The organism is Nitrosophilus labii, assembly GCF_014466985.1.
Lineage (GTDB): Bacteria > Campylobacterota > Campylobacteria > Campylobacterales > Nitratiruptoraceae > Nitrosophilus_A > Nitrosophilus_A labii.
In genome coordinates, this window is record NZ_AP022826.1 from 403,700 (window position 1) to 519,042 (window position 115,343).

At 33.7% G+C, this 115,343-nt stretch carries 107 protein-coding genes, 3 tRNA genes and 5 pseudogenes (2 of these 115 running past the window's edge); 61 read left to right on the plus strand and 54 right to left on the minus strand.

Annotation, left to right across the window (positions count from 1 at the left end; genetic code table 11):
- From NIL_RS02105 to NIL_RS02135, 7 genes are all read left to right on the plus strand, one after another.
- A protein-coding gene (locus NIL_RS02105) for an LPS-assembly protein LptD (RefSeq protein ID WP_187647994.1) crosses the window boundary here: on the plus strand, nucleotides 1-1,887 show its 3' portion. It extends 174 nt beyond the left edge of the window; 1,887 of the gene's 2,061 nt are visible here — the last part of the coding sequence; the start codon falls outside the window, past its left edge; the stop codon is at nucleotides 1,885-1,887.
- 9 nt (nucleotides 1,888-1,896) lie between these two features.
- A complete protein-coding gene (locus NIL_RS02110) occupies nucleotides 1,897-3,363 on the plus strand; it encodes an MlaD family protein (RefSeq protein WP_187647995.1) in 1,467 nt (488 codons plus the stop codon).
- A 6-nt stretch (nucleotides 3,364-3,369) separates the two neighbouring features.
- Nucleotides 3,370-3,645 carry a J domain-containing protein gene (locus tag NIL_RS02115; RefSeq protein ID WP_246434453.1) on the plus strand — a complete coding sequence of 92 codons (276 nt, stop codon included), beginning with the start codon at nucleotides 3,370-3,372 and terminating at the stop codon, nucleotides 3,643-3,645.
- 16 nt (nucleotides 3,646-3,661) lie between these two features.
- Entirely contained in the window at nucleotides 3,662-5,857 is a 2,196-nt protein-coding gene (locus NIL_RS02120; RefSeq protein WP_187647996.1) for a polyribonucleotide nucleotidyltransferase, read from the plus strand.
- Nucleotides 5,858-6,163: 306 nt separating this feature from the next.
- The gene (locus NIL_RS02125; RefSeq protein ID WP_187647997.1) at nucleotides 6,164-6,469 is read left to right on the plus strand and encodes a F0F1 ATP synthase subunit C; all 306 of its coding nucleotides are present in this window, start codon (nucleotides 6,164-6,166) and stop codon (nucleotides 6,467-6,469) included.
- Between the two features lie 73 nt (nucleotides 6,470-6,542).
- Nucleotides 6,543-6,629 (plus strand) — tRNA-Leu (locus tag NIL_RS02130).
- An 86-nt stretch (nucleotides 6,630-6,715) separates the two neighbouring features.
- On the plus strand, nucleotides 6,716-8,698 hold the full coding sequence (locus tag NIL_RS02135; RefSeq protein ID WP_187647998.1) for an LTA synthase family protein: 1,983 nt from the start codon (nucleotides 6,716-6,718) through the stop codon (nucleotides 8,696-8,698).
- Nucleotides 8,699-8,722: 24 nt separating this feature from the next.
- Here NIL_RS02135 and NIL_RS02140 read toward each other — a convergent pair whose 3' ends face one another.
- The 15 genes from NIL_RS02140 to NIL_RS02210 form a co-directional block, all read right to left on the minus strand.
- The gene (locus NIL_RS02140; RefSeq protein WP_197972112.1) at nucleotides 8,723-11,932 is read right to left on the minus strand and encodes a cytochrome c biogenesis protein CcsA; all 3,210 of its coding nucleotides are present in this window, start codon (nucleotides 11,930-11,932) and stop codon (nucleotides 8,723-8,725) included.
- A 110-nt stretch (nucleotides 11,933-12,042) separates the two neighbouring features.
- Entirely contained in the window at nucleotides 12,043-12,558 is a 516-nt protein-coding gene (locus NIL_RS02145) for a hypothetical protein (RefSeq protein WP_187647999.1), read from the minus strand.
- Nucleotides 12,533-14,659 (minus strand): cytochrome c3 family protein, encoded by a 2,127-nt coding sequence (locus NIL_RS02150; protein ID WP_187648000.1) that lies wholly within the window; start codon nucleotides 14,657-14,659, stop codon nucleotides 12,533-12,535. The genes NIL_RS02145 and NIL_RS02150 overlap by 26 nt, the downstream gene beginning before the upstream one ends.
- A gap of 10 nt (nucleotides 14,660-14,669) precedes the next feature.
- Nucleotides 14,670-15,662 carry a 6-bladed beta-propeller gene (locus NIL_RS02155; protein ID WP_187648001.1) on the minus strand — a complete coding sequence of 331 codons (993 nt, stop codon included), beginning with the start codon at nucleotides 15,660-15,662 and terminating at the stop codon, nucleotides 14,670-14,672.
- 9 nt (nucleotides 15,663-15,671) lie between these two features.
- Nucleotides 15,672-17,381, minus strand: a complete 1,710-nt coding sequence (locus tag NIL_RS02160; protein WP_187648002.1) for a hypothetical protein — start codon at nucleotides 17,379-17,381, stop codon at nucleotides 15,672-15,674.
- Nucleotides 17,382-17,386: 5 nt separating this feature from the next.
- Nucleotides 17,387-18,343 (minus strand): peptidylprolyl isomerase, encoded by a 957-nt coding sequence (locus NIL_RS02165; protein ID WP_187648003.1) that lies wholly within the window; start codon nucleotides 18,341-18,343, stop codon nucleotides 17,387-17,389.
- A 2-nt stretch (nucleotides 18,344-18,345) separates the two neighbouring features.
- Complete coding sequence (locus NIL_RS02170; RefSeq protein ID WP_187648004.1) at nucleotides 18,346-19,449, minus strand: 6-bladed beta-propeller; 1,104 nt, start codon at nucleotides 19,447-19,449, stop codon at nucleotides 18,346-18,348.
- Between the two features lie 193 nt (nucleotides 19,450-19,642).
- Nucleotides 19,643-20,365 carry a cytochrome c3 family protein gene (locus NIL_RS02175; RefSeq protein WP_187648005.1) on the minus strand — a complete coding sequence of 241 codons (723 nt, stop codon included), beginning with the start codon at nucleotides 20,363-20,365 and terminating at the stop codon, nucleotides 19,643-19,645.
- 275 nt (nucleotides 20,366-20,640) lie between these two features.
- Complete coding sequence (locus NIL_RS02180; RefSeq protein ID WP_187648006.1) at nucleotides 20,641-21,330, minus strand: cytochrome c3 family protein; 690 nt, start codon at nucleotides 21,328-21,330, stop codon at nucleotides 20,641-20,643.
- Between the two features lie 74 nt (nucleotides 21,331-21,404).
- Nucleotides 21,405-22,592, minus strand: a complete 1,188-nt coding sequence (locus tag NIL_RS02185; protein ID WP_187648007.1) for a sensor histidine kinase — start codon at nucleotides 22,590-22,592, stop codon at nucleotides 21,405-21,407.
- Nucleotides 22,582-23,238, minus strand: a complete 657-nt coding sequence (locus NIL_RS02190) for a response regulator transcription factor (protein ID WP_187648008.1) — start codon at nucleotides 23,236-23,238, stop codon at nucleotides 22,582-22,584. Before NIL_RS02190 ends, NIL_RS02185 begins: the two co-directional genes overlap by 11 nt.
- Nucleotides 23,235-24,359, minus strand: coding sequence for a cache domain-containing protein (locus NIL_RS02195; RefSeq protein ID WP_187648009.1), 1,125 nt, complete (start codon nucleotides 24,357-24,359; stop codon nucleotides 23,235-23,237). The genes NIL_RS02190 and NIL_RS02195 overlap by 4 nt, the downstream gene beginning before the upstream one ends.
- 365 nt (nucleotides 24,360-24,724) lie before the next feature.
- Complete coding sequence (locus NIL_RS02200) at nucleotides 24,725-25,834, minus strand: cytochrome c3 family protein (protein WP_187648010.1); 1,110 nt, start codon at nucleotides 25,832-25,834, stop codon at nucleotides 24,725-24,727.
- Nucleotides 25,800-27,149, minus strand: coding sequence for a cytochrome c3 family protein (locus tag NIL_RS02205; RefSeq protein ID WP_187648011.1), 1,350 nt, complete (start codon nucleotides 27,147-27,149; stop codon nucleotides 25,800-25,802). Before NIL_RS02205 ends, NIL_RS02200 begins: the two co-directional genes overlap by 35 nt.
- A gap of 176 nt (nucleotides 27,150-27,325) precedes the next feature.
- Nucleotides 27,326-27,667: a c-type cytochrome gene (locus tag NIL_RS02210; protein ID WP_187648012.1), complete on the minus strand. Its 342-nt coding sequence runs from the start codon at nucleotides 27,665-27,667 to the stop codon at nucleotides 27,326-27,328.
- 245 nt (nucleotides 27,668-27,912) lie between these two features.
- Here NIL_RS02210 and xseA point away from each other — a divergent pair, with 245 nt between their 5' ends.
- Nucleotides 27,913-29,199, plus strand: a complete 1,287-nt coding sequence (gene xseA, locus NIL_RS02215) for an exodeoxyribonuclease VII large subunit (protein ID WP_246434455.1) — start codon at nucleotides 27,913-27,915, stop codon at nucleotides 29,197-29,199.
- A 54-nt stretch (nucleotides 29,200-29,253) separates the two neighbouring features.
- Entirely contained in the window at nucleotides 29,254-32,433 is a 3,180-nt protein-coding gene (locus NIL_RS02220; protein WP_187648013.1) for an EAL domain-containing protein, read from the plus strand.
- An 11-nt stretch (nucleotides 32,434-32,444) separates the two neighbouring features.
- Here NIL_RS02220 and sppA read toward each other — a convergent pair whose 3' ends face one another.
- Together sppA and mqnF are read right to left on the minus strand one after the other, a co-directional pair.
- On the minus strand, nucleotides 32,445-33,314 hold the full coding sequence (gene sppA, locus NIL_RS02225; protein ID WP_187648014.1) for a signal peptide peptidase SppA: 870 nt from the start codon (nucleotides 33,312-33,314) through the stop codon (nucleotides 32,445-32,447).
- Nucleotides 33,307-34,527: an aminofutalosine deaminase family hydrolase gene (mqnF, locus tag NIL_RS02230; RefSeq protein ID WP_187648015.1), complete on the minus strand. Its 1,221-nt coding sequence runs from the start codon at nucleotides 34,525-34,527 to the stop codon at nucleotides 33,307-33,309. Before mqnF ends, sppA begins: the two co-directional genes overlap by 8 nt.
- A gap of 150 nt (nucleotides 34,528-34,677) precedes the next feature.
- On the opposite strand from mqnF, the gene aroQ reads away from it, so the two are divergent.
- The 9 genes from aroQ to NIL_RS02275 all read left to right on the plus strand — a co-directional run bounded on the left by aroQ (nucleotide 34,678) and on the right by NIL_RS02275 (nucleotide 42,595).
- Nucleotides 34,678-35,151, plus strand: a complete 474-nt coding sequence (aroQ, locus tag NIL_RS02235; RefSeq protein WP_187648016.1) for a type II 3-dehydroquinate dehydratase — start codon at nucleotides 34,678-34,680, stop codon at nucleotides 35,149-35,151.
- Nucleotides 35,152-35,173: 22 nt separating this feature from the next.
- A complete protein-coding gene (locus NIL_RS02240; protein ID WP_187648017.1) occupies nucleotides 35,174-36,193 on the plus strand; it encodes an aminopeptidase P family protein in 1,020 nt (339 codons plus the stop codon).
- A gap of 62 nt (nucleotides 36,194-36,255) precedes the next feature.
- A complete protein-coding gene (gene folK, locus NIL_RS02245) occupies nucleotides 36,256-36,744 on the plus strand; it encodes a 2-amino-4-hydroxy-6-hydroxymethyldihydropteridine diphosphokinase (RefSeq protein WP_187648018.1) in 489 nt (162 codons plus the stop codon).
- Complete coding sequence (locus tag NIL_RS02250) at nucleotides 36,741-37,547, plus strand: MinD/ParA family protein (RefSeq protein WP_187648019.1); 807 nt, start codon at nucleotides 36,741-36,743, stop codon at nucleotides 37,545-37,547. The genes folK and NIL_RS02250 overlap by 4 nt, the downstream gene beginning before the upstream one ends.
- Before the next feature lie 50 nt (nucleotides 37,548-37,597).
- Nucleotides 37,598-38,614 (plus strand): tRNA 2-thiouridine(34) synthase MnmA, encoded by a 1,017-nt coding sequence (mnmA, locus tag NIL_RS02255; protein WP_246434456.1) that lies wholly within the window; start codon nucleotides 37,598-37,600, stop codon nucleotides 38,612-38,614.
- Nucleotides 38,615-38,723: 109 nt separating this feature from the next.
- Nucleotides 38,724-39,653, plus strand: a complete 930-nt coding sequence (locus tag NIL_RS02260) for a ribose-phosphate pyrophosphokinase (RefSeq protein WP_187648556.1) — start codon at nucleotides 38,724-38,726, stop codon at nucleotides 39,651-39,653.
- Nucleotides 39,654-39,728: 75 nt separating this feature from the next.
- Nucleotides 39,729-41,519 (plus strand): translation elongation factor 4, encoded by a 1,791-nt coding sequence (lepA, locus tag NIL_RS02265; protein WP_187648020.1) that lies wholly within the window; start codon nucleotides 39,729-39,731, stop codon nucleotides 41,517-41,519.
- 9 nt (nucleotides 41,520-41,528) lie between these two features.
- Nucleotides 41,529-42,026, plus strand: coding sequence for a putative periplasmic lipoprotein (locus tag NIL_RS02270; RefSeq protein ID WP_187648021.1), 498 nt, complete (start codon nucleotides 41,529-41,531; stop codon nucleotides 42,024-42,026).
- Between the two features lie 35 nt (nucleotides 42,027-42,061).
- Entirely contained in the window at nucleotides 42,062-42,595 is a 534-nt protein-coding gene (locus NIL_RS02275) for a ComF family protein (protein ID WP_187648022.1), read from the plus strand.
- A gap of 72 nt (nucleotides 42,596-42,667) precedes the next feature.
- Here NIL_RS02275 and NIL_RS02280 read toward each other — a convergent pair whose 3' ends face one another.
- The gene (locus tag NIL_RS02280; protein ID WP_187648023.1) at nucleotides 42,668-43,831 is read right to left on the minus strand and encodes an IS256 family transposase; all 1,164 of its coding nucleotides are present in this window, start codon (nucleotides 43,829-43,831) and stop codon (nucleotides 42,668-42,670) included.
- Nucleotides 43,832-43,936: 105 nt separating this feature from the next.
- Between NIL_RS02280 and NIL_RS02285 the strand changes: the two genes are divergently transcribed.
- Complete coding sequence (locus tag NIL_RS02285; RefSeq protein WP_246434457.1) at nucleotides 43,937-44,281, plus strand: methylenetetrahydrofolate reductase; 345 nt, start codon at nucleotides 43,937-43,939, stop codon at nucleotides 44,279-44,281.
- On the opposite strand, the gene NIL_RS02290 is transcribed toward NIL_RS02285, so the two are convergent.
- Genes NIL_RS02290 through greA form a run of 3 tightly spaced genes read right to left on the minus strand, consistent with a single transcriptional unit; the run spans nucleotide 44,273 to nucleotide 46,484 of the window.
- Nucleotides 44,273-44,989 carry a UDP-2,3-diacylglucosamine diphosphatase gene (locus tag NIL_RS02290; protein ID WP_187648024.1) on the minus strand — a complete coding sequence of 239 codons (717 nt, stop codon included), beginning with the start codon at nucleotides 44,987-44,989 and terminating at the stop codon, nucleotides 44,273-44,275. The two genes, NIL_RS02285 and NIL_RS02290, sit on opposite strands and share 9 nt — an antisense overlap.
- Nucleotides 44,979-45,980, minus strand: coding sequence for an N-acetyl-gamma-glutamyl-phosphate reductase (gene argC, locus NIL_RS02295; protein WP_187648558.1), 1,002 nt, complete (start codon nucleotides 45,978-45,980; stop codon nucleotides 44,979-44,981). Before argC ends, NIL_RS02290 begins: the two co-directional genes overlap by 11 nt.
- 15 nt (nucleotides 45,981-45,995) lie before the next feature.
- Nucleotides 45,996-46,484 carry a transcription elongation factor GreA gene (gene greA, locus NIL_RS02300; RefSeq protein ID WP_187648025.1) on the minus strand — a complete coding sequence of 163 codons (489 nt, stop codon included), beginning with the start codon at nucleotides 46,482-46,484 and terminating at the stop codon, nucleotides 45,996-45,998.
- An 83-nt stretch (nucleotides 46,485-46,567) separates the two neighbouring features.
- Here greA and lpxB point away from each other — a divergent pair, with 83 nt between their 5' ends.
- The 6 genes from lpxB to NIL_RS02330 all read left to right on the plus strand — a co-directional run bounded on the left by lpxB (nucleotide 46,568) and on the right by NIL_RS02330 (nucleotide 52,144).
- Nucleotides 46,568-47,608, plus strand: a complete 1,041-nt coding sequence (lpxB, locus tag NIL_RS02305) for a lipid-A-disaccharide synthase (protein WP_187648026.1) — start codon at nucleotides 46,568-46,570, stop codon at nucleotides 47,606-47,608.
- Nucleotides 47,605-48,708: a DegT/DnrJ/EryC1/StrS family aminotransferase gene (locus NIL_RS02310; RefSeq protein ID WP_187648027.1), complete on the plus strand. Its 1,104-nt coding sequence runs from the start codon at nucleotides 47,605-47,607 to the stop codon at nucleotides 48,706-48,708. Before lpxB ends, NIL_RS02310 begins: the two co-directional genes overlap by 4 nt.
- An 8-nt stretch (nucleotides 48,709-48,716) precedes the next feature.
- The gene (locus NIL_RS02315) at nucleotides 48,717-49,613 is read left to right on the plus strand and encodes a Gfo/Idh/MocA family protein (RefSeq protein WP_187648028.1); all 897 of its coding nucleotides are present in this window, start codon (nucleotides 48,717-48,719) and stop codon (nucleotides 49,611-49,613) included.
- Complete coding sequence (locus NIL_RS02320; protein WP_187648029.1) at nucleotides 49,610-50,527, plus strand: AEC family transporter; 918 nt, start codon at nucleotides 49,610-49,612, stop codon at nucleotides 50,525-50,527. The genes NIL_RS02315 and NIL_RS02320 overlap by 4 nt, the downstream gene beginning before the upstream one ends.
- 194 nt (nucleotides 50,528-50,721) lie before the next feature.
- Nucleotides 50,722-51,507 (plus strand): 5'/3'-nucleotidase SurE, encoded by a 786-nt coding sequence (gene surE / locus NIL_RS02325; RefSeq protein ID WP_187648030.1) that lies wholly within the window; start codon nucleotides 50,722-50,724, stop codon nucleotides 51,505-51,507.
- 1 nt (nucleotide 51,508) lies between these two features.
- Nucleotides 51,509-52,144 (plus strand): ThiF family adenylyltransferase, encoded by a 636-nt coding sequence (locus tag NIL_RS02330; RefSeq protein WP_187648031.1) that lies wholly within the window; start codon nucleotides 51,509-51,511, stop codon nucleotides 52,142-52,144.
- Here the strand turns inward: NIL_RS02330 and NIL_RS02335 are convergent, their stop codons facing one another.
- Nucleotides 52,145-52,447, minus strand: a complete 303-nt coding sequence (locus NIL_RS02335) for a c-type cytochrome (protein ID WP_187648032.1) — start codon at nucleotides 52,445-52,447, stop codon at nucleotides 52,145-52,147. It lies immediately after the preceding gene.
- A 242-nt stretch (nucleotides 52,448-52,689) separates the two neighbouring features.
- Between NIL_RS02335 and NIL_RS02340 the strand changes: the two genes are divergently transcribed.
- The 3 genes from NIL_RS02340 to NIL_RS02350 all read left to right on the plus strand — a co-directional run bounded on the left by NIL_RS02340 (nucleotide 52,690) and on the right by NIL_RS02350 (nucleotide 54,423).
- Nucleotides 52,690-52,953, plus strand: a complete 264-nt coding sequence (locus tag NIL_RS02340; RefSeq protein ID WP_187648033.1) for a DUF3417 domain-containing protein — start codon at nucleotides 52,690-52,692, stop codon at nucleotides 52,951-52,953.
- A complete protein-coding gene (gene glgP / locus NIL_RS02345) occupies nucleotides 52,919-53,785 on the plus strand; it encodes an alpha-glucan family phosphorylase (RefSeq protein ID WP_187648034.1) in 867 nt (288 codons plus the stop codon). Before NIL_RS02340 ends, glgP begins: the two co-directional genes overlap by 35 nt.
- Nucleotides 53,786-54,105: 320 nt before the next feature.
- On the plus strand, nucleotides 54,106-54,423 hold the full coding sequence (locus NIL_RS02350; protein WP_187648035.1) for a hypothetical protein: 318 nt from the start codon (nucleotides 54,106-54,108) through the stop codon (nucleotides 54,421-54,423).
- Between the two features lie 64 nt (nucleotides 54,424-54,487).
- Here the strand turns inward: NIL_RS02350 and NIL_RS11105 are convergent.
- A pseudogene (locus NIL_RS11105) lies at nucleotides 54,488-54,553 on the minus strand (hypothetical protein); the annotation flags it as partial.
- Nucleotides 54,554-54,576: 23 nt separating this feature from the next.
- Nucleotides 54,577-54,732 (minus strand): integrase core domain-containing protein, encoded by a 156-nt coding sequence (locus NIL_RS11110; RefSeq protein ID WP_187648036.1) that lies wholly within the window; start codon nucleotides 54,730-54,732, stop codon nucleotides 54,577-54,579.
- Between the two features lie 215 nt (nucleotides 54,733-54,947).
- On the opposite strand from NIL_RS11110, the gene NIL_RS02360 reads away from it, so the two are divergent.
- A complete protein-coding gene (locus NIL_RS02360) occupies nucleotides 54,948-55,370 on the plus strand; it encodes a hypothetical protein (protein WP_187648037.1) in 423 nt (140 codons plus the stop codon).
- 40 nt (nucleotides 55,371-55,410) lie between these two features.
- On the opposite strand, the gene NIL_RS11045 is transcribed toward NIL_RS02360, so the two are convergent.
- On the minus strand, nucleotides 55,411-55,536 hold the full coding sequence (locus NIL_RS11045) for a hypothetical protein (RefSeq protein WP_281389204.1): 126 nt from the start codon (nucleotides 55,534-55,536) through the stop codon (nucleotides 55,411-55,413).
- Between the two features lie 64 nt (nucleotides 55,537-55,600).
- On the opposite strand from NIL_RS11045, the gene NIL_RS02365 reads away from it, so the two are divergent.
- From NIL_RS02365 to NIL_RS02390, 6 genes are all read left to right on the plus strand, one after another.
- Nucleotides 55,601-56,416: an SIR2 family NAD-dependent protein deacylase gene (locus NIL_RS02365; protein ID WP_187648038.1), complete on the plus strand. Its 816-nt coding sequence runs from the start codon at nucleotides 55,601-55,603 to the stop codon at nucleotides 56,414-56,416.
- A gap of 16 nt (nucleotides 56,417-56,432) precedes the next feature.
- On the plus strand, nucleotides 56,433-57,497 hold the full coding sequence (gene cheB, locus NIL_RS02370; protein WP_187648039.1) for a chemotaxis-specific protein-glutamate methyltransferase CheB: 1,065 nt from the start codon (nucleotides 56,433-56,435) through the stop codon (nucleotides 57,495-57,497).
- Nucleotides 57,487-58,047: a hypothetical protein gene (locus NIL_RS02375; protein WP_187648040.1), complete on the plus strand. Its 561-nt coding sequence runs from the start codon at nucleotides 57,487-57,489 to the stop codon at nucleotides 58,045-58,047. The genes cheB and NIL_RS02375 overlap by 11 nt, the downstream gene beginning before the upstream one ends.
- Nucleotides 58,044-58,868 carry a CheR family methyltransferase gene (locus NIL_RS02380; RefSeq protein WP_187648041.1) on the plus strand — a complete coding sequence of 275 codons (825 nt, stop codon included), beginning with the start codon at nucleotides 58,044-58,046 and terminating at the stop codon, nucleotides 58,866-58,868. The genes NIL_RS02375 and NIL_RS02380 overlap by 4 nt, the downstream gene beginning before the upstream one ends.
- A 160-nt stretch (nucleotides 58,869-59,028) precedes the next feature.
- A complete protein-coding gene (locus NIL_RS02385; RefSeq protein WP_187647193.1) occupies nucleotides 59,029-59,349 on the plus strand; it encodes a transposase in 321 nt (106 codons plus the stop codon).
- Nucleotides 59,349-60,164: an IS3 family transposase gene (locus tag NIL_RS02390; RefSeq protein WP_187648559.1), complete on the plus strand. Its 816-nt coding sequence runs from the start codon at nucleotides 59,349-59,351 to the stop codon at nucleotides 60,162-60,164. The genes NIL_RS02385 and NIL_RS02390 overlap by 1 nt, the downstream gene beginning before the upstream one ends.
- Nucleotides 60,165-60,512: 348 nt before the next feature.
- Here NIL_RS02390 and NIL_RS02395 read toward each other — a convergent pair.
- Nucleotides 60,513-60,603, minus strand: a tRNA-Ser gene (locus NIL_RS02395).
- A 27-nt stretch (nucleotides 60,604-60,630) separates the two neighbouring features.
- Entirely contained in the window at nucleotides 60,631-61,314 is a 684-nt protein-coding gene (gene pyrF, locus NIL_RS02400) for an orotidine-5'-phosphate decarboxylase (protein WP_187648042.1), read from the minus strand.
- An 86-nt stretch (nucleotides 61,315-61,400) separates the two neighbouring features.
- Here pyrF and NIL_RS02405 point away from each other — a divergent pair, with 86 nt between their 5' ends.
- From NIL_RS02405 to NIL_RS02415, 3 genes are all read left to right on the plus strand, one after another.
- Nucleotides 61,401-64,325 carry a MutS-related protein gene (locus NIL_RS02405; RefSeq protein ID WP_246434459.1) on the plus strand — a complete coding sequence of 975 codons (2,925 nt, stop codon included), beginning with the start codon at nucleotides 61,401-61,403 and terminating at the stop codon, nucleotides 64,323-64,325.
- Between the two features lie 106 nt (nucleotides 64,326-64,431).
- A complete protein-coding gene (locus tag NIL_RS02410) occupies nucleotides 64,432-64,689 on the plus strand; it encodes a tetratricopeptide repeat protein (protein WP_187648043.1) in 258 nt (85 codons plus the stop codon).
- 85 nt (nucleotides 64,690-64,774) lie between these two features.
- Nucleotides 64,775-65,041 carry a hypothetical protein gene (locus tag NIL_RS02415; protein ID WP_187648044.1) on the plus strand — a complete coding sequence of 89 codons (267 nt, stop codon included), beginning with the start codon at nucleotides 64,775-64,777 and terminating at the stop codon, nucleotides 65,039-65,041.
- A 15-nt stretch (nucleotides 65,042-65,056) separates the two neighbouring features.
- Here the strand turns inward: NIL_RS02415 and acs are convergent, their stop codons facing one another.
- The 9 genes and pseudogenes from acs to NIL_RS02460 all read right to left on the minus strand — a co-directional run bounded on the left by acs (nucleotide 65,057) and on the right by NIL_RS02460 (nucleotide 76,522).
- Nucleotides 65,057-67,009: an acetate--CoA ligase gene (acs, locus tag NIL_RS02420; protein WP_187648045.1), complete on the minus strand. Its 1,953-nt coding sequence runs from the start codon at nucleotides 67,007-67,009 to the stop codon at nucleotides 65,057-65,059.
- 23 nt (nucleotides 67,010-67,032) lie between these two features.
- Nucleotides 67,033-67,629 carry a 3'-5' exonuclease gene (locus tag NIL_RS02425; RefSeq protein ID WP_187648046.1) on the minus strand — a complete coding sequence of 199 codons (597 nt, stop codon included), beginning with the start codon at nucleotides 67,627-67,629 and terminating at the stop codon, nucleotides 67,033-67,035.
- A complete protein-coding gene (locus tag NIL_RS02430; protein WP_187648047.1) occupies nucleotides 67,629-69,434 on the minus strand; it encodes a putative nucleotidyltransferase substrate binding domain-containing protein in 1,806 nt (601 codons plus the stop codon). Before NIL_RS02430 ends, NIL_RS02425 begins: the two co-directional genes overlap by 1 nt.
- A 36-nt stretch (nucleotides 69,435-69,470) precedes the next feature.
- On the minus strand, nucleotides 69,471-71,114 hold the full coding sequence (locus NIL_RS02435; protein ID WP_187648048.1) for a cation acetate symporter: 1,644 nt from the start codon (nucleotides 71,112-71,114) through the stop codon (nucleotides 69,471-69,473).
- Nucleotides 71,111-71,425: a DUF485 domain-containing protein gene (locus NIL_RS02440; RefSeq protein ID WP_187648049.1), complete on the minus strand. Its 315-nt coding sequence runs from the start codon at nucleotides 71,423-71,425 to the stop codon at nucleotides 71,111-71,113. Before NIL_RS02440 ends, NIL_RS02435 begins: the two co-directional genes overlap by 4 nt.
- 9 nt (nucleotides 71,426-71,434) lie before the next feature.
- Complete coding sequence (locus NIL_RS02445; protein WP_187648050.1) at nucleotides 71,435-72,763, minus strand: OprD family outer membrane porin; 1,329 nt, start codon at nucleotides 72,761-72,763, stop codon at nucleotides 71,435-71,437.
- Nucleotides 72,764-72,885: 122 nt separating this feature from the next.
- Nucleotides 72,886-73,536 carry a response regulator transcription factor gene (locus NIL_RS02450; protein ID WP_187648051.1) on the minus strand — a complete coding sequence of 217 codons (651 nt, stop codon included), beginning with the start codon at nucleotides 73,534-73,536 and terminating at the stop codon, nucleotides 72,886-72,888.
- Entirely contained in the window at nucleotides 73,517-75,142 is a 1,626-nt protein-coding gene (locus tag NIL_RS02455; RefSeq protein ID WP_187648052.1) for a sensor histidine kinase, read from the minus strand. The genes NIL_RS02450 and NIL_RS02455 overlap by 20 nt, the downstream gene beginning before the upstream one ends.
- Before the next feature lie 207 nt (nucleotides 75,143-75,349).
- Nucleotides 75,350-76,522: pseudogene (locus NIL_RS02460) on the minus strand (IS3 family transposase).
- A gap of 104 nt (nucleotides 76,523-76,626) precedes the next feature.
- On the opposite strand from NIL_RS02460, the gene NIL_RS02465 reads away from it, so the two are divergent.
- Nucleotides 76,627-76,887: a diguanylate cyclase domain-containing protein gene (locus NIL_RS02465; RefSeq protein WP_187648053.1), complete on the plus strand. Its 261-nt coding sequence runs from the start codon at nucleotides 76,627-76,629 to the stop codon at nucleotides 76,885-76,887.
- Here NIL_RS02465 and NIL_RS11050 read toward each other — a convergent pair whose 3' ends face one another.
- Nucleotides 76,888-77,979 carry a methyl-accepting chemotaxis protein gene (locus tag NIL_RS11050; RefSeq protein ID WP_187648054.1) on the minus strand — a complete coding sequence of 364 codons (1,092 nt, stop codon included), beginning with the start codon at nucleotides 77,977-77,979 and terminating at the stop codon, nucleotides 76,888-76,890. It abuts the gene before it with no gap.
- 109 nt (nucleotides 77,980-78,088) lie between these two features.
- Between NIL_RS11050 and NIL_RS02475 the strand changes: the two genes are divergently transcribed.
- Nucleotides 78,089-78,421, plus strand: coding sequence for a hypothetical protein (locus tag NIL_RS02475; RefSeq protein WP_197972116.1), 333 nt, complete (start codon nucleotides 78,089-78,091; stop codon nucleotides 78,419-78,421).
- A 1-nt stretch (nucleotide 78,422) separates the two neighbouring features.
- Here NIL_RS02475 and NIL_RS02480 read toward each other — a convergent pair whose 3' ends face one another.
- The gene (locus tag NIL_RS02480) at nucleotides 78,423-78,587 is read right to left on the minus strand and encodes a hypothetical protein (protein ID WP_187648055.1); all 165 of its coding nucleotides are present in this window, start codon (nucleotides 78,585-78,587) and stop codon (nucleotides 78,423-78,425) included.
- A 140-nt stretch (nucleotides 78,588-78,727) separates the two neighbouring features.
- Here NIL_RS02480 and NIL_RS11185 point away from each other — a divergent pair.
- Nucleotides 78,728-80,256 (plus strand): annotated as a pseudogene (locus tag NIL_RS11185) (IS1634 family transposase); the annotation flags it as partial.
- A 30-nt stretch (nucleotides 80,257-80,286) separates the two neighbouring features.
- Here the strand turns inward: NIL_RS11185 and NIL_RS02495 are convergent.
- Nucleotides 80,287-81,520 (minus strand): annotated as a pseudogene (locus NIL_RS02495) (IS256 family transposase).
- A 237-nt stretch (nucleotides 81,521-81,757) separates the two neighbouring features.
- A complete protein-coding gene (locus NIL_RS02500) occupies nucleotides 81,758-82,585 on the minus strand; it encodes a prephenate dehydrogenase (RefSeq protein WP_187648057.1) in 828 nt (275 codons plus the stop codon).
- Between the two features lie 122 nt (nucleotides 82,586-82,707).
- On the opposite strand from NIL_RS02500, the gene bamA reads away from it, so the two are divergent.
- Nucleotides 82,708-84,918 (plus strand): outer membrane protein assembly factor BamA, encoded by a 2,211-nt coding sequence (bamA, locus tag NIL_RS02505; RefSeq protein WP_187648058.1) that lies wholly within the window; start codon nucleotides 82,708-82,710, stop codon nucleotides 84,916-84,918.
- 57 nt (nucleotides 84,919-84,975) lie between these two features.
- Here the strand turns inward: bamA and NIL_RS02510 are convergent, their stop codons facing one another.
- The 6 genes from NIL_RS02510 to plsY all read right to left on the minus strand — a co-directional run bounded on the left by NIL_RS02510 (nucleotide 84,976) and on the right by plsY (nucleotide 89,841).
- Nucleotides 84,976-86,466 (minus strand): Ppx/GppA phosphatase family protein, encoded by a 1,491-nt coding sequence (locus NIL_RS02510; protein ID WP_187648059.1) that lies wholly within the window; start codon nucleotides 86,464-86,466, stop codon nucleotides 84,976-84,978.
- Nucleotides 86,466-86,723: a YfhL family 4Fe-4S dicluster ferredoxin gene (locus NIL_RS02515; protein ID WP_187648060.1), complete on the minus strand. Its 258-nt coding sequence runs from the start codon at nucleotides 86,721-86,723 to the stop codon at nucleotides 86,466-86,468. Before NIL_RS02515 ends, NIL_RS02510 begins: the two co-directional genes overlap by 1 nt.
- A 95-nt stretch (nucleotides 86,724-86,818) precedes the next feature.
- Nucleotides 86,819-88,075, minus strand: a complete 1,257-nt coding sequence (locus NIL_RS02520; protein WP_197972117.1) for a sensor histidine kinase — start codon at nucleotides 88,073-88,075, stop codon at nucleotides 86,819-86,821.
- Between the two features lie 23 nt (nucleotides 88,076-88,098).
- Nucleotides 88,099-88,770: a homeostatic response regulator transcription factor HsrA gene (gene hsrA / locus NIL_RS02525; protein WP_187648062.1), complete on the minus strand. Its 672-nt coding sequence runs from the start codon at nucleotides 88,768-88,770 to the stop codon at nucleotides 88,099-88,101.
- 121 nt (nucleotides 88,771-88,891) lie between these two features.
- Nucleotides 88,892-89,218, minus strand: a complete 327-nt coding sequence (locus NIL_RS02530; protein WP_187648063.1) for a dihydroneopterin aldolase — start codon at nucleotides 89,216-89,218, stop codon at nucleotides 88,892-88,894.
- Nucleotides 89,215-89,841: a glycerol-3-phosphate 1-O-acyltransferase PlsY gene (plsY, locus tag NIL_RS02535; RefSeq protein ID WP_187648064.1), complete on the minus strand. Its 627-nt coding sequence runs from the start codon at nucleotides 89,839-89,841 to the stop codon at nucleotides 89,215-89,217. Before plsY ends, NIL_RS02530 begins: the two co-directional genes overlap by 4 nt.
- Nucleotides 89,842-90,015: 174 nt before the next feature.
- Between plsY and nadA the strand changes: the two genes are divergently transcribed.
- The 19 genes from nadA to NIL_RS02630 all read left to right on the plus strand — a co-directional run bounded on the left by nadA (nucleotide 90,016) and on the right by NIL_RS02630 (nucleotide 108,134).
- Nucleotides 90,016-91,002, plus strand: coding sequence for a quinolinate synthase NadA (gene nadA, locus NIL_RS02540; RefSeq protein WP_197972150.1), 987 nt, complete (start codon nucleotides 90,016-90,018; stop codon nucleotides 91,000-91,002).
- 13 nt (nucleotides 91,003-91,015) lie between these two features.
- Entirely contained in the window at nucleotides 91,016-91,846 is an 831-nt protein-coding gene (nadC, locus tag NIL_RS02545) for a carboxylating nicotinate-nucleotide diphosphorylase (protein WP_187648066.1), read from the plus strand.
- Nucleotides 91,839-92,780, plus strand: a complete 942-nt coding sequence (locus NIL_RS02550) for a DHH family phosphoesterase (protein ID WP_187648067.1) — start codon at nucleotides 91,839-91,841, stop codon at nucleotides 92,778-92,780. The genes nadC and NIL_RS02550 overlap by 8 nt, the downstream gene beginning before the upstream one ends.
- Nucleotides 92,781-94,154, plus strand: a complete 1,374-nt coding sequence (gene pgp6, locus NIL_RS02555) for a peptidoglycan metallopeptidase Pgp6 (protein WP_187648068.1) — start codon at nucleotides 92,781-92,783, stop codon at nucleotides 94,152-94,154.
- A 68-nt stretch (nucleotides 94,155-94,222) separates the two neighbouring features.
- Nucleotides 94,223-95,113, plus strand: a complete 891-nt coding sequence (gene lpxC, locus NIL_RS02560; protein ID WP_187648069.1) for a UDP-3-O-acyl-N-acetylglucosamine deacetylase — start codon at nucleotides 94,223-94,225, stop codon at nucleotides 95,111-95,113.
- A complete protein-coding gene (locus tag NIL_RS02565) occupies nucleotides 95,106-95,567 on the plus strand; it encodes a hypothetical protein (RefSeq protein WP_187648070.1) in 462 nt (153 codons plus the stop codon). Before lpxC ends, NIL_RS02565 begins: the two co-directional genes overlap by 8 nt.
- Before the next feature lie 9 nt (nucleotides 95,568-95,576).
- Entirely contained in the window at nucleotides 95,577-96,461 is an 885-nt protein-coding gene (gene thrB, locus NIL_RS02570; protein ID WP_187648071.1) for a homoserine kinase, read from the plus strand.
- Between the two features lie 80 nt (nucleotides 96,462-96,541).
- Nucleotides 96,542-96,760 carry a DUF448 domain-containing protein gene (locus NIL_RS02575; RefSeq protein ID WP_246434473.1) on the plus strand — a complete coding sequence of 73 codons (219 nt, stop codon included), beginning with the start codon at nucleotides 96,542-96,544 and terminating at the stop codon, nucleotides 96,758-96,760.
- Nucleotides 96,753-99,275 (plus strand): translation initiation factor IF-2, encoded by a 2,523-nt coding sequence (infB, locus tag NIL_RS02580; protein WP_187648073.1) that lies wholly within the window; start codon nucleotides 96,753-96,755, stop codon nucleotides 99,273-99,275. The genes NIL_RS02575 and infB overlap by 8 nt, the downstream gene beginning before the upstream one ends.
- Before the next feature lie 100 nt (nucleotides 99,276-99,375).
- Entirely contained in the window at nucleotides 99,376-99,729 is a 354-nt protein-coding gene (gene rbfA, locus NIL_RS02585) for a 30S ribosome-binding factor RbfA (protein ID WP_187648074.1), read from the plus strand.
- Nucleotides 99,726-100,154 (plus strand): ribosome maturation factor RimP, encoded by a 429-nt coding sequence (gene rimP, locus NIL_RS02590; RefSeq protein WP_187648075.1) that lies wholly within the window; start codon nucleotides 99,726-99,728, stop codon nucleotides 100,152-100,154. Before rbfA ends, rimP begins: the two co-directional genes overlap by 4 nt.
- Complete coding sequence (gene ribD / locus NIL_RS02595) at nucleotides 100,148-101,149, plus strand: bifunctional diaminohydroxyphosphoribosylaminopyrimidine deaminase/5-amino-6-(5-phosphoribosylamino)uracil reductase RibD (RefSeq protein WP_187648076.1); 1,002 nt, start codon at nucleotides 100,148-100,150, stop codon at nucleotides 101,147-101,149. The genes rimP and ribD overlap by 7 nt, the downstream gene beginning before the upstream one ends.
- Entirely contained in the window at nucleotides 101,142-101,855 is a 714-nt protein-coding gene (ubiE, locus tag NIL_RS02600) for a bifunctional demethylmenaquinone methyltransferase/2-methoxy-6-polyprenyl-1,4-benzoquinol methylase UbiE (RefSeq protein WP_187648077.1), read from the plus strand. Before ribD ends, ubiE begins: the two co-directional genes overlap by 8 nt.
- Before the next feature lie 481 nt (nucleotides 101,856-102,336).
- Nucleotides 102,337-103,128: a cytochrome c3 family protein gene (locus NIL_RS02605; RefSeq protein ID WP_187648078.1), complete on the plus strand. Its 792-nt coding sequence runs from the start codon at nucleotides 102,337-102,339 to the stop codon at nucleotides 103,126-103,128.
- Nucleotides 103,129-103,145: 17 nt separating this feature from the next.
- Entirely contained in the window at nucleotides 103,146-103,649 is a 504-nt protein-coding gene (locus tag NIL_RS02610) for a cytochrome c3 family protein (RefSeq protein WP_187648079.1), read from the plus strand.
- A gap of 30 nt (nucleotides 103,650-103,679) precedes the next feature.
- Complete coding sequence (locus NIL_RS02615; protein ID WP_187648080.1) at nucleotides 103,680-105,224, plus strand: cytochrome c3 family protein; 1,545 nt, start codon at nucleotides 103,680-103,682, stop codon at nucleotides 105,222-105,224.
- Between the two features lie 9 nt (nucleotides 105,225-105,233).
- The gene (locus tag NIL_RS02620) at nucleotides 105,234-106,322 is read left to right on the plus strand and encodes a cytochrome c3 family protein (RefSeq protein ID WP_187648563.1); all 1,089 of its coding nucleotides are present in this window, start codon (nucleotides 105,234-105,236) and stop codon (nucleotides 106,320-106,322) included.
- The gene (locus NIL_RS02625) at nucleotides 106,316-107,362 is read left to right on the plus strand and encodes a cytochrome c3 family protein (RefSeq protein WP_187648081.1); all 1,047 of its coding nucleotides are present in this window, start codon (nucleotides 106,316-106,318) and stop codon (nucleotides 107,360-107,362) included. Before NIL_RS02620 ends, NIL_RS02625 begins: the two co-directional genes overlap by 7 nt.
- A gap of 10 nt (nucleotides 107,363-107,372) precedes the next feature.
- Nucleotides 107,373-108,134 carry a tetratricopeptide repeat protein gene (locus NIL_RS02630; RefSeq protein WP_187648082.1) on the plus strand — a complete coding sequence of 254 codons (762 nt, stop codon included), beginning with the start codon at nucleotides 107,373-107,375 and terminating at the stop codon, nucleotides 108,132-108,134.
- A gap of 76 nt (nucleotides 108,135-108,210) precedes the next feature.
- Here the strand turns inward: NIL_RS02630 and NIL_RS02635 are convergent, their stop codons facing one another.
- The 8 genes and pseudogenes from NIL_RS02635 to gyrA all read right to left on the minus strand — a co-directional run.
- A complete protein-coding gene (locus NIL_RS02635) occupies nucleotides 108,211-108,909 on the minus strand; it encodes a tetratricopeptide repeat protein (protein ID WP_187648083.1) in 699 nt (232 codons plus the stop codon).
- Nucleotides 108,910-109,201: 292 nt separating this feature from the next.
- Nucleotides 109,202-109,452, minus strand: a pseudogene (locus tag NIL_RS02640) (transposase); the annotation flags it as partial.
- A gap of 289 nt (nucleotides 109,453-109,741) precedes the next feature.
- Nucleotides 109,742-109,816: transfer RNA gene (locus NIL_RS02645), tRNA-Asn, on the minus strand.
- Nucleotides 109,817-109,867: 51 nt separating this feature from the next.
- Nucleotides 109,868-110,785, minus strand: coding sequence for a radical SAM protein (locus tag NIL_RS02650; RefSeq protein WP_187648085.1), 918 nt, complete (start codon nucleotides 110,783-110,785; stop codon nucleotides 109,868-109,870).
- Nucleotides 110,782-111,804, minus strand: coding sequence for a uroporphyrinogen decarboxylase (gene hemE / locus NIL_RS02655; protein WP_187648086.1), 1,023 nt, complete (start codon nucleotides 111,802-111,804; stop codon nucleotides 110,782-110,784). Before hemE ends, NIL_RS02650 begins: the two co-directional genes overlap by 4 nt.
- Before the next feature lie 42 nt (nucleotides 111,805-111,846).
- Nucleotides 111,847-112,365 carry a YqhA family protein gene (locus NIL_RS02660; RefSeq protein WP_187648087.1) on the minus strand — a complete coding sequence of 173 codons (519 nt, stop codon included), beginning with the start codon at nucleotides 112,363-112,365 and terminating at the stop codon, nucleotides 111,847-111,849.
- The gene (locus NIL_RS02665; RefSeq protein WP_187648088.1) at nucleotides 112,365-113,390 is read right to left on the minus strand and encodes an aspartate-semialdehyde dehydrogenase; all 1,026 of its coding nucleotides are present in this window, start codon (nucleotides 113,388-113,390) and stop codon (nucleotides 112,365-112,367) included. Before NIL_RS02665 ends, NIL_RS02660 begins: the two co-directional genes overlap by 1 nt.
- Nucleotides 113,377-115,343 carry the 3' portion of a DNA gyrase subunit A gene (gyrA, locus tag NIL_RS02670; RefSeq protein WP_187648089.1) on the minus strand. The gene runs 502 nt beyond the window's last position, so 1,967 of the gene's 2,469 nt are visible here — the last part of the coding sequence; its start codon lies off the right edge, out of view; it ends in the stop codon at nucleotides 113,377-113,379. The genes NIL_RS02665 and gyrA overlap by 14 nt, the downstream gene beginning before the upstream one ends.

Sequence of the window (115,343 nt, forward strand, 5' to 3'; positions counted from 1 at the left end):
AAAAACAGTTCTACGATAGAGCTTTTTGGAAAGATAAGTATACTCAAAGAGTCCTCATATACGATATTAAGCGAATATGCGATTTTTGATATGGTTAACAAAAAAATATATTCAAAGCCTTTTTTCTTTATAGAGCAAAAAGATGGATTGTGGATTAGCTCTTGTGAAGCAAAAGGGAAAGAGGGGTTATTTCGTTTTGAAGACTCTTTGGTTTCTAGTTGTAATCCTACCGATCCTGATTGGAAGTTGGAGTTTAGTTTAGGAAAATATTACGAGAAAAAAAGATGGGTTAATCTCTACAACGTAAGGTTATATGCGGGAGAAATACCTATATTTTATCTGCCATATTTTGGATTTTCCACTTCAAAAGAGCGAAAAAGCGGACTCTTGATACCTAAATTTGCTCTATCTAATGAAGAGGGTTTTGTTTATATTCAACCAATCTTTATAGCTCCCTATCCGCAGTGGGATCTTGAGATCTTGCCTCAGATAAGAACTAAGAGAGGAAAGGGTCTTTACGCTACTTTTAGATTTGTAGATATGCCATATTCAAACGGATATTTCAAAACAGGTTTTTTTAAAGAGAAGAGTAGCTATGTAGAGCAAGAAAATTTAAAAAACAGTACTCACAACGGATTTGAGTTTTTCTACACAAGAAATGCATTATTTACTAAAAATACAACGGTTGATAAAAGAGACGGTCTTTATATCGATCTTAAATATTTAAACGATATAGATTATTTAAATCTACAACACAGAAATATAGAAAAAAGCTATAAAAGTCTAATTACCTCAAGAGTAAATTACTACTACAATATGTACAACCACTATATGGGATTTTATTCTAAGTATTTTATAGACACTACCAAGGTGACTAACGAGGATACGTTACAGATATTCCCAAAGTTGCAATATCATAGCTACGTTAAATCACTTATTTTTAATAACGTTTTATACTCCATCGATTATAAATATAACAACTATTATAGAGATGTAGGAGTTAACGCTCAGCAGTATGAGCTAAATATTCCTATTGGTGTCTATTTTAGTTTTTTTGATGACTTTTTGGGCTTTTCGGTCACTGAAAACATATATATGACCTATATAGATTACTTCAATACTCCATACTGGATAGAGAACGCCTATATAGTTAGAAACTATCACAAATTTTCTTTATACTCAGATCTAATAAAAGGTTACGAAAATTTTTTGCATACCATACATCTAAACGCTTCATTGGTTGTTCCTAGTTATGAAAAAGACGAGGGTCAAAAAGAGGATTTTATAACTATCAATAGTGAAACAAAACGGTTAGAAGTTAGCCTAAAAGAGTATTTTTACGATAAAAATGGGAAAGAGTTTTTATATCATAGAATTATCCAGCCGATTTTTTATGACAGCGATTATAAATATGGAGATTTGGAAAATGAGATCGGCTTTAAGATAAATAGCAAAATTAGCATTGTTAGTGATTTCTTTTACTCTCACCAATATAGCAGCGTCAATTCTATTACTACAAGTCTAAACTATAAAGATGCTATGCAAAGCGCTATTGTGTCGCACTTTTATAAAAATGGATTTGAGGGAAAAGAAGATTCAAGCTTCATTACGGTGAGACTTCAACGAAATTTATCTAAAAAATATAAACTATTTGGTAAAATTGATTACGATTTTGTTAATAACTATATGAAAAATTGGGAATTTGGCTGGTATTATAAAAAGAAATGTTGGAATTACAAGATAAGTTATAGAGAAGATATTCGCCCAATTTTAACGTCTGTTGGGAGTTCCTCTATCAAAAATAGAGCTATTCTTTTTAAAGTAGAGTTGGTTCCTTTAGGGGGAGTCGAGTATGCTTATAGGCAGCGAAACGAGATTACAAATTAAGGACAATATATGAAAACCGAGGCAAAAGTCGGTATATTTGTAACATTGGGGTTAGTGTTTCTTTTTTTATTGAGCACGCAGGTGAGTAAATTTGCAAATCTAGGAAAAGATGGATATATAATTTACGCATATTTAGAAGATGTTAATGGATTGGAAAGAAACGTAAAAGTTAAAATAAAAGGTGTTGAAGTAGGTTATGTAGAAGATATAGTTTTAGAAGGAGACAAGGTTAAAACCAAGCTTTTTTTGTTCAAGGGAGTAAAAGTTCCTAAAGATTCCGTTGTTCAGATTAATCAAGAAAGTATGCTTGGTACCAAATATCTTAGTATAATTCCCGGAAAAACAAAAGATTATTTAGAAGCGAACGGTTATATAGAAAAACAGCGAATTTTACCTACTTTTGACGAAACTGCACAAAGTATAGACGATGCGGCGAAAGAGTTTAAAGAGTTTATTAAAGAGTTAAGAGAGGATATGAAAGGTGATAGGGGAGACGATCTAAAAAAGAGTGTGGCAAATTTAAGAGACATTACCGAATCTATTAAAAAACTAATTGAAGAAAATAGGCAAAATATTTCCGATTCAATAGTAAATCTTAACAATATGGCAAAAGAGCTCGCATCAGCCGGAAAAAAGTTTGGTGAGATGTCTTCAAAATTTTCTTATACCGCAGATAGCATAAATAGCAAACTTCCAGATATTATGAAAAAAATTGACAAACTTGCTAACGATCTTTCGCAGGTTGGAAAAAAAGCCAAAGAGAAACTTCCTGAGATTCTAGATAGATTTTCCTCTTTAGAGAAAGATTTGGAAGAGATTATAAAAGACAATAAAGAGCCCCTAAACAAAGCTATCAATTCAGCCGATTACTTTTTTACGACGGGCGGGGATACCTTTAAAAAGGTTGATAGCTATTTAGAAAAAGTGGCAAATTCTCAGATCGAGATAGCTTTTAGAAGCGAATATATGGCAAATGACGCTTATACTAAAAATTATGCGAGTATTTACTATATACCTACTCCTAATAAATATTATATGCTAGATGTAGTTTCGGGAGATGACTATTCGAGGTTAGATAACAGTGGTAACGTTATAGAGCCGCAAACTCATGAGGATTTTAAACTACTAGTTTCTGCTCAATATGGAAGAAGATATAACGATTTTCTGTTTAGATTGGGTATTATTGAAAATACCGGTGGAGTTGGGGTGGACTATTTTATGTTTACTGATAGAGCAAAAGTTTCTCTAGAAGCTTACGATTTCAATGCGGTAAATGACGTAAGGGGCACCAATCCGCACTTGAAACTTTTAGCTAGATATAGATTTTTAAAACATTTAGATACTTTTGTAGGAGTAGATAATTTTTTAAATAGCGAAGCGACTAACTTTATATTTGGTTTGGGATTTGATTTTATTGATAATGATTTAAAATCGATTTTAGGCGCTGCAAGCGGTGCTGGAACTTTTATAAAGTGAGAGTGTTTGAAAGATAGTAAAATAGTTCAAAATATACAAAAAGCTTTGGATATTTTGGGACTTCCTCCTTTAGTTTCGCTCAAAGATATAAAAAACAGATACTACTATCTTGCCAAAAAACATCATCCAGATAGAGGAGGCGATGTAAAAGAGATGGAGAAGATTAACAGAGCCTACGAGATATTGAAAGAGTACGCCGAAAACTATAAATTTAGTTTTAGCGAAGAGGAGATTTTAAAACAGTTTCCAACTCAAAACCACGCAAAAAGATTTAGATTTTAAAAAAAGGAAGAGAGATATGCACTGTACATTTGAATTTGATATGAATAATATTAAAGAGAGATACGATATAGGAAAAGTGGCGAAACAGGCAAACGGAGCAGTTTTGCTTCAAAGCGGCAAAACTACTATGTTAGCTACCGTTGTAATGGACAAAACTCCGGTGGAAGAGGATTTTTTACCTCTTACCGTTCAATATATAGAAAAATCGTACGCGGCAGGTAAAATTCCTGGAGGTTTCGTAAAAAGAGAGCAAAAGCCCGGAGATTTTGAAACTTTAACTTCTAGAGTCGTAGATAGGGCTCTTAGACCACTTTTTCCTAAAGGTTTTTTAAATCCGGTGGTGATTACGGTGATGGTTTTAAGCGTTGATGAGGAGTCCGATCTTCAGGTTCTTGCACTAAACGCAGCTTCGGCGGCGCTTTATGTTTCCGATATTCCTATAAGAACCGCAGTTAGTGGTTTGAGAGTGGCTAAAATTGGCGATGAGATAGTTTTTAATCCAAAACTTAGCCAACTTAACGAAAGCACATTAGATCTTTATCTAGCCGGTACCAAAGATGACCTTCTAATGATAGAGATGAGATCGATTGCTACTTACGAGTCGGAAACTCTACCTTCGGCTACGGTTGATCCGATACTTGACCCAACGCTTGCACAAGAGGTAATTTTGGTAAAAAAACCGAACGCCTTTAAAGAAGAGGAGTTGGCTCAAATAATATTACAGGGTAAAGAGGCTATAAATACCGCTTGTCAAGAGTATGAGAAATATTTTATAGAGGTTGCTAAGTCTCAGGTTGAAGTTGATATAAAACCAGAAAAGATTGATGAAAATATATGGACATATATAGATGAGATATATAAAGATGAGATATATAAAGCTATAAACTCTATGGCAAAAAGCGAAAGAGCAGAAGCGCTGACGGATATTGCAAAAAAGATAACCCAAGATGAGATAGCAAAAGAGCAGGACTGGGATGAAGAGACTATCTTGAAAGTTGTAGATAAATATAAAAGAAAGATAGTTAGAGATATGATTTTAAAAGAGAGAAAAAGAGCAGATGGAAGAGGACTAAAAGATGTAAGAGAGATATCTATCGAGACAAATATATTGCCTTCTGCTCACGGTTCTTGCCTTTTTACTAGAGGTCAGACTCAAGCTTTAGTAGTTTGTACGATAGGTGAAAAAACAGCGGCTCAGATGTATGAGCTTTTAACTAGTAAAGGGCCTGAGTATGAGCATTTTATGGTGCATTATAATTTTCCTCCATTTAGTGTTGGAGAGGCAAGGCCTATAGGGGCTCCAGGAAGAAGAGAGTTGGGACACGGGAATTTGGCAAAAAGAGCTTTAGAACCGGTAGTCGATATACCAGAAGATAAAACGATTAGACTTGTTTCAGAGATTTTAGAGTCAAACGGCTCTTCTTCTATGGCTACCGTTTGCGGTGGAGCTTTGGCTTTAAGGGCTGCTAATATTGAAACTACTGATCTTGTGGCGGGTGTAGCTATGGGGCTTGTCATAGAAGGAGATGAGTATGCGATCCTTACGGATATAATGGGTCTAGAGGATCATGACGGAGATATGGATTTTAAAGTGGCAGGAACAAAAGATGGCATCACTGCTTTGCAGATGGATATAAAAGTAGGGGGTATTGAAGCTTCTATTTTAAAAGAGGCACTTTTGCAAGCAAAAGAGGCTAGGATACATATATTGGATATCATGGAAGATGCAGCTAAGAATATAGAGATAAACGAAGAAAATTTGCCTACGACCGAAACGATTACCGTTCATCCAAGTAAAATAGCTCAGATTATAGGTCAAGCCGGAAAAACTATAAAAGAGATTATCGAAAAGTTTGAGGTAAACATAGATATAGAAAGAGATAAAGGAAAAGTAAAAGTAACCGGAAAAAGCAAACCTAAAGTGGTTGCTGCATGTGATCATATAAAAACGATAACACAAAAAGATGAGCCTGAAATACCTCAATTTAAAGAGGGGGAGATTTTAAAAGGTAAGATAAAAAGAATCGCAAATTTTGGCGCATTTGTTGAACTTCCAGGAGATATAGACGGATTGCTTCATATTTCAAAATTGTCTTCTGGTAGAGTTAATAGAGTTGAAGATGTGGTAAACATCGGCGATGAAGTCGAGGTAGAAGTTTTATCGCAAAAAGGACACAAAATAGAGCTTGCTTTGAGGCGAGTTTTTAAATAGATTTAGTTAAATAGATGAGTATGAGTAGGGTAAGTGGAGAGACAATAGTCGATAGTCGTTAGTGGAGAGTGTGAGTGTAAGAGGGTATTATCCCTTGCCACTTATCCCCTATTCAATTCCCAATTCCTAATGTAACACCACTTAACTACTTAACTACTTAACTACTCAACCAAAAATTCCAATATCCAATTTATCTATTTTTAACAATAATTTTTATAAAATCTCACTTGCAAAGTGACAAGTAGGGATACGCAAGCCGAACGGACTTTGCATATACGATTTTTTTCAAATTTTTAGGAGGTTTTTATGAAAAAGTTGTTTTTTCTTTTGGTTGCGTTTGTAGGTTTTGCTTTTGCTGGAGATGGTGAAAGCATGATTCAAGCTTATTCTGTTGTTGCTGCTGGTATTGGTCTTGGTATCGCTGCAGCCGGTGGTGGTATAGGTATGGGTCAAACAGCGGCGGCTACTATAGCGGGAACTGCTAGAAATCCTGGTCTTGGCGGAAAGCTAATGACTACGATGTTTATCGCCTTGGCGATGATCGAAGCGCAGGTTATCTATACTCTTGTTATCGCGCTTATCGCTCTTTACGCTAATCCGTTCTTGGGTTAATATTTTAAAACCGAAGGCTCTTGCCTTTGGTTTTTCATTTTGGTAAAATCCAAATCTATTTAAACCAACATCTGCGGCAGTGGCGGAACTGGTAGACGCGCAAGGTTGAGGGCCTTGTGGGAGTTATCCCGTGGAGGTTCGAGTCCTCTCTGCCGCACCATGATTATTTAAGACAAGCAGTTTAAAATAAGAGATAGTAGTGGCCTTCATGCCTGTTGTCACACTAAATTTGCTTCAAGGACTCCTTTGCAAAGTAGATTTTCTTACTATTTGACTCTACTTAAAAATCTGATCATATTACAATTTTTCTTTCTGTTTATAATGTCGCTATTTAGGCTAGCTTTTTTCAAATTTGCCTCATCTGAAATAAAAGCTGATTTTATCGACTATTTCAACACGTTTTTGTTAGGTTTGAGACTTGATCTATCAGTTTTGGGGTATGTTTTTTCTATACCTCTTCTTTTTTTAATATTTGCTTACATCTTAAACAGGTTCATATCTTTTACATTTGTAAAAAGAGTGCTCTTTTTCTATTTTTTTACTTTTTATCTTTTTATATCATTGATTTTGGCTTCCGATATAGGTTTTTTCTCCTATTTTGGAGATAGAATAAACATAATGATTTTTGGAATCTTTGACGATGATACTAGGGCTTTATGGGAGATTGCAAAGAAAAATTATAATCTCTTTTTAATTTTTACGGTTACATTAGTATATATTTTTATCATATATAAGTTAGTAAAAAGATTTACTTTAGAGATAAAAGCTGTAAAAGTAAAGAATTATGGGATTTTAAAACAGATATCGATCTTTTTTATGTTAATACTTTTAACCTTTATAGCTATCAGAGGAACGTTTGGACTATTTCCTATTTATCACTGGACAAAAGACGTAGCGCACGACAATTTTTTAAATAAAATCTCAAAAAACGGCGTATATCTATTTGTAGAGGCTATAAAACAGTATAAAAAAAGTAAAAATGGAGAAACTGACTATATAAAAGAGATGGGATTTTCTTCTAAAATTGAAGAAGCTTTTAAGATAGTCTCTAATAAAGAGAATATTGACAAAACAGATCTCATAAAGAGTATAACCTATAATACTCGTTATAATGAAAAATTGGAAAAAAATCGGTTGAATGTTGTAGTTATAATGGTAGAGAGTTTTGGTATGCCGATACTCAAATATCAAAGAGATAATTTTGATATTATGAGGAAGCTTAAAAAACATTTTGAAAATGATATCTTGTTTAAGAACTTTATATCTGCTTCAAACGGTACGATAGTTTCGTTGGAACCTATGCTTTTAAATCTAGTTGCTAGACCAAAAAGCGTACCTTATGCTCAAAGTATCTATCAAAACATCTCTTTTAAGCAGGCGGCGGCAAAAGTGTATCAAAAAAAGGGTTATGAGACCTCATTTATATACGGCGGTGAACTTTCTTGGAGAAACGTTGGAAACTTCTTTTCTAAACAGGGTTTTGATAAAGTAGTGGGGAAAGCTAAAATATTATATGAGCTCTCTTTAGATAAGAAAAATTCCACGCACGACTGGGGAGTATATGATCAATATCTTTACGACTATATTTTGAAAAAATTACAAAATTCAAAAAAACCGCAATTCATATTTGCTTTAACTACAAATAACCATCCTCCATACACTATACCTAAAGACTATAAATCAAAAAAAATGATTTTTAGCGAGGAGTTGAAAAAACATCTAAGAGGAGATTTGGAACTTATAAAAAAAAGGCTTTACGATTATCAATACGCACTAGATATGGCGGGGAGATTTTTGGATATGGTTAAATCTTCTTCTTTAGCCGAAAAGACGGTCGTAGTTATAACCGCTGACAATAACACTATTGAGGGTGTTATGCATTACGACAATTATGTAGAAGAGTCTAAAAAGATCCCTTTATATATATATATTCCTAAAAGTTTCAAACCAAAAGATGTAGATATGCAAGTTCCAGGTTCTCACAAAGATATAATGCCCACTCTTTACAATCTCACGCTCTCAAACGCAAAGTATATAGCCGTAGGAACCAATTTGTTAGATAAAAAGGTTCTTCATTGCGGTTTTAACGATAAAGGTATCATTATCTCAAAAGAGGGAGCTTTTAGGTTCAAAAAAGCCGCAAACAAAGAGCAAAAGTTATGTGAAAAGTATTATAAGGCTGCATTAGCCGCTACGGATTATATAGTAAAAAGTCATTTAAAAAAGTAAGATTAAATTAGCGAGCAAGACTCGCTAATTTATATCTCTTAGCGCGGCTTTTTTGACGCTATCGTATATTCGGGTATTTTTGTATGCGGCTAAGATAATAGCCGATACTATGGCTACTGCATAATAGACCCATGTCGGAATAGGTACCGGATCGCCGGCAGCATAGGAATGTAGACCCGATAGATAGTAATTGACTCCAAAATATGTCATTATAACTGAGCTGTAAGAGACTACGGAAAAGGCGGCAAAATTGAAACTATTCCACGCTTTTGGAACAAATCTTAAATGTATAAGCGCGGTATAGACCAAAATAGTAACCAATGCCCATGTCTCTTTAGGATCCCAACCCCAATATCTTCCCCAACTCTCGTTTGCCCATACTCCGCCTAGAAAGTTGCCTAACGTTAAAAGAGAGAGACCAACTATCATAGACATCTCGTTTATCCTGTTGGCTTCGTTTATATTTAACACAATCTGCTTTTGCGTTTCTGTGTTTTTGGTAAATCCAAGTAGTATAAAGAGTATTAGGGCGATAAAGCCAAGAAGCGCACTCAGTCCTAAAAATCCATAGCTAGCGGTAATTACGGAGACATGTATAGTTAGCCAGTAAGATTTTAAGACTGGCACTAGGGTGGTTATTTGCGGATCTAGCCAGCTTAAATGTGCTACAAATAACGTAATACCAGCAAAAATAGCCGTTGAGGATACGGCAAATTCGGATTGTCTAGCAAACAGTATCCCGGCTAGTATGATCGACCAAGATATATAAAGCATAGCTTCATACCCATTGCTCCAAGGTGCATGTCCTGCTACATACCATCTTAATCCGAGATTGAAAGTATGAGCCAAAAATGCTAAAAACAGGATAATTACCACTATTTTTGTTGGTTTTTCAAGATTTAAAGATGGTTTCATCAATCTAGCGAAAATAAAAAATAGCAAAATCAGACCCGATATCAGATAAACGGGCACCAATCTATTGAAGATATCTAGCCTATTATAGAGTAGTTCGGCTTTTATTCTGTTTTCAGAAGGAATAATATCGGATCCATACTTTTTTTGATACGCTTTTATCTCGTTAACCGCTTCGTCCGCTAGAGTCCAATCTCCCGTATTAAGTCCTTTGTTGAGTCCTTTAAAGTTTTTTTCCAAAATAGTTCTGATAACTTTTCTCTCTTCGGGCGGAAACGTTTTTAAAGCTGCGGAGGGAGAGTACCAGGTTTTGTTTGGATCGTTTTTTAGGGGAAATATTCTCATAAACTCTCCGGTATATACCATATATGCTATGTTTATACGCTCATCTACTTTTATTAGCTCTTTATCGAACTTATCTCTCTCTCCAGGTCTTTTTCTAACCGCCTCTTCTACTAGTTTTGCTAGTTTGTAGTTACCGTATTTATCGAAAATATCTATAAAAGCGAAATATTTTTCGTTTTCGTTTAGGCCTAAAAGCTTTTTTACTCCGGGATGGTTTACTTTTATCATTTTTATCTTTTGCCAGTATGTGGGTTTGGAGGCCATTCCTAAAATGATCTGGTTATGTGTTAAACCAAACATAGTGTCCGAGCCGTGAATTTTGTTCAAGATATCGATTGCTGCTGAATCTATAGGTTTTATCCTTCCATCTGGTCCTTGAAGTAGTATGGTTCCAAAAAGATCTGCGTGTTTTTTGTCGATTTTTTTAACCGTTTCTATGATTTTGTCGATATTATTTATTTGATGAGTATGAATATGCTGCTCGTTTTGGGCGTAAAGTTTTCCAGATACCATAGTAAAAAATAGAATTAGCGCCAAAGCGTTTTGTGTCGGTTTGATATATCTAGTTCTTGCAAGTCTTCCAAATCTACTGTACGGGTTTAGTATATTTAACAAAAAGCCTACTCCTAATAGTATATATCCTATATAGGTAGGCCATTTGCCCGGATCGTGATTTACCGAAAGTATAGTTCCTTTTTCGTCTTGATCGTAACTAGATTGAAAGAACTTGAATCCTCCGTACTCTAAAGTGTGGTTCATATAGATTCTATATGGCATCTTTACTCCGTTTTTCTCATCATAAAGTATTACGTGGCTCTCATAAGAAGATGGACTCATAGAGCCAGGATATTTTTCGATGACAAAATCTTTTAGATAGAGATAAAAAGGTAACGTTAGCTCCTTGGAACCCCACTCTAAAGATATTTGCGTATCCTTTATATTTATATTTTCGCTATAACCTTTAAACCTTCTACCCATTCCCATTAAAGCTACCTCTTTTTTTTCTCCGTCTAGTTCAACCTCCACTACTAAAGCGGATAGTTTTTGTCCTTTCATCTTCATCGCGCTATCTACTTCATCGGCTGAGACGATCTTTTTGACGCCTTTTAGTAGAGCTTTTTGCGGTACAAGCTGAATTCCGTTGATTATATACATAAGTTTCGTTTCGTAAGGATGCGCTTTGTTTGCGGCTAACATACCTTTTTCCTGAGTAGCCATTTTAAAATATCCTGTATCTTGGTTTGATGTGAAGTAAAATTTTCCATCTTTTATAAATATGTGAAGGTAGGGTTTTTTAACCTCTTTTGGCTCCTTGGCTCCAAAGGTTATCAAAATAGGTCCTAAGTCTGCATACTGGTTGTATTCGAGTATATATATTTCCGGGCCGGAGGGAGTTGCGACCGTAATAGAGATTATAGGTTTTCCGTTTTTATCTTCTACGACTATTTTTTCGGCGTTTTTTATAAAATCTTTGTATCTAACGTATAGAGTTTTTCCTCCAATTTCTAGCTTCTCTTCAAAATCGTTTCCGCCTATTGAGGATAAAAAGATCTTTTTTTCTTTATACGCTTCTTCGTCTCCTTTTTTTGCTTGAATCTGCAGGTATGCATCGGCCGATAACATTCTATTTTCGCTTTGTCCTTCTCTAATATGCATTACACCTTCATATCCAAAATATCTAGTAAGTCCTGAGCCTATGAGAATTATTAAAAATCCTAAATGAAATATAAAAGCAGGAAGTTTTTTCAAGCGGTATAGTTTATATCGTACGATATTTCCGGCAAGGTTTATTCCAAGAAGTATTTGCAGTATCTCAAACCATTTTGCCGCATATACCAGCGCCCAGGCCGTTTCGGTTCCAAAATCGTTTTCTATAAATGTGGCTACCGCTATAGAAAATGCGAAAATTATCGTTAAAATCACCATTGTTTTCATAGATATAAGAATATTCCAAATATTTAGGATCATATTTCTCATAAAACTCCTTTTAGTTTTGCATAAATCGACTATATACTTTTATAGCTTTAAAAAGTAGATACAAAAGAATATACTGATAATTTTTATTTATAATTAAGCTTAAAGTCATGCTATTTCTTTTCTTTTTGAGAGAGTATATCGATACCTGAAATCTTCCATCTGTTGTTATCTTTTAAAAGAGAGTATTTTACTTGGTAAAAGATTTTAGTCAGCGGGTAAGCCTCTTTTGTTTTACCGTTTGGTAGATAGTTTAGATATCTATAGCTCCATTTTTCGTTTGTATAGGCTTGGGCGCTATTTTTATTTACAACAATTTTTTTGAACTCTATCTTATCTAAAGAGGCGTTCATGTATAGATTGTTTTCTTGCCAAGCGGCGATCCAAAAATAGTTTTTTTTACTTATTTTTTCGGTTGCTACGGCTTTTAAAAAATCCATATTTTTAAAAACTTTTATGAAATCTTTTTTTTTAGCCGATTTTATAATGGTTTGATTGTATGTTAAAATCGTCTCTTTTATATCTTTTATATCTTCTGTGTCTGTATTGGCAATGAGCGTTACGGATAGAAACAGAAGGGAAAAAAGAGTTACTTTTGTTCCCTTATGGTTGAGGAGTGACTGGATCATATCCACTTCCTCCATCTCCATAACCAAGTACATTTTTTCCGTGACAGCCGCCTCCGCTACAGGTAGGAGCATAAACGTTATCTGCCAATATATCCAAAGAGGTAGGATTTGCTTTTCTATATCCCATAATTTTTAACATTTTAGTTCCGTTATAGTTGTAGTTATAGGGTTCCGGAAAGTTTGTATATCCTATAAGTCTTGAAACTGGCGAACCATGAGGAATGGCTATATGACACTCTACACAGGCTATGTTAAGTCTTGACATTCTCCAGATCCATTGTTTATGCGGATAGTTTAGATTGTGACAGTTTGCGCAAAATAGTCCAGGGATAGTACCATCTGCTTGAATTTGACCAGTGCTGAATAGATTACCATTTTGATCTACCGGCCAGTACTTATTGGGACCCTTTAGCATAAATTTTGCGTTTGAGCCGTGAGGACCTTTAGGATCGACGCTATCTTCATTGTCAGCACCGTGACAATCTGAACAGTACATGGTTTGATTACCTAGATTTTGATTCCAAGGTGGAAACATTACGTCGGTAGTCCCCCAAGTGTCTAAACCTCTAGGCGCGTAAGAGCCCGGCATCTGGTTAAGAGGCATTATTACCGGATGAGCCGATTTGTTGTTGGGGTTAAATTCCATTGCCTGATCCGTAGCATTCATAGCTTCGTTGTCTATCCAAGCCGAGGTTGAAGCGGTGGCGATTTCCGTAGAGGCTGTAGCTTGAGTAGGTCCTAACGCCCAGTACGAGTGACATTTAAAACAGATCTGATACTCTTTTTCGGCCTCTGCTAAAGTTGTAAAAGAGGTTGGTTGAGTCCAGTTGGCCGGCCAGCTAGTAGGCTCTATACCGGTAACGCCTTTTAAAACGTTTGAAACTAGATTAGTCGAAATATCGGGTAAAGTAGGATACCACTGTCCAGCCGGTGCGTGTGTTCCGGCCTCGGCTTTATGGGGATTGTGACAATCCATACATTCGGCGTGTTTCGATGTGTCCCACTTAACGCTATGAGAGGCTGCCGGATCAGTTTCTACCGAACCGTAACCGTAAAGCGTATCTAGGTTTGTATGCACTCCGTCAATCGTATTTGTCGGATGCGAATAGAGTCTATTTAAGACGGTTTCAATCTGTTTATTTGTTGATAGCGTACTTCCAGTACCGTGACAAGGTGCTGTACTTCTAGTGTCGGAAGCGCCCATGTAGCAGCTATTTTGTTCCACTTTTCTTAGAAGATAGGGTTTTCCTTGTCCGTTGTGTGGGGTATGGCAGTTAGCGCAGTAAAGATCACTCACGCTTACGCTTGCGCCGTTATTGTATCTGCTATTTACCAAAGTGTCCGTATAGGTATTGGTTGCTGTTCCGTGTGCGCCTAGTGTTGTGCTATTTTGGTTTTTGGTGTGACATGACATACATGTTTTTTTTACGTTATCACCGTGATTAATGCCCGTTGTAACTCTTAAAAATTTTGAGTTTTCTATATGGGGATCATGGCAAGAGGAACACTCTACATATTGCTTCCCGTTGTAAGTATAGAGTTTTAAAGGTGCATCGGGACTATTTTTTAACTCGATACTTTTACTTCCTACGTCAAAATTTTTGATATTTGTAGGGTCGTATTCAATGCCGACCGGATGGTGTATAGAGAGATCGGTGCCTATAAATCCCTCGGCCGTTGAGGGCATAGTGCCGTCGGCGTTAACCCCTAACATATCTATGAGAGTATTTCCTAAAATATTTCCTCTTACCATATAAACAGAACCTATGGCTACAGTACCGTCATGACAGCTAAGACACTGTCTAGAGAGTGACCCCGGAGTTCCCTCGGTAATACCTAGATCGGCCGGAAGCGGATAGTTGGTTCTTTTTAGATACTCGCTCTCATACATAGTATAAGCCGATTGAGGCATAGATCTGTTCCAAAGAGGCTTACCGGGTTGCGAATGGTGGGGGATATGGCAAAAAACGCACACCTCCCGCTCTGTGGAGGCTTTTATGTTACCTGGACCTGTAACGGAGAGGTTATGTTTGGTGTTTAAAATAGTACCGGCATAGATAAAAGAGATAGAAATGGTTATTAAAGTAACAATTAGTTTCATATCCGCCTCCTTATTTGTAGTTTAGTATCTTAAATATCTGTACTCTCATGTTGTATGAGTCTGTAACGTACACAAACCCCTCTTTAGTTATCTCTATATCTTCCGGCATGGCAAATTCTCCCGCCTTTTGTCCGTAGCTTCCTAAGGACAATAAAATGTTACCATTATTATCAAAAATCTGAATAGCGTGAAATAGCGTGTCGGTTATATATATATTACCATATTTATCTACCGCTAACCCTCTAGGGTTTGAAAAACTTCCTATCGTATTGCCGAGACTGCCAAATTTTTTTACAAATTTTCCTTTTTTGTCAAAGATCTGTACTCTATGGTTCATCGAATCGCTAACATATAAAAATCCTTTATCGTCAAAATTTATAAACGTCGGCCTGTTAAACTCTCCGTTTTTGTTTCCTAGACCTCCTATAAAGCTTTTATACTCTCCTTTTGGAGTAAAGATTTTTATTTTTGAAGCTAGCGTATCGGATACTAATATAAGATCTTTTTCTTTGTTATAGGCTATGCCCGTTGGGCGTTTGAGTCTTTTTTCTCCGATTTTTCTTAAAAAATTTCCGTTTTTATCTAGAACCATAACCACTTTTTGCACCGAATCGGTTATATATATATTATCTCTTTTATCGGTAGTTACGTCTATGGGAGAGATGAAGCGAAACTCTTTTTTTACATCTATAGTTTTTAGCTTTTTATTTTTAAGATCAAAGATAAACAAAGCTTTAGCTCCTATATCTGTTATGTATAACTTGTCGTCGCTAAAGTGGATGCCAAAAGGTTTTATAAGTTTTTTCTCTTCGCTACCTGCGAAAAAATCCCAAATTTTTGCGAAAAACCCTTTTTTGATATCTAAATCTTCGGCTTTTGATATACTTTTTACATAAGCTATCTTAGCTTTTTCCGGAGGCTGTGGCCAGTAAAGAGTTTTTTCGTTTTTTTGCGCGCATAACTGAAGAGTAAAAGCTAGAGCTACAATCCATAACTTTTTCATATCTTATCCTTACAATTTTCTCTCTATTCTAAAATAGATATTAGTATGAGTTCTTTGCCCTTCTTCTGAGCCCGTTTGTGCACTATAAGCAGAACCTACCGATACTTTAACCTTTCTTACTTTATAGACCAATTCAGCTTTTGAAGTGTATGTGGTTAGACCATATACCGTATCGCTAGTGACTTTACCTAAAACCCTAAATATCAGATCTCTTCTTAACGTATATAAAAATTCGCTGTTTGCATAGGGATTGGTCCTTTTTGTATAGTTTCCTCCGCTGTATCTAAAACCTAGATTTGCCGAAAATTTTCCTCTATATCCAACATTTGTCCAATAGCTAAGGCTGTTATTTAAACCGTAATATGTTTTTGATACGCTTTGTGTTTGATTGTTGTCAAGATATTCATTCTTTTCCAAAGTAGAGTACAAAGAGATATTGAAATTAATATTTTCTTTAAACATTTTATTGTATCTAGCGTTTGCGCTAATCCTCTGTATCGCGTCGACTCCCGTAGATATAAGCTGGTAAAAAGATAAATCTGAAGATATTGAGCTTTTTGCTTCCTTAAAGTTTTTTGACAATCCAGCCGTTAGTGTATATGAAAGCATATTGCGATCATCTAAAGTTATATTTTGATCTCTATATTTTTCAGCTCTCCCCGTTACGTCTAAACTTAAAGTTCCTATGAGATCTTTTGTGAGAGATTTTTGGTATGAGGCTCCAAGCGTTAAGCTAGTTAAAGTCATATCGGCAGAATCTCCTCTTGCGTTAAATACCTGAAGATTCTGCCTTGTTGAGATATTGTTGTCAAAATTATATATGTTGTTTAGATTTAGAGTTAGATAGTTGTTTTTTGTTCCGTTTGAACTTACGCTATCGGCAAGTAGCGAGCTGTTAAGTCTCCACTTTCTATTTGGTGAATAGGTGTGATTGATATACGCCGTTATACTCTCTAGTTGCAAATAGGTATTATTTAAATATTTGGCGTATGAGGTTAGATTTGAGATATCTGAGATTTTCCAAGAGAGATTTGCTAAAGCCGAATCATAGCTATCGCTCCACTGATCTATATAGTTAATACCTCTATCCTCTTTATAGTAGTCTCTATTTTCATGCTCTAAAGTTAAGTTTGCATTGATGTTCTTTTCAAACTCTTTGTTAAATGTCAGTAAAAACTTTTTTCTTTTTTGATTTTCATAAGAAAATGCTGTAGTCTGTTCGGAGGTAGAGTCTCTATATGCGTAACCGATATTTACAATATTATTTTTTATACTTCCTCTTATACCTTGAGCGTCTAGATTATAAGTGGAGAGTAGTGAACTCCCAGCTTGAATATTCCATACTGGAGATTCGGTTTTTTCTTTATAAATAGTAAAAGGATAGTTAGATTTTTTAATTATATCGGCGTAAAATCTATAGTTGATATTTTTTACGTCGCTTTCAACGGTATATGAACTATTTTCGTTTGTTACGGTAGATTTTGAATTGTCTATAAGTAATCCAAATCCAAGATCGTAGGTTAGAAGATACGGACTATATATGAAACTTGTATAACCTAGTTCATAATTTTGTATATAGGAACTTTTCTCCGTTTTATTTGTAGAGTTTTCGGTATTGTCAAACATTACGGTATATGAGAGTTTACCGTAATAATTTTTAGCCTGAAGAGTTGAAAAATATAGAACAGATACTATAAGAACAGAAAATAGTCTCTTCATCTATCTTACCGATTATTGAAGTAGTTCTCTATTTTAGACTCTTTTTTTGCTCTCTTTAGTATCTCCTCCATCCTCTTTTTTTCTTCTTTTGCTTTTAACTCTCTTTTTAGTTTCTCTTTTATTTCCTCAAAAGTGAAGAGTTTTTCGGGAGTTTTCTTTTCAAGTTTGATAATATAAAATCCTTTTGTTGTCTCTATGGGCTCGCTTATCTCTCCCTCTTTTAGCTTTATAGCCTCTTTTTCGATAGGTTCTTCAAGCATTCCTTGATGTATAAATCCCATATCGCCGCCTTTGATCCTTGTCATATCGTTTGAGTATTTTCTAGCAAGTTCAGAAAAATCCTCTCCTTTTTTAAGTTTTTCCATAACCTCTTTAGCTCTTTTTAAAGCTTTTTGTCTACCTTTTGGATCAGTAGGGTCGTTCCTTAAGTAGATAAGTTTTAGTTTTAGTTTTGGAGGCATTTTAAACTTGTATCTATTTTTTTCGTAATACTCTTTTAACTCTTTTTCGCTAAACTCTTTTTTAACCTCTTTATCGTAAAGCTTTCGTATAAGAAGATCCTCTTTTAATCCCTTTAAAAATTCCTCATAACTCATATTTGAGATTTTGAGTCTTCTTTTTAGATTCTCTTTATTACCGTACGCTTTTATAAATCTTTTTTCCGCCTTTTTAAGCTCTTTTTTCGATACTTTATAACCTCTCTTTTTTGCATAGTCTAGTAATACTCTTTTGTTTATGAGATCTTTTAGAGCCTCTTTTTCGAGCTCTTTTCTTTTCTCATCCGATACGTTTGAGTGTATGAAGTTCCTAGGTATAAGGAGTTGAACTTGTATATCTAACTCTTTTTTTGTTATGTTGTAGTCGTTTACTTTAGCTACTACGTTTTTATTTTGGTTTTGCGCAAAAATGATACTAACAACTATAATCGGCGCAAAAATTTTAAAAAAATTTTTCATATTCATATCTATTTATCCTTTTTGTTTTCCTCATTTTTTTTATTGCTTTTTTTATACTCTTTTAACTCTTGATACTTTTTAGGATTGGCTTTTTTCCACTTGTCACTTACGTATTGATACACCTGCACTCTTGCGTTAAAGGAGTCAACGATATAAACTTTATCTTCTTCATCTACGTAAATACCTGCGGGTAGATAAAATTTTCCTGGATCAAAACCGGCACCGCCGAAAAAGAGAAGTATTCTTCCTTTTTGATCGAAAATTTGAACGTTGTTAAAGGCTGCGTCAGCAACGTATAGATGATCTTCGGAGTCAATTCCTATGCCTTTTGGTCGAGCAAACATCCCGGGCACGTTTCCAAGCTTTCCAAATTTTGTTAAGAACTCTCCGTCTTCGTCAAATATCTGGACTCTAAAATTTTGGGTATCCACTATGGCTACGTTGTTGTTTTCTCTATCTATAGCTATGTTGGTAGGAAAGTTAAACTCGCCGTCCTCTTTACCTCTTTTTCCAAACTCAAAAAGTAGTTTTTTTGTTTTTAGATCGTACACTTTTACGTTGTGCGACTTTGTATCTACTACGTATATTCTATTTAGTTTATTGTTTATGGCTATTCCGGAAGGTCTTCTAAACTCTCCTTTTTCTCCTAGAGCAAAGACTAGGTTTCCGTTTTTATCGTAACCGAACACTTTTTTTTGTTTCGAGTCCGAGACGTAAACAATCCCTTTGGAATCTATAGCTATTCCAACCGGTAAAGCCAGTTTTCCGGGAGGTTTTTCTCCTAAAAATGATATCTTTTTATTTTTGGTATCTATAGCAAAAACTAGCGCTAGTGCGGTATCAGTGACGTATATAACTCCGTTTTTAGCGGCAACTCCGTAAGGCTTAAAAAGGTTTTTTCCAAGCCCTTTTTGCTGCTCTCCCAAAAAAGCGTCAAGAGTGCTATTTTTAACGAAGTTCGCCTCTCCTCTGTAACTTGTAACGTAAAAGAGTCTGGGTTCTTCAGGAGGCGGCGGCATGACTATCTTTATTTCTTCTTGCTTTTGCGAAGTACAGCCTGTTAGTATAAAAGTTACATATAAAAACCATAAAATTAGCTTTGCCTTTTTCAAATAGCGCCTCCATAATTTAAATTTATACAAAATTATATCAAATAGAAAAGGCAGAGGCAATTTTTGGCGTGACAATACTATAACCTTAACTTATCTGTTACAATTTTTTCAAAAACGGTAACAGATAAGTTAAAATAGGCAAAAAAAAAGGTACGGCCGAAGCCGTACCTTTTTTTTTATACAAAAGCCAATACTATTTTGCGTGACAAGCCAAACACAACTGGCTTCCAACATTACCATTCGCCATTCTTAGGAAAGTTGGATTTTCACCTGCATGTGGGTCGTGACAACTAACGCACTCAACATTTCCGCCTCTTAACAAGTCACCAATAGTCGTTGCGCCGTTCCAAGTTCCTGGAAGAGCGGTTGTTGGGTCTTTTAAACTTGCTGCACCTGTTGTGTAAGGGATAGATACCGGGTGATCATTTGTTAAGTCAGTACCTATTTGAGTAACGCCCGCAGGCATTGTAAAGGCTGTTCCAGCCGCAGTTGTGCCAAACGCGACGTATTGACCTGTTTCTACGTATCCACCAGATCCAGGCGCGTTAACTATAGAGTTAATAGCACTTACACCGTCATGGCAGCTTAGACAAGCAAGAGATGGTGCTTGCGGAGATGCTAACGTTTGCGTACCTGCTACGGTCGTACCGTACATAGTATATGTAGTAGGCGCGTTTTGGTCGTTTTTATTCCAAAGCGGTGCGCCTGCAAATGCTGTATTTGCTGCGTGCGGTGTATGACAATATACACAGATCTCATCGTTGTTTTGACCGGCTGACGCTTTTATGGTTACGTCAGGATTAGTATTGCTTGCTGTTAAATCGTGCTTACTGTTAGCAATCTGAGCTACCGCAGATGTTACTCCTACCGTTAACAAAACGGCGGCTGCTATTTTACCTATTTTTGCTCTCATCATGTTAACTCCTTTGTATTAAAATGTTTTTCAAGAATTATAGTAACAAAAGTTTGTAAAAATAGTGTAAAAAATTAAAAGTTTTATTGATTACGTAATTCAGAACTTTTTATATAACTTTTTGTATAATAATATTTAATAAATTTTAAAATCTAGCATAACAAAATATTATATTTATTATTACATTTAGTATAGTAAATTTTTTTATATAAAAAAATGAGTAGATAAACTTAGATTTGATTAATTATGTATAGAAGATTTTTTATCATAAAAACTATCTATTTATCATGACATGTTTTACAGAGTTGGCTACCAGAGTTTGAATATCTTAAATATCTACCGTAAGTAGGATCGTGAGGGTCATGACAGCTAACACACTGTACTTTTCCGTCTCTTAATAGATCGTTAATAGTAGTTGCGTTATTCCATCCAGTAATTGGAGTGTTTTTTGGCTTTAGTCCGGCAACGCCCTCAACGTAGGAGATAGATACTGGATGATCATTTGTTAAATCTCCATAAAGTCCAATAGCAATTTCTTCGGCGTTTGGCATATCTTTTGGGGTAGAGTTGGCGTTACCTATATATGTTCCGTTAGTGTTATATCCGCCTGAACCAGGTGCATTTACCACGCTATTCATGGCACTTATACCATCATGGCAGCTAAGACAAGCCAGTGTTGCACCAGTAGGTGCCGGATCGGTAGGCGTACCGGCTAAAGTTTGTCCAGCAACTCCTGATGTTGTTGCCCCATACATTGTAAATGAAGTAGTTATGGTAGGTTTATTCCATAACGGAGCTCCATAGGAAGTATTTGCGGCGTGTGGTGTATGGCAATAGACACAAATTTCATCGTTGTCATCAATACCTGTACTTAGATCGTGTTGAGTTCCTATCATTGACTGAGAAAAAAGTGGATTTATAAATATTGTAAAAAAAGACAATGAAGTAGTGAAAAGTTTGATTTTCATAATAATCCCCTCTAAACTAATCTGTAACATAATTATTACACGGTTGTGTAAAATTAGTGTAAAATTAGAAAAAATTATGATAGTTTTTGTGGTTTTAGAGGAAAGATATACTCAAAATAGCTGCCCTTACCCGGTGAAGATACGATATTTACTTTAATATTTTCTTCAATAATGATCTTATTTACTATGTTTAGTCCTATACCAAATCCACCTTTTGTGATATCTTCTCTATAGTATCTAGAAAAGATTTTATCCGGTTCTTTTATACCGATACCAAAATCTTTGAACCCTAAAATAATCTTATCTCCTTCTTTTTTTAAAGTAATAATAACTTCTCCTCCCTCGTTGGAGTATTTTATCGCGTTTGAGAGGTTGTTATCTATAATCTTTTGAAGTTTTGTCGGTACAAAGTCTATAAAGATATCATTTTCGATATCTGTTTTTATCTTTATATCTTTTAGCTCGGCGATATCCGTAAAATAATCGACCGATTTTTTCAAAAACTCGCTAAAGTTTATCTTTTTCTTTTTGGCTTTGTTTATGGTCTGCTCTTTTATGAGATAATTCATATCGTCATAGAGAGATGAGAGTATCTTTGCCGCTGATTTTATCCTGGAGAGATATCTGTTTTTTCCAAACTTTTCCGAAAATAGATCTATGTTTATGTTGATTATGGATAGAGGCGTATTTATTTCATGCATAGAGTCTTTAATAAAGTCGTCTAAGGCTCTATTTATCTCTTTAAAAGGTTTAGAGAAATTTTTAAGTATGATGAATGAGAGGATAAAGGTAACGGTAATAATAGAGAGAAAAATAAGTAAAATATTTAACAAAATTGTGTAGATATTAAACTCCGTTCCAACTACTAGATATTTCGCCCCAAAATATCTGTCGTCCTTAAACTCTGTAACGTAGTATCTATAGTTTCCGAACCTATGGTATCCTGGTTTAAACTGCAATATAGAGAGCGGTTTTTCTATAAGTGTAAAAATCGGATTGCCGTTTTCATCATAAAGCCCCGCTTGATAAGATTTAAATCTAGGAAAGATAAAAGTGGTTTGAAATCTATTGTCAAACTTTTCCATTTCGTTAATTATCTGTATCGACTTTTTCTTAAGAGCTATTTCTGTTTTTACCTCTTCTAGATTATAGGTGTAGTTATCATAAATAGCAAAGGGTACTAGCAAAATAGCGAGTACAACAAGTGTATAAAATATAGAATATTTTAGTGAAAATTTTGATTCGTTTATCTCAAGCTTCAAGTTTATAACCTATACCTCTAATATTTTTAATAAGATTTTTGTCTAGTTTTTTTCTTAAGTTGTTTATCTGAACTCTTACATTTGCCGGATCTACGAAATCTTCCCATACGTACTCAATAATCATCTCTGGAGTTACTACCTGATTTTTATGTTTTATAAAAAGATCTAGTATCATCTTTTCTGTTTTAGATAGAGTTATCTCTTTTCCATCTTTTGTTAAGGTAAAACATTTTGTGTTGTAACTGTAACCTTCAGGTAACTCGATAATATCTTCCTTTGTTTTTAAAGAGGCGAGTTTTAGAGCGGAAGCCACTCTTAGTTTAAGCTCTTTTAAATCGAAAGGTTTTTTTATGTAGTCGCAACAACCAAGATCGTATCCTCTTTCTAAGCTATCTATTTCAGTTAGCGAAGTTATAAATATGGTGGGCGTGTCAATATTGTTTTTTCTTAAATTCTCCAAAAGTTCAAATCCGTTAATACCGGGAACGTTAACGTCTAGTAGTAAAAGATCATATTTTGAGTTGTATATAGCTTCTATCGCCTCTTGTCCGTTGGAGTACTCATCGACTATGTAGCCACTATCTTCTAAAAGCTCTTTTATAGATTTTCTTAGGGCGTATTCGTCTTCTAAAAGTAGAATTTTCACTTTATTTTCCCTTCCTTTTTGGTTTGAGTCTGGTTATATCCGTAAAGAATTAGATCGATAAGCTCTTTTTTTGACATCTTTTGCAGTCTCTCTTTTGCCGCTTCGTTAAAATAGATACGATCTTTTTCGTCTATGCTATTTTTAAAGTTTATAATATATTTTGGCGACATATCGCTAAAGATATTTTTTTCAAAATGATTTACGTAGTGGTATATATCCTCTTTTGTGCTCTCTAGGGTAAAAATGCTTTTTAGTATCGACTTTTGTTCGCCTGCAATATTTTTAAGTGATTTGTTATTGAGAAAAACCACAAACATACCGAGATTCCTACCTTTGTGATCTTTTATTGGATAAGAGGCTATAAAGAGATTTTTGGTTTTTATATAGTCGAAATGTTCTAATTTTTCAAAATCTTCATTATTTAAATTTTTTAATATTTTTACAGTTTGCAAATTAAAGTTTTTATTTGCGACTATATACTGGTTAATATTTAGGTTATTGAAGATAAAATCTTTTTTGTCAAGATAAGCCTTTTTAAAAAGCGGTAATAACTCCATGCCGTAACCTCTAAATTTTATCGCTAAATCATCAAAAGGTATGGTTACTTCCAGTATGCCGATACTTTTTTCGTTATAAATAATAGGCGCCGATATTTTTATACCAGCTGGTAGTGTAGTAGCGATAGTATATTTTGGAACCCTTTTTTTTAAAACGAGTTTTAGATCATCTCTATCTTTAAGAGAATATGTTTTGTAAAAGGTGTCTTTCCAACTTATTGCGAAAACCTTTAGGTTAGTATCTATAACTTGAACGTAGATATTTTTTCTATTTAGATGTTTTAAAAGTGAATCCGTAGTCTCTTTCAATATCTTAGAGCATTTTTTTGGATCGTTGTTTAATATGGCTTCAGCTATCGCTTTATTTTTACTAAGGGCTAAAGCTAATGAGAGAGATTGGGATTTTTCAGAAACCAAAGATAGTATTATTAATCTATTGATATTATCGTATGCATGATTCATTATCGCTATTTCTCTCTTTTTATAGAGATTAAAAATAACTATACTAATCAAAGTAGATAAAACAAACAAAATTATTGATGCTAAAAATAATTTTTTTCTCATAGCAAAATTTATTGTCTTTTTTTATGTGATTATACTAAAAATTCAATCTAATATATTAAGTTTTACAATTATTTTTATTATACTCTTTTGTTATAGCAAATATGTAACACAAAATATAAAATTGAGCGTTCTGAATAAATAGCAAAGTTCACTCAAGCTAGTTTAATTTTTGCTTTTGTCAACGCTTGAAAATTTTATTAAAAAGTGCTAAGCAAGCGTACTTTTTTAGCCTTTTGGCTAACATAAAATTTTCAAGCTAAAATGATAAAGCTTTCGCTCAATTTCTAATTATTCAGAGGGTTCAATTATAAAATTTTATAAAAGTAAGAGTTTTTAATATAAGTAAGTTAAATATCTAGATTTAACTATTTCTTATGACAACGTTTACAGATACTAAAAGGGATTTTACCCGTTGTTCTAAGTAAAAAAGGTCCTTTAGAACCGTGAGGATCGTGACAACTAGAGCAGACAAGTTCTCGTCCTGGTCTTGATGGATCTTTTCTATCTTTTGTAGGATGACCTCCTTTGTTTCTTTGATAGACGAAACTAGCTATTACATGAAGTCCGCTAGCTTTTTCTGCGTGGCAGGTTGTGCAAAGATTCCAGATAGATTTTTTTAGAAAAAAGATGTTCTTTGATGAGTGGGGATTGTGACACAGATTACATCTTCCAGAGTTTGTTGGACCGTGATCCGAGTAATTTTTTTCTATAATATGTTCTATTCTTTTGTGACAAGTAAAACATACTTTTATAATAGGATCGGGATAAAGATATCTACTTTTTCCCTCCTCTTCAAGATTATTTTCGCCGGTTTGTCCATTATGACAAATTTGACACATAAAGTTTACCGCTGGAGCGTGTCCGTTTTTTCTAGAAGCAAGTTTGTTATGACAAGTGTAGCAGTTTGAATCTTGGGGATTTTCTAAAATATACATATCGGTAGTGGCAGATCCTTTAGCTTCTAGCTTTACTGTTTTTAGCTTGAAATCAGGCCTCATATCGTGACATTTGGTACATAAATTTTCATATATATCGTTATGGAAATAGATTTTTTTAAATCCGGCGGGTATCTCTTCAGCAACTTCAAAAATTTCGTTATGATAAAAGAGTTTTAATTTATACTCTTTAGAGAGATTATTGTTTAAATAGAGTTTTATTTTTATCTCGTTTATGCCTAGTTTTAGAGGAATAGTTTTACAATAGATCTCTTTTTTTGAAGATGTTTTAACCTCAATAGATGTATCAAGTTGTGTTAAAACTTTAAATCCTTTTATCTTTTTAGGATCCACTTTTAGAGAAATTGTCGCAAACTCTTCGTTATAGACCGAATTATTAAGCGGATATAGAATTTGAAAATCTTTGGTATTTGCAAAAAGGGTATGGGAAAAATTAAAAATGGTAAAAAAAACAAAAATAAGTAGCCACTTTTTAAAAAAGTGACTACTTAGTGTTAACGATAGGTTTTTCTCTATCATAATACCTTCTTGCGTGACAAGCTGGTGCACATGAACCTCCCGTCGGTGTTTCGATATATCTTATAGGGAAATTTATCTTTCCAAATTTTGTCTTCTTTCTTAAGTGGTGAGGATAATCTTTTGTGCCGTGAAAATCGTGACAAGCGCGACAGGTTCTACCTTTTTTCTTATTGACGTGAACGTAGTGCAAGTTGACGTCGCCGTTCCTAAAGTTAGTGTATTCGGTAGTTTTTGACTCCATAATCTTTTTAGGTTCGTGACACTCAAAACAGATGTAGTTATTTTTATCAAAATTAGCATAAAAAGTTGGAGGGAAAGGCTTTTTTAGCATTCTAAAATTGTTGCTACCGTGTGGATTGTGACACATAGCGCAATCCCCCCACTGTATAGGACCGTGCCAGTCGGGATTTTCGGCTAGATGTTTTGCCATGTTTATAAGTTTTGCACCGTCCTCGTCTCTTTTTAATGTTTCGTTATGACAATTTAAGCAAAGATCTTTTACGGTTGCAGCTTTAATCATTTTTGGTTGTCCGGTTCCATGAGGATCGTGGCACTCTTGACACCCTCTAGCTCTATTGATCGCTCCGTGTCTGTTTTTAGCCGTAGTTATAAGTATCTCTTTATCTGCGTGACACATAAGGCATAGATCTTTTTTACCGTCTGCTTTTAGCTGAAATTCGTAATTTTCCGTATGAGGATCGTGACAGTTGATACACTGATCCTGTACTGGTGGGTGGATATTTTGCGTTTTATGTAAAAATTCACCTTTTGCTGTATGACATGATGTACAAAGTTCATTTATATTAGAAGCTACCAATAATCTTTTATTTTTTGATTTATGCGGATTGTGACAAGCTGTACAGGCTCCGGCTGCAACCGGGCCGTGTATAAACTTTTTACCCTCTTTTAAATTTTTGTCGTGACACTGATAACAAAGATCGGGTAGATCCATAATTAAAGTAGCATTTTTACTCTTATCTGGATTTTTGTCCGTATGACAAACACTACAATCTCCCCACTCATACGGAGGGTGGATAATCTCTTCGGAAGATAAAAGATTTGGTTCAAAAAAGGGTTGATTACCCTTTTTGACCTCTTGCTTAACAACTTGTGGTGGAGGTTCACTCTTTTTTGGCTCAACCACTTTACTCTCTTGGGCTATATTTTCTTGTTTTTTTAGCTGTTTTGCCTCGGCCGAACTTTTTATCTCTTTTTTTGTTTGGTCGTTAACGCTTTGTGAAGTTGCACATCCCCAGTTTATCAATATAGTAATAAACAAAATGGGTATAAGGAGTAATTTTTGTTTGAAATGCATCTGTGTCTCCTTGAGTATTATTACTTTTTATTATTGTAATAAGCATACGAAATATAATAAATTTTTATAACATTAGGAATTAGTATATTAATTAATTATTTTGACGTTGTCAATAGATTTTATAAATATTTGCATGAAAGATAAAAATTGTAACAAAAAAGTAACACAATGCAATTTTATCTATTTTTATGAAAATTTGTTAGATAGTATGAAAGAGCTCTATATTCATCAAACGTCATATGTTTTGTTTTATAGAGTTGAGGTTTCATAATTTCGAATCTAGCCGGATCTATTATAGGTTTTGCTTCTCCTTTTAAAAACTTTACTAATCTCCTCTCATTTCCAAGATAGTGGGTCGCTATAGTCGTGATAGAAGGTCCTATGCTCGCCGCATCGTCATCTATTTTGTGGCATATATGACAATTTAATTTTTTAAAAATTATTTCTCCTTTTTTTGTCAAATCGATATCGGCGAACATCGTTGTTATTAAAAATATTATAATTAACATTTTTTTCATAACCAGTCTCCTTTTTCAAAAAATCTATCTCTTGCATATTTTCACCAAATATAATTGTTATTTATAACACAATAATGTAAAAGTATTGTAAATTCAGCAAAAAAATTACTTATAATATATTTTTTATCTTTATTTTTATTGCTCAAGCGAGTTACGATTTTACTTTCGGTTACGTTTAAAATGTAAACTATCACTAAATTTGTAATTTTTCAGAGTCTCAATTATTCCAAATATAATAAAAAGATTTGATAAAATTCCATAATTTTTTACAAGGAGATAAACTGAAGATATTAAGCGTAAGCGAGTTTAATGAAAAGATAAAAAATCTTTTAGAGAGCCATTTTTTAGAGGTTTATGTAGAGGGGGAGATAAGCAGACCCACTTATCATACCAGCGGCCATCTTTATTTTAGTTTAAAAGACAAAGGGAGTACTTTAAAATGCGTGATGTTTAGAAGTTTTGCATCAAAACTCGATTTTAGACTAGAAGATGGACAAAAGGTAATTGCAAGCGGTAGAGTTAGCGTTTATAAACCAAGAGGCGAATATCAGCTTTACGCTACTACGATAGTTCCTTCCGGGGCAGGATCGTTGGCTTTGGCTTATGAGCAGCTAAAAAAGAGGTTGCAAGCTAAAGGGTATTTTGACAAAACATTTAAAAAAAAGATACCAAAATATATAGACAAGATAGCGTTAGTTACTTCAAAAACGGGTGCGGCGTTGCAGGATATGTTAAAAGTTATAAACAGAAGATGGCCTCTTTTGAAAGTTTATATTATAAATACGTTGGTTCAGGGTAAAGATGCCGCCGAAGATATAGCTAGCTCCGTAAAATTTGCCGATACGTTGGGAGTAGATCTTATCATAGTAGGTAGAGGCGGTGGGAGTTTAGAAGATCTTTGGACGTTTAATGAAGAGGTGGTTGCAGATGCGATATTTGAAGCCAAAACTCCTATAGTTTCGGCTGTAGGCCATGAGATAGACTTTTTAATAAGTGATCTAGTTGCGGATCTAAGAGCTCCGACACCAAGTGCGGCAATAGAGATGGTTTTGCCTGATAGGTTAGAAAAACTTATGTATATAGACTCACTGCAAGAGCAGATTCAAAACTCAATGCATAAAGTTATGAGAGACAAATTTGATTTATTAAGACATCTTTTATCCTCTTTTGAACACAATTCGCCTAAAAAAAGAGTCGAGTTTTATTTGAAAGAGATAGAAGCTCTAAAAAAGCAGTTAAAGAGTTCCGTTGAATTTTATCTACAAAGAAAAGAGTCTCTGCCAAAAGAGTTGAGATTAGCTTTTACTCAAAGTATCAAACAGTGTTTGATCCATAAAGAGCACGAATCTGAAAGTTTAAAAGAGAGATTATCAGTTGCATTTGAATCAAAAAAGGTTAAAAAAGGTTTTGCACAAGTTATAAAAAACGCTAAAGTAGTTGATCTTGAAGAGTTATCTATTGGCGATATATTTGAGCTCCAAACCCAACAGATAAAGATAGAGGCAAAAGTGCTAAAAAAAGAGGATATTTAACAATATTTAAAGGTTGTTAAACTATTATAGATATAAATTTTATAGGAATTGATGTTGAAGATAAATAATTTAAAATTGAAACTAATTTTTATATTTTTAGTTCCTGCAATTGGAATGATATATTTTTCTTCACAGTATGTATATGAAAAGTTTGAGCAGTATCTTGATACGAAATATTTGGAAAAAGGGGTGGAATACACAAAATCTAGTACTCTTTTAATAAAAGAGTTGCAAAAAGAGCGGGGACTTAGTATATCTTCTCTTATAAGCGACAATGTTGATTTTCAAAAAAGACTTAAACGGCAAATAGAAAATACTGAAGATGCTTTTAAACGTTATAAAAAATCTCTTTTTGATTTTGATTACGTAAAAGATGATATATTGATAAAAGATATTTTAAAAAAGTATAAAAAGATATACGAGTTCAGAAAAAAGGTTGAGCAAAAAAATATCTCGATTTTCGAAATTTTAGATTTTTATAGCGATATCGTCAGCGAACTAATCGACAGTACGAATATATTAAACAGAAGATTTATCAATGAAACGTTTTTTAAATATATTATTAGCTTTAAAGATATTTTGAAACTTAGCGAAATAAGCGGAAAAGAGCGTGCGCTTATATCCTATTTTCTAGAGAGCAAGAACCAAAATGTGGTTTATCGTTTAATGAGACTTGAGAGTGAGTTTGAGGAGATATATAAAAGATTTAAAAATGAAGCTCCGATTCGGATAGTCGTTATATATCAAAATATTATGAAATATAAGGTAGAGAATAGTTTCCAAAAGTTAAAGAAAAAGATAGTTTTTGAAAATATATATGATATTTCGGCGATAAAGTGGTGGGAACTTTCTACCAAATATATAGATAATCTTTATAAGATAAGTAATGCTATTTTGGATACAGTCTTATATCTAAAAGGCAGCTTGAAGAAAGATGCTATATACTATCTTATAATAAGCCTTGTTTTATGGATATCCTCTATAGTCGCTCTATATGGACTAATCTATATCATTACCAAATTGTTAGAGAAGTTTGAAGAGTTTGTATCTATCATAGAAAGAGAAAAAAAGCTCTATAAAATATTTGCCGAGTTTTCCGAAACGATCATATATCATCAAGAAGAGAAGACAATTTTAAATTCATTGAGTTATCTTCTTTTTAAAACCGAAAAATTTAAATATATATGGATAGGAGAGGTAAAAAAAGATCGAGTTGAGCCAATCTTATCCGATAATATTTCAATAGATATTATAAAAAAAGAGGAGTTTTTATCAAATCCTCCCGAATCCAAACTGTTAAACTATGTTGAAAAAGCTATAAAAAGCGGAAACTATAATATAACGACTCCTTTAAAAAAGAACTCCATTTTATACGAAGATGTAGAGTCTTTAGCGATTTTTCCCATATATAGATCTAGTAAAATTGAGTATGTTTTGATAATTGCAGCTACAAAAGAGAGTGCCTTTGATGCAAAAATTATCGACCTTATAAACAAAATGGTAAATGCGCTGTCGTTTGCTCTAGAAAAGATAGAGATACAAAAAGAGGAAGAGAAACTAAAAGAGGAATTAAAAATAGCAAGCTACGCCTTTAATACGCATGAGGCCATAACTATAACGGACATTCATGGGAAGATTATTAGGGTAAATGATGCGTTTACTAGAATAACCGGTTATAGTAAAGATGAGGTTATAGGCAAAAATCCAAGTATATTAAAATCCGGAAAGCATGATAAGGCTTTTTATACCGAGATGTGGGATAAAATAAGAAAAGATGGATATTGGAAAGGGGAGATATACAATAAAAGAAAAAATGGCGAGATTTATCCGGAGATGCTCTCTATAAGTGCGGTTAAAAACGATAATGGAGAAGTGACCCACTATATAGCGCACTTTTTTGATATAAGTGATCTAAAAGAGGCTCAAAAGAGCGTAGAACACAGAGCTTATCATGATCCGCTAACGGATGTTTTTAACAGGCAAAAACTTTTGGACGAGTTGAAAAAGATATATAAAGAGGCTAAAAGAAAAGGGTTTTATAACGCATTTTTATTTATTGATTTGGATAATTTTAAACATATAAACGACTACTACAATCACGAAATAGGGGATAAAGTCTTAATAGAATTCGTAAAAAGATTAAAAAAGATCAAAAAAGAGAGCGATATAGTTGCAAGAATAGCTGGAGACGAGTTTGCGTATATAGCTTACAATATTAGCGACGATAAAAGTTTGGCAATCAAAAAAGCCTCTATTTTAGTAGAAAAAATAAAAGATATCTTTTCCGAGACGCTAGATATAGAAGGACATAGGATAGAACTATCGTTTAGTATAGGTATCAAAATTTTTCCTGATAACGAAAACAGTTTTAAAGATGTTATCGTAAATGCTGATATAGCAATGTATCATGCTAAGAAGAATGGGAAAAATCAGTTTTATTTCTTTAATGAGGCGCTTGATATAGAGTCTAAACAGTTTTTAATAGTTAAAAATGAGTTGACTCAGGCTATAAAAAGTAGAGAAATTATCTTACATTATCAGCCAAAAGTTACCGTAAACGACAACAAAGTCGTAGGCTTTGAAGCGTTAGTAAGATGGGATCATCCTAAAAAAGGTCTTTTATATCCGGATCAGTTTTTATACGTCACTTCTGGTAATAGGCTTGTTTTTGATCTTGGAGATTACGTTTTAAAAGAGGTTTGCAATCAGATAAAACTATGGGAAGAGGAGTTTGAAAACTTTGATAAAAAAATCTCTATAAATATTTCCGCTGAGCAGTTTAATCATCAAAATTTTGAGAAAAATGTAAAAAAGATCTTAAAAGAGTGTGATATTGATCCAAAATATTTAGAGTTTGAAATAGTTGAAGATGCTCTTTTGAAAAACGGTGAAAGAGCTATTAAAATAATAAATAGATTTAAAAAGATTGGAATTAACTTTAGTATAGACGATTTTGGAAAAGGCTATTCTTCTATCAACTATTTAAAAACCCTTCCGGTTGATTATATAAAAATAGATAGAGATTTTGTCATAGATATCTTTAAAGATAAAAATAGAGAGATAGTAAAGATGATTATACAAACTTCCAAGATTTTCGGCCTAAAAACTGTTGCTGAGGGAATAGAAAAGGAAGAGACTTTAGGGTATTTAAAAGATATAGGGTGTGATTTGTACCAAGGGTTCTATTTTAGCAGACCGCTTTCACCTTCCCAAATAAAAAAGTTTTTACGATAGAGGAGAGACCTCTAAAATAGTTGATAGCCTAGAAGGAAAGAGACTATCTTAGCCGAAGTCTCGTCACTTAGCTTTTCTAAAAATTTTTCAAATCTATCTTCTTTTTTCCAGATAGGTTTTGTTACACCACTTAAAGCTTCCACCTCTTTTTTAGCTTCGTAAAAAGTTCCAACTTTATCTATTAGTCCTACATCTTTTGCCTGTCTTGCGGTAAAGATATGCGCTTCGGCAAATTTATCCTTATTTTTTATATCAAGTTTTCTTGCATTTGCAACATCTTTTACGAACATATCGTATGTATCGTAGATAACCTTTTTTATCTCCTCTTTTTCAAAATCTCTCCATTCTCTAAAAGGAGTTCCTGCTTCTTTATATTTTCCGGCTTTAACAATCTGAGGTTCTATACCTATTTTATCTATCAATTTTTTTATATTTGCACTCTCAAATATTACGCCGATGGAGCCTATCACGCTTCCAGGGTTAGCTATAATTTTATCGGCCCATATAGATGCGTAGTAACTTCCACTTGCCATAGTTCCTGCAGCGTATGCCACAACCGGTTTTTCCTCTTTTAGTTTTTTAATTGCCATAGATATCTCTATTGATGGTGCTACAGCTCCTCCAGGAGAGTTTACTACAAATAAAACCCCTTTGATATTGGGCTTTTGAGCCTCTTCGATCTTATTTAAAACTTCTTTGGCATCCAATATTGCTCCAAAGAGCTCTATTTTCATAAGATTTGGTTTTTGCAAAGTCTGCTCTTTTGAAGAAGCCACGAGTATTAGAATAAGCAGTAAAAAAATTAAAGATTTAAAATATCTTTGTATAAAGTCAAGAGTAGCAGTTATCGGACTAAAAAGCTTTTTAAAAAAATCACTCATAAGATTCTCCTCCTATAAAAACTTTATCTGGTTTTTGAGTATGTAACAATATATGTAGCGGTATCTGATCTATAGTGTCTAAATCTTTTGGTAGTTTAACTACTTGCAAATCAGCCAGTTTTCCTATTTCGACCTCTCCCGTATCGATTTTTAGAGCTTTTGCTGCATTTATGGTAGCTGCTCTTATCAGATCAAAAGATAGAGTGACAGGATCTATGTGATAATGAACAAATAGTGCCGCTTTTAATTCTTCATAAATATTTAATGAGTAGTTTGAGCTTAGTCCATCTGTTGCCACAGCAAGATTAATTCCTAAATATTTTGTCTTTCCAAGATCCACAGCTCCGTTTCCAAGCAGTCTGTTTGAAACCGGACAGTGTACGATAGTGTGTTTCTCTTTTCCTATAATCTCTAGCTCTTTTTCATTTGCCCAGACACAATGAACGAACAAAGAGGGTGTTCCTTCAAACAATGTAAGAAAATCTTTCGCTCTATTTGCCGGGATAGATTGATTTAAAAACTCTTCAAAAAAGGGCTTAAAATCTCCAACCCCTTTATCGAGCCACTCTCTTTCGGCACGACTCTCCATAAAATGGGTAGAGATTAAGAGTCCGTTTTCTTTTGCAAAATCTATCGCTTTTTTAGCTAAAACTCTATGAACGGAGTAGGGTGAATGGATAGCTATCGCTGGTATAAATTTCTTATCTGCATACTCTTTTGATTCTTTGACTCTTTGTAAAAAATCGTTATATAAAACATCGGCAGCCGCGGGATTAGAACCTATAACTTCGTTAAAATATACCACTCTTTGCGGTGCATTTACGCATGGTATCATATCGTATCCGTAGCTGCTAATGGCGCCAAAAGTTGTGGTACCGCTTTTTAACATATTTTTAATAGCCTTTTGGATACATTTTCGATCGCAATTTGGAACTAGTTCTTCTCTCTTTTTTATGACGCTGTTTAACCAGATAAGAAAATTCCCGTAAGCAAGAGCGGCTCTATTTGCGCTAAACTCTAAATGGACGTGGGTATTGATAAATCCCGGAAGAAGACAGCTATTTTTTTCATACTCAAATATTGTAGCGCTTGGATACTTTTTTTTTAGAGTTTCAAGATCTTCTATATCTACTACTCTTTCCTTAAAGGCTACGGCTTTGCCTGAGACTATTTTGTGTGGAGTCAAGATAAAATCTGTTTTTACTATTTTCAATATCTTCTCCTGCTGTTTGCTTTGTAGTAAATTATATCTTAATAGATATACTCTATACAACTTAAATATCGCTATTTGGCAGACTAAAAAAAGATTATGCTAAAAGTTGATATAATCATACCTTAAAAATCACAGAAAAAAGGAAAAAATATGAAAGTAGTGGTTATACAGGGTCCAAACTTAAATATGTTGGGGCTAAGAGAACAAAATATCTACGGTCCTATGAAACTAGAAGATATACATGCCCAGATGAGAGCTTTTGCCGAGCAAAACGGTATGGAGATAGAGTTTTTCCAAAGCAACCTTGAAGGAGAGATAGTCGATAAGATCCAAGAGTGCTTAGGTGACGCCAACGGGATTATCATCAACCCTGCCGCATATACACACACTTCAATTGCTATAAGAGACGCCATTGCAGCGGTACAGTTGCCTACTATAGAGGTACATATCTCAAACATATACAGACGAGAAGAGTTTAGACAAAAATCATTGATTGCTCCTGTATGCGCCGGACAAATAAGCGGTTTTGGACCTTTTAGCTACCATCTAGCCATGGTTGCTATGCTACAAATTTTCAATGAGATGAAAGCGCTTCAAGAGGCGCAAAAACAGCAACAAGCATAAAAGATACCCCTAGGGGAGGGAGATGGAAAATTATATTTTAAAAGATGAAAACGCCGTATATTACGATTGTGGTTACTCTTGCGATAATGAAATATTTTTGAAAGTAGGGGATGAAACCTACTTTTTTACTGACGCTAGATATAGCCAAGATGCAAAAGAGAATATAAAAGAAGCGTATGTTGTTGAGACTCGCTCACTCCTAAAAAGCGTAAGAGAGGTACTTAGAAAAAAAAGAGTCAAGAAGCTTGTTTACGATCCTAAAGATTTTACAGTTGCACAATTTGAAGAACTGAAAAAAAGCGGGGTATATCTCATACCAAAACCTATGTTTTCTTGGAAAAAAAGAGCTATAAAAAGTGATGAAGAGATAGAGCTTATAAAAAAAAGCGCTCAAATAAACAAAAAAGCTTTCGATAAGTTTGCCTCTTTTTTGGATAGAGAGGGGAGAAATAGGAGTGAGAAATTTTTACAATTTAACTCAAAAATCATCTTAAGCGATTTTGGCGAAAGAGATCTTAGTTTTGAGCCGATATTTGCGATAAATGAAAATGCGGCAAAACCTCATGCCCATCCAACCCCTAAAGTTTTAAAAAATGGAGATTTGATACTTTTTGACGCTGGAGTAAAATATAAAAGATACTGCTCTGATAGAACGAGAACTTCTCTTATTAGCGATGGATTAACATTTGAGTATAAGCAGAGTTTTAATAACTCAAATATACAAAAAGCATACGATCTAGTTTTAAAGGCGCACGATGAAGCGATAAAAAGGGCTAGAAGTGGGATGAGAGCCAGAGAGATAGATAAAATAGCAAGAGATGTGATAGAAAAAGGGGGTTTTGGAGAGTTTTTCGTACACTCAACCGGACACGGCGTAGGACTTGATATCCATGAAATGCCTTTTATCTCCTCAAAAAGCGAGACTATAATCGAAGATAATATGGTTTTTACTATAGAGCCCGGTATATATATACCAGGAGAGTTTGGTATAAGAATCGAAGATATGGTGGTGATGAGAGGTGGTAGAGCCGAAATTATTTGATATAGATTTTGAGACTTGTTTTTGTGAGTTTCTTTTAGGTTTATATGATTTTAGGAGTCTGTTTGAGAAGAAAAATAGGTAAAAATTTAGAGCTATTTTATATAGACAGCTTTCCCTTTGTTAACCCTAAGCCTAAAAAACTACCCCATAGAGTTACTCTAGGAATTGGTGGTAACGTTGGAGATGTTAGAAGAAGATTTAAAAAGCTATTTTTTATGTTAAAAAATAACCGTAAAATCTCTATAGTATCTACCTCTCCTCTATTGAAAAACCCTCCATTTGGATATGAAGATCAGCCATATTTTTTTAATGCCATTATTCATCTTTATACTAAGATGAATCCGGAGAATTTTTTAGATTTTTGTTTAAAGACCGAAAAGAGATTTAAAAGAGTTAGGTCATTTAAAAATGCTCCTAGGACACTGGATATGGATATAATCTTTTTTGATAATAAAAAAATTGAAAAAGATAACCTCAAAATACCACATCCAAAATGGAAAGAGAGAGATAGTGTAGTTATTCCTCTAATATTGATGGGAGATGACTTTTGAGATTTATAACGATTACTAGCGGTAAAGGCGGAGTAGGGAAAAGTACTATTAGTGCTAATCTCTCTTTTGCACTCTCTCAATATGGATATAAAGTTGCTCTTTTTGACGCCGATATAGGACTTGCCAACTTAGATATTATTTTGAATGTTCAGCCTAAAAAAAATATTTTGGATGTTCTAAAAGGAGAGAGTGAATTTGAAGAGATTCTGATAAATGTAAATAAAAATTTAGTTTTAATTCCTGGTGAAAGTGGAGAAGAGATTCTTAGTTTCAAAGATGAGGAGTTGATAGAGAAATTTTTGGAAGGAACTAAAAATTTCAAAGATTTTGATTTTTTGATTATAGATACGGGAGCCGGAATAGGAGATAGCGTTAGAAGCTTTATAAATGCTTCTACAGATACGATTATAGTTACAGTACCGGATCCTGCTGCGATTATGGATGCTTATGCCATGATTAAATATTCGAGTAAGATAAAAGATAAGATCTTTATGATTTTAAATGAGGTAAAAAATCAAAAAGAGGCTTTAGGGATATTTAACAAAATAAAAAGTGTAGCGCAAAAACATCTTAATAAAAAAACAGAACTTGAATTTTTAGGGTATATAGAACAGAGCCTGCTTATCACACAAGCCTCTAAAAACAGAGAACTGTTTATAAAAAAAGAGCCTATGTCCAAGTCCTCTTTGCAACTTGTACAAATTGTCAAACAATTGACATCAAATCTTACAAAAGATGGCAAAAAAATAGATAAAGAAAACTCTATATCCACTTTTTTTAAAAGACTGTTTTTGAATTTTTAAAACTTTAAAATTATAGTAAAATAAATAAAACCGAAAAGGCGGAGTTTAACGTGAGCAAAGTTTTGGTAGCGATGAGTGGGGGAGTTGATTCTACGGTTACTGCATATCTTCTTAAAAAAGAAGGTTTTGAAGTTGAAGGTGTATATATGAAGATACACACTCGAGAGGATTTGCATCAAAGATATCTAAAAAACGTAGAGAAGGTTTCAAATTTTCTTGGCATTAAAGTTCATATCTTAGACAAGACTCAAGAGTTTTTGGAAAAAGTTTATAATCCATTTGTTAACGGTTATATTGAAGGTAAAACACCAAATCCTTGTGCAGTATGTAACAGATATATGAAATTTGGAGCATTAGTAGATGTGGCTGATTCGGTTGGGGCAAACTTTTTTGCTACAGGTCACTACGTAAAATGTGACGGAAAATATCTTTATGAAGCAAAAGATAAAAGTAAAGATCAAAGCTATTTTCTTTTCAATATAAAAAGAATGGTTCTGCCTAGATTGATTTTTCCATTAGGAGATATGTACAAAGAGGATGTAAAAAAAATAGCTGCTTCCATAGAGCCTCTTAAAGAGATTGCAGCTCAAAAAGAGAGCAGTGAGATATGTTTTGTGGAAAATACATATATAGATATATTAAAAGAGCATACTAAAGTAGATACACCCGGAGAAGTTATCGATAAAGATGGTAGAGTGATAGGAGAGCACAAAGGATATATGCACTATACTATCGGAAAAAGAAAAGGATTCATAGTTTATGGTGCTCGTGAACCTCATTATGTATTAAAAATTATTCCGGAAAAAAACCAAATAATGGTAGGTAAAAGAGAGGAACTTGAAGTAAAAAGAGTTAGGCTAAAAGATTTAAATATGTTTGAAGAGAAAAAAGAGTTTGAAGCTACTATAAAAGTTAGATACAGAACACATAAAGTTCCCTGTTTAGTGCAGATAAAAGATAATATAGCCGATGTGAGTCTAAAAGAGGGAGTATTTGGGGTAGCGAGCGGTCAGGCAGGAGTATTTTATGAGGATGAAAAAGTATTAGGAGGCGGGTGGATTGTTTAATATGGAGTATAGAGTTTTGGAGTTTAAAGTTAAGAATAAATATATTATTTTCGATTCCAACTCCAAACTAATTTAGATATAATTCCAAAAAAAATGTACGGGAGATATGATGCGAGGATATAAGATTTTTTCGGGAACGGCTCATCCTGAGTTTGCAAAAGAGATAACCAAATATCTTGATGTACCTTTAAGTAAAGCTACCGTTAGTAGATTTAGCGATGGAGAGATAAATATACAGATTTCAGAGAGCGTTAGGGGTAGAGACGTATTTATAGTACAACCTACGGGAAGTCCGGCAAACGACAATCTTATGGAACTGCTTATTATGACTGATGCTTTAAGAAGAAGCAGCGCAAATACCATCACTGCTGTAATACCATATTTTGGCTATGCTAGACAAGATAGAAAAGCCGCGCCAAGAGTGCCGATTACCGCTAAACTAGTTGCGAACCTTATAGAAAAAGCTGGGATTACGAGAGTTATTACTATTGATCTTCATGCTGGGCAGATACAGGGTTTTTTTGATATTCCAGTTGACAATCTTTACGGAGCTATAATATTTATGGATTATGTTAAAAACAAAAATTTTAAAAATCCAGTTATTGCAAGTCCCGATATCGGAGGAGTTGCAAGAGCAAGATACTTTGCAAGCAGACTTGGGATGGATATGGTAATAGTAGATAAAAGAAGAGAAAAGGCCAATGAGTCCGAAGTTATGAACATCATTGGAAATGTGGAAGGAAAAGATGTTATTTTGGTAGATGATATGATAGATACGGCCGGAACTATAGTAAAAGCTGCGGCGGCTTTAAAAGCAAAAGGGGCTAAATCCGTGATGGCATGTTGTACTCATCCAGTTCTTAGCGGTCCTGCATATGAGAGAATTGAAAATGGGAAGTTGGACGAACTTGTGGTTTCAAACTCTTTGCCTTTGAAAAAAAATACCGAAAAAATCAAAGTTTTGTCTGTAGCACCCCTTTTTGCCGAAGTTATTAGAAGAGTGTATCATAACGAGAGTGTTAATAGTTTGTTTATTTAGTTAAAAAGTTGAGAGTTTATACAATTTTGATCGTTTAACCGTTTTAACTTTTAACAAAAGATAGAAGGAGTATTTTTGGACAATATTAGAAACTTTTCCATCATAGCTCATATAGATCACGGAAAAAGTACCCTTGCCGACAGACTTATACAAGAGTGTGGTGGTATTGAAGATAGAAAGATGAGCGAACAGATGCTCGATACTATGGATATAGAGCGAGAGCGCGGTATCACTATCAAAGCGCAAAGCGTTAGACTAAAATATAATAAAGATGGAAAAGAGTATATTTTAAATCTTATAGATACTCCGGGACACGTTGATTTTAGTTATGAAGTTAGTCGCTCTTTGGCTTCTAGTGAAGGTGCTCTTTTGGTAGTGGACGCTAGTCAAGGAGTAGAAGCGCAAACGATTGCCAATGTCTATATAGCACTGGAAAACGACTTGGAACTAATTCCCGTTATAAACAAGATAGATCTTCCAGCTGCAGATCCCGACAGGGTAAAAGAGGATATAGAAAACAGTGTAGGATTAGATTGTACGGATGCCTTAGAGGTGAGTGCTAAAACGGGACAGGGCATAAAAGAGCTTATAGATGCTATTATAGATAGGATTCCGGCTCCAAAAGGAGATCCCAAGGCTCCTTCTAAAGCTTTGATATACGATAGCTGGTTTGATAGTTATCTAGGAGCTCTGGCACTTGTGAGGGTTTTTGACGGTGAGATAAGAAAAGGTCAAGAAGTATTGGTTATGGGGACCGGTAAAAAGCACGAAGTTTTGGAACTTATGTATCCTCATCCTATAAAGCCTCAAAAGAGTGAGAAAATAGCAACCGGTGAAATCGGTATAGTAGTTATGGGACTTAAAAATATCGGTGATGTTCAAGTTGGAGACACCATCACTGATGCCAAAAATCCTACTCCTGAACCGATTGAAGGATTTGAAGAAGCCAAGCCTTTTGTATTTGCTGGACTCTATCCGATAGATACGGATAAATTTGAGGATCTAAGAGACGCTTTAGATAAACTTAAACTTAATGATGCAAGTATAACATACGAGCCTGAAACTTCAGCGGCTTTGGGTTTTGGTTTTAGAGTAGGGTTTTTAGGGCTTTTGCATATGGAAGTTGTTAAAGAGAGGTTAGAGAGAGAATTTGGGCTCGATCTAATAGCCACAGCGCCAACCGTTACATACAGAGTTTTGAAAACCGACGGCGAGGAGTTGGAGATACAAAACCCCAGTGAACTTCCTCCCGTTCAAGAGATTGAGAAGATTTTCGAGCCTTACGTAAAAGCTACTATTATAACTCCTACCGAGTTCTTGGGAAATGTTATAACACTTTTGAACGAAAAAAGAGGTGTTCAAACAAAGATGGACTATCTTACAGAAGATAGGGTTTTACTTGAGTATGAAATACCTATGAACGAGATAGTTATGGACTTTTATGATAAGCTAAAAACCGTTACAAAAGGATATGCCAGTTTTGATTATGAGCCTAGCGGCTACAAAGAGGGTGATTTGGTAAAACTAGACGTTAGAGTTGCTGGAGAAGTTGTAGATGCTTTATCTATCATTGTTCCTAAAGAGAAAGCTCAATATAGAGGAAGAGAACTTGTTAAAAAGATGAAAGAGATTGTCCCTAGGCAGCTTTTTGAAGTAGCTATACAAGCAAGTATAGGAAATAAGATAATAGCAAGAGAGACTGTTAAATCTATGGGTAAAAATGTTACTGCTAAGTGTTATGGGGGAGATATCTCTAGAAAAAGAAAACTTCTTGAGAAGCAAAAAGCCGGTAAAAAGAGAATGAAAGCCATAGGAAAAGTTCAGTTGCCTCAAGAGGCTTTTTTAACCGTATTAAAGATAGATTAGGAGCTTAATGTGAAAAAGTTGACGGTTCTATTTTTAGCCATATTTTTTATAGCGGGTTGTGCATCCAAAGGTGTAAATATATATATTCCGGTTTCTAATATTCAAAATGAATCGAAAATAAAAGTTTACGATAAAAGAGAAAATAATTCGGTTATAGGTTATATATATTCTAAAGGAGAAATAATTGCCGATATAACAATCTCTTCAAATGTTTCTGATATAGTAAAAAATGAACTTGCCAAAAGAGGTTTAGAAAAAGAGGCTAAAATCTATATAGAAAAACTTTTTATTACTTATGATAAATCCAAACTTACTGGTGAAAATGTAAAGGGAAGGTTTGTAGCAAAAGTAGTTGTATATAAAAAAGGGGTAACGGTTACAAAAATTGTAAAGATAGATGAAGCTAAATGGATAAATCCTATAAAAAGTTCCCAAGAGCTTAGCGAATTTGCAAAAAAAATCATATTTGAAGGAGTTAGACTTGTAATAAAAGCAATAGCTGAATAAGATAAATGAGGTGTATTCTTTGCTCAAGTGTAACTATGAAATATATTTGTCAAAAGTGTCAAAATGCTCTTTTGAAACCTACAATATCAAAAAGAGAGTTAGTTAAAGATTTTTATGTTATCTCTTTTTATAAATATAAAAATATAGAAACGCTTCTTAAGACAAAACATACTTTTATTGGAAGCTTTGTTTATGAAATAGTAGCTAAAAACTCTTTTTGTCTGTTTTCTAAAGAGTTTAAGCAAAAGGCTTATGTTTTGCCTGTTGATACTAGAATTAAAGACTACTATTCCCATACGGCGATACTTGCAAAAGCGATGAAAAGCAGATATCTTGCACCTTTATACAACTCACTTATAGCACAAAATAGTGTTTCATATTCGGCAAAAAGCTATCAATATAGAGTGGAAAATCCAAGAAATTTTAACTATATTGGTCCGCAAAGCGTTGATGTAATTATTATTGATGATATTGTAACTACCGGCCTTACCTTAAAAGAAGCCTATGAAGTAGTAAAGCAAAAAGCAAATCCGCTTTTTGCTCTTACTTTGGCAGATGCTAGAGAATGAACTACTTTTGTATTGATACTGTCAAGTTTTGTTCGCAATTTTACTTTCCAGCAAGTTGTATTTCATTGGATATCAAGCAGCTTTAAGCTGCGCTTCATAGATTTCCATCACCTCTTGAAGCTTTTGTGGATGAATATAGCTTCTCTCAATCTCCCAGTCTTCAGTGTACTCCATCAAGTATGTGGTAATGAGTCTAATATAGGACTCTCTTGATGGAAAAACAGATACTACTTTAGAGCGTCTTCTAATCTCCTTGTTGATTCTTTCTAACACATTTGTCGAACTTATCCTCCTTTTATCAATTTGCGGGAAGTGATAAAACTGCAAAGAGTCTTCCAATCCATTTTGAAGCACTTGGGTAGCTTCAGGGAATTTTTTGCCATATTCATCGATAATAGCTTGGGCTATAAGATAAGCTTCCTTTTTGCTGTTTTGCAGCCAGATTTGTTTGAGTTTTGCTGCAAATTTTTCTTTTGCTTTAGGTGGAACATGAGCTAAAATGTTTCTCATAAAGTGTACTTTACACCGTTGCCATGATGCGCCAATAAAACTCTCTTTGAAAGCCTTTTTCCCTAAATGTACATCACTGATAAGCAATGCTATTTTTTGTAATCCTCTTTCTTTGAGTCTCTCAAAGAAATTTCTCCAAGTTTCATAAGACTCATTGATAAATGGCTCTATTGCCAATACCTCTCTTTTGCCTTCTAGTGTTACACCATAAGCTATCATAATAGCGGTAGATACCACTCTTCCTTCATAGTCTCTCACTTTCTCATACAAAGCATCAACCCTTGCGTTGGGATACTCTTTTTGCAGTGGTCTGTTTCGAAACTCTTCTACTTGTTCATCTAGCCCTTTGTTGATTTGTGATACCTGTGATGCACTGATATTCTCGATTCCAAGCTCTTTTGCCAAACGTTCTATCTTTCTTGTTGATATTCCATTGACGTATGCCTCTTTCACCATCGAAATCAGAGCCTGTTCACTTCTTCTCTTTTCGGTGATGAAAAAGGGAATGTAGCCACCTTTTCTTATCTTTGGAATCATAAGATAAACTGTCCCTAGTCTCGTATCGAACCTTCTTGGTCTATAACCACTGAAATAGCTTTTTCTCTCACTATTATGCTCACCTTTTTTAGCTCCAACTTTCATCTCGGACTCAATCTTCATCAACTGTTCCATCATCCATTTCATCATTGATAAAAGTGGATCTTCATCAACTACAAACTGTGTCATTATCTCTTTGAATATTTTTGTTTCATCTATTTTTTGCTATTATTTCTTTTAGATTGGCTTCCTCCTACTTGCTTTGTTCCTCACTGGGAAGTCTATCCAACTCTTTTGAAGATTTCAAAATCTAAAAAAGAGTCTTCAAGTGAAATTGCGAACTTTAGTGTACACTATCCATTTAGCAACGAAAAAGCAAAGTCTGAACTTATTTTAGGTTTTTTTCCTATAACCAGACTTAGAACTGCCCAGTTTCTCCACTCCCACGTTCCGGGTATAAACGTCCCTAAGGAGTGGATAGATAGACTATATAAAGCCAACAAAATAAGTGAAGAGGAGGAGTTTAAAGTTAGGTTTGAGATGAGTAAAAAACTTTTTAACGAAATTTTGGACTTTCATCCTAAAATACACATAATGACGGCAAACAAATTTGATCTGGCAAGAAAAATTCTAGAGTGACTTTATAACAATCTTCCCTTCTTTAAAAACACCATATTTTCCTCCGCAAATAAAAGAGGGAAGGTTAATATATCTTAAATTATCAAAGACTAATTCTACATTTTGATGGAAATGCCCCTCGATAACCATATCTACATCTTTATAATTTTTTTTATAATTTTTCACTCTCTCTTTTATAATATTTTCAAAATTTTCTATTTTTTTGCATAGATTCTTAGAATAGTTATACTCTTGAATCTTTTTTGCTATAAAATCGTTAACTATCTTGTTAAAAAAAGATAAAATTCTCAAAACTGTTTTGTTTTGTAAAACATTTATATATATCTCATATCTTTTCGTAGTCCAAATATCGCCGTGAGATAGTGCAACTTTTATATCTTTATATAAAAAATAACAAGGCTGTTCTTTTCTTTCAAAAACTGTTATATTTTTAAAAACACTTTTTAAAGAGAAGTCGTGATTACCTTCAAAATAGTAACTAGGTATTTTACTAGCAATCATATCCATCTTTTTTATAACTTCTATGTTTTTATCTACGCTGCTTTTAACTTCAGATACCAAAAGATCGAAAATATCTCCCATAAAAAATATTTGCGGAGGATTTAACTCCTCAATCTTTTGCAGCAATAAAAAAAAGTTATCTTTGTTTTTTTCGTTTACGTGGGAGTCCGCTACAAAAATAGCGCTCTCTTTGATATTACGGAACATAGGCAATTTTAGGAATACCCAAATCTTCTGGAAAAGAAAACATTATATTTGCATTTACTATAGCTTGAGAACTTGCGCCTCTTAAAAGATTGTCGATAGCCGAGGAGATAAAAAGCGATTTTTGGTTTTTTACAGCAAAAATATCGCAAAAGTTAGTTCCGCTAACTGATTTTACATCTACAGGTTTATCTTTGATTCTAACAAAAATATCATCACTATAAAACTCTTTTAAAACTTGATTTGGCTCTATCTCCTCTTTTAACGTAACATAACAGCTAACAAGCATTCCTCTAGTTATTGGAAGAAGATGAGGTACAAAGTTTATCTCATAATCTTTGCCGGAGCATTCATGTAATTTTTCTTTTATCTCTATAGAGTGTCGGTGTTTTATAGGGTTATATGCAAAAATATTTTCATTTATGGTAATAAAATGGGTGTTTTGGCTACACTTTTTACCAGCACCGCTTACGCCGCTTTTAGCATCTACAAAAATTGGAGCGTTAGGATCGATAAAGGGCAAAAAAGGTATCAGCGATAAAAGTGTTGCCGTAGGATAACAGCCGGGATTTGCTACAAGTCGGCTTTTTTCTATTTTCTCTTTATAGATTTCCGGAAGACCGTATACTGCATCTTTTAAATGCTCTTGATCGATATGAGAAGTATAAAAATTTTCATAATTTTCAAGTTTAAGTCTATAATCCGCAGATAGATCTACTACCTTAACACCCAAATCCAAAAGCTCTTTTGCAAAACTCATGGAGGCTTTATGAGGAAGAGCTAAAAAAGCAAGATCGCAAAAGTTTGCTATCTCTTGTGGATCAGCTTTATGTATAGGCATATCTAAAATAGAGTCTAGAGCTGGAAAAACCTTTTTAGTATTCTGGTCTTCACTGCTTCCAAGATAAACCAACTTAAATTTAGGATGATTAAGAAGTATCTTGATAAGTTCAAGTCCTGTATATCCCGTTGCTCCGACTACCGCACATCTGATATTCAAAAAAACTCCTTATTTATCAAACTTAATAGGTTTGTAATATACTTCTAAGATCTCAAAATCTATCTCCCCTTTTGGAAGTTTTACTGTTATCTCATCACCCTCTTCTTTTCCAAGAAGCTGTCTAGCTAGAGGGGTATTGTAAGATATAAGTCCATGTTCAGGATTGCTTTCTGTAGCTCCGACTATAGTGTACTCTATCTCTTCATCCTCTTCTATATCCAAAAGCTTTACGGTTGAGCCGAAGCTCACTTTCTCATGAGGAAGTTTTGAAGGATCAATAACTTGAGCACGGGATAGCAGATCGCTAAGTTCCGCAAGTCTTGCGTCAATAAATCCCAATCTCTCTTTAGCCGCATGATATTCGGCATTTTCTCTTAGGTCTCCATGCTCTTTCGCTTTTTCAATCTCTACAACTACTTTCGGTCTCTCTTCTTTTAAGGCTTCTAGCTCATCTTGTAGTTTTTTATATCCATATTCCGTCATTGGCTCTTTTTGCACTTTTTCTCCTTCGTTTAAAACCTATAATTTTTTATAGTTTCTTAATAATTTTTGTATAATTATATCAACTTTTAGGAGATATGATGAAAATAGTCGTTAGTGCTCTTGAAAAATCTGCAAATGTTCATCTTAAAGAGGTTTTAAAATATATAGATTGCAAAATTTATGGAATCTTCGATAAAACTTTGGAAGAACCAATTATAGACCTGCAATCTATTTCGGTTATGGGTTTTGCGGACGTATTTAAAAAAATTCCTCTTTTTTACGAACTCCAAAACGAGATGGTCTCTTTGGCAAAAGATGCGGACAAAATTTTGCTTATAGACTCTTCCGGGTTTAATCTACCTTTGGCAAAAAAGATAAAAAAAAGATATCCAAATACCCAGATAATATATTATATATTGCCTCAGGCTTGGGCTTGGAGAAGAGGAAGGATAAAAGAGCTTGAAAAGTATGTAGACAGGCTTTGCTCCATTTTACCTTTTGAAAAAGAGTACTACTCCAAAAACGCACCGATAGAGTATGTAGGTCATCCTCTTTTGGATGAGATAAAGGAGTTTAAAACATCTCTAACCAAGTCAGATTTTATAACTTTTATGCCAGGAAGCAGAAGAGGCGAGATAAAAAGATTAATGCCGGTTTTCAAAGAGGTTAGAAAAGAGTTAAACAAAGAGGCGCTACTCGTAATACCACCTCACTTCAGTGATAACGATATAAAAGAGATTTATGGTGATTTAGAAGATTTTACGATAACGAAAGAGCCTCACAAAGCTCTTATGAAATCGGAATTTGCTTTTATCTGTAGCGGTACCGCTACTTTGGAGAGTGCTCTTATAGGAACGCCTCTGATTTTAGCTTACATAGCAAAACCTATCGATTATTTTATAGCTAAAACTCTTGTTAATTTGGATTATGTAGGGTTGGCAAATATATTTATGAACGATCTACTTAACGAGACAATTCATCCGGAATTTATTCAAAATGAGGTATCATCAAAAAATCTATTAGAGGCATACGAAAATTTTGATAAAAAAGAGTTTTTCAAAAAATCGCTCCTGCTGAGAGATTATCTAAAGCACGGAAGTTCAAAAAGAGTGGCACAAATACTAAAGGAAGAGTTATGAGAGTGGAGTTTATCGACTTAAAAACGCAATACATGGCCTACAAAGAAGAGATAGATAAGACGATAGGTGAGGTTATGCAAAAGGCCGCTTTTATCGGAGGGGAAAAGGTCGCTACTTTAGAAAAAGAACTTGCAAATTATACTGGTTCTAAATTTGCAATCAGTTGTAGCAGCGGAACAGACGCACTTTTACTAGCTTTAATGGCGATAGGGATTAAAGAGGGAGACGAGGTTATAACCACACCCTTTACATTTATAGCAACTGCGGAGGTTATCTCCTTTTTAAAAGCTAAACCGGTATTTGTGGATATAGATGAAAAAACATACAATATAGATCCCAAAAAGATAGAAGAGAAGATTACCTCAAAAACAAAAGCGATCATTCCTGTGAGTCTTTACGGTCAACCAGCGGATATGGAGGAGATCAACCAGATAGCCAAAAACGCTTCAGGGAAAATTTATGTGATAGAGGATGCCTGCCAAAGCTTCGGCGCTGAATATAAAGGCAAAAAAAGCTGCAACTTAAGCGACATAGGTTGTACTAGCTTCTTTCCTTCAAAACCGCTCGGATGCTATGGTGATGGAGGAGCGGTTTTTACTAATGATGAAGAGATAGCAAAAAAGATCTTTATACTTAAAAATCACGGACAAAGCAAAAGATACGAGCATGAGGTGATTGGTCTAAATGCAAGATTAGACGCGATTCAAGCCGCAGTACTTTTAGTGAAAATGAAACATTTTGATGATGAAGTAAAAAAGAGAATAGAGCTGGGACAAAGATATACGCAACATCTAAAAGATTTTGTAATAACACCTATCATAAAAGAGGATAGAACCTCCGTTTATGCGCAATATTCCATAAGGGTCCCTGATAGAAGAAAGGAGATCGTAAACAAATTAAAAACAACCGGAGTTCCTACGGCTATTCACTATCCAAAACCTCTTCATCTGCAAAAAGCATTTGAGTATCTAGGATATAAAGAGGGAGATTTTCCTGTAGCTGAAAAGGTTTCAAAAGAGATTTTGAGTCTTCCTATGAGCCCGTTTTTGAGTATAGAAGATCAAGATTACATCATAAAAACATTATCAAAAGCATTTTAGGAAAAGAGATGATAAATATTGCGATAATCGGTCTCGGTTCTATGGGGAAAAACCATTACAGAGTATTGAAAAACATCGGCGAAGTAAACGTGATCGCACTTTGTGACGTAGTTGAATATAGCTCTTTTAAAGAGCCTTTTTATAACGATATTGATGAAATGTTTAAGAATGAAAAGATTGACGCAGCTATTATAGCGGTTCCAACTTTTTTACATAAAGATGTAGCACTCAAAGTAGCCTCTTACGGTGCGGATCTTTTTATTGAAAAACCTGCGGCTTCAAAAATCGAAGATGCTGAGACTATATTGGATTTTGTAGAAAAAAGAGGGTTGAAAAGTTGCGTAGGTCACGTGGAGAGATTTAATCCCGCAGTTTTAAATCTAAAAGAAGAACTCAAAAGTAAAACTATTTACACCATAGAGATAACTAGAGTGGGACCTTTTCCTCCTAGAATTAGCGATGTAGGAGTTTTAACAGATTTGGCCGTACACGATATAGATCTGATAAGATATATAACTTCAAAAGATATTTTGGATAAATCTATCTTCAAATCTCAAAAGATTCATAACCATTATGAAGATAACGCGGTTTTGAGCTTTTTACTTGAAGATGACATAATTGCAAGTATAACAACTAACTGGCTGACCCCTTTTAAAAGAAGAAAAATTGAAGTTGCTTGTGCGAAAGTATATTTCGAAGCGGATCTCATAGCTCAAACGCTGCAAGAGTTTTCAGATTATCAGACAAACAATTCATACAGAGTAAGAGACTTACACATAAAAAAAGATGAGCCTCTTTTAAAAGAGTTGGAGGCTTTTGTCGAGTATATAAAAAGCGGAGATAGAGGGAATCTAGCCTCTATAGAAGATAGTATAGAGACTTTAAAGGTTGTGTTGCCTAAATGATCCAGACAGCTCTCTCTTTGCTCTCGGTTTATGTTTTTATTCTTATTGGATATCTAGTAAAACTCTTTTTCAAGGACAAACTTCATCAAAAGAGCCTTGTGCTTGTATCTGTATATATATTACAGCCTTTTTTGACATTTTGGGGACTTTTAAAAAAAGATTTGGATTTTGATCTTTTATCAACTCCTCTATTTTTTATTCTTATATCTTTGATGGCTATATTTTTTAACTTTCTAATCTCAAAAAAACTTTTCACTAATACAAAAGATAGATCTATCTTTACAGTAGCGGGAGTTATAGGAAATACGGGGAACTTAGGCATTCCTCTAGGAATAGCCATTTTTGGCGAAGGCTCTATTCCTTATACGACTATGATAAATCTAGCTAATGTTTTTGTTGTTTATACTTTAGGGGTATACTTTTATTCAAGAGGAAATTTCGATGTTAAAAAATCTTTATTGAACATAATAAAACTACCTATTTTATGGTTTGCTATATTAGCTATTATTTTTAATTTAGCAAAAATAGAGATTCATCCGGCTTTTATGAGATCTTTGGAGATGGGCGCATACGCTAGTATAGTTGTTCAGTTGATGATTTTTGGTATATATCTATACTCAGTTAAGATAAAAGAGTTAAATATAAAACTCCAAATCTCCATAAACATAGTTAAGTTTCTTATGCTTCCAATTTTATCTTTTTTCATCATAAAGTATCTCCCTATAGAGCCTTTCTCAAAAGCTATTTTGTTTATGGAGTGTATAATGCCTTTAGCTGTAACAAACGTAAATCTATCTGCACTTTATGAATGTAGGCCAAAAGAGGTAACGGCGGCAGTTTTTAGTACCTCTTTGATTTTTTTGGGGCTTATCTTTCTTTATCTTCCGCTTATTCATATTCTTATAAAAAGCTAAAATTCTTTGGTATAATTTGCAACGAAATTATTTGTCATTAAGTCATTGAGTCATTGGTAATATGCATTGGAGTGAATGTGTGGGTGTGAGTGTGTGTTAATTTACTACTCAACCACTTAACCAAAAATCCGAATTCCCAATTCTTAATTCTTAATTCTTAATACCCAATATCCAATTTCAAAAAAAGGAGTTTTTTGAAAAAAAGAATTTTGATAACAAATGACGATGGATTTGAATCATTAGGGCTGAAAGCTTTGATAGAGGCGGTAAAAGAGTTGGGAGAAGTTTTAGTTGTTGCTCCTACCACCGAAAAGAGCGCCTGCGGACACAGCCTTACTTTAACGAAACCGCTTAGGTTTATAAAAATCGATGACAATTTTTATAAATTAGATGACGGAACTCCAACAGATTGTGTATATTTAGCGTTAAACGCTTTCTATCCGGAAAATGTAAAACCTGACCTCATCATAAGCGGAATAAACAGAGGAGCAAATATGGGGGAGGATATCACCTATTCCGGTACGGCCGCAGCAGCAATGGAAGGCGCGCTTTACGGAATCCCTTCAATAGCTATTAGCCAGGTTTGCAACTCGAACTGTGAAAAAACTGAGATTGAGATAGGATATGAATTGGCCAAAATAGTAGCAAAAGATATTGCTACTAAAATCTTAAACAAAGGAATGCCAGTAGGTGATAGAAAATTTTTAAATATAAATGTTCCTCCTTTAAAACCTAAAAGTTTCAAAGGCTATAAAATAACAAGAGCCGGATATAGACTCTACGCAAACGATGCCCATCTTCACAGGAATCCAAGAGGACTAGAGTACTGGTGGTTAGGGCTTCATCCTCTTGAATGGAGAGTAAATGAAAAAAGAGATTGCGATTTTGAGGCCGTAAAAGAGGGGTATGTCTCTATTACTCCTGTAAAAGCCGATTTAACAGCTTATGAAGAGATGGAAAAACTGAAAAATTGGATATAAGATGAGATTTGACAGAGTAAAACTGCTTTTCAAAGACGATTTTGAAAAATTTAAAAATGCAAAGATTTTACTTTTGGGCGTAGGAGGCGTAGGAAGTTTTTGTCTTGACTGCCTCTACAGAAGCGGAGTTCAAGATATAACTATTGTAGATTTTGATAGATACGACATAACCAATCAAAATAGGCAGATAGGTAGTGAAAATATAGGAGAAGTAAAAGTAGAAGTTTTAAAAAGGCTTTATCCCGGTATTAATGCGATAGAGGCTAAAATAGATGAGGAGTGGGTTGATAGTTTTGATTTTTCAAAATATGATCTTGTTTTAGATGCGATAGATGATATAAAAGCAAAGATAGCTATAGCAAAAAAAGCCTATCCCAAACTTATATCTTCTACAGGAAGCGCTAGAAAATGCGATCCTACTAAGATAGAGGTGGCCTCAATCTGGAAAACTTACGGCGATCCTTTTGCAAAAAAGATAAGATACGAGTTAAAAAAAGCGGGTTTTAAAGGAGATTATCAAGCAATTTTCTCTCCAGAAGAGCCGCGATGCAAGGAGAAGGGAAGTTTTGTAGGAGTAACTGGCAGTTTTGGGCTTACACTCTGTTCTTATGCTATAAAAAGAGTTTTAAAATATTAACTATTTAAGACTTTCTATATATTTTGCAACTGCTAGCATCTCTTTTTCTGTAAGTTTGGTGGCTCTGTTTCTCATCATATTCCCAAAACCATACTGATTAAGTTTTCCTGTTTTGTACTCTTTTAATTTTTTTATAGTTTTTTCTAGGGGCCAACCGGCTATAATTTTACTAACGCCTAAAGAGCTTTTTTGTGCATTTTCACCATGACATACTGCGCATTTTTGCTTAAAAATCTTAGCGCCGTCACTAGCAAATAGGGAAATAGATATTAGACTAATCATCAGTAAAATAAGTTTTTTCATCATTTTACCTTTACTTTAAGATTAAAGAAGTATAACATTTTTTAAAAAATTACAAATTAATTTTACTATCTAGTTATAATAATAAATTATAGTTCAAGACTATTTTTAATGAATATTTTAAAATTGTTCTATAAAAAATCCAAATAAATCTCAATATTAAGTAGTAAATATGCAATTATTTTAGATAAGCTTTTATAAGAAGCGCTATCTTCTGCTAAGGATATTTTTAAAAAGGATGACAAATGCCTGCAACTAGCTCCTCAATAAACATTTTAATGCCCAAACTTCCAAAAGAGATAGAAGGTATCGGCGAAATAGCGCTAAATCTATGGTGGAGTTGGAATAGCAAGGCAGAAAAGATTTTTGAAAGAATAGATCCATACCTTTGGAACTATAGCGGGAGCAATCCTATATTTCTTTTAAAAAGAGTTTCTGAAAAAAGACTTTTGCAACTATCTAAAGAGAAAAGTTTTGTTAGGGACTACACATGTATATGCTCTGTTTAGAGACTACCTAGAACATAAAAAAAATCTTATAGAACAAAGACCTTTGCCAATCGCATATTTTTGCGCTGAATATGGTTTGCATCATTCAATACCTGTATATGCCGGCGGTCTTGTATTTTTGGCGGGCGATATACTCATAGAGAGTAGCGATATGGATCTGCCTATAATTGGCTTAGGCTTTATGTATCCGCATGGATATATAAGACAGGTAATCGGTTTAGATGGCTGGCAAAATGGTGTAAGTGAACCGGTTGACAGAGACGCTGCGCTTATAGAGAGAGTCCTTGATAAAGATTTAAATCATATGATTTTAGAAGTTCCTTATATCACTCCTAAAGTTTATGTAGCTGTCTGGAAAGTTAATGTGGGAAGGGTTTCTCTGTATCTACTCGATACCGATATAGAACAAAATGATCCTTGGGACAGACATATCTCAAGCAAACTCTATACAGCAGACCTTAACCAAAGAGTAAGACAAGAGATAGTACTGGGTATTGGAGGATGCAGAGTTTTAAGAGCTCTTGGAATAGAGTATTTTATACTTTACTTAAATGAAGGTCATCCCGCTTTTGCTTTGCTAGAGAGGATGAGAAAATTTGTAGAGGATGGGTGCGATTTTGAAGAAGCAAGAAAAATTGTGGAAGAAGGTTCGATATTTACTATACACACCTCTTTACAGGCAGCAACTGATGTTTACTCTTTTGATTTGATGAGAAGATATTTTAGTAAATTTGCGCAAGATATGAAAATAGATATGGAAAAACTTATGAGTTTAGGACTTAACCCTGACAATCCATCTAGCGGATTTAATATGACGGCTTTATCTTTATAAAGTATGCAGATATACAAATGCCGTAAGCACAAAGCATAAAGAAGTTTCAAACGAGATATGGAAAACGCTTCTAGGAGGCAAAAAAATTGATTATATAACTAACGGTGTTCATATACTTTTATGGCAAAACAATAAATTCAAAGAGAAAGAAGACTTTATATTTTCAAAGGATTGAAGCGATATTTGTGACAATGAAGATCTATGGCCTAAAATCGAAGATATTGATGATGCATGTTTATGGAATATTCATTGTAGATACAAAGCAAAACTGATTAATCATGCAAGAGAAAAAATCAAAGAAAATGGGCAGAAGAAAAGATATGCCCTCAATCGCCATGGCAGAAGGAGTTATGCTCGATCCTAACGTACTTACAATAGTTTTTGCAAGAAGATGTACAAAATACAAAAAACCTGAACTAATTTTGTATGAGATTCAAAGACTCGAAAAAATTGTAAACAACCCTTCTATGTCAGTACAGATCATTTTTACCGGTAAAGCTCATCTAGCGGATATAGAAGACAAAAAGATACTTCAAAAAGTCTTTCAGATTGCAATGAGCCCAATGTTTAAAGGAAGAATAGCATTTTATAGAAGATTATGGCGAGCTTTGTGCAAAGATACTGACAAAAGGTGCTGATGTATGGCTAAATACTCCCTTTCCTCCTCTTGAAGCATGCGGAATAAGCGGAATGAAAGCAGCACTAAACGGCGTTTTGCATCTCTCTATTGCAGATGGATGGTGGCTTATTATTCAATGAACTGTGTGGCCGTTTATTATTGTAGTATTCCGCTACTGTTCAATGATAACCTGGGCCTCTTTTCTGTTTGCGAACCACTCTCTATTTAAGCTTTCATCTATGAATTTTCCATTGAAGCTTTCTACATAGGCATTTTGCCAGGGAGATCCAGGTTTGATGAAAGCTGGAGAGTATAAAGAGATATTCAATAGCGATGATAAGCATTTGGAGGGAAAGGTAGGTTCAATGGAGTATTAAAGGCCAAAAGAGAAAAGTTTTTTGAATTTGAATACTCTTTGAGTCTTGAACTTGCGCCTTTGAGTGCGGTGTATTTGAAAATTAAATCATAAAATTTTTGTATAACATATAAGTATAGTTCTTTAATATAATCTTTATTTAAAAACTTTTCTTTACAATACTTATTATGAAAACAACCAAATTTATCTTAAAAATTTTAGCGGCCATTGTTTGGTATATAGGAGCTTTTGTCCTATTTTTCAAAGGTTTTTCTCTGTTGGTAGAGGCAGCTGACTTAAACAAAGAGAGATTTGTAATATTTTGGAGTTTTGTTTTCGCGCTTTTTATAGGGATTTTGAAAGTAAAATATATTTTTATAAAAAGTTGTGAAAAAAACCTAAAGCGCATCAATGAACTGAAAGAACCTAAAATATGGCAGTTTTATAAACCCTCTTTTTTTCTTTTTTTAGTTTTTGTTATCTCTTTAGGAGCCTACCTTTCGCACCTTTCTCATGGGAACTTCTGGTTTTTGGTAAGTGTTGGAACTTTAGATTTGTCTCTTTCCTTTGCTCTTTTTTTGAGCAGTATCGCTTTTTGGAAAAATAGATAACTAAGTAAAGCGTTAAAATATGAGATTTGAAGATAGCTGCTTATTTGGAGATTGTGTTTTGTTCTTTAGGTGTAGCATATTTCATTGCGATAAATTTTCCAACCATTACACCCGCAATGAGAGTTAAAAAAATTATCAAAGCTGTTATATAATCTTTTTTATTCATTTTTTAGCCTCAATTTACTTCTTATTTATTATAATGAAAAAAACTTAAAAATCGGAAAATAGCGATGATAAAGAAAATTGCCGAAATCATAAAAGATTGTGACTATCTTCTAATCACTACCGGTGCTGGTATGGGTGTGGATAGCGGGCTTCCTGATTTTAGAGGTAAAGATGGTTTTTGGAGAGCATATCCCGCTGCTAAAAAGCTTGGACTAAGTTTTGAAGAACTTGCAAATCCCTACTGGTTTGAAGAAGATCCTTATTTGGCTTGGGCTTTTTACGGTCATAGATTAAATCTTTATAGAAAAACCAAGCCGCATGAAGGTTTTTTAAAACTTTTAGAGATTGCAAAAAGCAAAAAAGATTACTTCGTTTTTACCTCAAACGTTGACGGTCAGTTTCAAAAGGCAGGATTTAGCGATAAAAAGATAGAAGAGGTGCACGGTTCTATTCATTATTTGCAGTGCACAAAACCTTGTTGTGAGGATATTTGGAGTGCCGAAAATGTTGAGATATGTATAGATAACGAAAATTTCAGAGCCAAAGAGCCTTTACCTAGATGTATACATTGCGGTGAGATAGCTAGACCTAATATTTTGATGTTTGATGACTGGAACTGGGTGGATATAAGGCACGAAGCTCAAAGAAAAAGTTTTGAGACTTTTTTAGATAAATCCTATAAAAGTCTGGTAATTTTGGAGTTTGGAGCAGGAATAGCAGTACCTACCGTTAGATTGATGGGAGAAAGGATTGCAGAAAATTTTAATGCTAAATTAATTAGAGTAAATCCTAGAGACCACAATGTTCCATTTAATGCGATATCGTTGCCTCTTGGTGCTAAAGAAATGATATTAAAGGTTTATAGCGCGATTAAAAACTAATTACAAAGGAGAGCCTGTGGCTAAGAAAGCCTTGGTAATAGATGATTCGGCGTTAGTAAGAAGATTTTTATCTAAAGAGTTACAAGAACTAGGTTTTGAAGTTGACGTTGCCAAAGATGGAGAAGAAGGTTTAAATAAAGCTTTAAAAGAGAATTACGATCTGATAACTTTAGATATTGAGATGCCTAAAAAAGATGGTCTTTTGGTTTTGGAAGAGTTGATGAGAGAAAAACCCACTAGAGTAATTGTTGTCAGTTCCTATGCGGTAGAAAACGGTGAAATTGCTCTTAAAGCTTTAGATTTGGGAGCGCTTACATATATAACCAAACCTGGTGGAAAAAGTTCTATTATTCTTGATCCTCAAAAGATTAAAGAGGAGTTAAAAGAGAAAGTTTTAGATATTATGAAGATTTCCAAACTATCTTTAATGAAAAGGAAATCTCAAGTTAAAAAAAAGGTTGAGCCATTTAAGGTTAAAGACTTCAAAGCTAGGGATGATTCTAAATATGTTTTAATAGGCGCTTCAACCGGAGGACCTAAACTTATAGAGACGATAGCCGTATCTTTGCCTAAAGATTATCCATATCCTGTATGCGTTGTACAGCATATGCCAACTAGTTTTACGTCTAAGTTTGCCGAAAGACTTAATTCTCTTAGTAAAATAGGGGTAGTAGAGGCAAAAAGTGGAGAAGTTTTAATGAAAGGAAAAATGATAATAGGAAAAGGTGGAAAACATCTTCATTTTAGAAAAAATGATGACAAGATAGTTATAAAACTCGTACCAAACAGTAGCGGAAGATTTTTTGTTCCGAGTGTAGATGAGATGTTTTTTAGTGCATTGGAAGTGATGGAGCCTAGAAACATTATGGCTATTTTATTGACCGGTATAGGTGATGATGGCGCGGATGGAATGGTTGCCTTGAAAAAAGCTGGAGCCTATACTATTGCTGAGAGCGAAGAGAGCGCTACGGTTTATGGAATGCCAAAAGAAGCATATGTTAGAGGTGGAACTGTCAAAGTTTTACCTTTTGAAGATATTTTAAAAGAAATTATCAAGTTTGGAGAGCAAAATGGCGTTTAAAAAAGTAGATGGCGGGGTAAAGATTCCTAGATTTAAAGAGTTTGATGAGGCAAGAGTTTATATAGAAAATTTGCGCAATTACGATAAAGATATAGTTTTTAGTGCGATAGATTATATGATTATTCATAAAGAGTACTATTTTTTATTAAAAAATATACTATCACAGTTTTTTGAAAAGGGTGGAGAGGAGTTTATTGACTATACTTTTTCAAGAATGGATTGTATAAAAAGAGAAGAAGATAAAGAACTTCTAAAAAAGATGCTTTGTTCTTGTAATTATTATTTATCTTTTAAAGCTTTTATATATATTATAGATTGTTGTGAGACTTTTAAGTTTAATTATTTTTTTAAAGATTTAAAGATAACCAAAAAACATATAGAGCTTTTTTTAGAGAGAGGTGATTGTGAAGAGGTAAGAATGTTTCTCAAAAAATTTAAAGAGGAAATATTGGAAACAAGCAGGTCTTTACTGGATTTTTTTAAAATCTATGATGAAGAGGATTTTAAAAGTTTTAAAAATAGCTATCGTACTTTAGAGGAAAAAGAATGAAACTAAGTGAAGAGCAACTTAAAAAGATTAGAGACTTAATTGCCGTTAAAACAGGTATATATATGGATGATAATAAATTATTAAATATTTACAGAAAAAAGATTGAGGAGTTTGTCGATAGAGCAAAATATAAAAGTTTTGAATCTTTTTACAGTACTTTGGTTTTTGAAAAAGATAAAGAGCTATTACAAGATTTTATTAGTTTGATAACTGTTAATGAAACATACTTTTTTAGAGAAAAGTATCAGTTTGAAGCGTTAATTAAAAATTTATTGCCTGAACTAGATAAATTAAGACCGAAAGGAGAGTCGATTAAGATTTTGAGCGCGCCATGTTCCTCCGGTGAAGAACTCTATTCAATTGCTATTTACATATTGGAAGAAGAAAAAATAATTGAAAAAAGAGATATAGCTCTAATTGGTATTGATATAGATAAGGTTATGATTGAAAAAGCAAAGAGAGGAGTTTATACAAAAAGAAGTATTAGTAAAATTCCTTCAGATTTATTGAGAAAATATTTTGATTTTAATGGAACTGTATATAAAATTAAAAATGAGATCTCAAAAAATATGACATTTGAGATGGCGAATGTGCTTGATTTTTATTCATTAAAAAGATTGGGTAGCTTCGATGTTATATTTTCTAGAAATATGTTGATATATTTTGATGATAAAACAAGGAGAGAGGTTTTTGCATCTTTTTATTCGATATTGAAACCTGGAGGATATCTTCTTTTAGGACATGCGGAGAAAGTTCCTGAAGATATGAAGCTTTTTAAAAGAATCAAACTTGAAGATAGTATAGTTTATAAAAAGGTTTAATTTTTTAAAAGTTTAAACAGTATTGCGTTTAATTCGTTAGCGAAAACGTGAACATTTTTTTTGTTAAAAGGTTTTGGACCTTTTGTTATCTCTATCCTAACCCCACCCAACTGCACAGGATATAATACATAAAGAGTAAGAAACAAAAGGGTCAACAAAAATGGAGAAATTAAATAAAAATCAAGAAGAGATAAAGCGTTTTACAGCAAAAAAGAAAGCTTCCATCGTTATGGATATTTTTCAAGGAAAAACAACAGTAACTGAAGTTGCGAGAAAGTATGATTTGACGCCTGGGGAAATAGAGGAGTGGATGGAAGATGCACGCAGAGATATGGAGAATCAGCTTCGTGCCAGACCTAAAGATATTGCTGCTATATATGAAGAGAAGATAAAAGATATGAAGGCAGTCATCGGTGAATTGACATTGGAGAATATCGCATTAAAAAAGTACGACGCTCTGTTCGGAAAAGAGAAGAAGTGATGCAAGTTCAGAGCGAGATGAGAAGTGAAGGTTACTCAATCAGCATCACAAAGCTTTGTTCTCTTTTTGAACTTCCATGCAGGAGCTTTTATTATAAACCAATTAAAAGAATGCAAAAACTAGATGAAGGGCGTGTTAAAAAAGTCAAAGAGATGATTGAAAAGTTTCCAACGTATGGCTATCGTCGTTTAGCTTTGCTGCTTGGAATGAACAAAAAAGCAGTGCAGTGCATTCTGCAACTAAAAAGTTGGCAGGTAAGAAAGCGTTCCAAAGGGCATAGGCCAAGAGCCAAAATGATGCCTTCACGTTCACACTATCCCAATCAAAGATGGGCAATCGATATGACCCGCATCTACAGTATCAATGATGGCTGGAGTACTTTAGCTTGCATGATTGATACTTGTACCTGTGAAATCGTTGGATGGAGACTCTCAAAAAGCGGTAAAGCAAACACAGCAGAGGCAGCTTTGCAAGAAGATCTAATCTACCGTTTCGGAAGACTCCAGCGATTGAAAGAGCCCATTGTATTACGAAGCGACAATGATCTAGTTTTTAGCAGCAAATCATTCACCAAAACAATCAAAGATTATAATTTTACTCAGGAATTTATTACTCCCTACACTCCTGAACAAAATGGTATGATTGAAAGGTTCTTCCGAACCATCAAGGAAGAGTGTATCTGGCACTATAACTTCAAATCACTCAAGGAGGCTAATAAAATTATTGGAGAATGGATCAATTTTTACAATCAAAAACGAAAGCATTCAGCGCTGCAGTACAAAACGCCCGCAGAAGTGTTTCGTTTAGTAGCTTAGGTGTGCAGGAAAAAGGGGTCATTACAATTATAACATAGTGAAGGCAGACTTAACTTTTTAAAATTCAATTTAGCTTAAATCATAGGTGATTTTTACTAATCTGCAAGTGGCTCTTAAATCTAAATAGGAACCTTTAAAAAAGAAAAGATGCTATAGAGAAACTTATAAATGTTTTGGACCTATAGATGTTGTTTACTTGTTAACAAGGCAAATTTTCATAATAGAAATAAATTCTAAAAAATGTTAGTTTTACATAGAATTTTATAAAACGATTTAGAAGATAAGTAAGCCTAATCGGCCTTAAAAAAGAGATTTTTAAATAAGTTTGAAAGAAATTGAATTATATAGTGGCGGACAGGGCGGGATTCGAACCCGCGGTACCCTTACGGATACGCCTCCTTAGCAGGGAGGTGGTTTCAGCCAGCTCACCCACCTGTCCGAATGAGAATGAAATTATAGGTTAATTTTAAAGATTTGTCAATATCCTTTCTACTACCTCTCTTGGATTTTCGGCTTTGTAGATAGGCCTTCCTACCACGATAAAATCGACAAGATTTTCTTTAGCGCTTTTTATATCGGCTACTCTTTTTTGATCTGCAGCCTCTTCACCAAAAGGTCTGATACCGGGTGTTAAAGTTATAAAATCTTTTGATGTAACCTCTTTTATCTGTTTGCTCTCAAAAACCGAACAAACGACCCCGTCTAGTTCTGATTCAAAAGCGTCTTTAGCAAACTCTTTAGCTTTTTCTTCGAGAGGACTACCGTAAATTTTTCTAAAACTCTCCTCATCAAAAGATGTTAAAGCGGTTACTGCCAAAACAAGAGGTCTTTTTTCAAATTTTTTGATTCTTTCCATAACGGCTTTCATAGCTTTTTTACCCGCACTTGCGTGTATGTTGAACATATCTATATCTAGTTTTGCTATCTCTTCTGAGGCATCGGCCATAGTGTTTGGAATATCGTAAAGTTTTAGATCTAGAAAAATTTTAAAATTCTCGTTTATTTCTTTTAGTTTGTATAAAAACTCTTTAGAGTCTCTTATGAAGCTTCTAAAACCTACTTTTAACCAAACGTCGAACTCTTTTAACTCTTTTGCCAAGGAGATATTTTCTTTTTTAGTTGGAAGGTCTAAAGCGACGCAAAGTTTCATTTTTTCCCTTTTGACAAATAATCGAAATTATACCAAAGCTTCGATATAATAATATTTATATTAAGTAAGAACAAAGGCGAACCGGTTTGGATATCGATACAAAAGAGCTTAATGAACTTTTAAACAACAAAAAGAGACTTTTAACGGATATCTATTTTGAACTTCAAAAAGTTTTTGAGGCTAAATATGGTCAAAACACCGTAGTGCTTATGGAGGTTGGCTCCTTTTTTGAAATTTACGAGGTTAATAACGAAGAGTTTAAAATCGGTAAAGCAAAAGAGATAGCCGAATTTTTAAATATTCAGCTTACTAGAAAAAACAAATCGATTTTGGAAAACTCCGTAGCCAATCCTTTAATGGCCGGAGTTCCAAATTTCGCATTAGAGAGATATCTAAATCGTCTAGTTCAGAGTAAAAAATATACTATCGTTTTAGTTAAACAAAAAGGGGAGCCTCCCAATGTAAAAAGATATATATCAAACATAATATCTCCGGGAACAAATTTCGATTATCAAGTAGAGCCTACGGAAAACTACATAGTTTCGCTGATTATAGGGGAAAATAGAGGGATATATTATGGAGGATATGCGGCAGTTGATGTTACTACCGGCAAATGTTTTGTAAACGAGATCTACTCTACGAGGGACGACAAAACCTACGCTTTGGATGAGATATTTAATCTTTTGCAAACTTACAATACTTCAGAAGTAGTCATAACTTTTGATACCGATACTGACAAAGAGTTTATATACAACTATCTAGAGATTAAGAATCACTACACTTTTAACGAAAACAAAGAACGAGTCAAGATAGGTTACCAAAACGAACTGTTTGCAAAAATTTTTTCTATAAACTCCATTTTGACTCCTATTGAGTATTTAGATCTTGAGAGATATCCTTATGCGAGTGAAACTCTTGCATTTTTGCTAGATTTTATCATCGAACATGATCCGGTTATTATTGAAAAGCTTAATCGTCCTGTATTTTTGGGAAATCGACACTTTGTCTATCTTGGAAACAACGCTCTTGAGCAGCTAAATATCATCTCAAGAGACCCAGACGAGATGACTCTTTTAAAACTTCTTGACAAAACCTCGACTCCTATAGGAAAAAGGCTTTTAAAAGAGAGGCTTTTAAATCCTATAATGGATGAAAAAGAGCTAAATAGAAGATATGAACTGATTGAATCTTTGTTGGAGGATTATCCTAAATTTGAGAGGCTTTTAAAACAGGTTTACGATATAGAGAGGATTTTAAGAAGAATAAAACTGAAAAAAATACACCCTTTTGAGATAAATTATCTCCACTCCTCTTTATACTCTATTGAGAAACTCTTTAAAGAGGTTCAAAAGTATAGTTTAGGGATAGAAAATTTTTCAATTGATGAGGTTTATGGATTTAGAAAAGAGTTGGAAAGAATTTTTGATTTTGAAGAGAGTGCTAAATATAGAAGAGACCAGATAGCTGGGAATATTTTTAATCCTGGTGTAAATATTTTTATAGATAAGATAGAAGAGGAGATAAAGGATGTACTTGAAAAATTAGAAACTATAAAAAAACATATCTCCTCCTTTTTTGATTTGGAAGAGGATTACGTAAATATAGGTTGGCTCGATAGCGAAGGATTTTACCTGACACTTACCAAAAACAGATTCGCAGCTATCGAAAAAGAGCTATTGAAAAGTTTTGTTACTATTGACAACAAGCACTACTTTTTAAAAGATTTTAACTACAAAAGATTGAAAAATAGCGTCAAGATAACCTCTGAACTGATAGATGAGCTTTCAGGCCAATATACCACTTTGCATTCTCGACTAGTAGCGCTTGTTAAAAAAAGTTTTTTAGATACTTTAAGTGAGTTGGAAAGACTATATAGTGCTCTTTTAGAAAAATTGATAACTTTTATAGGAGAATTGGACTTTGCCATAAGTGGAGCTAAAAGTGCAGTGCTTTATAACTATACCAAGCCTATTATCAGCAAGAGTGAGACTTTAGAGTTTATAGGACTTCGCCATCCTATTATCGAGTCTAGAGAAGAGAACGGCATATATATACCAAATGATCTCCTACTAGGCGTAATTCCAAAAGATCTTGAACATAATCACATAACTTTGGAAGCGAGTGATAATAAAGAGGTTAAGGGAATATTGCTTTACGGTATCAACTCCAGCGGAAAATCATCTCTTATGAAAAGTGTAGGAATTGCAGTAATTATGGCGCAGGCTGGTTTTTTTGTACCGGCGGCTTATATGAGATTTTCACTTATAGACAAACTATTTACAAGAATTATCTCAAAAGATAATCTATACAAAGGGCTTTCCACATTTGCCATAGAGATGCTTGAACTAAAAAACATATTTAACAGAGCTACAAAAAACTCTTTGATTTTAGGAGATGAGATAAGTCACGGGACGGAGACGTATTCAGCTCTATCGATTGTTAGCGCAGCTATAAAAAGACTTAGTGAAATAGGCTCATATTTTATCTTTGCTACGCACCTTCATCAGCTAACAGAGATAAAGAGTATAAAAGAGATAGAAAATATTATATTTTTGCATCTTGGAGTTACTTATGATGAAGAGAGCGATAGACTCATCTATAACAGAAAGCTTCAAATAGGAAGCGGAAGTACTTTGTATGGTCTTGAGTTTGCAAAAGCTTTACACATGGATAAAAGATTTTTGGATGAAGCTTATAGGATAAGGAAAGAGCTTACAAAAGAGTTTAGTGAAATGGAGCTTTTAAAAAGGAAAAGAAGAAGCAGATACAATAAAAGCTTATATCTGACAAAATGTGCTATCTGTAATGAGATAGTTGAGGAAGTACACCATATAGAGCCCAAATCCAAAGCAAATAGAGGTTTCATAGAGCATTTTAAGGCAAACCATAGATTTAACCTGATACCTTTATGTTCCAAGCATCATAGAATGGTTCATGAAGGCAAACTGATAATCAGCGGTTTTGTTATGACTGAAGAAGGTCTAAAGTTGCATTATATTGAAATTGATTAATTTTAGTTATTGGTTTATTGGTATATTTGTATATTGGGAAAATAGATATTGGACATTAGACATTAGAAAAAGATAAATTAATCTTTTCTATTTAAAAAGGATGTATATGCTTAAAAGAGCGATTGAACTCTTTGAAGAGGATAGATACGAAGAGGCAATGCTGATTTTTGAAAAGCTTGCAAGAGATGGAGACAAAGAGGCTATGTATTATATGGGGATGTTTTATTATGAAGGGTATGGAGTCCAAAAAGATAAAAAAAAGGCGATAGAGTGGTGGAAAAGAGCTGATAGAAGAGGAAGCATTGACGCAAAATATATGCTGCAGACTATAAGTACCGATTCGAGTATATTTGGGAGAGAGTGAAACTTAGTTATTGGTTATTTGTTTAATAGTAAATATAATTTTATATATCCCAATACACCAATATACAAAATAAAAGGTTATAGTTATGTATATGTTTATAGTTATTTTGATTTTATCAATTTTAGGAATTTTGGCATATTATCTATATCTAAAACAAAAAAGCGAAAAACTATCAAAAATAGAGCAGGGTATCTGTCCTGATTGCGATAAAGAGAGTATAGTGGTAAAAAGAAGTAAAAACGGCGGTTGCAGCGGAACAACTAGCGTAATCTACAAATGTGAAAGTTGTGATTATGAAGAGGAGTTTAACATAGGTGCCGGAAGTTGTAACTCCGGTAAATGCGGGTTTTAAGAGGCAAAAAGCCTCTTATTTTTGAACTATTTGAATGATTTTTTCTACTACGCTAGGATCTTCTAAAGTTGAAGTATCTTGTTTAATCTCTTCGCCTTTTGCGATTGCTCTTAAGATTCTTCTCATGATTTTACCGCTTCTTGTTTTTGGAAGTCCAGGAACAAAAGCTATTTCGTCAGCTTTTGCCAAAGGCCCTATATCTTTAGTGATAACTTCGTTGATCTCTTTTGTGAGTTCAACTTCGTCGGCTAAGCCTTCATCATCTTTTAACACTACAAACGCAAAAACACTTTCTCCTTTAACTTCGTGAGGTTTTCCTACAACCGCACACTCTGCGACTCTTGGATGGTGCCCTATGGCGGCTTCGATCTCGGCTGTTCCTAAGCGATGTCCGCTAACATTTATAACATCATCCATACGTCCAGTTATCCAGATATAGCCCTCTTCATCATAGATAGCACCGTCACCGCTAAAATATACAGGTTTTCCATCTTTTTTACAAGTTCCAAAATAGCTCTTAACAAATCTATCAGGGTCTCCCCAGATAGTTCTTATCATACTAGGCCAAGGTTTTGTAATACACAGATATCCTTTTTCATTAGGCTCTTTTTTATTTCCTTCTTGGTCGATGATTTCCGCAAAGATTCCCGGAAGAGAGAATGTAGCAGAACCAGGTTTTATAGGAGTTGCTCCAGGTAGTGGGCTTATCATATGTCCTCCTGTTTCTGTTTGCCACCAAGTATCTACTATAGGACATTTTCCGCCGCCAACTTCGTTAAAATACCATAGCCATGCATCTGGATTTATAGGCTCACCAACGGTTCCAAGGATCCTTAGGCTTCTTAAATCATACTTTTTAGGTTCATTTTCTCCAAGTTTATGTAAAAGTCTAATAGCAGTAGGGGCTGTATAGAATTGATTTACTTTATACTCTTCAATCATTCTCCACCATCTACCTGGATCAGGATATACTGGAACTCCTTCGTACATCATTGTAGTGGCACCCGCGGCCAAAGGTCCGTAAACGATATAAGTGTGTCCAGTTATCCAGCCTACATCTGCCGTACACCAGTATGTATCTTCATCTTTTATATCAAAAACCCACTCCATAGTCAGTTGTGCCCAGAGAATATATCCTGCCTGTGCATGCTGAACACCTTTTGGTTTTCCCGTACTTCCTGAGGTATAAAGCAAAAATAACGGATCTTCGCTATCCATTATTTCAGGTTCACATTTTCCGCTTTCATTTTGGATAAGCTGATTATAATCATAGTCACGACCTTCGTGCCAATCAATCTTTTCGTTGTTTCTTCTAACAACCAAAACAGCTTCTACGCTTTCACAATCTTTAGCTAAAGCTACATCAACAACTGGTTTTAAAAGATAAGGTTTTCCTCTTCTATATGCGCCATCAGCGGTGATAACAAGTTTTGCCTTAGCATCGACTATCCTATCTCTTAAGGCCTCGGCGCTAAATCCACCAAAAACAACAGAGTGAATCGCTCCGATTCTAGCACAAGCTAGCATCGCAAAAGCCGCCTCAGGTATCATTGGCATATAGATAACGACACGATCACCCTTTTTAATGCCAAATCTGTTTTTTAATAGATTTGCAAATCTGTTAACTTCGTAATATAGCTCAAGATATGTGATAACTCTTTTATCTCCAGGTTCGCCTTCCCATATAATGGCGGCTTTGTTTTTTCTTTTTTCCAAATGTCTATCTATACACTGATAACTGACATTTAGTTTTCCGCCTACGAACCATTTGTAAAAAGGTGCGTTTGAATCGTCCAAGACCTTTTCAAAAGGTTCTACCCAATCAATCTTTTCTTTTGCAAATTTAGCCCAGAATCCTTCATAATCTTTTTCGGCCTCTTTTACCAAATTCCAGTATTCGTCCATACTTTTTATTTTGGCTACTTTTTTTATCTCTTCACTAGGATCGAAAATAGGTACTTGTTCCATAACTCCTCCTTTATTAAATGGTTTTAACTGTTTTTTAATTTCAAAAAGATCATAGCGCTCATAAGCGCGTCGTTAAAGGCATTGTGTGTTTTAAGCTTAGGTATATTTAGCTCTTTCAAGATTGTATCAAATCTCAGGTCTATAAAACCTTGCGGTATAACTTTTTGTTTATAATCGTAATAAAGCCCCGATACTTCTATCTTTTTATTGGGCAACTTAAATCCGAAATACTTTTTTAAATACCTATCTATAATTTTGACGTCAAAATCAAGATAGTAACCCACAAGAGGTCTGTTTTTGACAAAATATAAAAATCTCTCTATTGCCTCTTTGGGCTCCATAGCATCTTTAAGGTCGCATTCTCTGATTTTATGAATTTTTATACTTGTTTTATCAATCTCATTTTGCGGTTTGATTTTTATATGCATCGACTTACCTGTTAAGATTTTGTTATCTTTTATCAAGATAGCCGCAATTGACAAAATCTCATCTTTTCTAGGGTCCAGACCGGTTGTTTCGGTATCGATGGCCACATACTCGTCAGGTATATCCTCATTGAATATAAACTCAAACCTTTTATCTTTGAGCCTTTTTTTGTAAAACCATCTTTTCAAATCCATTAAGTAACCATATCTAATCTAAAATGGTATTTAATAAACTTTTTAAATTTATCTACTATTTTAAAGGAATCCTTAAGAATATCCCTTTCAATTTTTGTCAATTCTTCAGTTTTTATCTCATTAATAGCTTCACCTCCTTTTTCGATGTTTTCGATAGAAGCTTTGAGTCTAAAACTTTGAAGCGTTTCAAAAGCTTCTATAAGATCTTCGGAAAACTCTCGATCGATAATGTTTAATCTACTAATCTCTTTGATTCTTTGTATTGTATTTGTCTCTTTTATTCTAAATTGCAAAGACAAGACTCTAACACCATGAACTATAGGAAAAATCCCACCCTTTTTTAAGTCTACTTTTTTTTCTTTGTCGGTCAAAAAAGTGTTAAAAAATCCTAGAGGAGTGGAAAAAGACAATATAGGTTTAGCCATATTGGATAGATAGGAGAAATTATCACTTACTCTCTCATATATTATATTTTTTAGATTTTCCAAACTCTCTTTTTTTCCATAAACAGATTTTGCATCCAAAAATATGGAAATTTTCAAAAAACTCTCTTCACAAGGATTTTCTATCCAGTTTAGAATATCTTCTTTAAATTCTGTCTCATATTTACACCAGTATGGATTTGAAATCATTATATTGCCGGGACACTTTGGGTATCCTAACTCTACTAACGCTTCGCTAAATTTTTTAGCTCTGTTTAAAATAGTCTCTTTTGGAGCCCTGTCTTTTATAATAAGTGCGTTATCTTGATCAGTTCTTAGAAGCTGCTCGCCTCTACCTTCACTACCCAATACTATCAAAGTACAATCATTGCAATTATTAAAAATTAGTTCGAAAACTTTTCTGTATAATTTTTGATGCAACTCATCCATCAATTTTGATAGATACCTTATCTTAATCCCTTTATGGTATAAAATCTTTACCATATCAAAAAATCTTTCACTAAGTTTTTTTAGCTCATCCAAAGTTTGAACGTTTTCAAGATTTTTTGAGATCAGATAAGATTGATTAGAAAAGAAACTTAAAACTTCAGTAATTTCTAAAGTGCCTATTATATTGTTCTCTTTAGTTACTACAAGATGTTTTATACCGTGATTTGTCATTTTCAAAAGGGCATTGAATAAAAACTCATCGTAATTGATTGTTATTGCTGGGAAACTAGCCAATTTTTCAATCGGCTCGGTTGCAGAAATATTTTTTAAGATCGCTTTTCTCAAATCCTTGTCCGTAAAGACTCCGTAATTTTTACTTTTTCGTACTATTAAAACTTGAGTCTTTTTCTCTTCCATAATCTTTATAGCTTCAAAAATTGAACTATTACTATCAATAATCTGAGCTCTATTTAAAATGGTATCTTCAATCTTTGCGGACAAAAATTCGCTTATCGTTTTTGTTCTGTTTTGTTCTTTAATTTTTTGAAGTTTATGAGAAATACCTAAAAAAAAGTAGTTTTTGAAATCTTTAGAACTATTTATGGCTTCTAGGAACGCCTCTTTTTTTATCTCGTAAGTTATAGTCTCTTCAATAGTCTCAAACCTGTTTTCACTTTTTTGATCTATCAACGTTTTGGCGTCAAACCCTTCTAAATCTTTATAGATATCTACTATTTCCTCATCTTTATCAATCTCTTTGACTGTACCTTTTAATATGATGTAGTAAAAGTCGGCAGAGTCGCCATAATCGATAAGAACACTGTTTTCTTTGTAATAACCTATTTGGGTTGAAGAGGCGATCTTATCTAAAAGATCACTGCTCAATGTATCGAAAGGATGAATAGATTTTAAAAACTCTTTTATCTCTTCCATCTTTTATCCTTAAAGCGGCAAAAAGCCGCTTTAAAATTAGTGTGAAGAGGCTTTTTCGGCGCCTATACCGGTTTGAGCTCTGATATATTGAGCTTCAAACTTTTCTCTCTCTTCCTGAGCCTCTTTTGAGTTGTCGATCTTAGAGAAGAACCATATACCTATGAATGCAACCGTTACTGAGAAAAGGGCAGGATACTTATATGGGAATATCGGCTCTGGATTTCCTAGAACACTTACCCATACTGTCGGCCCAAGTATAACCAATACTATAGCCGTAAGCAAGCCTAAAAGACCGCCTCTAAATGCACCTTTGGTAGTTAAGCCTTTCCAGTACATAGACAAAAATAGAACAGGGAAGTTTGCACTTGCGGCTATCGCAAAAGCAAGTCCAACCATAAAAGCGATATTTTGTTTCTCAAATGCGATACCAAGTAAAATTGCCAGTACGCCGATAACTAAGGTAGCTATTTTTGATACTTTCATTTCGGTTATTTCGTCAACTTGTCCACGTTTAATAACACTTGCATATAAATCGTGTGAAATTGCCGAAGCACCAGCTAGTGTTAGGCCAGAAACAACGGCCAAAATTGTTGCAAAGGCTACAGCTGAGATAAATCCTAAAAAGAAGTTTCCGCCTACTGCGTGAGACAAGTGAATAGCTGCCATGTTGTTACCGCCAAAAATCTTACCGGCAGCATCAAGATATTCTGGATTTTTCATAACAAATACTATAGCACCAAAACCTATTATGAAAGTTAAAATATAAAAATACCCAATAAAGCCCGTAGCGTAAAATACCGATTTTCTTGCTTCTTTTGCATCAGCAACTGTGAAAAATCTCATTAAGATGTGTGGAAGTCCGGCAAGACCAAACATTAAAGCCATACCAAGTGAAATTGCCGATATCGGATCGCTTACAAGTCCACCTGGAGACATTATTTTAGCGCCATCTGGATGGGTGTTTACAGCCTCTTTGAAAAGAGCCTCAAAACTAAATCCAAAATGAGCCATTACCGCTAGAGCAATAAAAGTTGCACCTGCAAGCAACAGTACCGCTTTGATTATTTGGACCCAAGTTGTTGCAAGCATTCCACCAAAAGTTACGTACAAAATCATCAAAACACCGACTATAATAACCGCAAATGCGTAATCTAGTCCGAAAAGTACTTGTATAAGTTTTCCAGAACCAACCATTTGCGCTATAAGATAGAGTAGAACTGTCGCTATTGAACCAAAAGCGGCCAATGTTCTTGTTTGTCCTTGCTGAAGCCTATAACTTACAACGTCTGCAAAAGTGTATTTACCCAAGTTTCTTAATTTTTCTGCGATTAAAAACATCACAAATGGCCAACCTACTAAAAATCCTATAGAGTAGATTAATCCATCATATCCTTTTAGATATACAAGACCCGATATACCTAGAAATGAAGCGGCACTCATATAGTCGCCAGCAAGTGCTAGACCGTTTTGAAATCCGGTTATCCCGCCGCCGGCAGTATAAAAGTCTTTTGCGGTTCTTGTTCTTTTAGCCGCCCAATAGGTTATCCCTAGCGTAGCGGCAACAAAAAGCAAAAACATTACAATTGCAGAAACGTTTAACTCTTTTTGACCGCTAACGTCTGCAGCGCCTGCAGCGAAGGCAGAAATAGCGAATAAACCAACTATTAACCACTTTTTCATAGTTCATCCTTTATGGAATCATGAAGTTCTTTTGTAATAACATCAAACTCTTTATTCGCTTTGTTTACGTATATACCCGTGAGCGCAAACGCAAACACGATTATTCCGATACCTACAGGAATACCGACGGTGGTCACCCCGTCTCCAAGAGGTTTTCCTAAAAGCGATGGCTCAAAGGCGATAGTTAAAATGAACGCGTAATAGCCGATCAATAAAATAATCGCCATTGTCCACGAAAACTTCTCTCTTTTTTCTATAAGTTCCCAAAGTCTTGGATTGTTTTTAAGCTTTTGTAATATTTCGGTTTTCATATCTACTCCTTAGAAGTTATAGTTGGCGATAAGTCTATATTCGTTCCAGCCTAGGTCGTTGCCGCTGGAGTTTTCGTAGAAGTTTCTAGGGAAGTTGCCTCTAAATCTTAGTTGTAGGTTTTTGACGTTTTTAGGATAGTAGATAAAGTCAAAACCTGCTTCCGTTGCTGTCCACGAGTGATTAGGAGAGTATGCGTTATTACTACCTACGTCAAATGAGGTATAATAGAGGGTAGTTTTAAGATTTATACCAAAAGAGTTCCATTTATAAGTACCGGCTACTTTCCATGCGTCCGTATCGGCAAAGAACTGATGTCTAGTAACCATACCTTGAGTGAAAGCAGGCATACCTCCCCAAGGGGTTATAATACCTCCATTTACTGCTGCATTAGTATTAGAGTCTGTTGTTGAGTAAGCTCCGTAAACGGTTAAGTTGTTATAACTACCGCCTACTTTAAAGCCTATATAACTTGAGTCTACCTTTCCGGCATAACTGTCGCCTACATCACTTTCATTAATATATTGTAAAGCTGCAAAAGGTTTTATATCTTCACTTAATAGAGAGTTCCATTTAAAATCGGCTTGAAGGTAGATTGCGTTTAGTATATCATAAGCATAGTAATCCCAAGCTTGTAAAGTAAGGTTTTTAATACCTTTGTAGATTATAGCGCCCGCAGTAACCCCGTCTGTTTCCGTTCCTATGGCGTACCATCCCATATCTTCGAATCTTCCTATACTGGCATTTGGGTTTGCACCGTAACCTGCCGTTAGGGCTAAAGCGGTAGAGCCTCTGTATTGGTTAAAGAATGTTCCGGGAGCAACTTTTGTAACATGAGCCGCAACCAAAGTTGTATCCGGAAGGTCTGTATTTGTTAAGACATAAGCTTCAAAAAGAGTTGGTATCATTCTTGCATCATCAGCTGCTGCAAGAGGGGTATTGAGTTTTTGGCGTCCTGCTTTTATTGAAGTATTGCCATTTTTGTACTGAATATATGCTTCACCTACAAAAGAGTAGCTATCACCATTGTCACCAAGTATTGATGTATGGACTTTAGCCGGGTCTGAGCTATTAAGACCGAAATCATTGTCACTATAGAGACCTATTCCGGCACTAAAGCCTTTGTAATCTGCAGTTTGGTAGTGTAAATCTACTCCAACTGCAAAAGCACTGTAGTCAGTTTTAGCCGATTCAAGGGCTCCTTGCCAGTTTCTATCGATATAAAAAGCTCTTACGTGACCATTTAAAGTTCCGTTTTTAAAAGCTTCGTCTAAACTGTCCGCCGCAAAACCAGATGTTAGCAAAGATGCTGCCATTAAGGATAAGGCGATTTTCTTCATATCTACTCCTTAAAATTTGATTTTACTATTATTGTAAATGTCTTTAGTAGCATAAACGTAGCAATAATAGTTTAAAAGGTTTAAGATTAAAAAAAATATGTAAAGTGTGTAGAGTTGAAGCGCTATTTTTCTATTTTGTATCCGAGTCCTCTGATGTTTATAATAAAATCTTCTTTAAGAGTTTTTTTTAATCTACTTATTTCTGCTCTAATTGTAGGGTTATCAACAAACTCATCACGATAGACATATTCTCTAAACAAATCAAAATCCACGACCAAACCTCTGTTTTTTGCAAGTAGATCAATGATCTGGAGTTGCCTTTTTGTAAGCTCTACTGGGGATTGTTCAAAATAGAGAGTCTTTTTTTCTATGGAGTAACTGTAGTTTTTGCTTAAAACTATATGTTTTTTGTTTTCTATCTCTTTTGAGATTTTTTCGATCCTAATCTCAAGCTCTTTTAGATGAAAAGGTTTTTTTATATAATCTTTACAGCCAAGTTCAAAGGCTTTTGTTATATCTTCAATATCCGTTAAAGCACTAATAAAGATTGTGGGGATGTATTTATGCTTTTTTTTAAGAGTCTCAAGAAGTTTAAAGCCGTCTAAATCTGGAACGTTTATATCTAAAATCAGCAAGTCAAAACTCTCTTTTTCTACTATCTCAAGTCCCTCTTTTCCGTTAAAACAGATTTTTACTTCATGGCCAATTTTTTGTAGGTATCTATCTATAGATTTGCACAAAATTATCTCATCTTCAAGCAAAAATATTTTCATCTCTCTCTTTCAGTATATATTTAAAAATATTGTAACCGTTTTTATATGTTAGTTCGATCTTAAAGCCGTATTTATCGCAAATCTCTTTTACTAAAGCTAGACCCAACCCAAAACCGCCTTTAGCGTCGTCTTCTTTGTAAAACTGCTCAAAAATGTTTTTTGTCTCTTGTATCTTTTTTGATTTTGTAGCTATCTCAAATATTATATCTTCATCTTTATAAAGTTTTATGTAAATAGTGCTTTTTGGATAGCTGTACTTAATAGCGTTTGACAAGTTGTTATCAATTATTCTTTGAAGCTCTATGGAGTTTATAGACAGCTTTAGATTTTTTTCGATTGACGCTTCTATTTGTAGCATATTGCCTTTTGCCACCTCTTTAAAGAAATCTATCCTATTTTTTAAAAAGGTAGATATATCAACCGGCTCTTTTTTATATTCGACTCTATCTTTTTTAAGCATATAAGCTAGATCGTTATAGATATTGTGGATGATTTTTATGCCCGATTCTATATTTGTGATCTCTTGATTTTTTATATTTTCCATTTTTAAAAGATCAATATTTGCAAGTATTATACTAAGAGGCGTATTTATTTCGTGAATAGCCGTTTTTAAAAATTTATCTTGTGCTTTTAGGAGTGATTCGGTTAACTCTTTTGAGCGTTTGAGTTCTAAGTTTTGGATATGTAGTTTTTTCGTTTTTTGTAAAACCTTTTCTTCTAACGTTTTGTTTAGTTCTTGAAGTTTTCTTGTTCGATCTTTAATAATTTTTATCATTTTGTTTGTATATTTGGCAATCTCTTTAAACTCTTCAAAAAGAATATCTTCGGTATATATATATATATTTTTGTTTGCCGCTTCATTAAACCTATCTCTGATCTTTATCAAAGATTTTTCTATTAAAGTAGAAAAGTATCTCATCGTAGTAATTGTTATCAATAAAAGAATAAATGATAGGGTGATAATATTGATTATATATTTAATCATTTTATCTTTATAGGCTTGTTCTTTGTTTTTGATAAATTTTTCTATCTCGTCTAAATATACTCCGGTTCCTACCATCCAGCCAAAGGGTTCGTAGGATTTGGCGTAAGAGATTTTTGGTGCTAAAACGTTAGCTATAGGTTTGTTCCAGACATACTCTACATATCCCCCTTCTGGTTTTCTTGAAACTTCTATAAGCTCTTTTATAACTTTTTTGCCGTTTGGATCTTCAAAATCAATCAGATTCTTTCCTTTGTTTTGTTTTAGTATCGGATCGGCTACGTTAATACCCTCGAAGGTATAGATAAAAATATATCCCGTTCCGTCTCTTTCGTTTCTCATATACTCAATAGCATCTATTATCTCTTGTTTTACTTCCGAAAGTGGTTTGTCTCTGTTTTTGGAGTGTTTATAAGCGATAAACTTTAAAGCTCTTAGAGTCTCTTTTTTTATAAGATGCTTTTGTTTTTTGATATACTCTTTTTTAAATCTAGCTATCTCTTTTTGAAACTCTTGATACTCTTCAAAAACTATTAAAGCCGTAAAAAGTGACACAAACAAGATGAAAAGAGAAAGCATAAAGTATTTTAGTTTAACGAAACTAATACTTTTAAAAGGATTCAAAACACTCCTTTTTAAAATATGGAAACGATAATAGCTTAAAATTTACTAAACTTTTTCTTTATAATAATATCATAAAAGTAAAAGTTGTGATTATTATCTAACCTCTTATTTACATTTATTGACTTTTTGCAATAAGGGAATTTTTATGGCTTTTGTAAACTGTCCCATTTGTCAAGACAACTTTTTTAGCATTCATCTTTCAGCTTTTCAAGCTGCTTTTTCTTTTGATGTCTGATAGACATTCATCGGTCTGTTATAGTTTAAAGATGAATGCATTCGATTGAAATTGTAAAATTTGATGTAGTTTCGTATGCCTGTTCTGAGTTCCTTAACGTTGCTATATTCCCTGAGATAGATCTCTTCATATTTGAGTGTTCTAAAGAAGCGCTCTATTGCAATGTTATCGATACTTCTTCCTTTAGAGTTCATAGAGATTGTGATGCCATACTTTTTTAAAAGTTTGGTATGATTATCACTTGTATATTGACTTCCTTAATCTGAATTGAAGATTTGGGGTACTCCATGTATATCGATAGCATCTTGAAGTGTCTGTGTCACTAATGATACATCTATAGTGTGTTGGAAAGCCTCCACGATAGCAAGGCTTTAGAGTGCCAATCGATAATGGCGCATAGATACATAAAGCCACCCTTGACTGGGATATAGGTAATATACCACTCCACACTCTATTTGGTCTATCCACAACTACTTGACCTTTATCGTTTTAAAGGCTTTCAAAGAGTAAGGATAGATTGTGTGCTCTTTGGCTTTGGTGCTGGTTTGTTTCTTTCTTTTAGGATAAATTGCAGCAATTCCTAAAAGTTGCATCAATCTATGTACTTTATTATGACCTATATGCCAACCTTCCTCTTTGAGCCTAGCGTGGATTCTACGATAGCCATAGGTTGCAACATCGGTATATATCTCATCGATACGGCGCATAATCTTCAAATCGTATTCGCTTATTCCTTTTGGTTTATAGTAAAGTGTGGAGCGATTGAGACCCAAAAGTTCACATTGTCTCGTCAAAGAGATGGTTTTAAGCTTGGACTCGACGAGACTTTTCTTACTTGATAAGTCCAAGCTTTTTAGTTTTCCCACTGCCCAGTCTCTTTCTATTGTGGTCTTTCCTAAAGTTTTCGCTAAAACTTCATTCTCAATTTCTAGCTCTTTTATCTTTTCTCTATACTCTTTTGTAGCCTCTGCGATATCGAATGCCAAAGAAGCGTTTTCTAAAAACTTCTTCTTCCATTGGTTGAGTGTTTGAACGCTGATACCATATTTACTTGCTATCTTTGCAGCAGGCTCCTCATCTTTTCATAGCTCCAATACTACTTTGGTCTTAAACTCTGCGCTATAGCTTTTTTTCTTTTTGCTCATCTTTAGCCCCTTTCTTTTTCCCTCTTATCATTTTAGCTAATTTGAAGCTCCTTATTAGATTTTGTTGTCTAAAATTTTAGGGGCATTATAAAATCCGGGCTGATATGTTATCAAGAACAGGAGGTAATGAATTTACTATCATTGCATCCAATACAGATTTATCTCATGCAAAAAATTTGATTATAAAACTAAAAAATAAGTTGGAAAGAGATGGCATTAAAGATATTCATGAAAAAATCTGCTGCAGCTTCGGAATAACGGAGTATAAAAAACGTGAAAGTAAAGAGGAGTTCTTTAAAAGAGCCAATAAAACTCTTTATATCTCGAAAAAAAGGAACAAAACAGAATATCTTTTTTATAAATAATTATTCTAAGTTCTCTTTTTCAACCAATATTTTATCTAGGATTTCAAAAACTTTTTTACTACCTTCCTCCATCTCTTCTAAAGCCGCAATTAATTCATCAAATGAATAATCTTTACCCGTAAATATCAAATCAAAAATATTCTTAGTACCCTTATGAACTATCTCATGAGGAGTCTCTAATAAATCAAAAGATGGTACGGTTGAAAAAAACTCTTTTCCCTCTCCTTCATAATACCACTTTCCCAATCTACACTCGTGAAAATCCACATAATCAAAAACCTGTTCATTTTTTATTACGGAAAGATAGGTATTTACTTTCCATATAATATGATCTAATTTAGCCAAACTCATAAAAATTCTATTTGATATTTTAATAATTTTATCAAATGTTTTATTTACACTAATATTTATTTCTGAAAGCTCTCTTCTAAAATTTTCAATCTTTAAATCTATTTTTTCTATCTTTTCGCTCACTTCAGTAGCGATTACATCAACGTCGTTCATCTCCTCTTTCATAGTCTTTATAATTTTGTCAACTTCTCTAACCGCCTTTTGCGTTCTATCAGCAAGATTTCTCACCTCTTCTGCAACTACTGAAAATCCTTTTCCAAACTCACCGGCTCTTGCAGCCTCTATAGCCGCGTTAAGAGCTAGAAGATTGGTTTGTTCGGAGATCTCTTTAATCAATGAAAGTATTCTATCTACCTCTTCGGTTCTTTCAAAAAGTTCTTGTACGCTATTTTTAGATTTATATGCTGTTGAATTAAGCACGTTTGTATCGTTCATTATAGAGGTTATGCCCTCTACTATCTCGTTAAATTTGTTATTTAAATCGGTAGCGGAATGGATGGTGGTTTTGGCTTCATTAACAGATTCTGCAATATTTGATTGAATATCTACAAGACCAAATTTTAGATTTTCGTTTTCCAATTTACACAACTCTTTAAAATCCTTTTTAGTATCTATATTTTTCAATTCTTTACTCGTTAGACTACTTTTTAGCTCTTCGTTCTCATTTTTTAGTCTGTTATTCTCATCTTTAAGTTTTTCAATAACTTTTTCGAGCTCTTTTTCTCTTTTAGAAAAAAACATATTTAATCCTTAATTTTCCAAATTATAGAAAATTATAACAAATTTACTTTAAAATTTTTAAAAATATTTTGTTATACTATGAAAAATATTAACAAAGGAGTTATGTATTATGAAAATATCAAACGAAGGAATATTAACTCAACTTGGATACAATATAGACGAAAAATCAACGAAACAGTTAGAAAATATTGAAAAAAATACACCAGGCTTTGAAAATATCAAAAAACATATTGTGGCTTTAAACGATCATTTAAAACATCTATCTTCATATGTTGCCATGTCAAATTCTAATCCTTATTTTAAAATTAAAATCGATACTGAAAATAAAGAGTTTATAGAAGAAGCTAAAGATATCATAAACAGATGGGCTCAAAAATATAACGTAAATCTTCAAAAAGTTCAAAATAAAGAGACATACTACATATTGGGAATACAAAAGTAGTTCATTCTCTAGCATCTGCCAAAGTAAGAGCAAAAAGCGGATTTGCTTTTTGCTTTACTACTTCATAGGCTTCTTTTAAGGTAAGGCCGGTAGTTACAATATCATCAATAATAATTACATCAACGCTTTGCGGACCAAGATAGTTAAAATTTCTTGGATTTTCCACTCTATATTGATAGCTCCTGACTTTCGCGTTATCTCAGAAACGTCAAGATTCAAATTAGCAAATGCCCTAAAATAGGGGCTTTCATGGGACAAAAAAATAAAAAATGTGTGCCTCAAAGAGAAATAGGCTAAAATTTCTATATGGGCTTAAGAGTAAGAAAGAAGAAAAATAGAAGCGGAAGTGTTAGTATCGTTATTGTTGATAGGACTAATAGAGGGTATAAGGTTGTTGAAACTATAGGATGCAGTAAAGATGAAAATAAGATAGAGCAGTTATATCAACAGGCACTCCAAAGAATTGATGAATTAGAGCAAAATCTATTTACAACAATAGAAGATAGAAAAAAAGAGCAACTAAAGACTCTTCTTGCACAAATTACTAATGAGAGTTTTATATCAATAGGTGATGAACTTATATATGGGAAACTTTTTAAGCAGATTGGATGTAATAAGATATTTGATAAACTAAAAAATATTAGAAACAAACAACAAAAACTCTTTTTATTCAAATCACTTGTAATCTCAAGACTACTTTATCCAGGAAGTAAACTCTATTTGATAGATTATTTGTACTACTTCAAACGACAAGAGATAGAAAAGGATAGGATATATCGTTTTTTAGACAATCTCTATAGTGAAGAGATAAAACTGGAAATAGAGCGGTGTGTGTTTGAACATACTCTTAAAGTAGTTAAAAATCAGCTTATAGTGAGTTTTTATGATGTTACTACTTTGCACTTTGAGAGTGAAAGTGAAGATGATTTAAGACGAATTGGTTTTTCTAAAGAGGGAAAACTTAACCGTCCCCAATACAGCTTGGACTTCTAACAACAATTGAAGGATATCCATTAGCTTATGAAGTATATGAATGGAACAAATTTGAAGGACATACAATTATAGATGTATTGGAGAAATTTCAAAAAAAGTTTCTATTATCCCATAAGCCTATAGTTGTTGCTGATAGAGGGATGTTGAGTAATTGCAATCTTATAGAACTCTCCAAAGCTGGATACCAATATATTATTGCTGCACGAATAAAGAGTTTAAAAGATTCACTCAAAGAGAAAATTACAAATCTTGTTTTTCTTTCAGATATGGACACAAAAGAGATTTTATTGGATAAAGAACTTATTTGTAAAGAAAAGAATAAAATAAAAGATAAAGAGACTATAAAACAAAGATTAATTCTTTCATACTCTACACAAAGAGTAAAAAAAGATAGATATTTAAGAGAAAAAGCCTTTAAAAAACTAAAAGAGAAGATAGAAAAGTCAAATAATATCACAAAGTCCGATTTAAAACTCTCCCATTATGCAAAGTTTTTAGATTTGGATGAAAATTGTAAAATCGAGTTTAAACTTAATCTTGAGAAAGTAACTCAAGATGAAAAACTTGATGGAATCAAAGGATTCATTACTAATAATTTTTCACTCAAACATCAAGAAATTATAGAACATTATAAAAACCTTTGGCATATTGAAAAAGCGTTTCGTATCTCTAAAACAGATCTTAAAATCAGACCAATCTACCATTCAATAGCTCATAGAATAAAAGCTCATATCCTTATATCATTTGTTGCCTATGCAATCTATATGGAGTTTGAAAGAAAGCTCAAACAAAATAATGTTACTCTACCTTTTTCAAGAAAAATTTTAGAGACCGTTCATAATTTTGTGTCACCGATAGTTCATAGGATTATATCATAGCTCGAGAGCTTTCTCGAGTCTTCCTTCAAAAAATATAGCCAATTGGGAGAGAGTAAGACTCCAGTTTCTAATTGGCATTGTCCACTTTTTTTGAGCATTCTGAATACCAAGATAGAGCAGCTTTAAAAGGCTGTTTTCATTGGGAAACGCTCCTTTTGTTTTAGTAAGTTTTCGAAACTGTCGATGGACAGATTCTATGATATTTGTAGTATAGACGATACGACGGATATCTTCAGGATATTTGAAATAATAGGAGAGATTTTCCCATTTATTTCTCCACGAGTTGATAACAATGGGGTATTTTTTGCCCCATTTCTCTTCAAGCCGATCCAATTCCGTTTCGGCAGCCTCTTTGGATATTGCCTGATACACTTTTTTAAGGTCTTTCATGAACTCTTTGGAGTCTTTAGAAGCTACATATTTAAGGGAATTTCTTATTGTCCTCGGCTTCGCCTGCGGGGTTGTCGCTTCGCTCGGACGATGAATAATGCAAAGTTGCACTTCGGTCTTAGGAAATATTGCATTGATAGCCTCTGAAAACCCTTTGAGTCCATCCACTGATAATAAGTATATCTTCGACTCCTCTATTGTTTAAATCTGTTAAAATAGATAGCCAGAAATTGGCACCTTCAGACTCTGATAGATAAAGTCCCAATATCTCTTTTTTGCCTTCCAAATTTACTCCAAGAATAGTATAAACAGCTTTATTAACATATTTACCATTATCTTTGATTTTATAGTGTATTGCATCAAGCCAAATGAAAGGATATACTGCCTCTAATGGTCTTTGCTGCCACTCTTTTAACATTGGAATAATCTTATCTGTAACAGCACTAATAGTGGCTTTGGAAAATTCAATACCATAAAGTTCTTTAATATGCTGGGCTATCTGGCTATAGGAGTTTCCAAGAGCATAGAGTAATAGTATTTTCTGCTCTATTTGATCGCTCATATAAGTTTGATACTTTTTAACGATTTGAGGTTCGAATGTCCCTTTTCTATCTCTTGGAACCACTAGTTCAAACTCGCCAACTGAACTCTTCATTGTTTTTGAAGATTTGCCATTTTTGCGGTTTTTTATCTCTTTAGCTAGATGTGATTCAAGTTCTGCTTCTAAAGCAGCCTCTGTGAGTTGTTTAATAAGTGGTGCAAGTACTCCATCTTTGCCATCTATTTTTGCTCCAGCCTTGATAGCCTCAAGAGCTTCATTCAAATCGAAGTTTTCCATATTGTGTCTCTCCTTTAGATTATTTTATTCTATCGGATTGACACAAAATTTCTAACGCTCCCAAATTTTAAGGGATATGATCAAACATATTTTTGCTATTGAACTTGATGATGAAACAATCCCTTTGAATCTATCCAAAATTCAACAGCAAATTTTCGATGCAATTTGCTCTGATTCATAAAAATCTTATTTGTGTTCCTTATCGAGAAAGTCAGGAGGGAAGAAAAAGGGGATAAATTATAAAATCTTATGCAAAGTGGTGGCTGTTTTCATCCACTCTTTAAGCTCTTCCCAACTCTCTTCTTCTATAAGTTTTTGTGCATATTTGAGCTCTTTTTTGAAAACCTCAATGGATAGCAGAAGATTTTCTCTATTTTGTTTGAAAATATCCGTCCACATGTTTGGGGAACTTTTTGCAAGGCGGCTCATATCTCTAAAACCGCCTGCAGCAAGAATCAAGATACTTTTTGGATCTTCTTGCTTGAGTACGCTGTTTGCTAATGCGTAGCTGATGGCATGAGGAAGATGGCTTATAAATGCTGCATGTTTGTCATGTTCTTTTGCATCCATATAAACTATCTGCATACCTATATCAGTAAATATCTTTTCGGATAGCTTTTTCTGTTTTTCTCCACTATCTTCTATATTGCATAAAACCAGTATTTTATCTTTGTAGAGTCCTTTAAATGCAGCTTCAGGGCCGAACTTTTCAGTTCCTGTCATAGGGTGTGCTGCTACGAAGTTTTTTCTTATCTTTTTAGGAACATTTTTTACAATTTTCTCTTTTGTACTTCCTAAATCTATGACAGTAGTATTCTCGTTGATATCGATAAGTTTGTTTAAAGCTTCTATTATGCCTTCTACGGGAATAGCCAAAAATATTACGTCACATTTTTTTATATCATCAAAGTCAACAATTTCATCTATGAGGCCTAGTTTCAACGCCTCTTTTTTATGTTCTTCGTTTTTATCATATCCTAAAACTTTCTCTATAAAATCTAACTCTTTCAGTTCTAAAGCCAATGAGCCTCCCATAAGCCCTAAACCAACTATTCCAGCAGTCATGGTAACCTTTAAAAGTAAAATTAGAAGACATTATTATAACTAGCCTCGCTTTTAATCAAGATTAATCAAAATATTGGTAAACTAAGGCCTATAATAAATCTTGTTAATCCTAAGGTAAATTAATGAAAAAAAGTGTTTGGTCTTTGTTACTATTATCCTCTTTGATTCTACAAGCTAAAAACATAAAAGAGATTAAATTTGAAGGGCTTATTCATCTATCTTCAACTATCGCGGAAGAGATAGTCGGACTTCATCCTGGCAGTGAACTGGATATAAAAAAAATAGATATAGCTATAAAAAAATTTTATGAACAGGGCTATTTTAAAGATATTTGGGTAACGGAAGAGGATGGAATTCTAACTTTTCATTTTGTTGAAAAGCCTATGATCTCTAAAATAGATGTTACGGGATATTTAGAGAGCAAGAAAGAGGAGCTTCCTCAGATTTTAGGTATTAAAAAGGGCGATATTTATGATGAGGAGAAGATAGAAGAGGCCAAACTTAAAATCATACAAAAAGCGAGAGAAGAAGGTTACTACGATACTGTAGTTGAGGTAGAGACGAAAACTTTGCCAAATGGAAGTATAGAAGTCGATTTTCTAGTAAACAAGGGTGAAAATATTATTATTAGAAAACTAGAAATTTGTGGTTTAAGGGCTTTTGATAAAGATGAGATAGAAGATATCGTAGCAAACAGAGAACGCGACTTTTTTGGTTGGATGTTGGGATTTGACGACGGTAAGCTAAAAATGGATCAGATAGAATATGACAGTGCTAGGATCAAAGACCTATATATGAGAGAGGGGTATCTAGATGCTAAAGTGAGCAATCCATTTTTAAGAGTGGATTTTAACACTTATAACGCTAAACTTCTTTATCACGTTAAAGAGGGAGAACCTTATACTGTAGAAGATATAAAGATATTTTTGACCCAACCGGTTATAGAGCCTAAAAAACTTTTGGAAGAGATGAAACTAAAAAAAGGAAAAATATTTAACATAGAAAGATTAAGACGCGATATGCAAAAAATTAAAGAGCATATTGCAGATCTTGGGTATGCCTATGTTAGGGTAATTCCTGATTTTAAAAAAAATTCTAAAAATCATACAACTATAGTTGAATATACTGTAATTCCTGGAAAAAAAGTATATATTCATGATGTTATAATCTCTGGCAATCAAAGAACTTTAGATAGGGTAATAAGAAGAGAGATCTACCTAGCGCCTGGAGATCTTTATAGTTTAACAGATTTGAAAGATTCCAAAAACGCTCTTAAAAGAACAGGTTTTTTTCAAGATGTAACTATCGAGGAGAGACGTGTAAGCGAAAATGAAATTGATCTTTTGGTAAAAGTTAAAGAGATGCCAACAGGAAATATAATGGTTGGTGGTGGTTACGGCTCTTATGAAGGCGTAATTTTAAATGCAAGCATATCTGATAGAAACATATTTGGTAGTGGAATAAATACCTCTTTATCAGTTGACTACTCATCTAAATCATTAAGATTTAATTTTGGTATCTACAATCCTAGAATTTTTGATAGCGATTACAGTTTAAGTCTTAATTTCTATAATACTACGTATCAATCGTACGACTATACCCAAAAAAGGAAGGGTGCTTCTGTAGGATTAGGTAAGCAGTTATCAAGATATCTTAGAGGTTCTGTTACCTACAAATACGAAGAGAATGAGTTAAGTGATGTAACTTTTGATAGTATATATTTTCCGGAAGGAAAATATATAAAAAGTGCTATTGTACCTGCATTTTATTGGGATAATACTGATGATTTTTATGTTCCAAGACACGGTATCGCCTCTTCTGTATCTGTTGAGTATGCAGGAATAGGAGGAGATGATAAATATTTGAAAAGTTATGCAAAATTTGCTTATTATTATGGTCTTGAAGATATTATAGACTATGATCTTGTATTAAGATATAAAGCAAGAGTAGGCTATATATCTGATCTTGGTTATCTACCTGTAAACGAAAAATTTTATATAGGTGGAATAAGAAGCGTTAGAGGATACTCTTCTGGTTCTATTTCACCCGTAGATACTGAAGGCAGACTTATCGGGGGAAAACAGACTTTTTCCAACTCTATAGAAGCAAGTATTCCTTTGATAAATTCTGCAAGAATGAGACTTACATTTTTTTATGATTACGGAATGATAGGTGAAGAGAGTTTTAACGAAATTTCAAGAAGCGGTGCTGGGGCTGCAATAGAGTGGCTTTCTCCTATGGGACCTATACAGCTTATTTTCTCGACACCGCTTAATGACAAACCTGGTGATAGAACCTCGAGTTTAGAATTTAGTATGGGTACGAAATTTTAAAAAATGCTAATAAAAAGAGGTGATGAAGTGATAAGATAATGGTGAGGAAAGTTCTCTTTATTTTGTTGCTTTATCACTTTGTGGTTTTTCAAAAATGATAGCAAAGGGTGCCGGTTTTTCTAAAGATTTGATCTCCTCTTTTGCAAGATATAGCAAAGAGTCAGACTTGATCTTAAGTACTCCTTTTTTATACTCAATTTCAAATTTAGGACAACTCATATCTTTGTTTATAACTTCTGCTAGGGTTAGTATAAAGCTAAGCCAATTTAATATATGAATGGGTGGTAGAAGTTTTTTAAAATCTTTTATAAAACTATTTCCAGGAAGCTTTTTTTTGTGAAATCTAACCAATGTTGAAATCAATACTATATCTTTGTGCGTAACTCCATATTCGAGATCATTTAAAATAATATATGAACTATGTTTGTGATGTTCGTAAAAATCTATCTTTATCCCGATATTTGAAAGTTTTGAGGCTATTAGTAGATGTTTTTCATATTCTCTTTTTTTGTCAAACTCTTCAAACAGAGTATTATAAATTTTTGAGGCATTTTTGTAAAAACATCTACTTGCTTTTTTGTTTAAACAGAATCTATCTAAAAGACTTTTTACACTTGGATTGAAGTTTTTGGGGAGCGAAAAATTTGTGTTTCGAAGAAGATCGTACAAGAAAAATCCCTCTCTTACTCCTACTCCACTTGTGATAACTTTTTGTGCTTTAATATATTTTAATACTTCTACAAAGATTAAAACACCTTCTTTTATAGTATCGTATCTATCTTTTTTTATATAATATTTTTTTAGTTTTCCTGTAGGTGCAAAAATAAGTTTTTCAAGATACTTTTTCTCACTATTAAGTTCATATTCGAAACCGTGCAGTTTATCTAAAGGATATTCGTTTTTTTGCATTATCGATTTAGATAAAGCTCTTATAGTACCGCCTATGCCTATCGCAGTATGTTCTATAAAAGTTTTAGGTACTTTTTTGAGCTCTTCTTGGATAAAAGATATAGCTTCCTTAAAATCTAAATTTTTATCAAAAAAGAGTTCTTTTAATCTAACTGTTCCGAGATTCAATGAGACTGTTTCTATAATTTTTGAATCTTTGATCAAGGCAAGTTCAGTAGAACCGCCACCTATATCTATGGTTATTCCGCTGTTAATAGGCAAAAGATTAGAAGCAGCAATAGCTCCTAAAAGAGCCTCTTTTCTTCCGTCAATTACTTTTATATTGAGTTTAAGCTCTTTTTTAACTCTGTTAAGAAAAACATTTTTATTTGGGGCATCCCGAAGTGCAGAAGTAGCAACACATAAAATTTTTCTTGATTTCAAAGCTTTTGCTATATTTAAAAACTCTTTTATAGCGTTAAAAGCCCTTTCCATAGCATGAGGTTGAAGTAAACCGCCATTTTCATAGGCTCCTTCACTAATCCTTACTCTGCTTTTTACTTCTTCAATGAGATAAAAACCAAATCTACTGGTTCTCTCGATTATTATCATTCTGGCTGAGTTAGAACCGATGTCAATTATTGCGGTTCTTTTAGCCATTAATCTTCTTTTTCTTTTATAATTTGTTCATATTTGAGTTTAAGTTCCGCTATTGTTTCCATGTTATCAGGATCAGGTACAATGCACTCTACTGGACATACCGCTATGCAAGCTGGTTCATCGTAAAATCCTACACATTCCGTGCATCTGTCTGGATCTATTATATAGATTGGATCACCTTCTTCGATAGCTTCTGTCGGGCACTCTTCTCTACAAGCGTCACATGCAATGCACTCATCAGTAATCATTAAAGACATTAAAACCCCCTCTATATAAATTAAATATCGCAAATTTATATCTGAAATAAACTTAATAAAAAATTAAATCAATAAAACAGAACAAAAAGTGAGATTTAACAAATAGGGCAAGCAAGAGTAGAAGGTATTATTAATGTAGCAACAGCACCTTTTTTATCTTCTCTGTTTTTGATCTCTATTGTAGCACCCATTGCATCTGCTGCACTTTTTGCTAAGAAAAGCCCTAGTCCTACACCGCTTTTTTCACCGCTTCTTTTAAAGGGTGCAAAAAGATCTAATTTTTCGTCTATTCCAGGTCCTTCGTCAATAACTTCGATTTTCAATCCATCTTCTACTGGGTTACTTTTTAAAACAATTTTTCCGCCTTCAGGAGTAAACTTAATCGCATTTTGTATGAAATTTTGCAAAATATGGTTAACAAGTGTAGGCTGAATCATTGTTTTATATTTTTCCGGTTTTAGTTTTATTATAAGTTCCTTGTTTTCTTGTTCTGCTAAAAGCTTATAGTTGTTTGCTTTCTCTTTTAAATAGTTTATAACGTCCATCTCAACTGGCGGTTCGAAATGATCACCTTCTTGTCTTCCTATTTTTAGAACATTTTCGATCATTTTATTCATTTCGTTGATTGTTTTTATATTGAGTTTTATAGTATCTATATACTCTTCTGGACTTCTTTTTTTAATGAGAGTTACTTCATTTTTTAGTTTCATGACTGCCAAAGGAGTTTTGAGTTCATGAGCAACTCCTATAAATAACTCTTTTTGGTATTTTACAAATGTTTGTATTCTGTTTATAAGCATATTTATAGAGCGTCCGAGTGGTTGAAACTCAACAGGAAGATTTTCAATTTTAATCGGTTTTAACATATTTTCGTTCATATCTGCTAGTTTTTTCGTAAAGTTGGTTATATAGGTAGTTAGCATTTTTGAGATTAAAAAAGCGTATATAATGATTAAAGCAAAACCTAAAATATTGGCAAATATTATAATTCTGTGAATTTTGTTTAAGAGATGAGATATGGAAGTAATATTTTTCGTAATTTTTAAAAACGTCTGTTCTCTAAAATTGTAAGGGTAGTAGAGTATCGCGTAAACCTGTTTATTTTTTTTTAAAACTGCAAAATGTATGCTATTTATATTAGGAGGTTTTGATATTACTTCTACATGAATATCTAAAGTATTTTGAAGATAAAAACTATCTATTTTGTCTCCGGCGTGTTGGTTTGGAATATTTGTTACTATATATTTTGCTTGTCTTATTAATCCCTCTTCTAGTTCTTGGTATAAAGAGTGTCTAATGTAGCTGTATAAAATGGTGGAAAATATGGCAATTAGTGCGGCCGAAGCCAGCACTAACTGCCATATAAACTTTCCTCTTATGCTCCTCTTGGAAAGCAAAATCTATAACCTCGTCTTCTAACCGTTTCTATTGTAGTTATTCCTAAAGGTTTATCTAGTTTTTGTCTTATTTGGTTAATCGCAACTTCTATAACGTTTGGAGTTACCAGTTCAGGTTCTTCCCAGATAGCGTCAAGAAGCTGCTCTTTAGATACAATTTGGTCTTTATGCCTTGCAAGATGTGTAAGAACCTCAAAAGGTTTTCCTTTAAGTTCTATTTCTTTATCTTTGTAGGTTATTTTTTCTTCTTCGGGGTTGATAATTAGATCTTCGATTTCGATAATATTGCTTCCTCCAAACCTAAGTCTAGCTTCTATTCTAGCTATCAAAACATCAAAATCAAAAGGTTTTCTTATGTAATCATCTGCTCCTGCTTTAAGTGCTTCGATTTCGCTCTCTTTATCGTCTCTAGCAGACAATACCAAAACAATAGTTTTTGGACTACTCTGTTTTACTTGTGTTACAAGCTCTAAACCGCTTCCGTCTGGTAACATCCAGTCAGCTAAAATCAGATCATAGTTTCTAATATCTAAATAGTATAATGCATCTTTGAGATTTTCCGCAACATCACTTTGATAACCAAACTCTTTTAGCCCTTCCGCAAGAGTTTTATTAAGCGTTACTTCATCTTCTACTATTAAGATTCTCATTGTACCCCTTTATTTTATTTTAAATTTAAGCGAGATTATATCACAATTTTAGAAAAATTTAAAGAAAATTTCAACTTTTTTTAATCTTTTTTATGAAATAGGTTATACAGTGGAAAATTTTTTAGAAGTTTTTTTCTAAAACAATTCCAACACTGCAGTTTTTGAGGATATCTGGTTTTTTTAGTGAAGTTTTAATGGAGGTTATTTGAGGATATAGTTTTTTTAGATTGTCAGTTAAGCTTTCAAGAGCCTCTTCTATTAAGTAAAATCTGTTTTTTTTGATATGTTGTACGGTAAAATCTGCAATTTTTGTATAATCTACAAACTCCTTATTTTTATAGTTGTACTCTATCTCCATATCTATAACGATTTTTTGTTCTTTTTCCCTCTCAAAATCAAGAATCCCTATAATGGTTTCAAATTCTAGATTTTCTATCACTATTTTCATACTGCGGCTTTCTCCTCTCGTTTTATGAGTCTGACTATGTTCGGTATATGTTTGTAAACTACGATCGCAGCTATTAATAATATAGGAGCGTGGGATTTAATATGAGGTATTTCAGGGTGAATTATAAAACTTGAGATAATTAAAACAAAAAGGCCACTTAGTGATGCCAATGATGAGATTTTTGTAGTTTTTGCAGTAATTGCCCAAGCTACAAGAGCCAATAAAGTCTCAATTGGAAGCATTAACAGCAGTACCCCAACACCTGTAGCTACTCCTTTTCCACCTTCAAATTTCAAAAAAGGGCTAAAACAGTGTCCAAGTACCGATAATACAGCTATTGCCCATTGGGCTGCGTATGAGAGTCCTATCGCCTTTGCCAAAAGAATTACGACGACCCCTTTTAAGGCATCTAAAATGACTGTCGCGATAGCCAATTTTCTTGCTAATTTTGGATCCTTTTCCTTAAGTACTCTTAATACGTTTGTAGCTCCTATACTTTTGCTACCTGCCTCTTTGATATTGGTACCAGTAAAGGTCTTGGCTAGAATTAGACCAAATGGTATGCCTCCTATAATATATGCCAATATATAAAATTGAACGTTGATATTTGTAAAAAAATCCATTTTTAACCTTTCAAATTTATAAACTCTTGTTTTTGCCTGTATGTAAGTTTAAAAAATTTCAGATAATTTTAGCTAAAATAACATAATATTATGATTATAAAAAAGTGCTGATTAGCGAATATACGCTTAAAGCAAACACCACTATAAAGGATGTATGTGAGTGATATAAAAAGTATGCAAGAGGAGATCAAACAACTCAAAAAAGAGCTTTCCGTTACGATAGTAGCACACTATTATCAAAAAGATGAGGTGTTTGAAATTGCAGATATTACAGGGGATAGTTTAGAGCTTGCAAAAAGATCCAAAGAGAGTGATAGCGAATTTATACTTTTTTGCGGCGTTGGTTTCATGGGGCAAAGTGTCAAAATACTAGATCCAAAAAAAAGAGTTGTAATGCCAAGAATAGCATGTTGTGCTATGGCAAGAATGATAGATTCTACATATTTTGATCAATCAGTCGAGTATATGATGGAATACGGGATAAAAAAAGAGGATATTTTGCCTGTAACTTATATAAACTCTGGTGCGGAAGTAAAAGCTAAAGTGGGTAAAATGGGCGGTATGGTATGTACTAGTAGTAGTGCCAAAAAGATAATCCAAAAGGCTTTGGAAACTGGGAAAAAAATCCTTTTCGTTCCAGATAAGTGCCTAGGGCAAAATATAGCATGGATGATGGGACTTAAATCTTGCGTTATAGGCGAGGGAGGATGCGATCCAAAAGAGGCTGATATCATCTGTTTCAATGGTTTTTGTTCGGTACATCAGCTTTTCGAAGTCGAAGATGTAGAGTTTTACAGAAAGAGATATCCTGGGATAAAAATAGCTGTTCACCCTGAGTGCAAACCTGAAGTTTGCAAAGTAGCGGATTTTGTTGGTTCTACAAGTCAGCTTCTTCATTATGTAAAATCTTTGCCGATAGAACAAAAAGTTGCTGTAGGAACTGAGTACAATTTTGTTCATAGACTAAGAGAAAAAAATACCTATGTTCTTTCTTCAACAAAACCTGAATGCCCTACTATGAACGAAACCACTTTGCAAGATGTAGTGGATGTTTTGAGAGCCATCAGGGATAACAAGCCGTTCAACGAGATTTTTATAGAAGAAGATACTAGAAAATGGGCAAACATAGCATTAGAGAGAATGTTTGAGTATTACAAATAAAATAAGGAAACTGATGTTTATTGAAGATTTTGCAAGAGATGTTTTAGCTGAAGATATAGGCAGAGGCGATCTTTTTGAAAAAATTGCTGAACCGGTATATGCTGAAGCTAAAATTGTTGCAAAAAGTGAAGGTGTTTTGGCTGGAGTAATATACGCTCAAGCAATTTTGAAATATCTAGATTTGGAATCTGAATGGTTTAAAAAAGATGGAGATGAGTTTGAGAAAGGTGATATCATAGCTAAAATAAAAGGTAAATCTGTTTCTCTTTTAAAATGTGAAAGAGCTGTTTTAAACACTATTTTACACGCAAGCTCTATAGCTACCAATACAAAAAAATATGTAAACAGACTCAAAGATAGTGGCATTAAAATACTTGATACCAGAAAGACTAGGCCGCTTTTGAGGGAGTTTGAAAAGTATGCGGTACTTTGCGGAGGGGGGATTAACCACAGATTGGGTCTTGATGACTGTTTGATGCTAAAAGATACTCATCTTAAAACCGTAAAAGATCTTAAAAGTTTCGTTAAAAAGGCGAGAGAAAAGATTCCTTTTACATCTAAGATAGAGATTGAGTGTGAAGATTTTGATATGGCAAGAAGTGCTATGGAAGCTGGAGCCGATATAGTGATGTGTGACAATATGGATATTGAGGAGATAAAAAGAGTAACGACTTTTAGAGATGAAAATTATCCGCATGTTTTGATAGAAGCTAGTGGAAACGTAACTTTGGAAAATATAGATAGATTTATAGGAAGTGGTGTTGATGCTATAAGTTCAGGAAGTCTGGTTCATCAAGCAAAATGGCCAGATATTTCTATGAAGATTGAGAGTGCCAATGTATAAAGAAGCATATGAGGTTATTAAAAACTCAAAAAGTATAGTTTTGATCTCTCATATTAATCCTGACGGTGATGCTCTTGGTAGTTCATTGGCTCTACTGCCTGTTTTGAAAAAGATGAACAAAAAGGTAAGAGTGGTTAACGTAACTAAAAACTTACCTTCAAATCTGGATTTTTTGCCCGGTTTTAAAGAGGTAAAAAGAGAACTTCCTAAAAATTATGATTTGATTATCTCTTTTGATTGTGGAAGTTTTGATAGGTTGGGTATTGAGACAAAAGAGGCAAAACTGATCAATTTTGATCATCATATCTCCAATACAAGATATGGGGATATAAATCTCATTGAACCAGATTTCTCATCTACTGGAGAAGTGGTTTATAAGTTTTTAAAGGAAAACGGTATTGAGATCCCAAAAGAGAGTGCTTTATGCATCTATACCGCTGTGGTTAGCGATACCGGTTTTTTTCAGTATGAGAGTGTCAATGAAAGAGTCTTTTTAATGGCTTCTGAACTTGTGAAATTGGGTGTTGAACCTGATTTCGTTGCAAAGATGTTAAACGAGAGAGAACCTTTAAGCAAGATAAGATTAATAGCCAAAATTTTAGATACTTTAACTCTCTATCTTGATGCTAAAGTTGCTGTTGTAAAACTGACTCAAAAAATGTTAAAAGAGACTGGAGCCAATATCAGTCATGCGGAAAATGCTTCAAATATGGCTAGAAGTTTGGCTACTGTTGAAGTAGGGGTTCTTTTGAGAGAGGAAGAGGATGGTCGCATTAAAGTTTCTTTGAGATCAAAAAACTATGTGGATGTGAGTAAAATTGCTAAAATGTTTGATGGAGGAGGCCATAAAAGGGCGGCAGGATTTACCAGCCGATACAGTGAGTTTGAATCTGTTTTGAAAGAACTTTTAGAAGTGTTGAAAAAGGAGTTGTAGTTGAGAAGAAGAGAAAAAGGAAAATTCAAGATACTTTTTGTCCTGATTATTTTGATTGTAGCAGCATTAGGCGTATATATATACACTTCTAAAGATTTTGAGAGAGAAAAACCTGAAATTTTGATAGAGAATAAGATATATTGGAATATGAAAAAACCTATTGAAGTAACTATAAAAGACAATCTGGGAATAAAATCTTACAAGATAACCATAAATGACGGTAAAAATGAACAAGTTTTATTTGATGAAAAATTAGATGTTCCTGTAAAAATTTTAACTATACCTATTGAGGCTCCTAAAGTAGGAATGCTATTTGAATCTAATAAAGCGATTATCGATATAGAAGTAAAAGATGCGAGCAAATGGAACTATCTAATGGGGAATGAAGCTGGGAAAAAAGTTTATGTAGTTATAGATAGAAAAAAACCGAATCAGTTTATAGTAGCAAACTCTTATAAGATTAGAAGAGGAGGTAGCGCTGCAGTTATCTTTAAATCAACCGATGAAAACCTAAAAGATGTATATATAAAGACAAATTTTGGTAAAAAATTTATTCCGCAACCTTTTTATAAAGATGGATATTATATCTCTTTGGTTGCTTGGCCCGTTAATCAGAAAAATTTTAGAGCTTATGTCATAGCAGAAGACAAAGCCGGCAATGTTACCAAAACATATATCAGATATTTTTTGCAGGATAAGAAATATAAAAAGAGCAAGATTAGACTGAAAAAGAGTTTTTTAGAGGGAAAAGTTGCAGATCTTGCCAATGAATATATAGAAACGGCAAAAATGAGCGATATTGAAAAATTTAAATTTGTCAATGAAATGCTTAGAAAGAAAAACGAAGATTTGATACACGAAATTACTTCAAAAGTGCCGCAGGAGATGATCGAGAATTTTTCTCTAAAGTCTTTTTATCCGTTAAAAAACGCAGCGGCAGTTGCAAGTTTTGGAGATCATAGATACTATTATTATAAAGGAAAGCTTATCAGCGAATCGTATCATTTAGGTCTTGATCTTGCAAGTGTGAAAAGAGCCCCCATAATTGCTAGTAACGACGGGAAAGTTATATATGCGGATTATAATGGGATATACGGAAATATGCCTATTATCTATCACGGGTTAGGACTATATACATTGTATGCACACTGTTCTGCACTCAAAGTTAGAAAAGGTGATGATGTAGTAAAAAAAGATGTAATTGCCAAAACGGGTGCTACGGGATTGGTTTTAGGAGATCATCTCCATTTTGGCGTGCTTGTTCAAGGAGTAGAGGTTCTTCCTAGCGAATGGATGGATAAAAGATGGATTAAACTCAATGTTACAGATATCATTAAAGATGCTAAGAAGATGATAGATATGGAAGAGCGATAAATGAACTTTTGTTAACATTTATAAAGAAATTTTATGGTAAAATGAGCAAAATATAGTTAAGGTAAATGATGAAACAGACAACTATAGCTAAAAAAGTGGAGCTTACCGGTATAGGTTTACATAAAGGGAAACCTGTTAAAATGATTTTAGAGCCTTTAGAGGCCGATGTAGGTATTGTTTTTTATAGAAGAGATGCAGGTATTAGTATCCCTCTCTCTCCTGATAATGTAGTCAATACAAAACTCGCAACCGTAATAGGTAAAAATGGTTTTACCATATCTACAATAGAGCATTTGATGTCTGCTATATATTCGTACGGAATAGATAATTTAAAAATTAGTATAGATACAGATGAGATACCTGTTATGGATGGGAGCAGCATAAGTTTTTGTATGCTTTTGGAAGAAGCTGGAGTGAAAAAACTCTCTAAAAATAAAAAATATATCAAAATAAAAAAAGATATTGAGGTAAGAGATGGGAAAAAGTTTGCAAGACTTGCTCCCTCTAATGATATAAAATTCAGTTTTGAGATTAATTTTGACCATCCTATTATAGGAAGACAAAAATATGAGTTCGATTTTTCCAAAAAAAATTTCATCTCCCAAATAGCAAGAGCAAGGACTTTTGGTTTTTTGCATGAAGTTCAGTATTTAAGAAGTATAGGACTTGCGCTTGGAGGAAGTTTGGATAATGCTATAGTTTTGGATGATAAAAAGATTTTAAATAGTGAAGGTTTAAGATTTAAAGATGAGTTTGTAAGGCACAAGATTTTGGATGCTATTGGCGATATGTCATTGCTTGGAGCATGGTTTATGGGAAATTATGAATCATTTGCGGGAAGTCATGAACTAAATCATAAATTAACAAAAAAGCTTTTTGAGAGTGAAGAGAATTTTGAAATTTTAGAGATACCGAGTTTCGGTGAAGAGGTAGTGGCTTTTGAGAGAGCCTTTGCGTAAAAAAAAGGTTGAAGTAGTTTTAGTTACTATCTCAACTCCCATAAAAATCGGCATATACGAAAAAAGTAGACTTGTCGATACTATTGAGAGTAACGAAAAAACTAGCGAATATCTTCCTAAAATCTATAAAGAACTATCGCAAAAATATGATATAAAGTGTATTATTTTTGCAAGAGGACCGGGCAGTTTTATGTCTATAAAATTGGTCTATATATTTTTAAAAACCCTTCAGATAACCAAAGATTTGGAGTTAAAAGCGTGCGACGCTTTTATTTTTAGTAGAGGTTTGCCTATAAAAGCGGTTGGAGAGCTATATTTTGTTAAAGAAAATGGTAAAATAACGGTTAAAAAATTGGATAAGAAGGTAAAAACCGAATTTTATCTTCCAAAAAACTTAAAAGATATCGAATTTTCAGAGGAATTAGAGCCTCTATATATATTGCCAGCTGTTTAAAGGAGTCTTTTGTTAATAAGTGTACCAGCAACAAGTGCAAATTTAGGACCCGGTTTTGATACATTAGGGGTAGCGCTAAATTTAAGAAACGAAGTACATATAAAAAAATCTAGATTTTTTAGCATATCTATTAAGGGTGAAGGTTCAAAAAACTTTAAATTAAAGGGAAATAATCTTTTTATTAGAATTTTTAACGAATTTTATAGAAACTTAACTGAATCAAGTGAAAAAGTTAAATTTAGATTTACTTTTTATAACAACATACCTTTATCAAGGGGACTTGGAAGCAGTTCGGCCGTCATTGTGAGTGCTATTGCTGCTGCTTATGAAGCTGCAGGTGTCGCAATATCTAAACAAAAGATTTTAGACATGGCTTTAGCTTATGAACCCCACCCAGACAATATAACTCCGGCAGTAATGGGTGGTTTTAACAGTGCCGTGGTTGAAAACAACAGAGTATATAGTTTAAAAAAAGAGATACCAGATTGTGTTAAAGCTGTAGTTGTTATACCAAATAGAGTAATATCTACGGCTCATTCTAGAACAAAACTTCCAAAATATTACTCTAAAGATGATGCGATTTACAATCTTTCTCATGCTTCACTTTTAGTATCTGCTTTTTTTAGTGAGAGATGGGATATGCTTAAAATTGCCGCAAAGGATAGATTTCATCAAGATATCAGGCTAAAAGCAATGCCAATACTTTTTGAAGTACAAAAAATTGCTATGGAAAGCGGCGCTTTGATGAGTACTCTGTCTGGTAGCGGTTCTACATTTTTCAATATGGTTTTAAAAGAGGATGCAAAAAGAGTTGAAGAGAGTTTGAAAAAGAGTTTTCCAGAATTTATTGTTAGAACTTTAGATTTTGATAATTTGGGGTTAGTTGTTAAATGATTCATTTTAAATTAAAAAACAATATTTTGGTAAATCTTAACTTTTTGGTATAATTAGCCCCAATGAGCAAACCGATAAGAATGTGCATTTGTTGCAGAGGACGTTTTTTACAAAAAGATCTTTTAAGACTTCAATGTGAAAATAGAAAAATCACTAAACATACCGGTATCGGAAGAAGTTTTTATATATGCCAAGGGTGTTTAAGTGAAAAAAAATTAGCTAAAAGTTTATCGAGAGTATGTAAAATTGATCCGAAGACGGCTTTGAATATGTTAAAGGAGATTATAGATAATGGATAAAGTCAGAGTCCATGAGATTGCCAGTGAATTAGGTTTAAAAAGCAAAGAAGTTGTAGAAAAAGCCCAAGAGCTAGGACTTAAAGTAAAAGCAGCATCTAGTAGTGTCTCTTTGGAAGATGCCGAAAAACTTATGGAATATATAATGAGTGGTGTTCTTCCTAAAAAAGAGGAGAAAACAAAAGAGAAAGAGAAACCTAAAAAGATTGAACAAGAGATAAAAAAAGAGGAAAAAAGAGAGATTGAAAAACCTAAAATCTCTGAAAAAGAGACTAAGAAGCCAAAAGAGGAAAAAAGAGAGACTCTCGCTACAGCTTCGGTTAAAAAGAGAAGAGGTCTTGTAATAGTTAAGAAAAAAAGAGCTGCCGAGCCTGTTTCTGAAGCAACAGAGAAACCAAAAGAGATTGAAGAGCCTCAATTAGAGAAAAAAGAGGAAGTAAAAGAGAGCGAACTTCCAAAAAGAAAGACTAAAAAGGTTAAAAAAACTGTTCTTCCTTCAAAAAAAGAGAGTGGCAAAAAGATTGAAATACTATTAGATAGAGATTTAGATAACATTAGTTTGAACTTAGAGGAGGAAGAGGTAGTTTTACCGGATTTTTCCGAAGAGCTTCAAAAAGTAGAAGCTGAAGAGAAAAAGAAAAAAGAGTTAGATGAGAAAAAATTGAAAGTTTCTCGAAAAAGCTTTACTTTAGAGACAAGAAGTTTAAGTAGAGGCAAAAAGAAAAAAAAGAAGAAAAAAATCGAAAAAGAGGTAGGTGAAATAAAAGAAGTGGTTATCCCTGAGAATATAAGAGTTTATGAATTTGCCGATAAGATTGGTAAAAGTGTGGGTGAAGTTATCAAAGTTTTGTTTAATCTAGGTATGATGGTGACAAAGAACGACTTTTTGGATAAAGATACTTTAGAGATCTTAGGTGAAGAGTTTGGGGTTGATATAAAAACTAAAAATGTAGAAAAAGAGATAGACTATGTAAAAGCATACGATGCGATAGAGAATGATTATCTTGAAGAGAGACCTCCGGTTATTACCGTTATGGGACACGTAGATCATGGTAAGACCTCTTTGCTAGATAAAATCAGAAAAACAAAGGTTACAGAAAAAGAAGCAGGAGGGATCACTCAGCATATCGGTGCATATATGGTTCAAAAAAACGGCAAGAAAATAACTTTTATAGATACTCCTGGACACGAAGCTTTTACTGAGATGAGAGCTAGAGGTGCAAGTGTAACAGATATTGCAATTATAGTAGTTGCCGCTGACGATGGAGTAAAACCTCAGACTGTAGAAGCTATTAATCACGCGAAAAGTGCTCAAGTTCCTATGATTGTGGCTATCAACAAGATAGATAAACCAGATGCCAATCCGGATCTTGTTAAATCACAACTTTCTGAGTTAGGGATCACACCGGTAGAATGGGGTGGAGATTATGAGTTTGTAGAAGTTAGCGCAATGACCGGAGAAGGGATTGACGACCTGTTAGAAACAATTCTTCTTCAAGCTGAAGTATTGGAGCTTAAAGCTAATCCAAAAAGAGAAGCTAAAGCAGTAGTTATCGAAAGCTCACTTGAAAAAGGTAAAGGGCCTGTAGCAACAGTTATAGTTAAAAACGGAACATTACATCAAAGCGATCATGTTGTTTGTGGTATAGCTTATGGGAGAGTAAGAACTTTAATAAATGACGAAGGAAAAACTATAAAAGAGATTGGACCTGGTGAACCAGGAGTTGTTGTGGGGCTTGACAAAGTTCCTAACGCCGGTGATGTGATGATAGCAGTCAAAGATGATAAAACTGCTAGAGAATTTGCGGAAAAAAGAGCTGAACTTGAAAGACAAAAAGAACTTTCTAAATCTACTAAGGTTACTTTAGAAGAGCTTAGCCAACTAGTTAAAGAGGGACAGATCAAAAAACTTCCTGTAATCATAAAAGCTGATACTCAAGGGAGCTTGGAGGCGATTAAAGGTAGTCTAGAAAAACTGAAAAATGAAGAAGCTAAAATAGATATCATACATGCAGGCGTAGGTGCAATAGCTGAAAGTGATGTTACATTGGCCGATGCTAGTGACAATGCAATAATACTAGGTTTTAATGTACGACCTACAGGTTCAGTTAAAAACAAGGCAAAACAGCTTGGAGTTCAGATAAAGACCTATTCTATAATCTATGATTTGATAGATGATGTAAAAGCTCTTCTTAGTGGTCTTCTCTCTCCTATAATAAAAGAGGAAGCTCTAGGACAAGCAGAAGTTAGAGAGACGTTTAACGTTCCAAAAGTGGGAACAGTTGCAGGATGTATGGTAACTGACGGAAAAATAGAGAGAAATGCTAAAGCAAGAGTGATAAGAGATGGTGTAGTTATATATGATACGAAAATTGCTTCATTAAAGAGATTTAAAGATGATGTTAAAGAGGTATCAAAAGGTTATGAGTGCGGTATAATGCTAGAAAATTTCAACGATATTAAAGTAGGCGATTATATAGAGGCTTATAAAGAGATTGAAGAGGCGGCGACATTATAAGTGATAATGTAAAGAAATCTTGAAAAGTATGGATAAGAAGTCAACTTTTCACTTCTTACTTTTTTAATAGTCACTTAATCACTAACTTTAAAGGAAGCCAATGACTCCGAGTGAGATAAAAAGAGCAAGAGCCGCATCTTTATTGAGAGAGCTTATCTTTGAAGCTCTAGGTAATTTAAATGATGAGATATTAAGAGGGATAACGATAACTGAAGTTATAGTTAAAAAAGGGATGTATGACGCTGATATATATATAGACCCTTCAATATATACTGAAGAGGAGAGAAAAGAGATATTAAAAAAACTAAAAAAAGCGGCTTCTTTGCTTCAGAGTTTTTGTTTAGAATCTAGTGGATGGTTTAAATGTCCTAAATTTCATTTTAAGTTTGACGAAAATATCGAAAAATCAAAAAGAATCGAAGAACTTTTTGACAAGATAAAGGAAGATAAGTGAGTCTTGAGAGTGAGATCAAAAAAATAGTCGAGAGTTGTGGAGCCAAATTATACGATATAGAGACTGTTACGGAAAGAGGTAGAACCATATTTCGTGTGACTATAAAGTCTGATGAAGGTGTAGATCTTGATCTTTGTGCCGATATTAGCAATATGATCTCTCCTCTTTTGGATGTTAATCCTCCAGTTAAAGGAGATTATAATCTTGAAGTAAGCTCACCGGGAATAGAGAGAAAACTCAAAAAGCCTTCTCACTTTGAAAATTCTGTGGGCGAGCTTGTTCATATAGTTTTTGATGATGGAACACAGTTAAAAGGTAAACTTAAAGAGGTTAAATGGCCCGAACTGGTTATAGAAACGGATCGTGGCGAAGAGAAAGCTGATATGAACGAGATCGCTTCTGCAAAGACATACTTTGAATGGTAGATTTCGATAGATTTTGTATGAGCCTAGCTATAGATGAGGCTTGGAAATATCAAGGTTTGACGTATCCAAATCCGGCGGTTGGTGCCGTTGTAACTAAAAATGGAAAAATATTGTCTATTGAGGCTCATAAAGAAGCCGGAGAGCCTCATGCTGAAGTTTTAGCCATCAAAGAAGCCTATCATAGATTAAGTGGTGATAACGAAATTTTAAAACTAAGCGATTCTGCGGAAATCCATACTTATCTTCAACAAAATGCTAAAAAATTTTTTTATGACGCTACTATATACATAACTTTAGAGCCATGCAACCATTATGGAAAAACTCCTCCCTGTTCAACTCTCATAAAAAATCTAAAATTTAAAAGAGTAGTTATAAGCGTAAAAGACCCAAACATAGAGGCGTCAGGTGGAGTTGATAATCTGAAAAAATCTGGAATGTTAGTTGAAGAGGGTTTAATGGCAAAAGAGGGTGAAAAGTTGATAGAACCCTTTAAAAAATGGAGAGGCGATGGATTTGTTTTTTTTAAACTGGCTCAAACATTAAACGGTATAATAGCTCCAGGTATTATTAGTTCTAAAAAATCAAGAGAGTACGTTCATAAAATAAGAGATAAAATAGAGCTATTGGTTATAGGAGGAAATACGATCAGAACTGACAGACCGACGCTAGATAGCAGATTGGTACAAGGTAGAGCACCAGATGTTTTGATTTATAGCAAAAAAAAGGACTTTGATAAAGATATTCCCATTTTTAGCGTAAAAAATAGAAAAGTATATATAGAGAGTAGTTTTGAGAGGCTTAAAGAGTATCGATATATAATGATAGAAGGTGGAGAGGGTATGTTAAAAGCTACCTCTAAAATAGTAAACTGGTATCTTTTTTTTATAGCACCAAAATTCAAAGAGGGTCTAGGATACTCTTTAAATAGAGAATTAAAAATATTGAATAAAAGAAATATAGGTAAAGATTTAGTGATATGGAGCGAAAATGAATAATAAACAAAAGAAGATTGTATCTATGTTTGATGATATTGCCAAGACATATGATTTGGCAAATAGAGTTTTGAGTTTTGGAAGTGATGTTGTATGGAGAAAAAAAGCATGCGATAAAGCTTATGAGTTTTATGGAAAAAAAAATATTGACAGAATTGCAGATGTAGCTTGTGGTACGGGAGATATGTTGGGCTTTTGGCAAAAACGGGCTGAAAAGAAAGATATTTTTGTAAAAGAGTATCTAGGTATAGATCCTTCTTCAGGTATGCTAAAAGTTGCAAAAGAGAAGTTTCCAACATTTAGTTATATAGAGGCATTTGCTCAGGATTTACCCTTAGAAGATAATTCGAGCGATTTTATAAGTATTAGTTACGGCATAAGAAATGTTGTAGATAGAGTAGAGGCGATAAAAGAGTTTCACAGAGTACTTAAGCCGGGAGGGATGCTGATAATATTAGAGTTTACCAAAAGAGAAAAGATCTCTTTTGTAGATAATGTTGTTGAATTTTATATGAAAAAAATATTGCCGACTGTTGGCGGCATAGTTTCTGGAAATAAAGAGGCGTATGAGTATCTTCCAAACTCTATCGATAACTTTCTAACTACCGAAAAACTTATACAAGAACTTGAAGAGAATGATTTTGAGATAATGTACAACAGATCTTTTTCGATGGGAATTTCTACACTATTCATAGCTAAAAAAATATGATACATTCTTAAAAAAACAAATTAATATCTTTTTTTGATAAAATATCGCTTTTTTAGCTATTTATAGGGGTGGTATCTAAAAAAAATACTTTTTAAAAAAATCAGATATATAAACTTATATTAAATTACCGATAATAAAAAATAATTATTCTATAGTCAAATTTGATATATTTCTTTTATTAAAAATGAAAATCTTACGGATGTATTTGTGATATTGCTGTGATGAAAGGCTCATAAATAGGCTACTTTTAATCTACTTTTTTGCAATATTTTAAAATTTTTTGTTTAAAATCCAAAATATGATGAAAATTTCTTTATAAAATCATAAGAAATACTTATCTATCTTATAAAATAAAAATATAAATTAAATCATGGCGTTAAATTTAAATTTATTTTAATAAAACTTATTCTACAATTTCTATCAATTTTGATTTATTAATATAATTATTAAAAATTATAAATATGTGACAAAGGATAGGATAATGATTGGAGAAAATAGGGAAATTAAACCTCAATCAATAAATTATGAAGGGGAAAAAAAGATGGAAAAAAACGATTTTGGACAAAATGGAAAACCTAGCTTCAAAATAGTCGTCGTTTTAGGAGCTATATTTACAGTAGTAGGTTTAGTAATCGCTTATATAACTACAATTGCCGTAAAAGAGACATCGGGAGTGAATTTTTGTAGTTCATGTCACTCAATGCAACCTATGGCAAATGCGTATTTAAATAGTGTGCACGGAGGTTTTGGTAAAAGCGGTTTTGTAGCTAAATGTGCCGATTGTCATTTGCCTCACGATTCGCTTCATGGATATTTGATCCAAAAAGTTAGAACGGGAATTCACGACGTGGTGACGGAAGTAACTAAAGATACCTATAATATTGATTGGAAAGAAAAAAGGGAAGAGAGAAGACATTTTACATATGATAGTAGCTGTTTGCATTGCCATGAAAATTTACTTAGGGCCACAAAACCAAATAAAAAAGCATTCTTAGCTCATAAAGCATATTTTAGCGGTAAACTAAAAGTTGAGGTTGACCATAAAAAGGTACCAGCGATGTGTGTAGATTGTCATAAATACGTAGGACATTATGAACTTGGCAAAGAGCTGGATAAAATAGGAACGGTTTACGATAAAGATTTTTATGATTATAAAAGAGATGAGCCAAATTACGCAGCAGAAAAAGAGATAGATACAGAATCGGAAAATAGTTCCGTTGCAAAAGAGACGGAGATGGAGAACGACGATGATACTGATGAAGAAAAACATTAATTTTAGAGAGGCTGAAAATGAAAGATAATAAAATAAAAATAAGTTTGATTATTGCCGGTGTTTTAATATTGGCATTAGTAGGTATAGCCGTAAGTGGGGTTAATTTGACAAAATTTGTAAAGATTAATGAGAGTATATTAGAAAATATACTAAGAGGCTCTCATCACATTTTTATGGATCCAAATATAAACGTAGAATATATTAAAAACCATACCGGAAGTACAAAAAAAATTGATGAAACAGAGCTTCCCCAAGCATTTAAACCTGTACAAAAATATCAACATCCACCTTTTATCATGGGGGCATGTCAGGTCTGTCACGCTCCTAAAAGATCAAAACCGGCAGCAATTTTAACTCCAACAGTTCAGGAGTTATGTTTTGAATGTCATATTCCGGTTTCGCAACCAAAAAAGAATATAAACTGTAATAAATGTCACAATCCTCATCATGCATCAAAAGAGCATTTAATAAGAAAAAAGGTTAATGCAAAAGAGTGTCCCGTGGGCAAATTTGAATATTAATTAAAAGTATTATAATCATAAGGTGTGGGAATGAAACTTAAAAATTTGGTTTTTATAACATTTTTTGCGTTACTGTTTGTAATAGGTGGATACTATATTTCTCAAATAGATTTTGGCGAAAAGATTGCTAGAGTTGAAAAAATTACAAAGAGTATATTAGAAGGTGTTATAGAAGGACCAGAGAGATTTTTTCCCACCGAAGCCAATATTACCGAAGAAGAGTTAAGTGAGATAAATATTTCAAAGATTTCCGAAGAGATTGGAGAGAGCGTAAAAGCCAAAGAGAAAGAAAAGATTTTGCTAATTGAGAAAAAGACGGAAGAAGCCTTAAAAATAGAACTGAAAAAATTAAAGGAAGAGAAGAAGCTAAAACATACTAAAGCAAAGGCAAAAGAGGCGAAACTGGTTAAATTAGAAGATTTACCTCAAAAGTTCAAACCTTTAAAAAGAAATCTTCATGAACCTTTTAAGATGGGTGCATGCGAACTTTGTCACGTATCTTCGGGAGTAAAACCAGGCAAGATAATCACAAAAAATATTGAAGAGTTGTGTTATAAGTGCCATAAAGTAAGATATAATAAAAAGATAGATCACAAACCTGTTAAAGAGGGAAGATGTACGGATTGTCACGATCCGCATCAATCAAACTCTAAAAACCTCTTAAAAGGGAAAAATGTTAACGATCTCTGTTTAAAATGCCATAGTGTTGGCAATAAGAAAAAGATTAAAAAAGTCGTAAATATGAAAGCCTCCTATAAGCACAAACCGGCTGAGAAAAATTGTGTAGAGTGTCATGAAGCACATACTTCTGATTTCAAAAAACTTTTAAAAGATGATGGTAAGATCAATCTATGTCTAGATTGCCACTCAAAACTAGAAAATCATGTTGATATGAAAAAGTGGATTAATGAAGTAAAATATAAACACGGAGCTATTTCAGATAGTAAAAACAGATGTTTAGAATGTCACGATCCGCATGCGACAAACCATAAAGGAATACTTAAAAAACAACAAGTTAAAATGTGTTTAAGTTGTCATAACAAAAGCTTAAAGTCTGATGAAGATGGCGGAATGTTGATGAATATGGAGAAACATTTAAAAGACAATCCTATATGGCATAAACCTATAAAAGATGTAGTTAAAGAGGGTGGATGTGCGGCTTGTCACAATCCGCACGGTTCAAACCATTTTAGCATTCTTAGAAGAACTTATACTACTGAGTTTTATGACGATTTTAAAACAAAAAAAGATTTTATATGTTTTAAATGTCATAAAATTGAAAAGTTTAGTGAGAAATATTCCGATAAAACCGGTTTTAGAGACGGTAAAGTAAATTTACACTATCTACATGTTAACAATAAAAAAGGTAGGTCTTGTAGAGTATGTCATGATGAACATGCTTCAAAATATCCTCGCCTAATAAGAAGATATACCGAGTTTGGTGGTATAAAATTTCCAATGAGGTATATTAAAACGGATAACGGCGGTTCATGTCAGCCTGCCTGTCATAAAAAATATGAGTACGATAGGGTAAATCAAAAAAACAAATTTAGCCCGGAAGTATTTAAAAAATAGGATAAATGAATGAATAAAAAGGGGAGTTACAAAGTTTTTTTACTAATCTTTTCTATATTATTTTTAATCTCTTCTCTTTTTAGTGAAGAGATAAAAAAAGATGATTCTTCCTTTGTGGCTTCCCTTGTTAAAAAAGTTTCAAATAAATATTTTTCAGTTATTGTGCCATTTAAAAATAACGTATTTGAGGAACAATTTGTTACGGTTACGGTAAAAGTTTTTGATAAAAGTATCGATAAAATTGTTTTGAGAACTAGTTACAATATAAAATACGAAATAGAGGTGAAAGAAGATAAAGATACCTATTGTAAGACTCTTATGTTTTTTATTGGGGAAAATTTTGTAAAGGTTTACGCTTATAAAAACGGTAAAAAAGTAGAAAAAGAAACGATTAAGTTTTTTAATAAAGCTTTTTTGTCAAAATACTATAAAATTGTACCTAATGGTTATAAAAAAGAGTTTTTTCACAACAATTTATACGAACAGGCTTGTAGTGAATGTCACGATATGAGTGTGAACGAAGAGTCCGGTATAGCGTTTGAAAATGTGGAGAAATCGAACTGTTACAATTGTCATAAAAATCTTTTATCTAGAAAATATGCGCATGCTCCTACCGTAAATTTTGTTTGTCTTCCTTGTCACAACGGAGAAACAGGCACAAAAAATAGAGCTTTGAAAGATAAATCAAAATTTATTTATCCTGATCCTATAGGTCCCTTATGTCTTAAATGCCATACAAAAAAGAGAAAATTATGGAGTATGAAGATGGTTAAACACGATCCGGTAGGAGCGGGAAAATGTAACAAATGTCACAATCCTCACTCTTCGGGTATAAGCAAATATTTTTTGAGAAAAAGTGTCTGGAGGTTGTGTACAACTTGTCATACGGATAAAACTTCAAAGAGAGCCTATTTGTCGCTTTTTAAAAAGAAAAAAGACATGGGTGAAATAATAGATAAAAAGTTTTTAAAAGGCTCGTTTGATTGTGTCGATTGTCATAATCCTCATGCTTCAAATAGAAGATTTTTACTACTGGAAAAAATTGATAACATAAAAGATGTTTGTATATCACTTACAGAAAGTGGAGGAAGATGGTAAAAAAAATATTTTATTGTTTTATCTGTTTATTTACTTTTCTTTTTGCCAATGAATTAGATAGCAAATCTACAACTTCGTCTAATAGCTCATATATTATATGGCCGAAAAGCAATAGTATATATGAATCAAATTATTTGTCTTTGATAGTTAAAAAGGTAGACAAAGTCGATAAGATTATAGTTTTATTAAATGACGAAGTGGTGGTTGATAAAAAAATAACACCTCAATCAGTTAAACATGAAGATATTCTATATTTTAATATTAAACTTTATGATTTAGGAATCAATAAAATATCTATAAAAGGTTTTTATAAAGATAAAAAAGTTTTAGAAGATAGTTTAGAGGTATTTTTTAGGAGTATTTTGGGAAAAAAATATAGATATCCATCTTCAAAATATAAAAGGGTCTTTTTTCACAATCAAGAAAATGAAAAATTATGCTCCGAATGTCACGATATGAGTGTAAATGAAATTAAGGGTGTTGTTTTTCACAATAGTGAAGACTCAAACTGTTATGAGTGCCATAAATATATGATGTCAGAAAAATATATGCATGCGCCTGCGGCTAATTGGCTATGTGCGACAAGTTGTCATAGTGGAAAAGCGGGAGAATTTAATAAAAAATATAAAGATAAATCAAAATTTTTATATGAAGATCCTATAGCACCTATTTGTTTGAATTGTCATGAAAAATTTAAGAAAAGATTTTACAAAGAAAAATATAGACACGAACCCGTAGATGATGGACGTTGTAATAAATGTCATAATCCGCACGGAAATAATGATAAAAAATTTTTAAGATATGATGTTTGGTCTCTTTGCACTACCTGTCATACTGATAAAAAAACACAACCTCACGTTGTAATGACTTTTTCTAAAAAAGCTCATCCTACTAGAGGAAAAAAAGATCCTACCGATCCTACTAAAGAACTTTCCTGTATAAGTTGTCATAATCCACATGTATCTAACAACGGCTTTATGCTAAAAGGTTATAGGGGAAAAGGAATGATGTTATGGTGCGCCAAATGTCACAAAAAGTAAGGAGTATAAAATGGAGAAAATATCGTTTTTAAAAGTATTTGTGTTTTCAATATTAACATTAACTATTCTTTTTGCTTCAGATAATAAAAGTGAATTTATTCAAAGAGCATATAATTCTGTTATTAAGCTAGCCGAAAAAGGGGATCCTAATGCCCTTTTTTCTTTAGGTGAAATGTATTTTTTAGGAATGGGAGTAACAAAAGATTATAATAAAGCTGTAGATTATTTTGAAAAAGCCTCAAAAAACGGACATATAAAAGCAATGTTTAATCTCGGATATATGTATCATAATGGAATAGGGGTAAAAAAGGATTACAAAAAAGCACTAAAATGGTTCAAAGAAGCGGCGAAAAATGGAGATCCTAAATCTATGTTATATTTAGGAACGATGTATTATAAAGGTGAAGGCGTTTCTACTGATTATGGAAAGGCTCTTTATTGGTTTACTAAAGCTTCCGATTCAGGCTATCCTCAAGCTCATTTTATATTAGGTAAGATGTTTTATAGTGGAAAAGGGGTAAAACAGGATTTCTCTATCGCTGCTGAACTTTTTGAAAAAGCCGCTTTACACGGGCACGCTGAAGCACAGTACTATTTAGGAAAGATGTATTTAACCGGAGAGGGAGTAAAAAAGGAACTAGAACTAGCAAAATATTGGATGCAGTACTCTTATATGAATGGCTATAGACCAGCAAAAAAAGTTTTAGATACTTACGGTTGGAAAGTTATCATAAGAAAAGAGACTTTGCCCGGTCTAGATGAAAATGAATAATTGTTTAGAGAAAGTCATTATTAAAGAAAGATTGGAAAGCATAATTTGTTTTTTCCAACTCTCTTTATTTAATATTTCATTCTTCTATCTTTTCTAAATACTTTTTAGCCTCTTTTTTTCCGTCTTTTAGAGCCTTTTTTAGATAATATAGAGCCTTTTCTTCACTCTTTTCTACTCCTTCACCGTTTAAATACATTTTCCCAAGCTCCAATTCTGCTTCCGAACAACTTTGGGATGCTGATCGAATAAGATAATATTTTGCTTTTTCTAGATCTTTTTCTACTCCCAAACCCCTTTTATACATTTGTCCGACGATATATTGCGCTTTTGGATAACCAAGGTCGGCCGTTTTTTTATACCAGTAAAACGCTTTTTTGTAATCTTTTGCTACTCCAAGTCCTTTATAAAAAATTTCTCCTAGATATCTTTGAGCTTTAGGATCTCCATTTTCGGCAGCTTGTTCAAACCAGTATCGCGCTTTTGAATAGTCGTTTTCGGCGCCTTTACCTGTAAAGTAGATGTATCCAAGATTGAACATTGCTTTTATATGTCCGTTTTTTGCTGCTTTTTCGTACCAGTCTATAGCTTTTTTATAATCTTTTTTTCCCAAAAAACCTAAATAATACATCTCTCCTAAGGTAAATTGTGCGTTTGGATCTCCGTTTTGAGCTTTTTCAGTAGCACTTTGTATAAGTCGCTGTTTAAACTCTAATTTACCGGCACTTAAATAATTTAAAGTTAGAAAGAGTATAATAAATACTAATGTTTTTTTCATATTCCTTCCTTTTTATATATAATTTTTATTAATGCTTGTTTATATTATATCTTACAATTCTTAAATAAAATTTTATTATATTTTTTATAAAACTTTTGTTGAAGATAGTTTGCTGTTTGAGAAAATTTTTTTGATAACTGTTTTTTTAAGATTACTTCCAGTTTGTAGTTTAGATGTGAAACATATAAGGGGTCATTACAAATGCTCTGTATATCAAAATTTTTTCTTACATAGTTTTTCACTTTCTCATGCAAAGCGTCAACCCTTGCGTTTGGATACTCTTTTTGCAATGTGATCTGTTTCGATCGGTAATGGTAAAGGGAATGAAGTCACCTTTTCTTATCTTTAAAATTTAAGATAAACTGTCCCTAACCTTGTATCAAACCTTCTTGATCTATAACCACTGAAATAGCTTTTTCTCTCACTATTATGCTCACCTTTTTTAGCTCCAACTTTCATCTCAGACTCTATCTTCATCAACTGTTCCATCACCCATTTCATCATTGATAAAAGTGGATCTTCCTCAAACACAAACTGTGTCATTATCTTTTTGAATGTTTTTATTTCATCTATTTTTTGTTATTATTTCTCTTAGATAGGCTTCCTCCTACTTGTTTTATTCCTCACTGGGAAGTCTATCCAACTCCTTTGAAAATCTCAAATCTTAGAAAAAAATCAAAAGAGTCTTCAAGTAAAATTGCGAACTTAAGTATACACTATCTTTTTTGAGCTATTAAAATATCAATAGTAATGATTTCTTTAAGATATTTTATCGCTTTTTTACTTGGGCGATAATTTCGAGGATGATTTTTATGAGGGTTATGAAGTAAAATGGCTCCGGATGCAGGATTCGAACCTGCGACCAACCGGTTAACAGCCGGTTGCTCTACCACTGAGCTAATCCGGAATCTTTTAAGGCTCTCTTTGAAAGACGAGTAGAATTATAAAGGATTTTTTTCTATTTGTCAATATTTGTGGTATAAAAAGTAGTGTTTGATATCACTTTTTTTACTATTTTTTTTTCATTTAGTAATTTTTCAAAAGTTTTTAGTGATTTTTTAGAAAAAATGGCTTCAATATCTTCTAAAGTAAAAGGTCTTCGTTTTAATGTACGTAAAATCTCCTCTTTGCTCATATCTTTGTTGGTTCTATATGTTTTGTTTCTATGGGCTATAGTAACAGGTAAATTTTCTATTTTTTTTGATAGTTCAAATAGTCTCTCGTAAGAGACAGGCGAGACTTTGTATGCCGGTGGTCTGTCTATTGTTCCTATATCGACTCTTTCAGGTTTTATTTCTTTTAAAACTTCGTTTAATTTCTCAAACTCCTCTTCTTTATCGTTTATTCCTTTAACAACTAAAATTTCTATGATTAAAGAGCCTTTGAAGCTTTTGGAAAACTCTTTTAAACCTTCTACTATCTTTTCTAAAGATATCTCTTTTAAAGGTCTATCAAGCTTTTTAAAACACTCTTTTGTGGCGCAATCGAGAGATAGTTTTACTATATCTATCTCTTTTAGTATGTTTTGAATCTCTTTTTTATATATCAAAGCACCGTTTGATAAGATAAGCAATTTTTTATCTTTTTTTATCTTTTTTATCTCATCGACTAACTCTTTTAAATAGGGGTATAGAGTAGGTTCTCCGTTTGAAGTGATAGTTATAACTTCTATATCGTCAAACCTATTTAAAGACTCTTTTAACTCTTTTAAAATATCTTCAACTTTAGGAGGATTGTCTATGGTGTTTTTTGGTTTTGCGGATTCTAATTCGCAGTAAAGACAATCAAAGTTGCAACTCTTTTTCTCGGGACTCAGATCTATCCCTAAAGATAGACCGAATCTCCTAGAATTTACGGGACCAAAAATATATCTCATCTCTTAGTAAGATCGTGGACAAGCTCTACAAGAAATTTTGCGTTTTCTACGGGAAGATCCGGTAGCATTCCGTGTCCCAAATTGAATATATGTCCCTCTTTTGCTCCCATTATTTCGACAATTTTTTCAACTCCATCTTTTGTGGCCTCTTTAGAGTAGAGTCTTGTAGGCTCCATGTTTCCTTGTAGTACGTATCTATCTCCAAGATGTTTTTTTGCCAAATCTATAGGGGTTCCCCAATCTACACCAAAGACGTCAAACTTTCCATAAATAGCGTCTAGATACCCTGCCACTCCTTTTGGAAACAAAATAACCGGAATATGCGGGTATTTGTCTTTTAAAAATTCAGCAATATCCACCATATAATCCCAACTGAACTCAAAAAATTTATCTTTTTCCAAAGCGCTAGCCCAGCTATCAAATATCTGAACAGCATTTACGCCAGATTCTATCTGTTTTACGAGATAGGCTTTTACAGCTTCGGTTATTTTTATCATAAGCGCGTGCATAAACTCTGGTTCTGTATATATAAGTTTTTTTATAGTTGCGTAGGTTTTAGAGCCGCTTCCTTCTACCATATATGTAGCAAGTGTCCAGGGGGCACCGCTAAAACCTATCAATGCTTTATCTTTTGGAAGTTTTTCTCTAACTAACTTTATAGTTTCATAAACGTAAGTTAATCTCTCTTCCGGATAGTCGTAGAGTCTCTCTAAATCTTCCATATTTCTTATAGGATCGCTAAAAACGGGACCTTCTCCCTTTTCAAATCTAAGATCCATTCCCATTTCAAGAGGAATTACTAGTATATCACTAAACAAAATAGCCGCATCTACGTCCAAAATCTCTACAGGCTGAAGTGTTACTTCGGCTGCCATCTTAGGATTTTTACAAAGGGTCAAAAAATCTCCTGCTTTATTTCTAACTTCCATGTATTCTGGAAGATATCTACCGGCTTGTCTCATCATCCATATAGGAGTGTAGGGGGTCTTTTTTCTAAAACATGCGTCTACGAAAATCATTTTAATCCTTTATATTTTAAATTCGGCGAAGCCGATTTTTGATCAGTGTGAATTTGAACTTTTATGTAAAAAGTAGAGCCCTATTGCTAAAGCAAAGATAGAGCCTGAAAAATATAACATCTCTAACGCTCCGTTATATTCGGTATGTAAAACCCTTTTAAAAAAACTAACAATTAATACCATAACAATAACTTTAGCAAGTTTATCTTTTAACTGATCAAGACTATGGATTTGCAAAATTTTCGAGCTTTCACTTCTTTCAGCTACATCTATTTTTGAAATAAATAGTTCATAAAGACCAAAGCTAAATAACAGCATTACTACAGCAATAAGATATAAATCGACTGCACCTATGATATCTCCTACAAGTTTTTCATGAAAATCTTTCGGATGAGAGCCGGAAGTTAAAACCTCAAAGGTATAAGTACCGACGTGATAAATATCTATACTTGCTACGATAAAGAGTACTACCGCTCCAAACATTCCAAAAATTACGGCTAAAATTATAAAAAGTCTTCCTTTCCATAGCAGATTTTCAAAAATATTTTCTAATAAATTCATTAGCTCTCCATTTCCAACCATTTTAAAGCTATTCTAACCGCGTTTGTAGCGGCACCTACTCTTAAGTTGTCCGCAACGACCCACATATGAAGTACGTTGTCTCTATAGATATCTTTTCGGATTCTTCCTACATATGTTTCGTCTTTGTCCACAACCGTTATAGGCATAGGATATTCACTATTTTGAGGATTATCTATAACTACAATATTTTTTCCGTTATATAGAGCTTCCCTTGCAGCATCTGCAGTTATATCTCTTTCGAACCAGATAGTAACTGCTTCACTGTGTCCTCTAAGAACTGGGACTCTAACACAGGTTGCACTTACTTCGATATTTTTATGCATTATTTTTTTGGTCTCATTCACCATCTTCATCTCTTCTTTGGTATAACCGTTATCCATAAATTTGTCAATTTGGGGAATAACGTTTAAAGCGATTTGATGTGGGAACTTGTTATGTTCGCTCTCATCCAGTTTAAAAGCGAAAAAATCTCTCATTTGCGTAACCATCTCTTCCATTGCACTTTTTCCCGCACCGCTTGTAGCTTGATATGTGGCAACATCCACTCTTTTGATTCCGAAAATATCGTCTAAAGGTTTTAGAGCCTGTACCATCTGGATTGTAGAACAGTTTGGGTTTGCTATGATACCTCTGTTTTGCCAAGCCGCTATATCATCAGGGTTTACTTCCGGAACTACCAATGGAATATCTGGTTCCATTCTAAAATGACTTGTGTTGTCGATAACTACGGCTCCTGCTTCTACAGCGTATGGAGCATAGTGAGCCGATACGCTTCCACCCGCGCTAAAAAGGGCTATCTCAACCTCTTTTTCTTCAAATACCTTCTCAGTCAATTCTAAAACCGTATATTCTTCGCCTTTAAACTCTACCTTTGCTCCAGCGCTTCTTGCGCTAGCCAAAGGGATAAGATTGTTTACCGGAAAATCGTACTCTTCCATTACTCTTAACATCTCTTCGCCAACAGCTCCAGTTGCGCCGACTACAGCTACGTTAACTTTTCTCAACTTCTTCTCCTTCTTCTTCCTCTTTTGGACATTTTGCGATACTTACGACTTTGTCGCCTTTATCGAGTTTTACTATAACTACTCCGCTTGTATTTCTTCCGGCTTTTCTAATACTTGTCATATCTACTCTTATCATTTTCCCTACGCTGGTTAAAACCATCAAATCTTTATCTTCATCTACGGTTACTACACCTACCACGTCACCAGTTTTTGGAGTAAGCTTCATAGCGATAACGCCTTTGCCGCCTCTGCTTTGCTCTCTATACTCAATAGCTTCCGTTCTTTTACCGATACCTTTTTCGCTAACGGTTAGGAGCTCTTGATGCTCCTCTTTTATAGTTTCAGCTCCTACAACTTTGTCTCCGCTATATTTAAATCTTATACCCGTTACGCCTCTAGCGCTTCTTCCCATCTCTCTCACGTCTTCTACTCTAAATCTTATACACATTCCCTTTTGTGTTATTATAAATAGCCACTGTGTTTGAGGAGTGATGATTTTGGCGCTTACAAGCTCATCATTTTCATCTAGTGTTATGGCTTTAATCCCTCTGCTTCTAATATTGCTAAATTCACTTAGATTTGTTCTTTTGACGACTCCGTTTTTTGTAAAGAAAGCCAAAGATTTGTCGGCCGCAAAATCTGTTGTAGGGATAATGGCTTTTATTTTTTCGTCCGGTTCGAGTTGCAAAAGATTTACTACAGCTTTACCTTTGGCGGATCGTCCAGCTTCAGGGATTTTGTATACTTTGAGCCAGTATAGCTGTCCTTTATCCGTTACGAACATTAAAGTATCGTGAGTGTTGGAGATAAAGAAATCTTCTATAAAATCGTCCTCGTAAGTGGTAACGGCCGTTTTGCCTTTACCGCCTCGTTTTTGTTTTTCGTAAGATTTTAGAGGAACTCTTTTTACATAACCTCTATGAGTTATAGTAACTACCATAGGCTCGTTCGGTATTAGATCTTCTATATCTATCTCTTCGTAACTTTCAACAATCTGGGTTAATCTAGGAGTAGAGAACTTCTCTTTTATCTCTAAAAGTTCCTCTTTTATGATCTCGTTTAGTTTCTCTTCGCTTTTTAGTATAGCCGATAGTCTCTCTATCTCCGCCATAAGCTCTTTATATTCGTTTTCTAGTTTTTCTCTCTCAAGGCCGGTTAAGCGCTGGAGTTTCATATCTAAGATAGCGTTTGCTTGAATTTCGCTAAGATCAAATCTTTCTATCAAAGCGACTCTAGCGCTTGGAGTATCTTCGCTAGCTTTTATGGTTTTGATAACTTCGTCTATGTTATCTAGCGCCTTTAAAAGCCCTTCTAAGATATGCGCTCTCTTTTTGGCTTTTTCGAGTTCAAATATAGTTCTTCTTATGACTATCGTTTTTCTATGATTTAAAAAGAGATTTAAAAGCTCTATAAGAGTAAAAACTTTTGGCTCTTTGTTTTCTATAGCAAGAAGTATAATCCCAAAAGTTATCTCCATATTGGTAGATTTATAAAGATTATTTAAAACGATATCGCTATATATATCTTTTTTTAGCTCTATTACTACTCTTATACCTTCTCTATCGCTTTCGTCTCTAATTTCGCCAATACCTTCTATCTGTTTCTCTTTAACTAGATTTGCTATCTGTTCAATTAGTCTTGCTTTGTTAACTTGGTATGGGAGTTCATCGATGACAATAATCTCTTTGTTACCTTTTTTTTCAATGTGAGTTTTAGCTCTTACTTTGATTCTTCCTCTACCTGTTTTATAAGCGTTTAAAATCCCTTGTTTACCGAAGATTATACCTCCGGTTGGAAAGTCTGGACCCTCGATATGTTCCATGATTTCGGAAAGCTCTGCATTAGGATTTTCAATGAGAACCAAAAGTGCGTCTATCAGTTCGTCGATTCTGTGGGGAGGGATGTTTGTAGCCATTCCTACGGCGATACCGTTTGATCCGTTTAAAAGAAGGT

Bases quoted from the DNA above. Each gene is read 5' to 3' on its own strand.
- NIL_RS02410 (WP_187648043.1), top strand. From the start codon at position 64,432: ATGCTTAAAAGAGCGATTGAACTCTTTGAAGAGGATAGATACGAAGAG.
- NIL_RS02415 (WP_187648044.1), top strand. From the start codon at position 64,775: ATGTATATGTTTATAGTTATTTTGATTTTATCAATTTTAGGAATTTTG.
- NIL_RS02440 (WP_187648049.1), bottom strand. From the start codon at position 71,425: ATGAAAACCGAAATATTACAAAAGCTTAAAAACAATCCAAGACTTTGG.
- NIL_RS02515 (WP_187648060.1), bottom strand. From the start codon at position 86,723: ATGTCTTTAATGATTACTGATGAGTGCATTGCATGTGACGCTTGTAGA.
- NIL_RS02210 (WP_187648012.1), bottom strand. From the start codon at position 27,667: ATGAAAAAAATGTTAATTATAATATTTTTAATAACAACGATGTTCGCC.
- nadA (WP_197972150.1), top strand. From the start codon at position 90,016: ATGCAAGAGGAGATCAAACAACTCAAAAAAGAGCTTTCCGTTACGATA.
- lpxC (WP_187648069.1), top strand. From the start codon at position 94,223: ATGAAACAGACAACTATAGCTAAAAAAGTGGAGCTTACCGGTATAGGT.
- NIL_RS02660 (WP_187648087.1), bottom strand. From the start codon at position 112,365: ATGAATTTATTAGAAAATATTTTTGAAAATCTGCTATGGAAAGGAAGA.
- NIL_RS02615 (WP_187648080.1), top strand. From the start codon at position 103,680: ATGAAACTTAAAAATTTGGTTTTTATAACATTTTTTGCGTTACTGTTT.
- bamA (WP_187648058.1), top strand. From the start codon at position 82,708: ATGAAAAAAAGTGTTTGGTCTTTGTTACTATTATCCTCTTTGATTCTA.
- NIL_RS02275 (WP_187648022.1), top strand. From the start codon at position 42,062: ATGAAATATATTTGTCAAAAGTGTCAAAATGCTCTTTTGAAACCTACA.
- NIL_RS02635 (WP_187648083.1), bottom strand. From the start codon at position 108,909: ATGAAAAAAACATTAGTATTTATTATACTCTTTCTAACTTTAAATTAT.
- NIL_RS02575 (WP_246434473.1), top strand. From the start codon at position 96,542: ATGTGCATTTGTTGCAGAGGACGTTTTTTACAAAAAGATCTTTTAAGA.
- NIL_RS02445 (WP_187648050.1), bottom strand. From the start codon at position 72,763: ATGAAGAAAATCGCCTTATCCTTAATGGCAGCATCTTTGCTAACATCT.
- NIL_RS02380 (WP_187648041.1), top strand. From the start codon at position 58,044: ATGAAACTAAGTGAAGAGCAACTTAAAAAGATTAGAGACTTAATTGCC.
- NIL_RS02320 (WP_187648029.1), top strand. From the start codon at position 49,610: ATGATCCAGACAGCTCTCTCTTTGCTCTCGGTTTATGTTTTTATTCTT.
- NIL_RS02650 (WP_187648085.1), bottom strand. From the start codon at position 110,785: ATGAGATATATTTTTGGTCCCGTAAATTCTAGGAGATTCGGTCTATCT.
- NIL_RS02110 (WP_187647995.1), top strand. From the start codon at position 1,897: ATGAAAACCGAGGCAAAAGTCGGTATATTTGTAACATTGGGGTTAGTG.
- NIL_RS02340 (WP_187648033.1), top strand. From the start codon at position 52,690: ATGCCTGCAACTAGCTCCTCAATAAACATTTTAATGCCCAAACTTCCA.
- NIL_RS11050 (WP_187648054.1), bottom strand. From the start codon at position 77,979: ATGTTTTTTTCTAAAAGAGAAAAAGAGCTCGAAAAAGTTATTGAAAAA.
- NIL_RS02510 (WP_187648059.1), bottom strand. From the start codon at position 86,466: ATGGCTAAAAGAACCGCAATAATTGACATCGGTTCTAACTCAGCCAGA.
- NIL_RS02630 (WP_187648082.1), top strand. From the start codon at position 107,373: ATGGAGAAAATATCGTTTTTAAAAGTATTTGTGTTTTCAATATTAACA.
- NIL_RS02385 (WP_187647193.1), top strand. From the start codon at position 59,029: ATGGAGAAATTAAATAAAAATCAAGAAGAGATAAAGCGTTTTACAGCA.
- NIL_RS02155 (WP_187648001.1), bottom strand. From the start codon at position 15,662: ATGAAAAAGTTATGGATTGTAGCTCTAGCTTTTACTCTTCAGTTATGC.
- ubiE (WP_187648077.1), top strand. From the start codon at position 101,142: ATGAATAATAAACAAAAGAAGATTGTATCTATGTTTGATGATATTGCC.
- NIL_RS02205 (WP_187648011.1), bottom strand. From the start codon at position 27,149: ATGCATTTCAAACAAAAATTACTCCTTATACCCATTTTGTTTATTACT.
- rbfA (WP_187648074.1), top strand. From the start codon at position 99,376: ATGACTCCGAGTGAGATAAAAAGAGCAAGAGCCGCATCTTTATTGAGA.
- NIL_RS11045 (WP_281389204.1), bottom strand. From the start codon at position 55,536: ATGAATAAAAAAGATTATATAACAGCTTTGATAATTTTTTTAACTCTC.
- NIL_RS02240 (WP_187648017.1), top strand. From the start codon at position 35,174: ATGGAAAATTATATTTTAAAAGATGAAAACGCCGTATATTACGATTGT.
- NIL_RS02290 (WP_187648024.1), bottom strand. From the start codon at position 44,989: ATGTTCCGTAATATCAAAGAGAGCGCTATTTTTGTAGCGGACTCCCAC.
- NIL_RS02175 (WP_187648005.1), bottom strand. From the start codon at position 20,365: ATGATGAGAGCAAAAATAGGTAAAATAGCAGCCGCCGTTTTGTTAACG.
- NIL_RS02465 (WP_187648053.1), top strand. From the start codon at position 76,627: ATGTTATCAAGAACAGGAGGTAATGAATTTACTATCATTGCATCCAAT.
- NIL_RS02195 (WP_187648009.1), bottom strand. From the start codon at position 24,359: ATGAGAAAAAAATTATTTTTAGCATCAATAATTTTGTTTGTTTTATCT.
- NIL_RS02160 (WP_187648002.1), bottom strand. From the start codon at position 17,381: ATGAAGAGACTATTTTCTGTTCTTATAGTATCTGTTCTATATTTTTCA.
- NIL_RS02620 (WP_187648563.1), top strand. From the start codon at position 105,234: ATGAATAAAAAGGGGAGTTACAAAGTTTTTTTACTAATCTTTTCTATA.
- NIL_RS02200 (WP_187648010.1), bottom strand. From the start codon at position 25,834: ATGATAGAGAAAAACCTATCGTTAACACTAAGTAGTCACTTTTTTAAA.
- NIL_RS02530 (WP_187648063.1), bottom strand. From the start codon at position 89,218: ATGAAAATAGTGATAGAAAATCTAGAATTTGAAACCATTATAGGGATT.
- NIL_RS02625 (WP_187648081.1), top strand. From the start codon at position 106,316: ATGGTAAAAAAAATATTTTATTGTTTTATCTGTTTATTTACTTTTCTT.
- nadC (WP_187648066.1), top strand. From the start codon at position 91,016: ATGTTTATTGAAGATTTTGCAAGAGATGTTTTAGCTGAAGATATAGGC.
- NIL_RS02120 (WP_187647996.1), top strand. From the start codon at position 3,662: ATGCACTGTACATTTGAATTTGATATGAATAATATTAAAGAGAGATAC.
- lpxB (WP_187648026.1), top strand. From the start codon at position 46,568: ATGAAAATAGTCGTTAGTGCTCTTGAAAAATCTGCAAATGTTCATCTT.
- aroQ (WP_187648016.1), top strand. From the start codon at position 34,678: ATGAAAGTAGTGGTTATACAGGGTCCAAACTTAAATATGTTGGGGCTA.
- NIL_RS02500 (WP_187648057.1), bottom strand. From the start codon at position 82,585: ATGACTGCTGGAATAGTTGGTTTAGGGCTTATGGGAGGCTCATTGGCT.
- NIL_RS02330 (WP_187648031.1), top strand. From the start codon at position 51,509: ATGAGATTTGACAGAGTAAAACTGCTTTTCAAAGACGATTTTGAAAAA.
- NIL_RS02280 (WP_187648023.1), bottom strand. From the start codon at position 43,831: ATGACACAGTTTGTAGTTGATGAAGATCCACTTTTATCAATGATGAAA.
- NIL_RS02310 (WP_187648027.1), top strand. From the start codon at position 47,605: ATGAGAGTGGAGTTTATCGACTTAAAAACGCAATACATGGCCTACAAA.
- NIL_RS02605 (WP_187648078.1), top strand. From the start codon at position 102,337: ATGATTGGAGAAAATAGGGAAATTAAACCTCAATCAATAAATTATGAA.
- NIL_RS02390 (WP_187648559.1), top strand. From the start codon at position 59,349: ATGCAAGTTCAGAGCGAGATGAGAAGTGAAGGTTACTCAATCAGCATC.
- NIL_RS02450 (WP_187648051.1), bottom strand. From the start codon at position 73,536: ATGAAAATATTTTTGCTTGAAGATGAGATAATTTTGTGCAAATCTATA.
- acs (WP_187648045.1), bottom strand. From the start codon at position 67,009: ATGGAACAAGTACCTATTTTCGATCCTAGTGAAGAGATAAAAAAAGTA.
- NIL_RS02425 (WP_187648046.1), bottom strand. From the start codon at position 67,629: ATGGATTTGAAAAGATGGTTTTACAAAAAAAGGCTCAAAGATAAAAGG.
- NIL_RS02360 (WP_187648037.1), top strand. From the start codon at position 54,948: ATGAAAACAACCAAATTTATCTTAAAAATTTTAGCGGCCATTGTTTGG.
- NIL_RS02430 (WP_187648047.1), bottom strand. From the start codon at position 69,434: ATGGAAGAGATAAAAGAGTTTTTAAAATCTATTCATCCTTTCGATACA.
- NIL_RS02145 (WP_187647999.1), bottom strand. From the start codon at position 12,558: ATGATCCAGTCACTCCTCAACCATAAGGGAACAAAAGTAACTCTTTTT.
- NIL_RS02180 (WP_187648006.1), bottom strand. From the start codon at position 21,330: ATGAAAATCAAACTTTTCACTACTTCATTGTCTTTTTTTACAATATTT.
- NIL_RS02375 (WP_187648040.1), top strand. From the start codon at position 57,487: ATGGCGTTTAAAAAAGTAGATGGCGGGGTAAAGATTCCTAGATTTAAA.
- pyrF (WP_187648042.1), bottom strand. From the start codon at position 61,314: ATGAAACTTTGCGTCGCTTTAGACCTTCCAACTAAAAAAGAAAATATC.
- NIL_RS02125 (WP_187647997.1), top strand. From the start codon at position 6,164: ATGAAAAAGTTGTTTTTTCTTTTGGTTGCGTTTGTAGGTTTTGCTTTT.
- NIL_RS02435 (WP_187648048.1), bottom strand. From the start codon at position 71,114: ATGAAAAAGTGGTTAATAGTTGGTTTATTCGCTATTTCTGCCTTCGCT.
- NIL_RS02165 (WP_187648003.1), bottom strand. From the start codon at position 18,343: ATGAATATGAAAAATTTTTTTAAAATTTTTGCGCCGATTATAGTTGTT.
- ribD (WP_187648076.1), top strand. From the start codon at position 100,148: ATGGTAGATTTCGATAGATTTTGTATGAGCCTAGCTATAGATGAGGCT.
- NIL_RS02365 (WP_187648038.1), top strand. From the start codon at position 55,601: ATGATAAAGAAAATTGCCGAAATCATAAAAGATTGTGACTATCTTCTA.
- NIL_RS02260 (WP_187648556.1), top strand. From the start codon at position 38,724: ATGCGAGGATATAAGATTTTTTCGGGAACGGCTCATCCTGAGTTTGCA.
- NIL_RS02140 (WP_197972112.1), bottom strand. From the start codon at position 11,932: ATGAGAAATATGATCCTAAATATTTGGAATATTCTTATATCTATGAAA.
- infB (WP_187648073.1), top strand. From the start codon at position 96,753: ATGGATAAAGTCAGAGTCCATGAGATTGCCAGTGAATTAGGTTTAAAA.
- hemE (WP_187648086.1), bottom strand. From the start codon at position 111,804: ATGATTTTCGTAGACGCATGTTTTAGAAAAAAGACCCCCTACACTCCT.
- NIL_RS02335 (WP_187648032.1), bottom strand. From the start codon at position 52,447: ATGAAAAAACTTATTTTACTGATGATTAGTCTAATATCTATTTCCCTA.
- sppA (WP_187648014.1), bottom strand. From the start codon at position 33,314: ATGAGTGATTTTTTTAAAAAGCTTTTTAGTCCGATAACTGCTACTCTT.
- hsrA (WP_187648062.1), bottom strand. From the start codon at position 88,770: ATGAGAATCTTAATAGTAGAAGATGAAGTAACGCTTAATAAAACTCTT.
- NIL_RS02150 (WP_187648000.1), bottom strand. From the start codon at position 14,659: ATGAAACTAATTGTTACTTTAATAACCATTTCTATCTCTTTTATCTAT.
- NIL_RS02315 (WP_187648028.1), top strand. From the start codon at position 48,717: ATGATAAATATTGCGATAATCGGTCTCGGTTCTATGGGGAAAAACCAT.
- NIL_RS02475 (WP_197972116.1), top strand. From the start codon at position 78,089: ATGAAAATATCAAACGAAGGAATATTAACTCAACTTGGATACAATATA.
- NIL_RS02350 (WP_187648035.1), top strand. From the start codon at position 54,106: ATGCCCTCAATCGCCATGGCAGAAGGAGTTATGCTCGATCCTAACGTA.
- NIL_RS02610 (WP_187648079.1), top strand. From the start codon at position 103,146: ATGAAAGATAATAAAATAAAAATAAGTTTGATTATTGCCGGTGTTTTA.
- NIL_RS02550 (WP_187648067.1), top strand. From the start codon at position 91,839: ATGTATAAAGAAGCATATGAGGTTATTAAAAACTCAAAAAGTATAGTT.
- plsY (WP_187648064.1), bottom strand. From the start codon at position 89,841: ATGGATTTTTTTACAAATATCAACGTTCAATTTTATATATTGGCATAT.